This window comes from Actinotignum vesiculae (genome assembly GCF_051267215.1).
GTDB lineage: Bacteria > Actinomycetota > Actinomycetes > Actinomycetales > Actinomycetaceae > Actinotignum > Actinotignum schaalii.
This window is the reverse complement of the sequence record NZ_JBOZGG010000002.1, coordinates 115,344-230,686: the sequence shown is the minus strand read 5'-3', so window position 1 is coordinate 230,686 and position 115,343 is coordinate 115,344. Positions and strand designations below refer to the sequence as shown.

The 115,343-nt window shown below is 61.7% G+C and carries 93 protein-coding genes, 2 tRNA genes, 2 pseudogenes and 1 riboswitch (2 of these 98 cut by a window edge); of the genes and pseudogenes, 52 read left to right on the top strand and 45 right to left on the bottom strand.

Annotated features, from left to right (window positions below):
* The 10 genes from pyk to ACRQHG_RS02185 all read left to right on the top strand — a co-directional run.
* Window positions 1-780 carry the 3' portion of a pyruvate kinase gene (gene pyk / locus ACRQHG_RS02230; protein ID WP_026429319.1) on the top strand. 651 nt of this gene lie to the left of the window's left edge, so only the last 780 of its 1,431 coding nucleotides appear in the window; the start codon falls outside the window, past its left edge; its stop codon occupies window positions 778-780.
* 255 nt (window positions 781-1,035) lie between these two features.
* A tRNA-Leu gene (locus ACRQHG_RS02225) sits at window positions 1,036-1,117 on the top strand.
* Window positions 1,118-1,345: 228 nt separating this feature from the next.
* Window positions 1,346-1,963, top strand: coding sequence for an ANTAR domain-containing response regulator (locus ACRQHG_RS02220; protein ID WP_096334970.1), 618 nt, complete (start codon window positions 1,346-1,348; stop codon window positions 1,961-1,963).
* Between the two features lie 178 nt (window positions 1,964-2,141).
* Window positions 2,142-4,820 carry a DNA polymerase I gene (polA, locus tag ACRQHG_RS02215; RefSeq protein WP_435713354.1) on the top strand — a complete coding sequence of 893 codons (2,679 nt, stop codon included), beginning with the start codon at window positions 2,142-2,144 and terminating at the stop codon, window positions 4,818-4,820.
* Between the two features lie 236 nt (window positions 4,821-5,056).
* Window positions 5,057-6,541: a 30S ribosomal protein S1 gene (gene rpsA, locus ACRQHG_RS02210; protein WP_026429322.1), complete on the top strand. Its 1,485-nt coding sequence runs from the start codon at window positions 5,057-5,059 to the stop codon at window positions 6,539-6,541.
* A 173-nt stretch (window positions 6,542-6,714) separates the two neighbouring features.
* The gene (gene coaE, locus ACRQHG_RS02205; RefSeq protein ID WP_435719385.1) at window positions 6,715-7,395 is read left to right on the top strand and encodes a dephospho-CoA kinase; all 681 of its coding nucleotides are present in this window, start codon (window positions 6,715-6,717) and stop codon (window positions 7,393-7,395) included.
* A 173-nt stretch (window positions 7,396-7,568) separates the two neighbouring features.
* Window positions 7,569-8,915, top strand: a complete 1,347-nt coding sequence (locus ACRQHG_RS02200; RefSeq protein ID WP_435719384.1) for a gluconate:H+ symporter — start codon at window positions 7,569-7,571, stop codon at window positions 8,913-8,915.
* Window positions 8,916-8,989: 74 nt separating this feature from the next.
* Window positions 8,990-9,865, top strand: coding sequence for a D-hexose-6-phosphate mutarotase (locus tag ACRQHG_RS02195; RefSeq protein WP_435713350.1), 876 nt, complete (start codon window positions 8,990-8,992; stop codon window positions 9,863-9,865).
* A gap of 200 nt (window positions 9,866-10,065) precedes the next feature.
* Window positions 10,066-12,144 (top strand): excinuclease ABC subunit UvrB, encoded by a 2,079-nt coding sequence (gene uvrB / locus ACRQHG_RS02190; protein ID WP_087070764.1) that lies wholly within the window; start codon window positions 10,066-10,068, stop codon window positions 12,142-12,144.
* Window positions 12,145-12,385: 241 nt separating this feature from the next.
* Window positions 12,386-13,441: a TerC/Alx family metal homeostasis membrane protein gene (locus tag ACRQHG_RS02185; protein WP_435719383.1), complete on the top strand. Its 1,056-nt coding sequence runs from the start codon at window positions 12,386-12,388 to the stop codon at window positions 13,439-13,441.
* A 93-nt stretch (window positions 13,442-13,534) separates the two neighbouring features.
* On the opposite strand, the gene ACRQHG_RS02180 is transcribed toward ACRQHG_RS02185, so the two are convergent.
* Window positions 13,535-14,509 (bottom strand): bile acid:sodium symporter family protein, encoded by a 975-nt coding sequence (locus tag ACRQHG_RS02180; RefSeq protein WP_435713348.1) that lies wholly within the window; start codon window positions 14,507-14,509, stop codon window positions 13,535-13,537.
* Window positions 14,510-14,581: 72 nt separating this feature from the next.
* On the opposite strand from ACRQHG_RS02180, the gene uvrA reads away from it, so the two are divergent.
* From uvrA to secG, 9 genes are all read left to right on the top strand, one after another.
* Window positions 14,582-17,425: an excinuclease ABC subunit UvrA gene (gene uvrA, locus ACRQHG_RS02175; RefSeq protein ID WP_435713347.1), complete on the top strand. Its 2,844-nt coding sequence runs from the start codon at window positions 14,582-14,584 to the stop codon at window positions 17,423-17,425.
* Window positions 17,426-17,431: 6 nt separating this feature from the next.
* Window positions 17,432-19,420: an excinuclease ABC subunit UvrC gene (gene uvrC / locus ACRQHG_RS02170; protein WP_435713346.1), complete on the top strand. Its 1,989-nt coding sequence runs from the start codon at window positions 17,432-17,434 to the stop codon at window positions 19,418-19,420.
* Window positions 19,421-19,512: 92 nt separating this feature from the next.
* On the top strand, window positions 19,513-20,460 hold the full coding sequence (gene rapZ, locus ACRQHG_RS02165) for an RNase adapter RapZ (protein ID WP_435713345.1): 948 nt from the start codon (window positions 19,513-19,515) through the stop codon (window positions 20,458-20,460).
* Window positions 20,460-21,416, top strand: coding sequence for a gluconeogenesis factor YvcK family protein (locus ACRQHG_RS02160; RefSeq protein WP_087070769.1), 957 nt, complete (start codon window positions 20,460-20,462; stop codon window positions 21,414-21,416). The genes rapZ and ACRQHG_RS02160 overlap by 1 nt, the downstream gene beginning before the upstream one ends.
* An 84-nt stretch (window positions 21,417-21,500) precedes the next feature.
* Entirely contained in the window at window positions 21,501-22,487 is a 987-nt protein-coding gene (whiA, locus tag ACRQHG_RS02155) for a DNA-binding protein WhiA (RefSeq protein ID WP_087070770.1), read from the top strand.
* A gap of 245 nt (window positions 22,488-22,732) precedes the next feature.
* Entirely contained in the window at window positions 22,733-23,740 is a 1,008-nt protein-coding gene (gap, locus tag ACRQHG_RS02150) for a type I glyceraldehyde-3-phosphate dehydrogenase (protein WP_026429334.1), read from the top strand.
* Window positions 23,741-23,815: 75 nt separating this feature from the next.
* Window positions 23,816-25,006, top strand: coding sequence for a phosphoglycerate kinase (locus ACRQHG_RS02145; protein ID WP_026429335.1), 1,191 nt, complete (start codon window positions 23,816-23,818; stop codon window positions 25,004-25,006).
* Entirely contained in the window at window positions 25,006-25,782 is a 777-nt protein-coding gene (tpiA, locus tag ACRQHG_RS02140) for a triose-phosphate isomerase (RefSeq protein ID WP_435713344.1), read from the top strand. The genes ACRQHG_RS02145 and tpiA overlap by 1 nt, the downstream gene beginning before the upstream one ends.
* Before the next feature lie 243 nt (window positions 25,783-26,025).
* Window positions 26,026-26,271, top strand: a complete 246-nt coding sequence (secG, locus tag ACRQHG_RS02135) for a preprotein translocase subunit SecG (RefSeq protein ID WP_016442760.1) — start codon at window positions 26,026-26,028, stop codon at window positions 26,269-26,271.
* A gap of 158 nt (window positions 26,272-26,429) precedes the next feature.
* Here secG and ACRQHG_RS02130 read toward each other — a convergent pair whose 3' ends face one another.
* The 3 genes from ACRQHG_RS02130 to tkt all read right to left on the bottom strand — a co-directional run bounded on the left by ACRQHG_RS02130 (window position 26,430) and on the right by tkt (window position 31,319).
* Window positions 26,430-27,371: a glucose-6-phosphate dehydrogenase assembly protein OpcA gene (locus ACRQHG_RS02130; RefSeq protein WP_435713343.1), complete on the bottom strand. Its 942-nt coding sequence runs from the start codon at window positions 27,369-27,371 to the stop codon at window positions 26,430-26,432.
* Window positions 27,372-27,423: 52 nt separating this feature from the next.
* On the bottom strand, window positions 27,424-28,944 hold the full coding sequence (gene zwf / locus ACRQHG_RS02125) for a glucose-6-phosphate dehydrogenase (RefSeq protein ID WP_435713342.1): 1,521 nt from the start codon (window positions 28,942-28,944) through the stop codon (window positions 27,424-27,426).
* Window positions 28,945-29,237: 293 nt separating this feature from the next.
* The gene (gene tkt, locus ACRQHG_RS02120) at window positions 29,238-31,319 is read right to left on the bottom strand and encodes a transketolase (protein ID WP_435713341.1); all 2,082 of its coding nucleotides are present in this window, start codon (window positions 31,317-31,319) and stop codon (window positions 29,238-29,240) included.
* Window positions 31,320-31,534: 215 nt separating this feature from the next.
* Between tkt and xerD the strand changes: the two genes are divergently transcribed.
* The 8 genes from xerD to der all read left to right on the top strand — a co-directional run bounded on the left by xerD (window position 31,535) and on the right by der (window position 38,913).
* Window positions 31,535-32,458 carry a site-specific tyrosine recombinase XerD gene (gene xerD, locus ACRQHG_RS02115; protein ID WP_435713340.1) on the top strand — a complete coding sequence of 308 codons (924 nt, stop codon included), beginning with the start codon at window positions 31,535-31,537 and terminating at the stop codon, window positions 32,456-32,458.
* A gap of 86 nt (window positions 32,459-32,544) precedes the next feature.
* A complete protein-coding gene (locus tag ACRQHG_RS02110) occupies window positions 32,545-33,393 on the top strand; it encodes a ParA family protein (RefSeq protein WP_026429342.1) in 849 nt (282 codons plus the stop codon).
* A 12-nt stretch (window positions 33,394-33,405) separates the two neighbouring features.
* Window positions 33,406-34,239 (top strand): segregation and condensation protein A, encoded by an 834-nt coding sequence (locus ACRQHG_RS02105; RefSeq protein ID WP_435713339.1) that lies wholly within the window; start codon window positions 33,406-33,408, stop codon window positions 34,237-34,239.
* 65 nt (window positions 34,240-34,304) lie between these two features.
* A complete protein-coding gene (gene scpB / locus ACRQHG_RS02100; RefSeq protein WP_087070776.1) occupies window positions 34,305-34,862 on the top strand; it encodes an SMC-Scp complex subunit ScpB in 558 nt (185 codons plus the stop codon).
* A complete protein-coding gene (locus ACRQHG_RS02095) occupies window positions 34,859-35,581 on the top strand; it encodes a pseudouridine synthase (RefSeq protein WP_016442768.1) in 723 nt (240 codons plus the stop codon). The genes scpB and ACRQHG_RS02095 overlap by 4 nt, the downstream gene beginning before the upstream one ends.
* Window positions 35,581-36,684, top strand: coding sequence for a prephenate dehydrogenase (locus tag ACRQHG_RS02090; RefSeq protein WP_435713366.1), 1,104 nt, complete (start codon window positions 35,581-35,583; stop codon window positions 36,682-36,684). The genes ACRQHG_RS02095 and ACRQHG_RS02090 overlap by 1 nt, the downstream gene beginning before the upstream one ends.
* Entirely contained in the window at window positions 36,677-37,444 is a 768-nt protein-coding gene (gene cmk, locus ACRQHG_RS02085; protein ID WP_435713338.1) for a (d)CMP kinase, read from the top strand. The genes ACRQHG_RS02090 and cmk overlap by 8 nt, the downstream gene beginning before the upstream one ends.
* Entirely contained in the window at window positions 37,441-38,913 is a 1,473-nt protein-coding gene (gene der / locus ACRQHG_RS02080; protein WP_435713337.1) for a ribosome biogenesis GTPase Der, read from the top strand. Before cmk ends, der begins: the two co-directional genes overlap by 4 nt.
* A 104-nt stretch (window positions 38,914-39,017) precedes the next feature.
* On the opposite strand, the gene ACRQHG_RS02075 is transcribed toward der, so the two are convergent.
* Entirely contained in the window at window positions 39,018-39,818 is an 801-nt protein-coding gene (locus ACRQHG_RS02075) for an IclR family transcriptional regulator (RefSeq protein WP_026429347.1), read from the bottom strand.
* Between the two features lie 411 nt (window positions 39,819-40,229).
* On the opposite strand from ACRQHG_RS02075, the gene ACRQHG_RS02070 reads away from it, so the two are divergent.
* The 4 genes from ACRQHG_RS02070 to ACRQHG_RS02055 are packed head-to-tail and all read left to right on the top strand — an operon-like array spanning window position 40,230 to window position 44,660.
* Window positions 40,230-41,828, top strand: a complete 1,599-nt coding sequence (locus ACRQHG_RS02070) for a mannitol dehydrogenase family protein (protein ID WP_435713336.1) — start codon at window positions 40,230-40,232, stop codon at window positions 41,826-41,828.
* Entirely contained in the window at window positions 41,828-42,910 is a 1,083-nt protein-coding gene (gene uxuA / locus ACRQHG_RS02065) for a mannonate dehydratase (protein ID WP_016442774.1), read from the top strand. The genes ACRQHG_RS02070 and uxuA overlap by 1 nt, the downstream gene beginning before the upstream one ends.
* Entirely contained in the window at window positions 42,910-43,557 is a 648-nt protein-coding gene (locus ACRQHG_RS02060; protein ID WP_087070782.1) for a bifunctional 4-hydroxy-2-oxoglutarate aldolase/2-dehydro-3-deoxy-phosphogluconate aldolase, read from the top strand. Before uxuA ends, ACRQHG_RS02060 begins: the two co-directional genes overlap by 1 nt.
* Window positions 43,554-44,660 (top strand): sugar kinase, encoded by a 1,107-nt coding sequence (locus ACRQHG_RS02055; RefSeq protein ID WP_435719382.1) that lies wholly within the window; start codon window positions 43,554-43,556, stop codon window positions 44,658-44,660. Before ACRQHG_RS02060 ends, ACRQHG_RS02055 begins: the two co-directional genes overlap by 4 nt.
* Before the next feature lie 318 nt (window positions 44,661-44,978).
* On the opposite strand, the gene ACRQHG_RS02050 is transcribed toward ACRQHG_RS02055, so the two are convergent.
* The 3 genes from ACRQHG_RS02050 to ACRQHG_RS02040 form a co-directional block, all read right to left on the bottom strand.
* Window positions 44,979-46,103, bottom strand: coding sequence for a DUF6688 domain-containing protein (locus ACRQHG_RS02050; protein WP_435713335.1), 1,125 nt, complete (start codon window positions 46,101-46,103; stop codon window positions 44,979-44,981).
* Between the two features lie 265 nt (window positions 46,104-46,368).
* The gene (locus ACRQHG_RS02045) at window positions 46,369-46,689 is read right to left on the bottom strand and encodes an AzlD domain-containing protein (RefSeq protein WP_435713334.1); all 321 of its coding nucleotides are present in this window, start codon (window positions 46,687-46,689) and stop codon (window positions 46,369-46,371) included.
* A complete protein-coding gene (locus ACRQHG_RS02040) occupies window positions 46,686-47,426 on the bottom strand; it encodes an AzlC family ABC transporter permease (RefSeq protein ID WP_435713333.1) in 741 nt (246 codons plus the stop codon). The genes ACRQHG_RS02045 and ACRQHG_RS02040 overlap by 4 nt, the downstream gene beginning before the upstream one ends.
* Window positions 47,427-47,543: 117 nt before the next feature.
* Between ACRQHG_RS02040 and ACRQHG_RS02035 the strand changes: the two genes are divergently transcribed.
* A complete protein-coding gene (locus tag ACRQHG_RS02035; protein WP_435713332.1) occupies window positions 47,544-48,185 on the top strand; it encodes an antibiotic biosynthesis monooxygenase family protein in 642 nt (213 codons plus the stop codon).
* 356 nt (window positions 48,186-48,541) lie between these two features.
* Window positions 48,542-49,771 (top strand): hypothetical protein, encoded by a 1,230-nt coding sequence (locus ACRQHG_RS02030; RefSeq protein ID WP_435713331.1) that lies wholly within the window; start codon window positions 48,542-48,544, stop codon window positions 49,769-49,771.
* Between the two features lie 244 nt (window positions 49,772-50,015).
* On the opposite strand, the gene ACRQHG_RS02025 is transcribed toward ACRQHG_RS02030, so the two are convergent.
* The 3 genes from ACRQHG_RS02025 to ppc all read right to left on the bottom strand — a co-directional run bounded on the left by ACRQHG_RS02025 (window position 50,016) and on the right by ppc (window position 55,285).
* Window positions 50,016-50,870, bottom strand: coding sequence for an Abi family protein (locus tag ACRQHG_RS02025; protein WP_435719381.1), 855 nt, complete (start codon window positions 50,868-50,870; stop codon window positions 50,016-50,018).
* Window positions 50,871-51,671: 801 nt separating this feature from the next.
* Window positions 51,672-52,190 carry a hypothetical protein gene (locus ACRQHG_RS02020; RefSeq protein WP_435713329.1) on the bottom strand — a complete coding sequence of 173 codons (519 nt, stop codon included), beginning with the start codon at window positions 52,188-52,190 and terminating at the stop codon, window positions 51,672-51,674.
* Window positions 52,191-52,456: 266 nt separating this feature from the next.
* Window positions 52,457-55,285 (bottom strand): phosphoenolpyruvate carboxylase, encoded by a 2,829-nt coding sequence (ppc, locus tag ACRQHG_RS02015; protein WP_435713328.1) that lies wholly within the window; start codon window positions 55,283-55,285, stop codon window positions 52,457-52,459.
* Between the two features lie 198 nt (window positions 55,286-55,483).
* On the opposite strand from ppc, the gene ACRQHG_RS02010 reads away from it, so the two are divergent.
* From ACRQHG_RS02010 to ACRQHG_RS01980, 7 genes are all read left to right on the top strand, one after another.
* On the top strand, window positions 55,484-56,473 hold the full coding sequence (locus ACRQHG_RS02010; protein ID WP_435719380.1) for a sugar-binding transcriptional regulator: 990 nt from the start codon (window positions 55,484-55,486) through the stop codon (window positions 56,471-56,473).
* 340 nt (window positions 56,474-56,813) lie between these two features.
* Window positions 56,814-57,488 carry a deoxyribose-phosphate aldolase gene (deoC, locus tag ACRQHG_RS02005; RefSeq protein ID WP_435713365.1) on the top strand — a complete coding sequence of 225 codons (675 nt, stop codon included), beginning with the start codon at window positions 56,814-56,816 and terminating at the stop codon, window positions 57,486-57,488.
* Between the two features lie 105 nt (window positions 57,489-57,593).
* Window positions 57,594-59,000, top strand: coding sequence for an L-fucose:H+ symporter permease (fucP, locus tag ACRQHG_RS02000; protein WP_435713326.1), 1,407 nt, complete (start codon window positions 57,594-57,596; stop codon window positions 58,998-59,000).
* A 53-nt stretch (window positions 59,001-59,053) separates the two neighbouring features.
* On the top strand, window positions 59,054-60,151 hold the full coding sequence (locus ACRQHG_RS01995; RefSeq protein ID WP_435713325.1) for an aldose 1-epimerase family protein: 1,098 nt from the start codon (window positions 59,054-59,056) through the stop codon (window positions 60,149-60,151).
* Entirely contained in the window at window positions 60,151-61,059 is a 909-nt protein-coding gene (rbsK, locus tag ACRQHG_RS01990) for a ribokinase (protein ID WP_435713324.1), read from the top strand. The genes ACRQHG_RS01995 and rbsK overlap by 1 nt, the downstream gene beginning before the upstream one ends.
* 168 nt (window positions 61,060-61,227) lie before the next feature.
* Window positions 61,228-61,608 carry a hypothetical protein gene (locus ACRQHG_RS01985; RefSeq protein WP_435719379.1) on the top strand — a complete coding sequence of 127 codons (381 nt, stop codon included), beginning with the start codon at window positions 61,228-61,230 and terminating at the stop codon, window positions 61,606-61,608.
* A 42-nt stretch (window positions 61,609-61,650) separates the two neighbouring features.
* Window positions 61,651-62,016, top strand: a complete 366-nt coding sequence (locus ACRQHG_RS01980) for a hypothetical protein (RefSeq protein WP_435713322.1) — start codon at window positions 61,651-61,653, stop codon at window positions 62,014-62,016.
* Window positions 62,017-62,123: 107 nt separating this feature from the next.
* Here the strand turns inward: ACRQHG_RS01980 and ACRQHG_RS01975 are convergent, their stop codons facing one another.
* The 3 genes from ACRQHG_RS01975 to ACRQHG_RS01965 all read right to left on the bottom strand — a co-directional run bounded on the left by ACRQHG_RS01975 (window position 62,124) and on the right by ACRQHG_RS01965 (window position 63,749).
* Window positions 62,124-62,813 (bottom strand): DUF981 family protein, encoded by a 690-nt coding sequence (locus tag ACRQHG_RS01975; protein WP_026429366.1) that lies wholly within the window; start codon window positions 62,811-62,813, stop codon window positions 62,124-62,126.
* A gap of 6 nt (window positions 62,814-62,819) precedes the next feature.
* On the bottom strand, window positions 62,820-63,071 hold the full coding sequence (locus ACRQHG_RS01970) for a hypothetical protein (protein WP_016442796.1): 252 nt from the start codon (window positions 63,069-63,071) through the stop codon (window positions 62,820-62,822).
* 604 nt (window positions 63,072-63,675) lie between these two features.
* Window positions 63,676-63,749: transfer RNA gene (locus tag ACRQHG_RS01965), tRNA-Pro, on the bottom strand.
* 307 nt (window positions 63,750-64,056) lie between these two features.
* Here ACRQHG_RS01965 and ACRQHG_RS01960 point away from each other — a divergent pair.
* The 6 genes from ACRQHG_RS01960 (at window position 64,057) to ACRQHG_RS01935 (ending at window position 70,752) form a co-directional block, all read left to right on the top strand.
* Window positions 64,057-64,506, top strand: coding sequence for an FHA domain-containing protein (locus ACRQHG_RS01960; RefSeq protein ID WP_016442798.1), 450 nt, complete (start codon window positions 64,057-64,059; stop codon window positions 64,504-64,506).
* Window positions 64,499-65,311 (top strand): transcriptional regulator FtsR, encoded by an 813-nt coding sequence (ftsR, locus tag ACRQHG_RS01955; protein ID WP_435719378.1) that lies wholly within the window; start codon window positions 64,499-64,501, stop codon window positions 65,309-65,311. Before ACRQHG_RS01960 ends, ftsR begins: the two co-directional genes overlap by 8 nt.
* A gap of 226 nt (window positions 65,312-65,537) precedes the next feature.
* Window positions 65,538-66,956, top strand: coding sequence for a purine-cytosine permease family protein (locus ACRQHG_RS01950; RefSeq protein ID WP_435713320.1), 1,419 nt, complete (start codon window positions 65,538-65,540; stop codon window positions 66,954-66,956).
* 53 nt (window positions 66,957-67,009) lie between these two features.
* Window positions 67,010-68,776, top strand: coding sequence for an adenine deaminase C-terminal domain-containing protein (locus ACRQHG_RS01945; RefSeq protein ID WP_435713319.1), 1,767 nt, complete (start codon window positions 67,010-67,012; stop codon window positions 68,774-68,776).
* Between the two features lie 43 nt (window positions 68,777-68,819).
* Entirely contained in the window at window positions 68,820-69,827 is a 1,008-nt protein-coding gene (gene add, locus ACRQHG_RS01940) for an adenosine deaminase (protein ID WP_435713318.1), read from the top strand.
* 361 nt (window positions 69,828-70,188) lie between these two features.
* Window positions 70,189-70,752: a MerR family transcriptional regulator gene (locus ACRQHG_RS01935; protein ID WP_016442803.1), complete on the top strand. Its 564-nt coding sequence runs from the start codon at window positions 70,189-70,191 to the stop codon at window positions 70,750-70,752.
* Window positions 70,753-70,912: 160 nt separating this feature from the next.
* Here ACRQHG_RS01935 and ACRQHG_RS01930 read toward each other — a convergent pair whose 3' ends face one another.
* Window positions 70,913-72,718 (bottom strand): Fn3-like domain-containing protein, encoded by a 1,806-nt coding sequence (locus ACRQHG_RS01930; RefSeq protein ID WP_435719377.1) that lies wholly within the window; start codon window positions 72,716-72,718, stop codon window positions 70,913-70,915.
* A 119-nt stretch (window positions 72,719-72,837) separates the two neighbouring features.
* Window positions 72,838-74,190: pseudogene (locus ACRQHG_RS01925) on the bottom strand (S8 family serine peptidase); the annotation flags it as partial.
* A gap of 885 nt (window positions 74,191-75,075) precedes the next feature.
* Here ACRQHG_RS01925 and ACRQHG_RS01920 point away from each other — a divergent pair.
* Window positions 75,076-75,429, top strand: coding sequence for an RNA polymerase-binding protein RbpA (locus tag ACRQHG_RS01920; RefSeq protein ID WP_016442806.1), 354 nt, complete (start codon window positions 75,076-75,078; stop codon window positions 75,427-75,429).
* Window positions 75,430-75,515: 86 nt separating this feature from the next.
* Here ACRQHG_RS01920 and ACRQHG_RS01915 read toward each other — a convergent pair whose 3' ends face one another.
* From ACRQHG_RS01915 to ACRQHG_RS01895, 5 genes are read right to left on the bottom strand one after another with little or no spacing between them, the layout of a single operon-like run.
* A complete protein-coding gene (locus tag ACRQHG_RS01915; RefSeq protein ID WP_435713316.1) occupies window positions 75,516-76,286 on the bottom strand; it encodes a polyprenol monophosphomannose synthase in 771 nt (256 codons plus the stop codon).
* A gap of 2 nt (window positions 76,287-76,288) precedes the next feature.
* Window positions 76,289-77,914, bottom strand: coding sequence for an apolipoprotein N-acyltransferase (gene lnt / locus ACRQHG_RS01910; RefSeq protein ID WP_435719376.1), 1,626 nt, complete (start codon window positions 77,912-77,914; stop codon window positions 76,289-76,291).
* Window positions 77,911-80,508: a DEAD/DEAH box helicase gene (locus ACRQHG_RS01905; protein WP_435719375.1), complete on the bottom strand. Its 2,598-nt coding sequence runs from the start codon at window positions 80,506-80,508 to the stop codon at window positions 77,911-77,913. Before ACRQHG_RS01905 ends, lnt begins: the two co-directional genes overlap by 4 nt.
* Entirely contained in the window at window positions 80,505-81,740 is a 1,236-nt protein-coding gene (locus ACRQHG_RS01900; RefSeq protein ID WP_435713313.1) for a helix-turn-helix transcriptional regulator, read from the bottom strand. Before ACRQHG_RS01900 ends, ACRQHG_RS01905 begins: the two co-directional genes overlap by 4 nt.
* A complete protein-coding gene (locus tag ACRQHG_RS01895; RefSeq protein ID WP_435713312.1) occupies window positions 81,737-82,807 on the bottom strand; it encodes a helix-turn-helix transcriptional regulator in 1,071 nt (356 codons plus the stop codon). Before ACRQHG_RS01895 ends, ACRQHG_RS01900 begins: the two co-directional genes overlap by 4 nt.
* Before the next feature lie 36 nt (window positions 82,808-82,843).
* Between ACRQHG_RS01895 and ACRQHG_RS01890 the strand changes: the two genes are divergently transcribed.
* Entirely contained in the window at window positions 82,844-83,959 is a 1,116-nt protein-coding gene (locus ACRQHG_RS01890) for a DUF3866 family protein (protein WP_435713311.1), read from the top strand.
* Here ACRQHG_RS01890 and ACRQHG_RS01885 read toward each other — a convergent pair.
* The 13 genes and pseudogenes from ACRQHG_RS01885 to mihF all read right to left on the bottom strand — a co-directional run bounded on the left by ACRQHG_RS01885 (window position 83,897) and on the right by mihF (window position 97,295).
* On the bottom strand, window positions 83,897-84,436 hold the full coding sequence (locus tag ACRQHG_RS01885; RefSeq protein ID WP_435713310.1) for a hypothetical protein: 540 nt from the start codon (window positions 84,434-84,436) through the stop codon (window positions 83,897-83,899). The genes ACRQHG_RS01890 and ACRQHG_RS01885 overlap by 63 nt on opposite strands.
* Before the next feature lie 234 nt (window positions 84,437-84,670).
* Window positions 84,671-85,477 carry a hypothetical protein gene (locus tag ACRQHG_RS01880; RefSeq protein ID WP_435719374.1) on the bottom strand — a complete coding sequence of 269 codons (807 nt, stop codon included), beginning with the start codon at window positions 85,475-85,477 and terminating at the stop codon, window positions 84,671-84,673.
* A 195-nt stretch (window positions 85,478-85,672) separates the two neighbouring features.
* Window positions 85,673-86,719 carry an ABC transporter substrate-binding protein gene (locus ACRQHG_RS01875; RefSeq protein WP_435713614.1) on the bottom strand — a complete coding sequence of 349 codons (1,047 nt, stop codon included), beginning with the start codon at window positions 86,717-86,719 and terminating at the stop codon, window positions 85,673-85,675.
* 121 nt (window positions 86,720-86,840) lie between these two features.
* Window positions 86,841-87,644, bottom strand: coding sequence for an ABC transporter permease (locus ACRQHG_RS01870; RefSeq protein ID WP_435713615.1), 804 nt, complete (start codon window positions 87,642-87,644; stop codon window positions 86,841-86,843).
* 103 nt (window positions 87,645-87,747) lie between these two features.
* A riboswitch (FMN riboswitch) is annotated at window positions 87,748-87,866 on the bottom strand.
* 72 nt (window positions 87,867-87,938) lie between these two features.
* Complete coding sequence (gene rpe, locus ACRQHG_RS01865) at window positions 87,939-88,613, bottom strand: ribulose-phosphate 3-epimerase (protein ID WP_435713616.1); 675 nt, start codon at window positions 88,611-88,613, stop codon at window positions 87,939-87,941.
* 10 nt (window positions 88,614-88,623) lie between these two features.
* Entirely contained in the window at window positions 88,624-90,066 is a 1,443-nt protein-coding gene (locus ACRQHG_RS01860; RefSeq protein ID WP_435719373.1) for an RsmB/NOP family class I SAM-dependent RNA methyltransferase, read from the bottom strand.
* Complete coding sequence (gene fmt, locus ACRQHG_RS01855; protein ID WP_435713618.1) at window positions 90,059-91,051, bottom strand: methionyl-tRNA formyltransferase; 993 nt, start codon at window positions 91,049-91,051, stop codon at window positions 90,059-90,061. The genes ACRQHG_RS01860 and fmt overlap by 8 nt, the downstream gene beginning before the upstream one ends.
* A 48-nt stretch (window positions 91,052-91,099) precedes the next feature.
* Window positions 91,100-93,337 (bottom strand): primosomal protein N' family DNA-binding protein, encoded by a 2,238-nt coding sequence (locus ACRQHG_RS01850; protein ID WP_435713619.1) that lies wholly within the window; start codon window positions 93,335-93,337, stop codon window positions 91,100-91,102.
* 108 nt (window positions 93,338-93,445) lie between these two features.
* Window positions 93,446-94,645, bottom strand: a complete 1,200-nt coding sequence (metK, locus tag ACRQHG_RS01845) for a methionine adenosyltransferase (protein WP_435713620.1) — start codon at window positions 94,643-94,645, stop codon at window positions 93,446-93,448.
* A 74-nt stretch (window positions 94,646-94,719) separates the two neighbouring features.
* A complete protein-coding gene (gene coaBC / locus ACRQHG_RS01840) occupies window positions 94,720-96,003 on the bottom strand; it encodes a bifunctional phosphopantothenoylcysteine decarboxylase/phosphopantothenate--cysteine ligase CoaBC (RefSeq protein ID WP_435713621.1) in 1,284 nt (427 codons plus the stop codon).
* Window positions 96,003-96,251: pseudogene (gene rpoZ, locus ACRQHG_RS01835) on the bottom strand (DNA-directed RNA polymerase subunit omega); the annotation flags it as partial. The pseudogene rpoZ and the gene coaBC, both read right to left, overlap by 1 nt.
* Window positions 96,252-96,317: 66 nt before the next feature.
* Window positions 96,318-96,887, bottom strand: a complete 570-nt coding sequence (gmk, locus tag ACRQHG_RS01830) for a guanylate kinase (RefSeq protein ID WP_435713622.1) — start codon at window positions 96,885-96,887, stop codon at window positions 96,318-96,320.
* 99 nt (window positions 96,888-96,986) lie between these two features.
* Complete coding sequence (mihF, locus tag ACRQHG_RS01825) at window positions 96,987-97,295, bottom strand: integration host factor, actinobacterial type (RefSeq protein WP_026429388.1); 309 nt, start codon at window positions 97,293-97,295, stop codon at window positions 96,987-96,989.
* A 239-nt stretch (window positions 97,296-97,534) separates the two neighbouring features.
* On the opposite strand from mihF, the gene ACRQHG_RS01820 reads away from it, so the two are divergent.
* Entirely contained in the window at window positions 97,535-97,912 is a 378-nt protein-coding gene (locus ACRQHG_RS01820) for an RNA-binding S4 domain-containing protein (protein WP_435713623.1), read from the top strand.
* Between the two features lie 129 nt (window positions 97,913-98,041).
* On the opposite strand, the gene ACRQHG_RS01815 is transcribed toward ACRQHG_RS01820, so the two are convergent.
* The 10 genes from ACRQHG_RS01815 to ACRQHG_RS01770 all read right to left on the bottom strand — a co-directional run bounded on the left by ACRQHG_RS01815 (window position 98,042) and on the right by ACRQHG_RS01770 (window position 108,754).
* Window positions 98,042-98,647 (bottom strand): transcription antitermination protein NusB, encoded by a 606-nt coding sequence (locus tag ACRQHG_RS01815; protein ID WP_435713624.1) that lies wholly within the window; start codon window positions 98,645-98,647, stop codon window positions 98,042-98,044.
* Entirely contained in the window at window positions 98,647-99,210 is a 564-nt protein-coding gene (efp, locus tag ACRQHG_RS01810; protein WP_016442826.1) for an elongation factor P, read from the bottom strand. The genes ACRQHG_RS01815 and efp overlap by 1 nt, the downstream gene beginning before the upstream one ends.
* A 47-nt stretch (window positions 99,211-99,257) precedes the next feature.
* On the bottom strand, window positions 99,258-99,779 hold the full coding sequence (locus ACRQHG_RS01805) for a shikimate kinase (protein WP_435713625.1): 522 nt from the start codon (window positions 99,777-99,779) through the stop codon (window positions 99,258-99,260).
* Window positions 99,776-100,987, bottom strand: a complete 1,212-nt coding sequence (gene aroC / locus ACRQHG_RS01800; RefSeq protein ID WP_435713626.1) for a chorismate synthase — start codon at window positions 100,985-100,987, stop codon at window positions 99,776-99,778. The genes ACRQHG_RS01805 and aroC overlap by 4 nt, the downstream gene beginning before the upstream one ends.
* A gap of 128 nt (window positions 100,988-101,115) precedes the next feature.
* Entirely contained in the window at window positions 101,116-101,745 is a 630-nt protein-coding gene (locus ACRQHG_RS01795) for a prepilin peptidase (RefSeq protein WP_435713627.1), read from the bottom strand.
* 154 nt (window positions 101,746-101,899) lie between these two features.
* Entirely contained in the window at window positions 101,900-103,276 is a 1,377-nt protein-coding gene (gene mltG, locus ACRQHG_RS01790) for an endolytic transglycosylase MltG (protein WP_435719372.1), read from the bottom strand.
* The gene (gene ruvX / locus ACRQHG_RS01785; protein WP_087070825.1) at window positions 103,269-103,760 is read right to left on the bottom strand and encodes a Holliday junction resolvase RuvX; all 492 of its coding nucleotides are present in this window, start codon (window positions 103,758-103,760) and stop codon (window positions 103,269-103,271) included. The genes mltG and ruvX overlap by 8 nt, the downstream gene beginning before the upstream one ends.
* Window positions 103,760-106,441, bottom strand: coding sequence for an alanine--tRNA ligase (gene alaS, locus ACRQHG_RS01780; RefSeq protein WP_435713629.1), 2,682 nt, complete (start codon window positions 106,439-106,441; stop codon window positions 103,760-103,762). The genes ruvX and alaS overlap by 1 nt, the downstream gene beginning before the upstream one ends.
* A gap of 237 nt (window positions 106,442-106,678) precedes the next feature.
* On the bottom strand, window positions 106,679-107,299 hold the full coding sequence (rpsD, locus tag ACRQHG_RS01775; protein ID WP_016442833.1) for a 30S ribosomal protein S4: 621 nt from the start codon (window positions 107,297-107,299) through the stop codon (window positions 106,679-106,681).
* 111 nt (window positions 107,300-107,410) lie between these two features.
* Complete coding sequence (locus tag ACRQHG_RS01770; RefSeq protein WP_435713630.1) at window positions 107,411-108,754, bottom strand: replication-associated recombination protein A; 1,344 nt, start codon at window positions 108,752-108,754, stop codon at window positions 107,411-107,413.
* Window positions 108,755-108,970: 216 nt separating this feature from the next.
* Here ACRQHG_RS01770 and ACRQHG_RS01765 point away from each other — a divergent pair, with 216 nt between their 5' ends.
* Both ACRQHG_RS01765 and ACRQHG_RS01760 read left to right on the top strand, forming a co-directional pair.
* Complete coding sequence (locus tag ACRQHG_RS01765; protein WP_435719371.1) at window positions 108,971-111,613, top strand: MMPL family transporter; 2,643 nt, start codon at window positions 108,971-108,973, stop codon at window positions 111,611-111,613.
* Window positions 111,614-111,620: 7 nt separating this feature from the next.
* Entirely contained in the window at window positions 111,621-112,169 is a 549-nt protein-coding gene (locus ACRQHG_RS01760) for a DUF421 domain-containing protein (protein WP_284896387.1), read from the top strand.
* 137 nt (window positions 112,170-112,306) lie between these two features.
* Here the strand turns inward: ACRQHG_RS01760 and aspS are convergent, their stop codons facing one another.
* Window positions 112,307-114,163, bottom strand: a complete 1,857-nt coding sequence (gene aspS, locus ACRQHG_RS01755) for an aspartate--tRNA ligase (RefSeq protein WP_284896386.1) — start codon at window positions 114,161-114,163, stop codon at window positions 112,307-112,309.
* Between the two features lie 251 nt (window positions 114,164-114,414).
* Here aspS and ACRQHG_RS01750 point away from each other — a divergent pair, with 251 nt between their 5' ends.
* Window positions 114,415-115,343 carry the 5' portion of an MFS transporter gene (locus ACRQHG_RS01750; protein ID WP_284896385.1) on the top strand. 526 nt of this gene lie beyond the right edge of the window, so only the first 929 of its 1,455 coding nucleotides appear in the window; the start codon lies at window positions 114,415-114,417; its stop codon lies off the right edge, out of view.

Sequence of the window (115,343 nt, the reverse complement as noted above, 5' to 3'; positions counted from 1 at the left end):
AAGATCGAAAAGCCGCAGGCCGTGGCCAACCTGGACGATATCGTCCAGGCCTTCGACGGCATTATGGTTGCCCGCGGTGACCTCGGCGTGGAACTGCCCCTCGAGCAGGTTCCGCTGGTGCAGAAGGAAGCCATTTCCCTGGCCCGCAAGCGCGCCAAGCCGGTTATTCTAGCCACCCAGGTTCTCGAATCCATGATCCAGAACCCGCGGCCCACCCGCGCTGAGGCTTCTGACTGCGCTAACGCCATCCTGGACGGTGCGGATGCCGTGATGCTTTCCGGGGAAACCTCGGTGGGTCTCTACCCGATTGAGTGCGTGAAGACCATGGCCTCCATCGTTTCCTACACGGAGGAACACGGCCTGGAGCAGATCCCGCAGCTCTCCTCCCTGCATCGCACCCGCAACGGTGTTCTTACCCGCTCCGCTCTGGATATCGGTGAGGCCCTGGGCGTCAAGGCAGTTGTGGTCTTCACGGAAACCGGGCACACCGCCCGCCGCGTGGCTCGCAACCGTTCCCGCCTGCCGATCATCAACTTCACTCCTTCGGAGAAGGTGCGCAACCAGCTCGCCGTTCTGTGGGGTAGCGAAACCTACACGGTGGATCACTCCGCCGCCACCACGGACGAAATGGTGCAGCAGGTGGAGGATCGCCTCCTCGAACTGGGCCGCGCCCAGGTTGGTGACCGCGTGGTGATCGTGGCCGGTATGCCCTCGGGCGTGGCTGGTTCCACCAACACCCTGCGTGTTCACAAGATCGGTGAAGAAACGGGCGTTGCCTAAATCCGGCAGGCTCGTGTTCTCCTAGGTGCTGCCGTGTCCATGGACACAGCAGCACGTCATTGAACAGTGGATAGGCGGGTGGGTGCCCGCTCGGATCAATCCGGGTGGGCACCCACCGCAGTTCCAATCGCCTCCGCGTCGCCCCATTTGAAATTTGGTGGCGGGTATGGTGAAATATTCTCTGCGTTTGCACAATAACCCGCGGTGATCCGGGCGATCCGGGCTCTCCCGCTGGTAGTATCGGCAGATGCACAAGCTCCTGTGGTGGAATTGGTAGACACACTGCACTCAAAATGCAGCGCCGCAAGGCGTGAGGGTTCGAGTCCCTCCGGGAGCACCGCGGCGATAAGCTTGAAGGCAATAACCTTGAAGTTAGCTGGGAATCTCTGGCCCGGTGTTTGCTCTGCACCGCGTGGTCTGACAGCATGGTAAGGGGCGCGTGAATTCCCGTTGCCGGTCATCAATCTCTCAAGGGTCAGAGAACACTTCGGTGTGGATGCAGGTGCAACATCGCACGCAGTAAATTTGGTTCAATCTATCCGGCATGCCGGTCGAAGGGGTCATGATGGCCAAGGGCACAGCGGGGCAATCCGCGGAGAACAAAGAAGCCATTCGGGTTCTTGTCGTTGAAGACGAAACTCTCATTCGCCTCGATATCGTTGAAACACTGGAAGATGCCGGGTATGAGGTTGTCGGGGAAGCTGGCGATGGCGAATCCGCTATCGAACTGGCCGGTGAACTCGAACCGGATCTTATTGTCATGGATGTGAAGATGCCTGGTATGGACGGCATCACCGCCGCGGACCGCATCCTGGAAGAACACCGCGTCGCCATTGTGATGCTCACCGCCTACTCGCAGCGTGACCTGGTGGAACGTGCCCGCGATGCCGGCGCCATGGCCTATGTGGTCAAGCCCTTCACGCCCGCTGATCTCATCCCGGCGGTGGAAATCGCGGTTTCGCGCAACCAGGAAATCGAAGCCCTGGAAAACGAAGTCTCTACCATGGCCGAACAATTTGAAACTCGCAAGCGGGTGGATCGGGCCAAGGGGCTGCTGGAATCGCAGATGGGTCTGACCGAACCGGAAGCTTTCCGCTGGATTCAAAAGACGTCCATGGATCGGCGCCTGACCATGCGTGAAGTTGCCGATGCCGTTATCGAACAGGTAGGCGGGAAGAACTAAGCTTGCGCCCCCGCATCGCGCACCCGCCGAACTCGTAGCGGGAACGGCGCACACGCGTTGCGGAACCCGCAGTAGGAACCGCGCATACGCGCTGCGGAACCCGAACACGCTTTCAGCCAGCAGGCGCTCGCCGGAAATCCGGTGGGCGCCTGTTTGCTATCTCGCGTAGGCTAGAGGGGTGAGTGACGAAAAATTCCTTCTTGTTGATGGCCATTCTATGGCGTTCCGCGCCTTCTACGCCCTGCGGGCGGAGAACTTCCTCACTGATCGCGGGCAGTACACCAACGCCGTTTACGGGTTCCTTTCCACCCTCCTGAAAATCATTGGCGACTATCACCCCGATTACATCGCCGTGGCCTTTGACCTGCCGGGAGGAACTTTCCGCACCCGCGTCTATCCCGATTACAAAGCGGGCCGGGCCCCCACCCCGGTGGAATTCGCCGGGCAAATTGATGTTATTAAAAGCGTCCTTGATGTGTGCGGAATCAGCTGGCTCACCTACGAAGATTACGAAGCCGACGATATTATCGCCACCCTCTCACGCCGGGCGGTAGAACACGGCGCGGATGTGTATATCGCCTCCGGTGATAAAGACTCCTACCAGCTCGTTGATGAGCACACCACAGTGCTGTATCCCATGCCGCGCTCGACCATGCAGGTCCTCGACCCGGCAGGTATCGAAAAGAAAACCGGGGTACGCCCGGAACGGTACGCTGACCTGGCCGCCCTTGTGGGGGAGGGCGCCGATAATATTCCCGGCGTGCCCGGGGTCGGCCCGAAAACCGCGGCGAAATGGCTCGCGAATTACGGTGATCTCGACTCCATCCTCGCCCGCGCTGACGACATCGGTGGAAAAGTGGGGGCCTCCCTGCGCGAGCACCTGGACCAGGTCCGCCAGAATCGCTCCCTCAACACCCTCGTGCGTGACCTTCCCATAGGGGAGAACCTCGAGGAATTCCGCCCGCGCGGAGTGGAGCGGGAAGCACTGCACGAACTCTTCGATACCCTCGATTTCGATACCTTGCGTGGGCGTGTCCTCACCGAATTACCTTCGCGCGACGGCGCACCTGAATCCGATGCTCCAGCCGGCTTCACCCTCGCCGGCCTGGAAATTACCACCTCCGGGGTACGCGCATGGCTTGACCAGCACGCCGACGCCCCGTTCTATGGCCTCGACATCGCCGGGCCGGCCAGCCCGGGTGCGGGGCGCGTGGAGGCAATGGCGATTGGCACGCCCCACGCGGCCCTGCTTCTCGATACTCACACCATGAACGAGGAGGACACCGCCCAGGTGCGGGCCTGGCTGGAATCGGATGCCCCGAAAGTGGTGCACGGCGCCAAAGAAGCCTGGCATCGGGTACGCGGGCAGGGTGCCGAATTGCGCGGCGTCGTACGGGATACCGTACTGTGTGCCTACCTTCTCTATCCCGATCAGCGCAGCTATGACCTCGGTGACCTGGCGCTGCGCCACCTCGGCGTTGATTTGGGGGACGGGGGAGTGCTGCCTGGGCTGGACGGGCAGGCTGACCCGTTGGCGGCACGCGCTGCGCTCCTTGGCCCACTGTCTGAGAAATTACTCGGGGAATTGACGCAGCGCGGGGAAGATGGCGCCCTCCTCGACCTGGAAATGGATGTGGCGCGCACCCTCGCGCGCATGGAGGATACCGGGATTGCGGTGGACGCTCCCTACCTTGAAAAACTGCGGAAGGATTTTGACGGGCGGGTGGAAGCCGCGGCGCGCCTTGCCTATGATGCCATTGGCCACAAGGTGAATCTTTCCAGCCCCAAGCAGCTCCAGGGGGTGCTGTTCGACGAATTGGGCTTGCCCACCACCCGGAAAACCAGATCCGGGTACACCACGAATGCGGAGGCGCTGGCCGATCTTGCCGTGCGTATCGCACCCCGGGAAGATGATAAGGCGGTGGCCGGAACCCAATTCCTCGGGGCGCTCCTCGAGCATCGCGACGCCATTAAATTGCGGCAATCCGTGGAAGGCTTGCAGCGCAATACCCGGGCGGATGGAAAAATCCACACCACCTACCAGCAGGCGGTGGCCGCCACCGGGCGACTCTCCTCCACGGATCCGAATCTCCAAAATATTCACGCGCGTACGTCCGAAGGACTTCAAATCCGCTCCGCCTTTATCCCCTCGGAGGGCTATGCGGCACTTATGACCGCGGATTACTCCCAGATTGAAATGCGGATTATGGCCTCGCTTTCCGGTGATGAAGCTCTTATCACCGCCTTTAATGAAGGCGAAGACCTGCATTCTTCGGTGGCCTCCCTCGTCTTCGGGATTCCCGAAAACGAGGTGAGTAGCCAGCAGCGCTCCCGCATTAAAGCGATGAGCTACGGCCTGGCCTACGGGCTCTCCGCCTACGGGCTTTCCCGCCAGCTCCATATTTCTGCCCACGATGCCCAAGAGCTCATGGACACCTATTTTGCGCGCTTCGGGAAAGTACGTGATTACCTCGATTCCCTCGTGGTGAAAGCCCGCGAAGATGGCTATACCCAAACCCTGCTGGGGCGGCGGCGCTACCTGCCGGAACTGCGCTCCACGAACCGCCAGCTGCGCGAAGCATCCGAGCGGATGGCCCTCAATGCGCCTATCCAGGGCAGCGCCGCGGATATTATCAAGATCGCCATGGTGGCGGTGGTGGAAGCCCTGCGGGAAGCCGGGTTGCGCAGCCGGGTCCTCCTCCAGGTTCATGACGAACTGGTGCTGGAAGTAGCGCCCGGCGAGCACGAGGCCGCGGAGGAGATTGTGCGCCGGGAAATGGCCGGGGCTGCCCAGCTGCGGGTACCCCTCTCCGTCGGGGTGGGCTACGGCCCCAATTGGCGTGAGGCAGCCCACTAGAACGGTTGACAGCGGTTCACGCGAACGGGCCACAACAGCTTCCCTGCAGGCTCGCTGAACCGCCCGCAACGCCCCGTGAGAACGGGGCTCACGCCACTCCGATTTCAGCCCGGATACCTTGCACTAGCCAAGCTTTTCCGCGTAGTATGGAGAACTGGTGTGAGCACCCGCCACACTGGCCGATATCCATCGGTCCCAAGCAAATATTCACAATAGTGTCCGGAAGTTATCAGTTAATGACTAATACCACCCCCGAGTCTTCGACTCTCCCCGAGATTGCCGTCAACGATATCGGCTCCGAGGAAGAACTTATTGCCGCCGTCGATAAGACGATCAAGTACTTTAACGATGGTGACCTCGTCGAAGGAACCGTTGTCAAGGTCGACCATGACGAAGTGTTGCTCGACATTGGCTACAAAACCGAGGGTGTTATTCCCTCCAAGGAACTTTCGATCAAGCACGATGTTAATCCCGATGATGTCGTGGAAATTGGCGACCAGGTAGAAGCCCTCGTCCTCCAGAAGGAAGACAAGGAAGGCCGCCTCCTCCTCTCGAAGAAGCGCGCGCAGTACGAACGCGCCTGGGCTGAAATCGAGAAGATCAAGGAAGCTGATGGTGTCGTGACCGGTACCGTCATCGAAGTCGTCAAGGGCGGCCTGATTGTTGATATCGGGCTGCGTGGCTTCCTGCCCGCTTCGCTCGTTGAAATGCGCCGCGTGCGCGATCTGCAGCCCTACATCGGCCGCGAACTCGAAGCGAAGATCATCGAACTTGATAAGAACCGCAACAACGTGGTTCTTTCCCGCCGCGCTTGGCTGGAAGCATCCCAGTCCCAGGCCCGTGGCGAATTCCTGCACCAGCTCCAGAAGGGCCAGGTGCGCGAAGGCTTCGTCTCCTCCATCGTCAACTTCGGTGCCTTCGTGGACCTCGGCGGTGTGGACGGCCTCGTTCACGTCTCCGAACTGTCCTGGAAGCACATCGACCACCCGTCCGAGGTTGTCGAAGTGGGCCAGCCCGTCACCGTCGAAGTTCTCGATGTTGATATGGACCGCGAGCGTGTCTCGCTCTCCCTCAAGGCCACCCAGGAAGATCCCTGGCAGTCCTTCGCCCGCACCCACGCGATCGGCCAGATCGTTCCGGGTCGCGTGACCAAGCTCGTTCCCTTCGGCGCTTTCGTGCGCGTGGAGGACGGCATCGAAGGCCTCGTCCACATCTCCGAACTGGCTTCCCGCCACATCGACACCCCGGAAGAGGTTGTCAAGGTGGGCGACGACGTCTTCGTCAAGGTCATCGATATCGATCTGGACCGCCGCCGCATTTCACTCTCCCTCAAGCAGGCGAACGAAGGCGTGGATCCGAACTCCCAGGACTTCGATCCCTCGCTCTACGGCATGGCCGCTGATTACGACGAAAACGGCAATTACAAGTACCCCGAAGGCTTCGATCCCGAATCGAACGAATGGCTCGAGGGTTACGAAGCTCAGCGCGAGGCATGGGAGAACGAATACGCCCAGGCCCAGGCTCGTTGGGAAGCGCACAAGGCCCAGGTCGCTGCCGCGATCGAAGCCGATGCTGCTGCCGGTGCCCAGGCTGCTGCCGCTGCCGAACCGGCCGCGGATATCCCGGCCAGCTACAGCTCCACCTCCGAACCGAGCGGCTCGCTCGACTCGGATGCTGATGAAGCTCTCGCCGCTCTGCGTGAGAAGCTGACCAACAACTAAGGTTCGCGTTTCCGCGGGTAGCAGCTAAGCTCCCGCGCGTAGCCGGGGAACGTCCAGGCTATAGCGCATAGCAGCACGCTACCGCGGGTAAATACCTTGTACCGCCGCCGGCGCACCTCTTCGGGGGAGCGCCGGCGGCGTTTTCTTTCTCCCGGGCGCATTGTTAAGCTGAAATGGTGAACGCACTAACAATCGGGGGAGCCAGCGCACAACTCCTGCGCCCCTTCACCTACCCGCGGGGCCGCGCCCTGCGGGTCGCGGTATCCGGCGGCATCGGCGCCGGCAAATCCACGGTTACCCACGTCTTACGCGACCGCGGCGCAATCATCGCCGACGCCGACGCCCTTGCCCGCGAGATCACCGCCCCGGGTAGTCCCGTCCTCGCGCAGCTCACCGCCGCATTCGGTCCGGATATTTTAAACGACGACGGCGCTCTCAACCGGGCCGCCCTCGCCGCACATATCTTCACGAACCCGGCCGCCCGCCACCGGCTCGAAGCCCTCACCCATCCCGCTATCATCGCGCGGGCTCGGGATATCCTCGCCAGTGCCGCCCCCGGCCAACTGGCGGTCTACGATGTGCCGCTCCTGGTAGAAACCCGCGCTGACCGCGAAGTCGATTGCGTCATTATTGTGGCGGCCCCGGAAGAACAACGAATCGAGCACCTGCGGGACCGGGGGATGAGCCGAGCTGATGCCCAGGCCAGGATGCGCAACCAGGTAGATGATGAGGCCCGCCGGGCCCTGGCCCATATCTGGATCTGGAATGCGGGAAGCCGCGCGGAGCTCGAGAACCTCGTTACCCAGTGTGCGGAGAGCTGGCTGGCGGCGCCGCAGGCGCCGGCGTCGTCGTAAAAGAATCAAAAGAAACGCAAGTAAAAAGGTGACCGGTACCGTGTTTACTCTCAGCGTAAGAGGGAGTACCATTTACAGATAGTGAAATGACCGTTTCGCTATATGGTACGTCTCGTCGCCACGAAGCAACGATGCGCGGCGATGGGGCCTAAAATTTGAGAGGTTAAAAAGCTATGCCAATTGTTTGGCTGCTCGTGGGCATTGCGTTGATGCTCGTGCTCAACATCGTGTTCAAGGTGAATTCGATGCTCGCGCTGTTGCTCGCCGCCGTGGTGGTGGCGCTGTGCAACGGCATGGGCCCGATGGATACTCTCAAGACCGTCACCACCGGTTTTGGTTCTACGCTGGGTTCGCTCGCCATTATCGTTGTTTTCGGTGCAGTTATCGGCCGCCTCATGGTGGACTCCGGTGCGTCTCACGTGCTGGCATCGGGGCTCATCCGCCGCTTCGGACTGCGCTTCGTGCGTATCGCCGTCATCATCATCGGTCTTATTTTCGGCCTGGCGATGTTCTACGAAGTTGCCTTCCTCATGATTGCGCCGCTCGTTATTTCTATTGCTCAGGAAGCAAAGGTGCCGTGGCTGCGCCTGGCCATTCCGGCCGTCTGCGCCACCACGGTTGCTCACTCCATCTTCCCGCCGCAGCCCGGTCCGGTTGCGCTCATCGAACAGTACAAGGCCGATGCCGGCATGGTGTACCTCCTCGGTATTCCCATGGCCATCCTCTGGGTCATCGTGGGTGGCGTGCTGCTGCCCAAGATTCTCGGTAACCTCGAGCGCCCGGTGCCGAAGTTCATGTCCGGTGATGACAACGATAAGGAAGCCGCGGTTAACCCGCCGTCCTTCTTCGTTTCGCTTATCGTGCCGCTCAGCCCGGCCATCATTATGATCTCGGTGACCATCGCCAATATCTGGGTGGATCCGAAATCGACGCTGGGCCAGTGGCTCAACTTCTTCGGCTCTTCTCCGGTTGCCATGTCCGTGGCGCTGGTGCTCGCCATGCTGCTCTTCGGTATTCAGCGCGGGCACAAGGGTGAATGGGTCATGGATAAGTTCAATAAGGCCGTCTCCATTATTGCCGGCGTTGTCATGATTATTGGTGCCGGTGGCGCCTTCAAGCAGGTTGTTATCGACTCCGGTATCGGCGATTACATTGGCGGCTTCATGAGCGCGGGTGCGGTTTCGCCCTACATCATGGCGTGGTTCATCACCGTTCTTATCCGCCTGGCGACCGGCCAGGGCGTGGTCTCCGCGATGACCGCCGCCTCCATTATTGGTGCGGCTGTTATGGACCCGGTGACCGGCGTGATGCAGGCGGGCGTGGATCCCACGCTCCTCGTGCTCGCCACCGCCGCGGGCTCCAACTTCATGACGCATATTAATGACGCGTCCTTCTGGCTCTTCAAGGAATACTTCGATCTGTCCATCAAGGACACCCTGAAGACGTGGGGCGGCCTGCTCGCCTCCGGTTCGCTGGTCTCACTGGCGTACGTAATGTGCCTCTCGCCGTTCTTCGGCTAAGGCATGAGCAAGAAGGTGCGGGCGGCCGGTATGGTCGCCCGCATCGCACACATAAAGAAAAACAAGGAGTACACATGACGCAGAGCATTCCCTTTGCCGAGCAGAATATCGCCGGCGTCAGCCTCGTCACCCGTGGGGACCTGAGCGCGCTGGAGATTAACACCGATACCGTATCCGGTACCGTTTTCCCCTACGGCGCCCACGTTGCCTCCTGGAAACCGGCTGGCTTCGAGGACGTCCTCTACATGAGCGAACTATCCGGCCTCACGCAGGGCACTCCTATCCGGGGTGGTATCCCGGTGGTAGCCCCGTGGTTCGGCCCCTCGGATAACGGCCTGCACGGCTGGGCCCGCATCCAGGATTGGACCCTCGAATCCGTGAGTGGGGATTCCACCGCGGTGGAAGTGACCTTCACCCTCGCGGGCAGTGCCCTGGGCGGAGAGCTGGGCGATTCCCTCCAGCTCGCCTACACCGTGCACCTGGGCAGCGATTTCTGGGTACGGCTGAGCGCCACCAATACCGGCACGGAAAACATTGCCCCGGAGCTGGCTCTCCACGCCTACTGGGCGGTGGATGCCCAAGCGCTTCGCATCGAAGGTATCGAAGAGGGCGGTATTGATCGCCTCGCCGATAACGCGCAGCTCCCGGCCGGGCCCTTTGAGGCACTCGAAGGCCAGACCGTGGATCGTTTCTACCCCTTCGCGGGCGATATCGTGCTCGTGGACGCGGGTGGGAACCGTAAGATCACCTTGAGCTCGGAAGAATCCGATAAGTCCGTGGTGTGGAACCCGGGCACGAAGGGCTCGGCCGCGAATGCGGATATGCCCGATGATGCCTGGAAGCATTTTGTGTGCGTGGAAGCGACTCGGGTGCGCGAAGGCGCCCCGCAGCTCGCGCCGGGGGAGAGCGCCACGCTCACCCTGCACGCCACGGTTGAGCAGCTCGGCTAAGTTGTCCCGGCGGCGGCTAAGTTTTCTCGGTTGCTACGTTCGCCCAGCAGCGAGAAAACGTAGCTGAAAGCAGCCGATAGCCGTTTGTTACGACGACGGCGCCCAGTGGCCGGATAACGCCCCGAATTTCTTCGGGCCGTTATCCGGCCACTGGCGTATTTCATACCGCAATCCGGGACCGGGCTAGTAAGCTCGCCACTATGGCTCTTGATTCTGAGATTGTGCGCAGCGATAAGCCTTTTGAAGTAATTTCCGAGTACCGCCCCTCGGGTGATCAGCCCGCCGCGATTGCCGAACTCACCCGCCGCATTAACGACGGTGAAAAGGACGTGGTGCTGCTGGGAGCCACCGGTACCGGAAAATCCGCCACCACCGCCTGGCTTATTGAACAGGTGCAGCGCCCCACCCTCATTATGGAGCCGAATAAAACCCTGGCTGCGCAAATGGCGGCGGAATTCCGCGAACTCATGCCCAATAACGCGGTGGAATACTTCGTTTCCTATTACGATTACTACCAGCCGGAAGCCTACGTTCCCCAAACCGATACCTTTATCGAAAAAGATTCCTCCATTAACGATGAGGTAGAGCGCCTGCGCCATTCGGCTACCAATTCGCTCCTCACCCGGCGCGACACCGTGGTGGTGGCATCCGTTTCCTGCATTTACGGCCTGGGCACCCCGCAGGAATACGTTGATCGCATGGTGCAACTCCACGTGGGCCAGCAACTGGACCGCGATGAGCTACTTCGCACCTTCGTGTCCATGCAGTACACCCGCAACGATATTGCTTTCACCCGCGGCACCTTCCGGGTGCGGGGCGATACCGTGGAGATTATCCCCGTGTACGAAGAGCTGGCTATCCGCATTGAATTCTTCGGTGATGAGATTGATGGAATTTCCCTCCTCCACCCGCTCACCGGGGATGTTATCCAACGCACCGATACCGCGCACGTGTTCCCGGCCTCCCACTACGTGGCCGGCCCCGAGCGCATGGAACGCGCTATCCGCTCCATTGAGGAAGAACTGGCTGAACGCCTGGAGTATCTGCGCGCCCATAACAAGCTCCTCGAGGCTCAGCGCCTGGAAATGCGCACCAGCTACGATATCGAGATGATGCGCAATATTGGAACAACTTCCGGTATTGAAAACTATTCGCGGCATATTGACGGGCGTGGCCCGGGAACTGCCCCGAATACCCTCCTCGATTATTTCCCCGATGATTTCCTCCTCATTCTCGATGAATCCCACGTGACTGTTCCCCAGATTGGGGCCATGTACGAAGGGGATATGTCGCGCAAACGTACCCTGGTGGAATACGGTTTTCGGCTGCCCTCCGCCATGGATAACCGCCCCCTCAAATGGGAGGAATTCCTTGATCGCATCGGCCAAACCGTGTATCTATCCGCGACGCCTGGCAAATATGAACTTGGCCAAGCGGACGGCGTCGTCGAACAAATTATTCGACCCACCGGTTTGGTCGATCCCCTTATTAAAGTCAAGCCCACCGAAGGGCAGATCGATGATCTACTCGAGGAAGTGCGGGTGCGGGCCGAACGCGATGAACGGGTGCTCGTCACCACGCTGACGAAGAAAATGGCTGAGGATCTTACCGCGTACCTGGCGGATCGCGGGGTGCGGGTCGAGTACTTGCATTCGGATGTGGATACCCTGCGCCGCGTGGAGCTGCTGCGGGAGCTGCGGCTCGGGAAATTCGATGTGCTCGTGGGTATTAACCTGCTGCGCGAGGGCCTGGATCTTCCGGAAGTATCGCTCGTGGCGATTCTCGATGCCGATAAGCAGGGCTTTTTGCGGTCCACCACCTCGCTTATTCAGACCATCGGGCGCGCGGCCCGTAATGTTTCCGGGGAAGTGCATATGTACGGGGATAGCATCACCCCGAATATGCAGCAGGCTATTGATGAAACGAATCGGCGCCGGGAGAAGCAGCTCGCCTACAACCGCGAACACGGTATTGATCCGCAGCCGCTGCGCAAACGCATCGCGGATGTGACCGATATGCTGGCCCGCGAGGATGTGGATACCGAACAGTTGCTCGCCGGCGGGTATCGCCAGGAACCCGCGCATGCGCGGGCCCGCGCTTCGGAAGCGGAAATTGCCCGCGCGCAGGGCGGGAAAGAGCTGCGCGAACTCATTACCGAGCTCACCGCGCAGATGCACGCGGCCGCCGAACAGCTCCAATTTGAACTCGCGGCGCGCTACCGCGATGAGATCAAGGATCTGAAAAGCGAGCTGTGGCATTCCCAGCAGGCCCAGAAATAAAACGGCTGCACGGGAGCACGCCCACGAGCGCGCACCACGCACGGTACGCAAACCACATATGAAACGCGGCTCGGCGCCGCTCCCCATCGTGTAAAGTGTGCACTCGTGGAGGGGAGTATTCCCATCAACCACCGATTCGTCAGCACGAGACCCACCCGGGTCGTCCGGATCGGAGACCTGCCGCGGCCGCGCGCCCGGCGGGTGGGAAGAGACCTCCGGTCATTCCATCCGGAGGGTATTTATGCTTTCATACGCCACGGGTGTGCTGCCGTTGACGAGCACGCCCGAGCAGATGTCGGTCGATGTGGCCGAGTGGATTCTGCTTTTCGTCGTCGTTATCGGTATTTTCGCCTTTGATCTGCTGTCCCACGTGCGCAAACCACACGAACCCAGCATGAAAGAATCGGCCGGCTTCCTGCTGTTCTACATTTTCCTGGCCGTCTGCCTGGGCGGATACCTGTGGTGGCGCCACGGGGATACCTTCGGGTTGCAATTCTTCAGCGTCTGGGGCGTGGAATATTCACTTTCCGTCGATAATATTTTCGTCTTCATTATTATTATGGGTTCCTTCGCGGTGCCCCGTGCCCTCCAGCAAAAAGTGCTGTTCTGGGGCATTGTTATTGCGCTGTGCCTGCGCTTCATTTTCATCGTGCTGGGCAAAGTTATTGTGGAATCCCTGGCCTGGTCCTTCTTCCTCTTCGGTGCCTTCCTGCTGTGGACCGCATTCTCGCAGGTCAAAGAGGGGCTCTCGGAAAGCGAACCGACGGGCGAAGAAGCCGATAACTTCTTCGTGCGCCTGGCACGCCGCACCCTCCCGGTGGCCGAGGATTACCACGGTGACCACTACATCGTGAAGCGCGGCGGCAAGCGCTATATCACCCCGCTACTGCTGTGCATTATCGCCATCGGCGGGATCGACCTCATGTTCGCCCTCGATTCCATCCCGGCCTCCTTCGGTTTCACCACCGAACCCTTCATTATTTTCGCGGCGAACGCCTTCGCGCTCATGGGCCTGCGCCAGATGTTCTTCCTGGTCGACGGCCTGCTCGAACGCCTCGTGTACCTGCACTTCGGCCTGGCCGCGATCCTCGCCTTCATCGGCTTCAAACTCATTTTCGAAGCCCTGCACCATTACGATATTGCCACCGGCTTCTTCGAGTTCACGCCGCTGAGCTCGCTGCTCGTCATCGTGGTCATTATTGTGGTGACGGTGGTGGCGTCCCTGCTTCGCTCGCGTTCTCTCGCGCGTAAGGAGAAGAACGACGACGACGGCGCAGCTGGCGGCGGCGCTAACTAAGGTGATGCGTGCCAGTAGCGCGAGGCGCTTCAGGCACCAGCCGGGCTAGTGGGGTCATCGGCGTGGAACCGGGCTCATTGCTGCGGCGCCGCACTAATCGGCGCTGCGCCGGGCCAGGCGGCGAGCCAGAATCGCGCACACAAAAATTTGTAACTGGTGGAAAATAACCACCGGGACGGACAGCGGGGCGACCGTGGCCGGGGAGAACAGTGCCTTGGCCATCGGGAGCCCCGTTGCTAATGATTTCTTCGAACCGCACATGAGCACCACGATGCGATCCTCCACGGACATACGAGCCAGGCCCCCGAGCCACCAGGTAATGGAGAGCATGGCTGCTAGCAGCACGCAGCACAGGGCGAGCAGACCGAGGATCGTCCAGAGCGTCACCCCCGCCCAGGCACCTTCCGCGGTGGCATTGAGCACGGAGGAGAGCACGATGAGGATAATCGAGGTGTTATCCACCGTGCGCACCAGCCGCGGGCGAGCCCGGAACCAGGTGCCGACCCAGGGCTGGAGGCACTGCCCGATAATAAAGGGGAGGAGTAGCTTGAGGAGCACCGAATTAATTGATCCGGCCGAAGCGCCCTCCACGTGCAGGAAAAGCAGCACCAACAGCGGGGTGAGGAAAATCCCGGCAATATTGGAGACGGTAGCGGAAGTGACGGCGGCGGCCACATTCCCACGGGCAATGGACACCATCGTCACCGAGGACTGGATGGTAGAAGGCAGCAGCGCCAGGTACAGGAAACCGAGGGCGAATGCCGGGCCCAGGAAAGGCGCCACCAGGTGGCCCAGGGCAAAACCAAGAAGCGGGAAAATGAGGTAGGTGCACAGGAACACCAGACCTTGGAGTTTAATATTGCGCAGCCCGGCCAGCACGTCCCGGGTGCGTAGTCGCATCCCGTACACCAGGAAAACGCAGGCCACCGCGAGGTCGGAAACCGTGCCCAGGTGCGCCCGGACCGCACTGGGTGCCGGAATAAGAAGCCCGGCGATCATCGCGAGGATAATGCCGGCCACCAGGGGATCGGGCCGGTATCGGAGGAGACGTGCTCGGTTACGTGCCATGGGAACCAGCCTAGCGTGAACATTGCACCATCCGGTTATCGAACCTGTGTTCAACCGTGTAAGCTTGGCCGGGTGAGTGATGTTATCCATGTTCAGGGCGCGCGGGAAAATAACCTCCGTAATATCACGGTGGATATTCCCCGCGATCAACTCGTTGTCTTTACCGGGCTTTCGGGCTCCGGTAAATCCTCCCTGGCTTTTGACACCATTTTTGCCGAAGGACAGCGCCGCTACGTGGAATCGCTGAGCTCCTACGCTCGCATGTTCCTCGGCCAGATGGATAAACCCGATGTGGACCTCATCGAGGGGCTCTCCCCGGCGGTATCCATCGATCAGAAATCCACCAACCGTAACCCGCGCTCCACGGTGGGCACGGTTACGGAAGTCTATGACTACCTGCGTTTGCTGTACGCGCGGGCCGGGGTGCAGTACTGCCCGGAATGCGGCGCGAAAATCACCGCCCAAAGTGCCCAGCAAATCGTGGATACCCTCCTCACCTACCCGGAAGGTACCCGTTTCCAGATTCTCGCCCCGGTGGTGCGTGACCGCAAGGGTGAATACGCGGATGTGTTCACGGATCTCGCCCAGGCCGGCTACACCCGCGCCCGGGTCGATAGCGAAGATATCCGTCTGGACAACCCGCCCAGCCTCGATAAGAAACTGCGCCACAATATCGACGTCGTTGTTGATCGCCTGGTGGTGCGCGAAGGCATCACCAGCCGTCTCACCGATTCGGTGGAGCAGGCCCTCGGGCTCTCCTCCGGGCTCATGGTGGTGGAATTCGTGGACGCGGCCGAAGGCGAAGAACGCTCCCGGCGTTTTTCCGAGCATCGCTCCTGCCCGAACGGGCACGCTCTCGCCCTGGAAGAAATCGAACCGCGCACCTTCTCTTTTAACGCCCCCTACGGGGCCTGCCCGGCGTGCGATGGCCTGGGTTCCACCCTGGAAGTGGATCCGGATCTGGTGGTCCCGCATCCGGAAAAAACTCTCCGGGAGGGCGCCATCGCCCCGTGGACGAGCCACCAAGATTTCTTCACCCGCCAGATGGAAGCCCTGGGGGAGGAGCTCGGCTTCGATGTGGATACCCCTTGGAAGGACCTTCCCAAGAAAGCGCGGAAGGCCCTGCTGGAAGGCAATAACTACAAGGTGACCGTCAAGTACCGCAATCGCTGGGGGCGGGAAAAAACCTATGCCACCGGCTTCGAGGGGGTCCTCGGCTACGTCAAACGTAAGCACGGGGAAACTGAATCCAGCTGGTCGAAGGAACGTTACGAAGGCTATATGCGGGAGATTGCCTGCTCGGCCTGCCACGGTGCCCGCCTCAAGCCGGATGTGCTGGCGGTGCGCATCGGAAACCTCAATATTTTCGAACTGTGCTCCCTCGCCATCGACGATGCCAAAGCCTTCCTCGACTCCGTTGAACTCGATGCGCGCCAAGCCCAGATCGCCGCGCAGGTACTGCGCGAAATCCAGGTACGGATGGGATTCCTCGTGGATGTGGGGCTGTCCTATCTCACCCTCGCGCGGGGCGCCTCCACGCTTTCGGGCGGGGAAGCCCAGCGTATCCGCCTCGCCACCCAGATCGGTTCCGGGCTGGTGGGCGTGCTTTACGTGCTCGACGAACCCTCTATTGGCCTTCACCAGCGCGATAATGAAAAACTCATCGGCACCCTCGTCAAGCTCCGCGACCTGGGGAATACCCTTATCGTCGTCGAACACGATGAAGAAACGATTCGCACCGCCGATTACGTTATTGATATCGGCCCGGGTGCGGGAGAATTCGGGGGGCACGTTGTGTACGCCGGAGACGTTGCGGGTTTGAGTGCGTGCGAAGAATCCGTGACCGGTGCCTATCTATCCGGGAAACGTGCCATAACGACGCCGCAGCAGCGGCGCACCGTTGATCCGCAGCGGAAAATCACGGTGCGGGGCGCCCGGGAAAATAACCTCAAAAACGTGGAGGTCTCTTTCCCCCTCTCTACCTTTATCGCGGTGACCGGAGTGTCCGGCTCCGGGAAATCCACCCTCGTTAACCAGATTCTCTACCGCTCCTTAGCGAACCAGCTCAACGGTGCCCATACGGTGCCGGGGCGCCACCGGGAGGTCACCGGGGCAGGGGAACTCGATAAGGTCGTGCACGTGGACCAGTCTCCTATCGGGCGCACCCCGCGCTCAAATCCGGCCACCTACACCGGGGTATGGGATAAAGTGCGCCAGCTCTTCGCCCAAACCCAGGAGGCGAAGGTGCGCGGCTACGGCCCGGGGCGCTTCTCCTTTAACGTTAAGGGCGGCCGCTGCGAAGCCTGCAAGGGCGATGGCACCGTGAAAATTGAGATGAACTTCCTTCCCGATGTATATGTGCCCTGCGAGGTCTGCCACGGCACCCGCTACAACCGGGAAACCCTGGAAGTGAAGTACCGCGGGAAGAACGTCTCTGAAGTTCTTAATATGACTATTCACGAGGCCGCGGAATTCTTCGATCCCATCACGAATATCACCCGCTATCTCACTACCCTGGAACGGGTGGGCCTGGGCTACGTGCGTTTGGGGCAATCGGCCACCACGCTTTCCGGTGGGGAAGCCCAGCGCGTCAAGCTCGCTTCGGAATTGCACCGCCGCTCCAGTGGCCGCACTGTCTATATTCTCGATGAGCCCACCACGGGCCTGCATTTTGAGGATATCCGCAAACTCCTCCTGGTGCTGCAATCCCTCGTGGATAAAGGCAATACCGTGATTGTTATCGAGCATAATCTCGATGTCATTAAATGCGCGGATTGGGTTATTGACATGGGGCCGGAAGGAGGCGCCGGCGGGGGCACCGTCGTCGCCACCGGAACCCCGGAACAGATCGCCGCGGTGCCAGAATCCTATACTGGGCAATTCCTCCGCCCCCTCCTGGAGGAGACGAGGAGGTGACGGGCCGTGGCTGATCCACGCAGCTACCGCCCGGCGCCGTCGTCCATTCCCACCGACCCGGGCGTCTACCGTTTCGTGGACGGTGAAGGGCGCATTCTTTACGTCGGGAAAGCGAAGAATCTACGCAACCGGCTCCAGAATTATTTTCAACCGCCCGAACGCCTTATTCCGCGTATCCGCACCATGGTGCATACCGCCACCAATGTGGTGTGGGTGGTGGTGGGCAGTGAAATCGAGGCCCTCACCCTGGAGTACTCCTGGATTAAGGAATTCGAACCGCCCTTCAATGTGATGTTTCGGGATAATAAGTCCTATCCCTACCTGGCGGTTTCCCTGGGGGAGGAGTTCCCGCGCGCCTATATCACCCGGGAAAAGCACCGCAAAGGCACCCTGTACTTCGGGCCGTACACCAAGGTCTGGGCGATCCGGAAAGTGCTGGACGCTCTGCTTCCCGTCTTCACCATGCGCTCGTGCTCCGATGCGGAATTTCGGCGGGGGCAGCGCACCGGCAAGCCCTGCTTCAATACCCATATCGGGCTGTGTAACGGGGCCTGCGCCGGGCTGGTGAGCGCGGCGGAGAATCGCGCCGTCGCCGAAGAATTCGTAAAATTCATGGAATCGGACGGCAGCGATTTTATTCGCGCCCGCACCGCGGAAATGAAAAAAGCAGCTGCCGTGGAAGATTTCGAACGCGCCGCGAAACTACGCGATGAAATCACCGCGATGAAAACCGCAACCGAACGCAATGTTGTGGTCTTCGATTCCAATCTCAACGCCGATATTATCGGGCTGGAATCCGATGAAATTGATGCCTCGGTCCAGATTTTTTACGTGCGCGGCGGGCGAATCCGCGGGCAGCGCGGCTGGGTAACAGAAACCGAAGGTACCGAACCGGCCGATATTATCAACGCGCTGCTCCTCCATATTTACGGCAATCCCGAATATGACTCCTACCGCGGGGTGGGCACCCAGGGCGACCGCACCGTGCGAGCCGGCACCTCCGTTGATGACCGCGACCACGTACCGCCCGGGGCCATCCCGGGGGAGATATGGGTGCCGGTTTTCCCCTCGGATCGAGCCGGGTTGGAACGCTGGCTTGCCGAGCGGCGCGGCGGGCCGGTCCACCTCAAACGCCCCCAGCGCGGGCCCAAAGCCCAGCTTGCGGATACCGTGCACGCGAATGCCAAACAGGCTTTTGACCGTAATAAGCTGGCGCGGGCCGCTGATATTACGGTGCGTTCCCAAGCCCTGGAAGAACTGCGCATCGGCCTGGATTTGGATCGCGCCCCGCTGCGCATCGAAGGCTACGATATTTCCCATACCCAGGGCCATCAGCAGGTTGGCTCCATGGTGGTTTTCGAAGACGGCCTGAAGAAAACCTCCGATTACCGGCATTTCATCGTGCGCGGGCCGGAAGGTCAGGGGGCACGCGATGACACCGCCGCGATGGACGAAGTGCTGCGCCGCCGGCTGCGCCGTTTAAACGACGACGCCGCCCACGCCGCCGATGCCGGCGGCGTGGAAGACGAAGGCGCGCCCACCGCTGCCCCGCGCCGTTTCGCCTACCGCCCCGACCTCCTCGTGGTGGACGGCGGGCTCCCGCAAGTCAATGCCGCCCAGCGGGTGGTTGATGAGCTCGGCGCCGATGTGCGGGTGGTGGGCCTGGCCAAACGCCTGGAAGAAGTGTGGATCCCGGGGGAGGAGTTCCCGGTTATTTTCCCGCGTACCTCGCCCGCGCTGCGTCTCCTCCAGCAACTACGCGATGAATCGCATCGTTTCGCCATTACTTTCCACCGTAAGAAACGCGGTCAGGCGATGACCCGCTCCGCGCTCGATGCCATCCCAGGGCTGGGCCCGGCTAAGCAGAAGAAATTGCTGAGCGTGCTCGGTTCGGTCAAACGGATCCGGGAGGCCAGCATTGAGGAACTCACCGAAGTTCCGGGCATCGGCCCGGTGCTCGCAGCGGCCATCAAGGAAGCATTGGGCGAAGAATAACGGGGTGGCTTCGCGCAAACTGGGTGCGGTAGCCATTAACGAAGCCCCGCCGGAGGAGTAACGCGGACCGCGCTGTGTGGCATGATGGAGATATGAGTGACACGCGTGACATCAACGATACTTCCCGTATCCCCGCCATCGTTCCGGCCGCTGATTGCAGCACGGAATTACCGCCGGCCAACGTCCCGGAAATCATTATTGTGACGGGAATGTCCGGCGCGGGGCGCTCCCGAGCGGCTGCCACCCTGGAGGATCTGGGCTGGTACGTGGTAGATAACCTCCCGCCGCGCCTGCTCAGCGCCCTGGCCGGACTGCTCTCCGGAAACGGGAAAGTAACCCGGATGGCCGCGGTGGTGGATGTGCGCTCCCGAGAATTCTTCGCCGAACTCCTGGAAGTCCTCACCGATCTCACGAATAGCGGTATTAATTACCGCATTATCTTCCTGGATGCCGATGATGCCTCGCTGGTGCGCCGCTACGAAAGCGTGCGCCGGCCCCACCCGCTCCAGGGCCACGGCCGACTTTATGACGGCATTACCGCGGAACGTCAACTCCTCGCAGACCTGCGCAGCCGCGCCGATTCCGTGATCGATACGTCCCGGCTCTCCGTCCACGATCTTTCCCGGAAAATCCGCCACCTCGTAGGCGAAACTTCCGGAACAGAAGCCACCCGCGTCACGGTCATGTCCTTCGGCTTCAAATACGGCCTGCCGCTGGACGCGGATAATGTGGCCGATGTGCGCTTCCTGCCTAATCCCTACTGGATTTCCGAGCTGCGCCACCTGAGCGGCCACGATGAACCGGTAGCTCATTTCGTGCTGGAGCAGGACGGCGCGGAAGCTTTTGTGCGCGAGTACTCCCACCTCATCCACACCATCTTGGCCGGCTACGCCCGCGAACTCAAACCCTTTACCACCATCGCTATTGGCTGCACCGGCGGGAAGCACCGCTCGGTGGCCATCGCGGAAGCGGTATCCGAAGCGCTGCGAGCGGCCGGACATTCGGTGCGCACCATCCACCGTGATTTGGGGCGCGAATAATGGGCGGGCGCGGTAGTCGCGGCCCGCGCGTCGTCGCCCTCGGGGGCGGTCACGGCCTGTACGCCTCACTTTCGGCCCTGCGACTCATCACCCAAAACATCACCGCCGTGGTCACCGTTGCGGACGACGGCGGCTCCTCGGGGCGCCTCCGCGATGAATTCAACGTGATTCCGCCCGGAGATTTGCGCATGGCGCTGTCTGCTTTATGCGACGACGGCGAATGGGGCCAGACCTGGCGCGACGTCCTGCAATACCGTTTCTCCTCCGAAGGTCCCCTCAATGGGCACGCCATGGGGAACCTCCTTATTGTGTCCATGTGGGAACAATTGGGGAGCACGGTTTCCGGCCTCGACTGGGTGGGCCAGCTGCTGCGCATTGACGGGCGGGTACTGCCTATGTCACCCATCCCGCTGGAAATCGAAGCGCGGGTCATTGATGAGGAAGACGGCCCCCAGCTCTATCGCGGGCAGGTGGCGGTGGCAACGGCCCGCGGCAAAGTGGAGCACGTCAGCCTCATTCCGGAGAATCCTCCCGCCCAACCCGAAGCGATCGCCGCTATTGACGAAGCCGATTGGATCGTTTTCGGGCCGGGCTCCTGGTATACCTCGGTTATTCCCCACCTCATGGTTCCCGATCTGCACGCGGCCCTGGTGCGCTCCCCGGCCCGCCGGGTCCTCGCCCTCAATCTGCGTACCGAGCGCGAAACCTGGGGGATGAGCGCCGCGGATCATATCCGCTCCTTCGCCCGCCACGCCCCTGATCTGCGCATTGACGTGGTGGTGGCCGATCCGCGCAGCGTGGACGATATCGGTGAAGTAGCCGCGGAAGCCGAAGGCATCGGGGCCACTCTCATGCTGCGACAGGTTAGAATGGGCGATAATCGCGCACGTCACGATGCGCTACGTTTGGCCGCTGCCTATCGGGATGCCTTCGAAGGCGTCATAGGAGATTCCTAAATCGGAAGCTCCCGCACGGGGAAGAATCCACAACCGGGATATTCCCCGGTCAGCAGCGGTCCCACCATAGAAGGAAGGGGAGTCGTGTCCGCGTTAACACGTACGGTGAAAGATGAGCTAGCCACCGTTACGCCGGCCTCGCTTTCCGCCGCTCTGGCTGAACTCACCGCGATGTTCCGGTACGGCGGGGGATTAGCCGTGCGTTCGCGCACCCTGGAACTGGTGGCCGAAGTGGGCCACCGCCCCACCGCGCAGCGCCTATGGGAATTGGTGCGCCAGCTTTTCTCCGTGGAACCGGAACTTCTTTCCGTCTCCTCGCAGATGCGGCAGGGCCAGCGTTTCCTGGTGCGTTCCTCGGAAAATACCGAGCGCATCGCCGTGAAACTCGGGCTTCTGGACGCGCACGGCCGGCCGGTGCGGGGGCTTCCGCCCGCGGTGGTGGGCGGCTCGAAAGCCGATGCGGGCGCTGCCTGGCGCGGAGCTTTCCTGGCGCGGGGCACCCTCATGGAACCCGGGCGCAATGCCTCCCTGGAGATCATTTGCCCGCGCCTCGAGGCGGCCTACGCCCTGGGCGGGCTGGCCCGCCGCCTCGATATTCCCTACCGGGTACGCGAATCGCGCGGGGCCCACCGGATCGATATCCGCGGGGGAGAAGCGATCTCCGATATGCTCACCCGCATGGGCGCCAATGACGCCGTGCTGCGCTGGGAAGAATTACGTGTGGAACGGGAAGTCCACGGCACGGTTAACCGTCTTGCTAATTTCGACGACGCAAATATGCGCCGCAGTGCCGATGCCGCTGTTATCGCGGTGATCCGGGTCAAGCGAGCATTTGAAATTCTCGGCACGGATGTGCCGGAGAATTTGCGGGCAGCCGGCGAAGCCCGCATTGCCCACCCGGAAGATTCCCTCAACCTGCTCGGGGAGCAACTCACCCCGCGCGCCACGAAAGATGCGGTGGCCGGGCGCTTGCGTCGGCTGAATTCCATGGCGGATAAACGGGCCAAGGAGCTGGGCATTCCGGACACCATGGCCGCGGTACGGGCGGCAGGGCACACGGCAATGTCCTAACGCGCGGTAGCGCGTTCGCCGTCGTCGAAATATAGAACAGTCAAAAATGGGACTAAGGGCGTGTTATGCCGTTCTCAAGTTTCGCTCTGTGCCAAAGCTCGCAAGCTCCTTCCAACTGGCATTAGCCCCAGCCGAACGTGACCGGTAGAATAGTGAGTGGTTCCGAGAGAAGTTCTCGGACGGACTTCTCAAAGACAAGAAGTCGAGTTGGAAACGCGCTAGCTGGCGCGTGAGGAGGATAAAGAGTGACTGTACGCGTTGCTATTAACGGCTTCGGCCGTATTGGTCGTGCCGCTGTCCGCGCAGCCCTCGCCGAGGGTGCGGATTTCGAGATCGTCGCGGTCAATGACCTGACCGATATCAAGACTCTCGCCCACCTGCTGAAGTATGACACCGCCGGCGGCCGCCTCCCCGTGGAGATTGAAGCAACCGAAGATGGATTCGTGCTCGACGGCAAGAAGATCAAGGTTCTTGCCGAAAAGGATCCGGCCAACCTCCCGTGGAAGGAACTCGAGGTTGATATCGTTCTCGAGTGCACCGGCCGCTTCCGCACCGGTGAAGCCTGCCAGGCTCATATCGAAGCCGGCGCCAAGAAGGTTCTTATTTCCGCCCCGGCGAAGGGTGAAGATGCCACCTTCGTTATCGGCGTGAACTCCGATCAGTACGATCCGGCCAAGCACAATATTATTTCCAACGCTTCCTGCACCACGAACTGCCTCGCCCCGGTGGCGAAGGTCCTCGTGGACAAGTTCGGCGTCAAGAAGGGTCTCATGACCACGATCCACGCTTACACCGCGGATCAGAACCTGCAGGACGGCCCCCACAAGGATCTGCGTCGCGCCCGCGCGGCCGCGCAGAACATGGTCCCCACCACCACCGGTGCGGCCAAGGCCGTGGCTCTGGTTCTCCCCGAACTCAAGGGCAAGCTCGATGGTTACGCCGTGCGCGTCCCCACCATCACCGGCTCCCTCACGGACCTCACCTTCGAAGCTGAGAAGTCCGATGTCACCGTGGAAGAAATCAACGCCGCGATGAAGGAAGCCTCCGAAGGCGCTCTCAAGGGCACCCTCGCTTACACCGAGGATCCCATCGTTTCTTCGGACATCATCGGTGATCACCACCAGTCCATCTTCGATGCCGGCCTCACCAAGGTGATGGACGGCCAGGTCAAGATCGGCGCTTGGTACGACAACGAATACGGCTACGCCGCTTCCCTCGTGAAGCTTGCCAACCTCGTTGCGAGCAAGCTCTAAAGATCAAGCGATGAGCTGATGTGAAGCCCGTGCGTGCGCTAGCGCGCACGGGCTTCCCTACGCGAAAGGAAAAATATGAGGACTATTGAATCGCTCGGTGACCTCACCGGCAAGAAGGTTTTTGTTCGTTCCGATTTCAACGTTCCGCTGGACGGGGATCGCATCACCGATGATGGCCGTATCCGTGCCGCGCTGCCCACCATTAAGCGTCTCCTCGACGCCAAGGCGAAGGTCATCGTTTCCGCGCACCTGGGCCGCCCCAAGGGCGAGCCGAAGCCGGAATTCTCCCTCGCTCCGGTAGCCAAGCGCCTGGGCGAACTGCTCGGCCGTGAGGTTCCCCTCGCGGAGGATACCGTGGGCCCGGATGCCAAGGCCAAGATTGAGGCCCTGAACGACGGCGACATCGTGCTGCTCCAGAACGTGCGCTATGACAAGCGCGAAGACTCCAAGGTCGATGCCGACCGCGAAGCTCTCGCCAAGGAATACGCCGCGCTGGCCGATGTGTTCGTTTCCGACGGTTTCGGTGTGGTGCACCGCAAGCAGGCCTCGGTTTACGATATCGCGAAGCTGCTGCCCTCGGCCGCCGGTGAGCTCGTTGCCAAGGAAATTAATTCGCTCTCCAAGGCCACCGCGGATCCGGAGCGTCCCTACACCGTGGTGCTGGGTGGCTCCAAGGTCTCCGATAAGATCGGCGTGATTGAGAACCTCCTGGACAAGGCTGATGTTCTCCTCATCGGTGGCGGCATGGCCTTCACCTTCCTGCGCGCCAAGGGCTATGAGATCGGTTCCTCGCTGTGCGAAGATGACCAGATCGAGAAGGCCCGCGAGTACCTGGAGACCGCGTCCAATAAGGGCGTGGAGCTGCTCCTGCCGGTTGACGTCGTCGTCGCCGATAAGTTCGATAAGGACGCCGAGTCCGAAATCGTTTCCGCTTCCGATATGCCCGCCAACGGCATGGGCCTGGACATCGGGCCGGAAACCGTGGCCGAATACGCGGAGAAGATCGCTTCCTCGAAGACGATCGTCTGGAACGGCCCCATGGGTGTCTTCGAGTTCCCGGCCTTCGCCGAAGGCACGAAGGGCGTTGCCCAGGCCATGCAGGACGCCGAAGGCTTCACCATCGTTGGTGGCGGTGACTCCGCGGCGGCCGTGCGCATCCTCGGTTTCGACGAAGAGAAGTTCAACCACATTTCCACCGGCGGTGGCGCTTCCCTCGAATTCCTCGAGGGTAAGACCCTGCCCGGTATCGCTGTTCTGGAGGATTAATGGCACGCACCCCCCTGATGGCGGGTAACTGGAAGATGAATATGGATCATCTTGAGGCTACCCACCTTGTCCAAAAAGTCGCGTGGACCCTGGATGACGCCGGTTTCACCTACGGTGATGTGGATGTGGCGGTTTTCGCCCCCTACACCGACCTGCGTTCCATCCAGACTCTGTGCGAATCGGATGAGCTGCGCATCGCCTACGGTGCCCAGGATGTGTCCGTGCATGACGAAGGCGCCTACACCGGCGAAATCTCCACCTCGATGCTATCCAAGCTCGGGTGCAGCTACGTCATCGTGGGCCATTCGGAGCGGCGCGCCTACCACGGCGAAAGCAATGAACTCATCGGCCAGAAGGCACAAAAGGTTCTTAGCGCTGGCATGACGCCTATCGTCTGCTGCGGCGAAGAACTCGAGGTGCGCAAGGAAGGCCGGCACGTGGAGTACGTCGTCTCCCAGATTGACGAACTGTTCGCCGGTTTCCAGGCCGCGGATATTGCCAAGCTCGTCATTGCCTACGAGCCCATCTGGGCTATTGGCACCGGCGAAGTGGCCACCCCGGAAGACGCCCAGGAAGTCTGCGGCGCCATCCGGGCTCGCATCGAAGAAACCTTCGGCGCGGATGCGGCTACCGCGGTTCGTATCCAGTACGGTGGGTCGGTCAAGGCTGCCAACGTGCAGGAAATCATGGCCCAGCCTGATGTTGATGGTGCCCTCGTGGGCGGCGCCAGCCTCAAGGCGGAAGAATTTGCGAAGATCGTGATGTTCCGCGGCTAAGGCCACACCGGCTAGAGCCGGAATCCATACCGGCTCAGAGCTATAGCTAAGAGGCTGGGCGCGAAAGCTCCGGTCCCACCGGTTGATACCGGCTAGCTCCGGGGGGGGGGGGGGGGGGGGGGGGGGGGGGGTGGGATTCTTCCCACCCCGCACGTTTTATTTCCCGCAGCCCGGTTCCACCAGGTACACTAACCAAGGACTCTATTACTCTCCGGGTGCACGAAGCACTCGAAAGGACTGGAAATGAAAGCTTTGCTCATTACCTGCGAAGTGCTTATGCTCATCACCAGCATCTTCCTCACGCTCTCCATCTTGCTGCACAAAGGCAAGGGCGGCGGTATCTCCGATATGTTCGGTGGCGGCATTTCCACGTCCATGCGTTCCTCCGGCGTAGCCGAACGCAACCTCAACCGCATCACCGTGGTGCTGGCCCTCATCTGGGGGATTTCCATTATCCTCATCGGCCTCATCGTGAAGGTCGGCATCTAAGTCCTCAGAGTTTTCACGAGGCGTCAATATCAGCCTTAACCAGCGGGGCCGGTACGTGATTATCCACGTACCGGCCCCGCTTCGCACGCTGTCTCTCGCACGCTGAGAGTGCGTCAGGTCGCGTGTAACAGCGCTACTGTCTACATATCTGCGGGAGTTTACACATCCACGTCCGCAGGGGAGTAGTCGAGCAGGGGGAGTCCCTTGGTGAGGACCTCGCCGTAGGCGGTATCGGGATTGAGGTCGCGCAGATCCTCGATGAGCATCGCTTCCAGACTGCGCACCGGCAAAGATACTTCCTGGGGAGCCCGGCCCGGGCGCAGCATCATGCCGTGATCATTGCCCGGGGTGCGATGCAGACTGAGAGCTGCGCCGTCGTTCAAGAAAATCTCCACGCCGGTAATCGGAGCGCCCTCCTGCGGTTCAATCTCCACCGGAACATCCAAGCGCAACCGCAGCCACGCGGCGAGCAAGAAGAGCGAGGAACGGTGCGGACGCCCCCACACCTTCGCGCCGATAATGGTACGGCCCGGGAATTCATCGACCATGGAAGCAATGTAATTGCGCCACAGGGTGGTGCCCGCCCAGCCCAGGTCGGTATCCCCGGGAACGTAATTGGCGGAAAGATGCTGGAGCGCCAAGGCTGGGTGATCGGCAGTGCGGGTGGTGGTAATGCGGCGCTGCGCGATGCGGCCGGCCGCGGTGGCCGCCGGGTTTTCCGGCATATTCTGAATCCACCACGTCACCACGGGAGTATCGGGGAGCAGCAGCGGGGTGACCAAAGTATCTACGTTCTCCGCGGCACCCGCGTGGGCGCGCAAAATAACGATTTCGGAAGCGCCGGCTTCGGATCCGGTGCGGATTTCCGCATCGAGGCGCGCGGTTTCCCCGGCAACGGGAAGCACCGCGATAATCCGCGAAGGATGGGCGCGGGAGGCCCCGGCCGCCGCCTCGAGGGCGTCGCGCACCCCGCCCTCGGTATGCGCCACGATAATGAGCGTGAGAACTCTACCGAGGGCTCCCACCCCGGAAGTTCCGCGCAATTGATCAAGCTGCTGGCCCACCTGGGCGGACGTGGTATCGGCGATATGGTTAATCATGAAGCTTCCTCGGATCTTTCAGGTACGGGATAGAGCCGCTTAGGGTGCCGGCCTAGGGACGGCGCCAGGCGTGGCCGTGGGCGGCGAGCATGGCATTGGCACCGGCAGGGCCCCAGGACCCGGGCGCGTAGGTTTCCAGGGACTCCGGATGAGCATCCCAATAGTTTTCCACCTGGTCAATAATCCGCCAGGATTCTTCCACCTCGCGGGTTTGCGGGAAGAGCGGCGGATCGCCCAGTAGCACGTCGAGAATAAGGCGTTCGTAAGCTTCCGGGGTGTACTCGGTAAAAGCGTGGCCGTAGGCGAAGTCCATGGTGACATCACGCAGCCGCATTTCCGAGCCCGGCACCTTGGAACCGAATTTGAAGGTGATACCTTCATTGGGTTGCACCCGGATAACCAGGGTGTTTTGGCCCAGGCCGGCCACGTCCGGGAAAGGTAGGAAGGGCGGATTGCGGAAGACCACCGCGATTTCCGAAACGCGCCGTCCGAGCCGCTTACCGGTACGCAGGTAGAACGGCACTCCGGACCAGCGCCGCGTCTCAATCCCCAGAGCAATGGCGCCGTAGGTATCGGTCACGGATTCGGCGGGGATACCGTCTTCTTCCCGGTAGCCGCGCACCCACTGGCCACCCTGCCACCCGCTGGAATACTGCGCCCGCACCGAAGCCTGCGCCGGGCTCCCGAACAGGTGAGTCGCCTCGAGGACTTTCTCCTTTTCGGCCCGCAGCGCATCGGCGTGGAAAGAGGTCGGCTCCTCCATGGCGGTGAGGGCGAGCAGCTGCAGCAAGTGGTTTTGGATAACATCGCGGGTCGCCCCGATACCGTCGTAATACCCGGCGCGCGAGCCAATCCCAATATCCTCCGCCATGGTGATTTGCACATGGTCCACATGCGAAGAATTCCACAGCGGCTCGTAAAGCTCGTTAGCAAAACGCAGGGCGAGGATATTCTGCACTGTTTCTTTACCGAGGTAGTGGTCGATGCGGAAAACCGAATCGTGGGGGAAGACCCCGCTCACCGAGGCATTGAGCTCACGCGCGGAAGCCATATCGTGCCCGAAGGGCTTCTCGATAACCACGCGCCGCCAGCTGCCCGGTGCCCCGCGGTTGAGCCCAGCGTTAGCGAGCCCTTCGGTCACCACCGGGAAAAGGCTGGGCGGAATGGAAAGATAAAAAGCAAAATTACCTCCGGTACCGCGGGTGGCGTCCACATCCGCCATGGTGGCCCCGAGCGCACGGTAAAGTTCCGGATCGTTGTACTGGCCTTCGACCATCCGCAAACCGTCGAGGATCTGGGCCAGGGTGGTGGAGATAACCGGAGTTTGGGCGCCTTTGCGGATGGCTGCTTCGACACTGCGGGCAGCGTCTACGGGACGGCGCGCCACTCCGATAATGGAGAACGACGGCGGCAACAGCCCCCGATTCGCTAAGTCGTAGAGAGCGGGAAGAATTTTGCGGTTCGCCAAGTCACCGGTGATACCAAAAAGAACGATGCCGCAGGGGCCGGCCACCCGCTGGAGGCGGCGGTCAGCGACGGCACGGAGCGGATTACCTGAGGTAGGAGCAACCATAAAATTCCTGTCGTGAAAAAGAGGGCGAGAATATGCGCCTGTCTTATGGTAGACGCTTGAGCCGAAAAGGGGCACGGCTGTGTCCATCACGGCGTGCGGCCGGCTCCGGGAGCCGCTGGTGCACCCAGTTCGCGTAAACGGCTTATAGGACAACGAATAACCTCCGAAGCCGAAACTGCCGCAACGAATCAAGGTCGCGTGACCGGCACAGCGGCCACGCGACCTTGATGATGTTACGCGACTAGCGTGAAACGAGAACGGTTTCCGCCAGCTACGTGTTTACTAACTGCCAGCTACCCGCGCGCTGCTTCGATGGATTCAAGCGCGGCGGAAACCACGTGCTCGGCGGTCATCCCGTATTCCTTCATGAGCTCACCGCCGGGGCCGGATTCCCCGTAGGTATTGATACCCACGCTGCGCCCGGCATCCCCAACGTAGCCAGCCCAGCCGAAGGTAGCGCCGGCTTCCACCGAGACGCGCGCCTTCACATCTGGGAGGATCACCGCATCGCGGTAGGCCTGCTCCTGAGCTTCGAACCACTCCAGGCAGGGCAGCGAGATAACGCGGGCACCCACGCCCTGCTCCGCGAGGCTCTTCTGCGCCGCTACCGCGAGCTGCACTTCCGAACCGGTGGCCAGCAGCTGCACATCGACCGTTCCGGTGGGGGAGTCCGCCAGCACGTAGCCGCCCTTGAGGACGCCTTCGGTGGAGGTCCCTTCCAGAACCGGCACGCCCTGCCGGGTGAGGATGAGCCCGGTAGGCCCGCCGTCGACCTTCTCCAATGCCCCGCGCCACGCGGCCGCGGTTTCATTCGCATCGGCCGGTCGCACAATATTGAGGCGCGGGATGGCGCGGTAAGCCCACAGGTGTTCGATGGGCTGGTGAGTGGGGCCGTCCTCGCCCACGCCCACCGAATCATGCGTCCACACGAAAATCGAGGGGATATTCATAATGGCCGCCAGGCGGGCCGCGCCGCGCATGTAATCGGAGAACACAAAGAAGGTGCCGCCGTAGGCGCGGGTGAGCCCATCGAGGGTAATTCCGTTAATGATCGCGCCCATGGCGAATTCGCGGATACCGAAGTGGAGGGTACGCCCGTAAATATCGCCGGAGAACATCTCCGAGGAGCGATGCGCGGGCAGGAAGGACGGTTCGCCCTTCATTGTGGTGTTATTCGAGCCGGCCAAATCAGCCGAACCGCCCCACAGCTCAGGGAGTACCGGGGCCAGGGCATTGAGCACCGCGCCGGAAGCCGCGCGGGTCGCGATCCCCTTGGGATCCGGCTCCCAGCTCGGCAGCTTCTTTTCCCAGCCCTCGGGGAACTTCTTGGCCCGGATGCGATCATAGAGAGCGGCTTCTTCCGGATGGGAAGCACGCCACGCTTCGAAGCGCGCATCCCAATCCTTACGGGCCGCGGCCGCCCGCTCCGCCGCATTCGTGCGGGTGTGGGCCAGCACCTCATCTTCCAGCGGGAAATCAATATCCGGGTCGAAGCCCAGAATTTCCTTGGTGGCGCGAATTTCCTCCACGCCCAGGGCCGCACCGTGCGAGGCGCCGGTGTTCTGCTTGGTGGGCGCCGGCCAGGCAATAATGGTGGAGAGCTTAATAATGGAGGGCTTATCGGTAACCTGCTGGGCTGCCAGAATCGCATCGTAGAGAGCCTGGACGTCCTCCTGGTAGGAGCCATCCTCCTTAATCCAATTCACGTGCTGGGTGTGCCATCCGTAGGCTTCGTAACGCGCCAGCACATCCTCACTGAAAGCAATGGAGGTATTGTCCTCAATGGAAATGCGGTTGTCATCGTAAATGAGAATAAGATTCCCAAGCTCCTGGGTACCGGCCAGCGAGCAGGCCTCGCTGGTCACGCCTTCCTGGAGGCAGCCATCGCCGGCAATCACGTACACAAAATGATCGAAAACGGACTCGCCAAGCGGGGTATCCCGATCAAAAAGCCCGTGGGCACGCCGGGAAGCCATTGCAAATCCCACCGTGGAGGCCAGGCCCTGGCCCAGCGGCCCGGTGGTCATTTCCACCCCGTTGGTGTAGCCGTATTCCGGATGCCCGGGAGTCTTGGAATGGAGAGTGCGCAGGGCCTTAATATCATCAAGTTCCAGACCGTAGCCGGCCAGCAGCAGCTGATTGTATTGCGTGAGGGAGGAATGCCCGGCCGAGAGAATGAAACGATCACGGCCCACCCACGCAGAATCCGCCGGATCGTGGTTCATGACCCGCTGGTAGAGCAGGTAGGCCGCCGGCGCCAGGGACATAGCCGTTCCCGGGTGCCCATTCCCGGTTTTTTGCACCGCATCCGCGGCCAGCAGCCGCGTGGTATCCACGGCCCGCTGATCGAGCTGCGACCATTCGAGCTTCGCCATTGAATTCTCCTAACATTAAGGTTGTGGTTACATGAGATGTGCCACGCACTAGTCTACTGGTCGAGCGGGTTTCGCGCGCCCGGGGCCCACCCCCGTTCGCGCCCGGCGCGAGCGCACGAAAGCCCGAGTACCGCGGCCACTACTGCGCGAGGGCACGCCCGCGCGAGTAACGTGTGCGCACCGCACGCCTGCCGCGCATCCGCGAAGGAGAATTTATGGCCGAACCCGGCACCCCGCCCCTACAGCGCGCGGTTGCGCAATTCCTCGCCCATATCAGCGTCGAACGCGCGTTATCACGCAATACCGTGGCCGCTTACCGGCGTGATTTGCGTAAATATCTTGCGCATCTCGATTCCCGCGGCGTCACCAGACCCGCCGACGTGCGCGAAGAGGATGTCGCTTCCTTTTCGGAAACACTCACCGGCATGGCCCCGGCTTCTATTGCGCGGGCCGTGACCGCGGTGCGGGCCTTTCATACGTTTTTATACGACGACGGCGCCAGCCCGGCCAATCCGGCCAGCCGGGTGCGACCCCCGAAACTCCCCGCGCGCCTGCCCGAAGCTCTGACAATCGCGGAGGTCACCGCCATGATCGAGGCGGCCGGGGCCACCCCGCCGCCCCTGGGCCTGCGCGACCGCGCACTCCTGGAAATCCTCTACGGGACGGGCGCGCGCATTTCCGAGGCCCTCGGGCTCACCGCCGATGATATTGATACGGAGACGGCCACGATTCGGCTTTTCGGCAAGGGCCGCAAGGAACGGGTGGTGCCGCTGGGCCGCTACGCCCTGGAAGCCCTGGAGGCCTACACCACCCGGGCCCGCCCCGAGCTGGCCGCGCGCGGGGAAGGCGTAACGAAGCTCTTCCTTAACACCCGCGGGCGGGCTCTTTCCCGTCAGAGCGCCTGGCTCATTATTCGCCAGGCTGCCGAACACGCCGGTATTTCCGCCCATGTTTCCCCGCATTCGCTGCGGCATTCTTTTGCCACCCACCTGCTGCAGGGCGGCGCGGATGTACGGGTGGTTCAGGAGCTGCTCGGGCATTCCTCGGTAACCACCACCCAGATTTATACCCAGGTTTCCCGCGACGTACTCAAGGAGGTGTATGCCACCTCGCACCCGCGGGCGCTGCGCAGCGAGTAGGAAGCGGGGTAGGCGCGGCGTCGTCGTTCTACGCTCTTCGCCAGAAATGGCACCGCAAGTCCTCCGAGTTTAGGTACCCTAGAGATGTGACCGAACAGAACGCGCTTTTTGAAACTGAGAACGTGGATTTTCCCGAACCGGAGCCTTTGCAGGAACACGGCCCGGCGCGCATTATTGCGATGTCCAACCAGAAGGGCGGGGTGGGGAAAACAACGACGTCGATTAACCTCGCCGCGGCGCTGGCCGGATACGGTCGGCGCGTTCTCATTGTGGATTTCGATCCGCAGGGCGCCGCCTCGGCCGGTCTGGGGATTAACGCTCGCGCGCTGGATCGCACTATTTATAACGAACTTATTGCGGCGAAACCGGATGTGCGGGGGATTATCCAGCATTCGAAGGTGGAGGGCCTGGATGTGGTTCCGGCCAATATTGACCTTTCCGCGGCAGAAATTGTGCTCATTAATGAAGTGGCGCGCGAACAGGCGCTCAGTCGGGTGCTGCGGCCGGTCCTTGATGATTATGACGTCATTATTATTGACTGCCAACCTTCCCTGGGCCTGCTCACCGTTAATGCGCTCACGGCCGCGCACGGGGTGATTATCCCGCTGGAGGCGGAATACTTCGCCATGCGCGGGGTGGCGCTGCTGACCGAACAAATCGGGCGGGTGCAGGATCGCCTCAATCCGCGGCTCACCATTGACGGGGTGCTTCTCACCATGGTGGATATGCGCACCCTCCATTCGCGTGATGTGATGCGTTCGGTGCATGAAGGATTCGGGGAAAAGGTGTACCACACCTATATTGCTCGCACCGTGAAGTTCCCGGATGCTTCGGTGGCCGGGGAACCCATCACCCAGTACGCGCCCTCGCACCCGGGGGCGGTGGCCTACCGGAAGCTGGCACGCGAAGTGATTGCCCGCGGCCAAAGTGCCTAAGCGGGAGTGGGCGTGACCACTCTTTTTGACGCCTCATCCGATTTCGATGTAGATCTCGATGTGTATTCGGGGCCGTTCTCGGTGCTGCTCACCATGATTTCCAAGAAAAACTTGGATATTACCGAGGTGGCGCTGGCGGAAGTCACCGATGAGTTCATTGCCTGGATTCGTTCCCGGCCGGAAGTGGATCTCTCCACCACCTCGGAGTTCTTGGTGGTGGCCGCCACCCTCCTCGATATGAAATTGGCGCGCCTGCTGCCCCGCCACGAAAGCGAAGAAGAAGATTGGGAGCTCCTCGAGCAGCGCGATCTCCTCTTCGCCAAGCTCCTCCAATACCGGGCTTTCAAAGAGGTGGCCCGCGATTTCGGGGCGCGCCTGGAAGAAACCGGGCGGCGAGTGGGCCGCGATGTTCCCCTCGAAGAAATGTACGCGAAAGCACTTCCGGAGGTGCGCCTCCCGCTCGGGGTTATGGATCTGGCCCTGCTGGCCGCCCGCGCTTTTACCCGCGATACGTCCGAGCCGGTGGTGCAGCTGGAGCACCTGCATTCCCCGGTGGTTCCGGTGGCTAGCCAGGTGGCCTACCTGGAGGAACGTTTCCGAGCGGGGGAGTCTTTCACGTTCACGCAGCTATGCGCGGATGCCGGGTCGGTGCAGGTGGTGGTGGCCCGCTTCTTGGCGGTGCTGGAATTGCTGCGCCGGGGCGCGATTGCTGCCGAGCAGGATGAGCCGCTGGATGCGCTGGTGCTGCGCCCCACCCCGGCGGATGATCGCGGGGCGGCCGGGGCGAGCGACGTCGCCGCGGAATACGGCGAGGTATCAGCAACCGCCGCGCCGGGCAGCGACTAGACTGGGACTCGAAGCGCGTACAGCCCGCGCGCCCTGCCTGGTCCGCAACATTACAAGGAGAATTCGTGGCCGATCTTTGCCCCGCCACCGCCCTCGAGGCGGTGCTTTTCGTGGCGGCCACCCCGGTTCCCCTCGCCACCCTGGCTGAAGCGGTGGGATTGAGCGAAGCGGACACCCGCACCGAGCTGGAGAACCTGGCCCGGGAGTACCGCAGCGGCCGCCCGCGCGGATTCGAATTGCGCGAAGCCGGTGGGGGCTGGCGTTTCTACACAAATCCGCTGGTATCCGATATTGTGCTGGCCCACGTGACCCGCGGGCAATCGGGTAAACTATCCACGCCGGCTTTGGAAACGCTGGCGGTGATCGCCTACCGGCAACCGGTGACTCGCGCCCAGATCGCGGCGATTCGCGGCGTGAATGTTGATGGAGTTGTGCGTACCCTCGCCACCCGCGGTCTTATTGCAGAAGCGGGCACCACGCCGTCCACCGGTGCGGTGCTGTATGCGACCACACCGTATTTCCTCGAAGCCATGGGGATGAATTCCCTGGATGAATTGCCGCCCCTGGCACCCTACCTGCCCGACGCAACCGAACTTGACGATGTGGAAAGAGAAATAAGATGAGAGAACGCTTGCAAAAGATCCTGGCCCACGCGGGGGTGGGCTCGCGGCGCGCCTGCGAAGCGCTCATTGCCGAGGGGCGGGTGGCTGTCAATGGCGCCGTCGTCACTGAAATGGGAACGCGGGCGGATGCCGAACGTGACACCATCCACGTGGACGGAATGCCAATCGCCGTCAAACCCGATTTGCTCACGGTGGCGCTCTACAAGCCGCCGGGGGTTGTGTCCACGATGGATGATGATATGGGCCGCCCGAGCCTCGCCCAGTACGTGGAGAAATACGAGCAGCGCCTCTATCACGTGGGGCGCCTGGACGAAGATACCGAAGGCTTGATTTTGCTGTCGAACGACGGCGAACTCACCCACCGGCTCACCCATCCCTCCTACGAGGTGCCGAAAACCTACGTGGCGCGGGTGGAAGGCCAGGTCACCCGGGGCCTCGCGCGGGTGCTGGAAAAGGGCATCACCCTGGAGGACGGCCCTATCCGGGTGGATAAATTCGTGCTGAGGGAATCCCAGCCGCGCAATTCCATTGTGGAACTCACCTTGCATTCGGGCCGCAATCGCATTGTGCGCCGCATTATGGAAGAAGTGGGGCACCCGGTTATGGAACTGGTGCGCACCCGCTTCGCCACTATCGACGCCGGGCGGCTGCGCCCGGGTAAAAGCCGGGTGATCGCGGGCAGTGAGCTCTCGGCCCTCATGCATTCGGTAGGGATGTGATGCACGCCGGTCCGGTCCTTATTATTGGCTCGGGGCTGCTGGGTGCTTCCCTCGGGCTGCGCCTGCGGCTGCGCGATATTCCGGTGTACCTGGAGGATTCCTCTCCGCTGGCCGCGGCCCTGGCCCGCGATCTGGGTGCGGGGGAGGAACCCCCGGAAGGCGCCTGGGAGCCGAGCCTCGTGGTTGTTGCGGTGCCCCCGGATGTCACGGCGCAGGTGGTGAGCGCGGCCCTGGATCGTTTCCCCGCCGCGCTTGTGACCGATGTTGCGTCCGTTAAGGCGGTGGTGGCGGATCGTCTCGCCGCGCATCCGGCGCGGGAGCGTTACCTCGGGTGCCATCCTATGGCCGGCCGGGAACGTTCCGGGGCGATTGCCGCGGACGCTGATCTTTTCGAGGGCCGCCCGTGGGTCATCTGCCCGCGCCCGGAAACCCGCGAAGAAGATATTGCGCGTTTGCGCAGCCTCGCCCTGGATTGCGGCGCCATGCCGATCCTCGTGGAGGCCAGCGCGCACGACCGCGCCGTCGCCCTCGTTAGTCACGTCCCGCAGCTGGTTTCGTCCCTGCTGGCGGGTACGTTGAACGACGCCGCAGCTACCGAGCTGAGCCTTGCCGGCCAGGGATTACGCGATATGACGCGGCTGGCACATTCGGATCCGCAGCTATGGACCGCGATTATTGCCTGTAATTGCGCGGCGGTTGCTCCCGTGCTTCGCGATGTTGCCGAGCGTACCGCGCGCTTGGCGAGTGCCCTCGAAGCGGCCGCGGGTGCGGCGCAGGCACCCGGGTTGGCCCGGGCCGTTGCCGCGGTGGTGGCCGCAGGTGGGCGCGGGGTGGCGCGCATTCCCGGCAAACACGGGGGAGCACCCCAGCGCTATACCGAGGTCACCGTTTTGGTTCCCGATCGCCCGGGCGAATTGGGCCGCCTCTTCACCGAGGTGGGTGAGATCGGCGTGAATATTGAAGATTTTTCGCTCGAGCATTCCGTGGCCCAAAAAGTGGGGCGGGCGCGGCTCTCGGTGGCGCCGGCCGCGGCCCGGGATCTCAGCGCGGCGCTGGCCGCGCGCCAGTGGCAGGCTTTTATTGAAGGAGGAGAGCATGAGTGAGATGAACACGGCGGGCACGCAACGCCCCGAGGTAGCCGCCACCCCGCACGCCGAAGCCATGGGCACCCCGTGCCCCGAAACCGCGGGCTATCCCATCGCCATTGACGGGCCCTCCGGTTCGGGAAAATCCACCGTCTCCCGCCAGGTTGCCCGCGAGCTCGGGCTCAGCTACCTCGATACCGGGGCCATGTACCGGGCCGCGGCCTGGGCCGCGCAGCATGCCGGCGTGGAGCTCACCGATCAGCCGGCCGTGACCGCGGTGGTGCGGGCCATGAACCTTGAGATGCCCCTCGATCCGGATAATCAAAAGATTAGCTGCGAAGGGGAGGATATTACCGCCGCGATCCGCGCCCCGGAGCTTTCCCGGGTGGTTTCCCAGGTGGCCGTCAATCTTGAGGTGCGCGCCGAACTCATTGCCCGGCAGCGGGCCATTATCGCGGCGCACCCGCGCATTGTGGTGGAGGGGCGCGATATTACCAGCGTCGTCGCCCCGGAAGCTCCCACAAAAATTCTCCTCACCGCATCGGAAGAAACACGTTTAGCCAGGCGGGCCCGGGAAGTGCGCGGCAGTGCAGCGCCCGATGCCCTGGCCGCCACCCGCGCGGAAGTAACCGAGCGGGATGCCAAGGACTCCACGGTCGCTTCTTTCCTGGAAGATCGCGCAGGAGTCGTTACAATTGATTCTTCTCAGATGAGTATTGCGGACGTGGTGGCCGCGGTGCGCACGCTGGCACAGGGCTCCGGAAAGGAACAGGAATGACTGAGGAATACCGCGATATGAGCGCGGAGGGGACCAGCCCGGACGACGCTGAACGCGTGCTCCGCGCCGGTCTGGAAGCCTACGATCTGGACGATGCCGATCTGGCGCTCCTGGCCGGGGAAGAACCCGAGGATGCGGAAGCTGCCTCCCGCGCGCTACCCGTGGTGGCGGTTATCGGGCGGCCGAATGTTGGCAAATCCTCCCTGGTGAATCGTATTGTTGGCAAGCGAGTGGCCGTGGTGCAGGACGTCCCGGGCGTCACACGTGACCGGGTCTCCTACGAGGCGGAATGGGCGGATCGCCGCTTCCTCCTCATGGATACCGGCGGTTGGGAACGCGATGTGGCGGGCCTGGATCGCGATGTGGCCCTGCAGGCCGAAATTGCTATTGAGCAGGCCGATGCCGTTATTTTCGTGGTGGATGCCACCGTCGGCATGACCGATACCGATGAAGCCCTGGTGCGGGTGCTGCGCCGCTCGCGCAAACCCGTGATTGTGGCGGCCAATAAAGTGGATTCCCCGCAGCAGGAACCGGATGCCGCCTACCTGTGGTCCCTGGGGCTGGGGGAGCCCTACCCGGTATCGGCCCTGCACGGGCGCGGCTCGGGTGATCTTCTGGACGTGGTGATCCGCGCGCTTCCGGAAGAACGCGAGGTGCCGGTGCGCCCCAAGCGGCGCGGCCCGCGCCGGGTCGCTATTGTGGGGCGCCCGAATGTGGGCAAGTCCTCCCTGCTCAACCAGCTGGCCGGGGAAACCCGCGCGGTGGTGAGCGATATTGCCGGAACCACCCGTGACCCGGTCGATGAAGTTATCGAGCTGGATGGCACCCCGTGGACTTTTGTGGATACCGCGGGGATTCGCCGGCGGGTACACCAAACCCGCGGGGCGGATTATTACGCGAATCTGCGCACCCAACGCGCGCTGGCGGAAGCGGAATTGGCCCTCGCCCTCATCGATGCCTCCGAACCGCTGACCGAACAGGATATTCGGGTGATCCAGCAGGTTATCGATGCCGGGCGCGCCCTCGTCATCGTCTGCAATAAATGGGACGAGGTTGATGAGGAACGCCGCTTCGAACTCGACCGTGAATTCGAGCGCGAACTGGTGCAGATCCAGTGGGCCGCGCGCGTCAATCTCTCGGCAAAAACCGGCTGGCATACCAACCGACTCTCCAATGCCATGACCACCGCGCTGCGTTCCTGGGATCAGCGTATTCCCACCGGGAAACTCAATGCTTTCCTCAGCGAATTGGCGGCCGCGCACCCGCATCCGGTGCGCGGGGGCAAGCAGCCGCGCATCCTCTACGGCACCCAGGCTTCGACGCGCCCGCCGCGTTTCGTGCTTTTCGCCACCGGCTTCATCGAGGCAGGCTACCGGCGTTTCTTGGAAAACCGCTTGCGCGCCACCTTCGGTTTCGAAGGTTCCCCGCTCCAGATTTCGGTTCGGGTACGCGAACGGCGTAAGAAGTAGCGGAAGTGGTATGACGGCGCAGCTAGCCTGCGTCGTCGTACTTGTATCGGTGGCAGGAACTCTGCAAAAAAGCCCGCCACCGGGCGCCGCTACCCGCGGTTCGGTTAGCGCACGGAACGGGGCAGCAGGACCTCCGGAACGCTCACGCCGGTGGCACCGGAAATAGCGTTGATTTCTTCGGCAATACCGTAAGCAACCGCTTCGCGCGTTGCCGCTCCCAGGCGTTCGGCGGGGGCGGTGACGGACACGGCCACCCGCTCGCCGTTTTTCAGATCCACCGGGACCGCCACGCAGGCGATACCCGCTTCGTTTTCTTCCACTTCCATACCCCAGCCGTGGCGGTGCACGTGCTCGATGCACTCTTCGATGGTGGCGCGGGTGGGGGGATTATCGGTGGGGACGCTCAGGTACCAATCAATTTCCGCACCGGTTACGTTATTGGCGCCCAGCAAAGCGCGCCCGAGCGCGGTGGTGACCGCCGGGGCATTACGCCCGATAAAGGACACCACCCGGATGGGGCGATCCGGCTCCACTTTATCGAGGTAGGTGACCACCTGGCCGGAGAGCTTGCCCAGGTGCACGAGTTCGTTATAGCGATGGCAAATGGCCACGAGGGCCGGGTGGAGCTGGTCCACCACGAATTGGGTGCGGGTGGTGTAGCGAATGATCGGATCCACGCCGTCCCCGAGGAAGTAGTAGCCGGTATCGGCATCCTGGTCTACCCAATCCCGGTAGCGCAGGGAACGCAGCGTGTGGTGGACCGTGGCCTTATTGGAATCCACCGCGGCTGCAATATCGGAGAGCGGGGCACCTTCCGGTCCGCGGCGCGCTAAAAACTCCACAACGAGCAACGCGCGATCAATGGAGGAGAGCGGAGCGCGCTCCTCAGGGGAAGTACCGGACACCTCAAGCTCCTTTACTCTACGAGGGTATAACTGCAGGCCGGGAAAATTATACCGCGCGATTTCAATATATGAAACATAAAAACCCGGGCGCGGGACGGTCAGTGTTGAATAAGAAAAGACCCGGAATCTGAATACTTCACACCCCGTTCCCGGGTGCCGCCGGAGGCGAAAATGAGGTACAATCATTTCATACGTACGAACGGGCGTTTCACGTAAGGAAACATTCGGGTGCGGGGGTGCCCGGCCGGTTCGTCGTCGTATAAAGGAATACTGGGTGGTGGCATCGGGAGCGGTGTTCACTCACCGGGTGACCTCACGGCAGGAACGCGGCGCAGGCCGGCGCTCCTGCGGGGCGGCCGCCGGTGGATCGCACGTGGAGCCGTCCCGATCCAACTATCAAAGGTGATGTATATGAAACTCAATCTCAGCTCGCTCTCCCAAGCGAGTGATTACGAAGCAGCCGGTATTCAAGTTCCGGCTTTTGATGTGGCCGCAACTCAGGAGCGCGTTCGCACCAACCCGCGCTGGGTGCATATCGGCCCGGGTAATATTTTCCGTATCTTCCTAGCCCGCATTGCGGATGACATGCTGGCGGACGGCAAGTACTGGCCGATCACCGGCGTGGTGCCGATGAACCCGGCTGAAATGGAAAAGCAGCTCGAAGCTTTTGACCTGCTCACCCTAGGCGTTATTCTTTCCGGCGATAAGCGCGATACCCGCGTTATTGCCGGCCTGGCCGATGGCCTGGCAACTCGCCGCGAGGGCGATTTTGATCGGCTCGTCTCCATCTTCACCAACCCGGAGATGACCACGGTTACCCTCACCATTACCGAAAAGGGCTACGTGATCCAGGATTCCCAGGGTGAGCTTTCCGAAGCTACCCGCGCGGATATCGCCTCGGATCCCTTCGCCAACCATGAGAACACCATGGCGCTGCTGGCCGGGCTGCTCGCGCATCGCTACCAGGCGGGCGGGGCACCTATTAACTTCATCTCTGCTGATAACTTCTCCCACAATGGCGATAAGCTGCGCGATTCGGTGCTGCAGATCGCCCGCGGTTGGGTGGAGCGCGGTGCGCTCAGCCAGGAATTCCTGGACTGGGCCAGTGATGACACCAAGGTTGCTTTCCCGATTTCCGTGATCGATAAGATCACCCCGCGCCCCTCGGAAGAAGTATCGGAGTACCTCACCGGGCTCGGCTTCACCGATATGGGTATTGACCACCTTGGCCGCACCCCGATTGCCGGCTTCGTCAATGCCGAACCCACCGAATACCTCATTATCGAAGATAAGTTCGCGGCCGAACGCCCGCCTTTCGAGGATTACGGCGTGTACATCACCGATCGCGAAACCTGCGATAAGTTCGAGCGGATGAAGGTCACCACCTGCCTCAACCCGCTCCACACCGCACTGGCAGTGTCCGGTACGGTGATGCGCTTCCCGACCATTGATTCGGAAATGCGCGATCCCGATTTGGCGAAGATGGTCAATATCCTCGCCTATGATGAAGCGATGCCGGTAGTAACCGATCCGGGGATTATCGATCCGAAGGACTTCGTGCGCGAAGTTCTCGAGGAGCGTTTCCCCAATAGCGCGCTGCCGGACAATCCGGCCCGTATTGCTATGGATACCTCGCAGAAGATTCCGATCCGTTTCGGTGTCACGCTGCAGGAGTACCAGCGCCGCGGTCTGGATATGGACGAGCTGCGCGTGATCCCGCTCGTTTTCGCGGTGTGGGCACGGTACCTCCTCGGTATCGCGGACGACGGCGAAGAATTCACGCCGTCTTCCGATCCGCTGCTGGAAGAACTCCAGGGGCACCTCAAGGGAATTAAGCTCGGTGAGAGCGTTGATGCTCACGCCGCGCTCAAGCCCATCCTGTCCAATGCCAATATTTTCGGCCTCGACCTGTATACCACTCCGCTGGCGGAGAAGGTCGAAGCCCTGTTCACGAAGCTCATTGCCGGTCCCGGCGCTGTGCGTGCCACTATTCACGAGGAGATCAACTAATGAAAATGACATTCCGCTGGTACGGCGAAGGTCACGACCCCATTCCGCTGCAGTACATCAAGCAGATTCCGGGCGTGTCCGGAATTATGGGCACCCTGTCCTATAAGGCGGCCGGAGAGAACTGGGAAAAGGACGAAATCAAGGTCCTCATCGACCAGGTTCACGAAGCCGGGCTCGAATGCGAGATCATCGAATCCGTGAACGTCCACGAGGACATCAAGCTCGGCCTTCCCAGCCGTGACGAATACATCAAGAACTACTGCACCACGCTGGAAAACCTCGCGGAATTCGGCGTCAAGGTGGTTGTCTACAACTTCATGCCCGTTTTTGACTGGCTGCGCACCGAACTCGCCCACGTGAACGAGGACGGCTCCACCTGCCTGTACTACGATCACTCCGAAATCGAAGGCATGACCCCGCAGGATATCGTCAATAAGACGGCTGAAGAATCCGGCGGCCTCACCCTGCCCGGCTGGGAACCCGAACGCCTGGCCAAGCTGGACGAAGTCATGGCGCTCTACCAGAACATGACGGTGGAGAAGCTGCGCGAAAACTGGAAGTACTTCCTGGACGGCATTATCCCCACCTGTGAAAAGGTCGGCATTAAGATGGCCTGCCATCCGGACGATCCGGCCTGGGATCTCTTCGGTATTCCGCGCGCCTACAAGAGCCTGGATGACATCAAGGAAATCCTGGCCCTCAATGATTCCCCGATGCACTCCCTGTGCGTGTGCATTGGCTCGCTTGGCTCCAACCCGTCCAATAACGTCGCGGAGATCCTGCGCTACGTGGGCGAACGTGGCCGTATTGCCGCTTCCCACCTGCGTAACGTCAAGTACCTGGGGGAGAAGACCTTCAAGGAAGCGGCCCACTGGTCCGCGGACGGCGACCTCGATATGCAGGCCGCGGTGGAAGCCATTTACGATACCTGCCCCGATATTTACGTGCGTCCCGATCACGGCCGCATGATTTGGGGCGAAGAAGGCCGCCCCGGCTACCCGCTGTATGACCGGGCACTGGGCACCCAGTACCTCCTCGGGCTGTGGGACGGCATCGACAAGATGAAGAAGGCGGCAAAGTAGTGTCTCAGCAACTTCCAGACGTTCGTCCGTTCCTGGAAACCCACCCCATTGTTCCCGTTGTGGTGATCGACGACGCCGCGCAGGCGCCCGAGGCCGCCCGCGCCCTGGTGGCCGGCGGTATCCACTGCGCCGAAGTGACCTTCCGTACCGCTGCCGGCGGGGAAGCCATTAAGGCCATGCGGGATGTGGAGGGCATGACGGTGGGTGCTGGAACGGTTCTCACCCGGGCCCAGGCGGAAACCGCCGCGGACCTGGGCGCGAAGTTCTTCGTTTCCCCGGGCTGGAGTGCCGGCGTGGCCGATGTGGCCGCCGAACGCCAGATTCCTTACCTTCCGGGCGTGCAGACCGCCACGGAAATCATGATGGCTCTGGAGTACGGTGCCACCGCGGTGAAGTTCTTCCCCGGTGGGGAAGCGGGCGGGCTGCCCATGGTCAAGGCCCTGCGCGGTCCCTTCCCGAATACCTACTTCGTGCCTTCGGGCGGGGTGAAGCTCGCGAATATGGCCGAATGGCTCTCCGATCCGGCTATCCTGTCCGTTTCGGGTTCGTGGATGATCAAGCGCGATCTGATTTCCTCCGGGAACTTCGCGGAGATCACCCGCCTGTCCCAAGAAGCATCCGATCTAGCTAAGGAGATTCGCAAGTGAGCGACGCCCTGACGATTAAATCCGCCGAGGAAACCACCTACGATATTGTCTCCCTGGGTGAAGTCATGCTTCGCCTGGATCCGGGTGCCGGCCGTATCCGCACCACCCGGCAGTTCGCCGCCTCCGAAGGCGGCGGGGAATACAACGTGGCCCGCGGCCTGCGGCGCGCCTTCCAGAAGCGCGGCGCGATCCTCACCTCCCTGGTGCGTAATGAAGTGGGTCTGCTGCTCGAGGATCTGATCCTCACCGGCGGCCTGGATACCCGTTTCATTCATTGGGTCGACGACGACGGCATCGGCCAGTCGGCTCGTAACGGCCTCAATTTCACAGAACGCGGTTTCGGGGTGCGCGGGGCGGTCGGGTGTTCCGACCGGGCCCACACCGCGATTTCGCAGCTCACCCCGGAGGATATCGATCTCGATTACCTCTTCGGCGAGCTCGGGGTGCGCTGGCTGCACACCGGCGGGATTTACGCGGCCCTCTCTGAGCAGGCTTCGGAAACAGCGCTGGCGGTTATTAAGAAGGCCAAGGAATACGGCACCGCCGTATCCTACGACCTCAACTACCGTCCTTCGCTGTGGAATCTGCACGGGGGCAAGGCCCGCGCGCAGGAAGTGAATAAGTCCCTGGCACCCTTCGTGGATGTCATGATCGGTAACGAAGAGGACTTCACCGCCTGCCTGGGCCTCGAAATCGAAGGTGCAAATGAGAACCTCGATAACCTCCAGGTGGAATCTTTCCACAAGATGATTGAGAAGGCGGCGGAAACCTTCCCGAACTTCAAGGCCATCGGTACCACGATGCGCCAGGTGCGTTCGGCAACCATCAATGACTGGGGTGCGGTGGCGTGGAAGCGCGATCAGGGCTTCGTGCAGGCTACCCAGCGTGATGGCCTGGAGATCTTCGACCGCGTGGGCGGCGGCGACTCCTTCGCCTCCGGCCTCATCTTCGGGCTCATGGAATACGGTGATGTCCAGAAGGCAGTGGAACTCGGGGCTGCCCACGGCGCCCTTGCCATGACCACGCCGGGTGATACCACCATGGCCACCCGCGCCGAGGTGGAGAACCTGGCCCGCGGCGGCTCGGCGCGCGTCAAGCGCTAAAGCCGCATAACCGCAGCGTATGCGACGCGCCTACCGCGTCGCATGCCCTCGGGTGAGCTAGCGCAGGGCGGACACCGCGCACAGCGCAACTAGTGGGGAGCAGATCCGGGTCTCCGGATCTGCTCCCCACTTTGCCTAGCCGCCCCGCTGTGCTGGCGAGGAAGGTATGTTTTTTCCGAGATGTACTTCGCATGTACGACAGACACAATACAGCTCTGAAAATAGATACCCCCTCCCCAGGAGCTGGTGCGACTATTGAACTTCGTGAGCCTTTGCGCTAGTAGTTCAGTGTTAACTTGGTTTTAACTGCGCCTGATATTACCCGGCGGTGAACTCCTCGCGGCGGCGGCCGGTGTACTGGATTGCGATGCGGTCCTCCGGGCGGGCATCAACAAGGTAAATAACTGCCAGGAATAGCCATTCCAGGGGTTTCATGGCAATCCATACAAGGTCCGCCGCCAAACGGGTGCGGATCAACCGCGAGAGTGGAAAGCCGTAGCGGTTATAGAAGCTGCGGATTGCCCGATGTGCTCTCGGGGTCTTTTCTTCCAGAACCTGTTCGAAAGCATTCGCGATAAGAAGCTGGCGATTCACGGTAATGCGATGCCCGCCGCGCACCCCGTCCCGGATCGGTTTCACCACCGCCGGGTGCCCACCGGCTGCCACGGTGCATAAATAGTGCTCATCGTAATAGGTATTGGGCGGGGAGATTCGCTGCGAAAGGGTCCAATCGCTTGTTTCCGTGAAAGCTTTGATGGCGGCGTTTGGTTCCTGGCCGAAGAGCACCAGAATAAGGAGGCAGATTCCCAGCACGGGTATCAGGCCAAGCAGGGCGAGCAGTGGCCAGTTCCTGGCTTGGGAAAGAATCTTTTCCAAGTAAGCGAGCACACCCGATCCGGTCGCCTGAACCGCTTGGGGTGCTTGGGAATGAAATTCGTGAATTTTCACGATGATCGTTTTCGCGGAGATCAACACCACCGCAGTGACCGGCAACAATAGGATGAGATTCTCCGGGCCGCCAGGCCGGAATGTCTGAATGGTCCAGGCGATAACAATGGCGTTGCCAAGATAGATGCACGAGAAGCAGAGAACCGTGAGAAGTGGCGGAATCTCGCTAATCGGCTTGAGCCGCACATAGAGGAAAGCTGCGAAGCAGACAATGCACAGCACCAGTAGAAATGGCTGAAAACCGGTGCGGATAGGCGTATGCGTCTGGTCGTTGACGAGCTGCACCGACCAGTCGGCATAAAAAACCACACGGTATCTCATCGAGATGAGGGCCAGATGGAAGCTGAGCGCCAGGAAGATAGTCCAGACATCATGCGCCGCTTCCAGAACCGGCAGCGGCTTGCCTCGTATTGCGATGATAAGCGCGATGACCTGGTAACACGTGAGGATAATCGGGTACGTCGTTACCCAGGGGACGATAGCGAGGAGAATCAATGAAAAAATGAATTCCTCTGGGCTAGATGAATATAGGGAACTGGTGAACGCAGCGTGTATAAAACGTAAAATAAACCAGGCGTAGACAATCAGATAGGCAAGAAAAATCTGCGCGAGGTAGGGGTGCCGGATCACGAAACTTCGTTTGCGCTCCTCAGGCATCTGGATCCACCTCCGCGTTCCTCGCTCCTAGCTCTGCCGTGCACCTCGCGACGGCTGGTGATTCACATGTGCGGAAGTATACCCGCAGGTTAATCCGGGATGGCTAGATCGCGAGCAGGCCGATGTAAGTGAGGGTGCCGGCGGCCAGGGAAACGAGCATGCGGCGCCCGGAAAGCTTGTGGGCCAGGATCGTGACGGCGCTGGCCACGCCCACGCGCAGCACAGATTCCGCAGATATCGGAAGCACTTCGTTGCGGACCATTGCCAGCGCCAAAATCACCAGCACCCCCACCGGAAGCCAGGCCGATAGTGCTCGCACCAGGCGTGAGCGGCGCAGCGGATGCAAAATAAGGAAAGGAACCCCGCGCAGGCACAGCATGAGAGCCAGAGAACCCAGCAGCACAGCAAGGAGATAGCCAGTCATGACAGCTCACCTTCCTCGCCTGATGCGCCGCGTGGGGAAGGGGCGGCGTCGTCGTTCTTCCTAAAACGAGTGCGCACCACGAAACGCACCACTAAGAACAGCGCGAAAAGACTCATCGCGACCGGCAGCAGGGCGCTCGGCGCACATAGCTGCGCCAGCACGAACGCGAGGCCCGCGCCGAGCACGCCGGGAATATCGCGGCGCGCGTGGAAGGCGTCGAGGGCGAGGACGATAAAAAGGGCGACGAGCGCGAAATTGACGCCGCGAATCTGGCCAGGTAGGAACCCGCCAATCGCCACTCCCAGTAGCCCGCCGCCGACCCAGCACACTTGGAGCACGGCTTGGAGGGAGATCAGCCGGCGTTGATTCCAGACGCCGGGATGCGAGGTGGTGATGGCGTAGGTTTCGTCGGTGAGGGAGTAGACGCAATACATGCGGGCGAGCGGGTGGGTGAGCTGCGCGATGGGGTACGAAAACGCGTAAAAAACGTGACGCACGTTCACGAAAAAGATGGTGAGGAGAATCGTGAGGACCGGTGCGTGCGCACTAATGAGGGCGACGGCGAGCAGCTCGGCCGAACCGGAATAAATAAAGAAGGATAGCGCGGGAGCGAGCCACCACGGTTGACCGTACTGGATAACAAGAAGTCCGAAGGCCATGCCCAGGGGGATCATCCCCAGGCCGGCGCCCGCGGCCATCTGTGCTCCGAAGCGGACATCTGATACGTGGGAAGGCATGCGCCCTATTGTGGCACCGGCGGGGGAGCGGAGGGTGAAGTTTCCACCATGCGGAGCATGGGGCGCCAAGAGAGTTACTATGGTGCACGTCCCATTGTTCTAGGTGAAGGAGCCTCCATGACCGTCGTGAAAATCAATGCTATTTCTGTTCCGGAAGGTGCTGGCGAGCACTTCGAGGCGCGTTTTGCGGCGCGCGAAGGGGCCGTGGATCAGCGGCCCGGTTTCCTGTCCTTCCGGCTGCTGCGCCCGCTGAACGAAGGGGAGCGCTACCTGGTGGTCACCGAATGGGAATCCGAGGAGGATTTCACCGCGTGGCGCACCGATCCGGCCGCGCATCCGCGCAAAATGGATGCCGCCCGCCAGGCACCCGATAACGCGCACTTGGGGGCGCAGCTGCTCGAATTTGAGGTGGTCAATCTTCCCGAAGTCGAGCACGGGGAAACCCCGCAGGCGGGCTTTGTTTCTATTGTGGCGCTATCTTTCCTCCCCGGAATGGAGAAGGTTATTGAGCAGCGTTTCGCGGCGCGCAAGGCGGCCGTGGATGCGGCGCCCGGGTTCTCCTTCTTCGAGCTGTGGCGCCCGGTAAACGGGGTGGAAGACTATTACGTGGTGACCGGCTGGGATGCGCAGGAATCTTACGATGCCTGGGCTGAGGCTCGGGAACGCGCTCCGCATAACACCGCGGATCAGCCTAAGAACCGGGGCCTGGATGTGACCCTGCACGGGTACACAGTGGTGCAGCAGAGTATTAAGCGGTAGGTGCGGATGCCGGGCTGAGGCGCGGCGTAAAGTGCGGCTTGAGGTGAGGCTACGGAAACGCGAGCCATCCTCGCGAATCCGTTCGTCGCGAATCCGTTGCGGAATCGCGCCAATTTCGCGGCCCGGTTGTGGAACGTTAGCCGATATGTAGGGAGAAATAAAGACAAAGATTATAAGTTATTCTGATTGAGAAGTGAATGACATTATGTGCCCTGTCGCTTTGATCACTTAAGGGCGGTGTGGCTAGTGTGGCACCTAGAGAGTGCTGTGCTGCGCCTTCGACGGCTCTGCCACCACGGCTGACACCACCAGGCCGGCACCCATGGCGCTTTCCGCCAAGTTTTAAGGATCAACTCATGACAGAACATACAACTACGCCCGGAGGGGCAACTCCCGAGCGTGATTACCCTGAAGCAGCCGCGGCGCATACCCGCGCGGATCGCGAACGTGCTACCGCACGTCCGGTAGATGCCCGGGTGGCTTCGGCCGAGCAGTACTCGGCCGAAGATGCGAAGCCAGGGTGGCGCTCCACTTTCCTAGGCGCTGATACCCCGGGCCGAGCCACCAATATGTCCTGGGGCTCCGTTTTCGCCGGTGTTGCCGTTGCTATTGCCACCCTGGTGGTCTTCAGCTTCCTCGGCGCGGCGATCGGCCTGGGCACTTTCGATCCGGCCTCCAGTAATCCCGGCGAAGGTTTCGGCTTCGGCATGGGGCTGTGGGCGGTGTGCTCCATTGTGATCGCCCTAGGTTTGGGCGGTTACGTGACGGGCGCGCTGGCCGTCAAAGGCGGGCTGCTGCACGGCCTGACCACCTGGGCCACCACGATTATTGTGGCCACCGTTGCGGTGTGGCTGGGTATTTCCGCCGCGCTGGGAGCTGTTGGTTCGGCCATCGGCTCGGTGGGTAACGCCGCGGGTAGCGCGGTAGGCGGGGTGGCGCAGGCCTCCGGGAATGCCGTTTCGGAGGCTGCTAGCGCTATTTCCGATAACCTCGATGTTCAGTGGGATAGCGTGGAAGCCCAAACGGAGAAGATCCTTGCCGATACCGGTGAGGAAACACTCCAGCCTGATTACCTGCGCGGTCAGGTGGACGGTGCCACGGACGATATCAGTGCTGCGGCCAAGGACCTCGTGGTCAATCCGGAGAATTACGAAACGATCCTTTCCGATCTGGGCGATTCGCTCCAGCAGCGAGTTGATTCCGTGACCAAGGATATTGACCGTGATGCGGTAGCGAAGTCCGTTGCTGCCAATACGGACCTGAATGAGGATGAAGCTCGCAAGGCCGTGGATAACGCGGTGGAAGCGTACAACCAGGCGCAGGTCAAGGCTGAGCAAGCTCTTAATAACGCGGAAAAGACCCTCCAAGATGTGCAGGCTCAGGCCAAGGACCTGGTTGCGGAAGGCCGCGAGGTTGCTCAGGACGTCACCGATACCGGTTCCACCGTTGCTATCTGGGCCTTTGTGGGCCTACTCCTCTCCGCGATTCTCACCGCTTTTGCGGGTGTGTGGGGCTCGCGCGCGGTGGTAGGTCGCAATGATGCCGGTGCGGTGCGCCGCGATGCGGATGCTACGCGCAGGAAGTAGGCGTGCGGCCATATAGCAAGCAGCATGAAATAACTAGCAGAATGCTTGAGGCCGCTGCACGGCGATAGAGCCGGCTAACGGCTGGACAGAGCTAAGTATTGGGCCGAGTCAGGTACCGAAATTCAGGTACCTGACCCGGCCCGTTATTGCACATATTAAGTGCAGGTAAAGTTGCACGTACAGCGCAAACAAAAAGACTCACCGATAGATGGTGACTGCAACGAATGCGACTTCTATAAATCGATTAGTTGAAGGTGGTAGCGTCAAATTCTCCGTAGCGGGCCGGATTTTTTATGCCGGCGTTTAGTAATTGATTACCTTCTAATATAGGGTTTATTTGCTTTGTAAGCCAGTCTTTTTCAATGCCCGATTTGGCGGCCAGGTCATCTAGCGCTACAAGAATTTTATATACTGAATGGTCAGAAAATTTACCGTATGCTTTCTTTGCTCTGCGCTCAATATTTGGCAGTAAACCAGGAACATCAAGCACGGAGTGATTCCAGAGTTTTAATCCATGTGCACATCTATTTCGTAGGTACACGAATGAGCGTACTTGGCTCGGGAGTGTTCTTCTTGAAGCGCTCAGGCTCTTAGCTATTTCGTCGAGCACTCCTGATTCACCTGAAGCGGTGATGAGACGTGACAGAGATCCGAACGTCATGCCCTCCACGGCTACCCAGATAGGCATACGGTCGTACGCTTCTAAAGCGTAGGAACTACCGACTTTTATGTTATCTCGGTAGTGGGCTATAAACGGCTCTTTGGATCTATCAAGGCTTGTTAGAGCATGGTCCTCAGCTCTCGCGGCATTGTTGTCTGGCGGCTGAGTGAAACCTTCCCCGCGAGCAAAGCCGCCAAGCGGAGTCACTAGATGTCCATACGCATAAGCAAAGCGCGTGCGTAGTAACACCTCTACTGGATGTAACACAGCCGTACATTTTACGATGAGTTGTTCCTCTACTTCGTAGAGCCTCTTTATTTTTTCAAAAGACGTGCCTTGCGCGAACGTGTTGTCTCCGTTGGCGGGGTCACGCTGCCAGTAGCGAAAGTACCCGGAAAATCGGTAGTAGCTGACTCGAGAATCTGGGCTATAGGACAAAATGTGTTGGTTACGATACCGTAGGTATCCCTAGATTTAGCCCGCCGCGCAGGCCCCGACCCGAGTCGTACTCCCGTGCGTACACCGTTTCCTGCGCCCCGCACCGTTCGCATATGCAGCGGATTGACCCTCGGCAGGGTCCACCGTCAAGCGTGCGAATCCGTTGATCTGCGGGCCAAACTGCGGCGGACGCCCCTCTGCGTACCCTGCCGCATACGGAGGGCGTGGGGGCGGCCAAACGCTCGTATACGCGGACGACGGCGCGCTTTGCGTACGCGCAGGGCTTGGGAGAGTGCTGAGCGGGAAAATGGGTGGAAAGCAGATCTTCAATCCGGGCCTTTCCGCGTCAGAATGCGGAAAAGTCGGAGTTAAACCAACACGTTTTGTCCATCCAAAAACTCGAGTCAAACCGAGTTTGAACCCGACTTTAGCCTGCTAGCAAGCCGAAAAGTCCGGATAAAACCAACACCAAGTGTCCTATAGGCCGAAAATCTAGTGCAGCGGCTTCATCAGCGATGAGCAGCCCACGGTCGGCTAGTAGCGTGAGTTGCTGCACGTATGTAACCCCCGGCTTATCCATCCCACCTGCCTGTCAGGAAAGAAAGGCCCCGGTCATTTGTGCGTTGTAAAAACAAGAGGCCTGACCGGGGATCTATCACTAGTAAAACTACCTGAGTTTCCTGAAGGAAGCAAACTAAGGGGCGGGTACCACTTTCTCGGTACCCGCCCGTGTACAGATTGGGTTGGTGCGCGGTAGCTGCGTCGTCGTTCCGGCGCCGCGCTATCGCAAAAAAGCCGCGCCTAGCGCTCCCGGTCTTCCAGATATCGAAGCAGCACTGCTTCGTATCCGTCCAGCGCGCCCTCGGGATCCTCCGCCGCCTTCTCAAGGAAGGGGATCAGATCCGGCCCGGTTTTCTCCATGACGTTCAGACGATCCGGATTCATGTAGCGGAAAGCCTTTTCCATAATATGGCGGAGAATAGTCTGACCGATTGCCACATATGCGAAAGCCACCGACTTATGATGCGAAAAACCGCCATCTTCGAGCGCCCGGGAAAGCCCCTGGAGCTGGCGGGCGAAATGCACCGTCAGCTTCGGGTTGCATAGGAGAACCTCGCCCAGCCCGTTGTAATCATCCAGGGTGCGCCGCAGATTGGCATCTGCCTGCTCGATGGCATCATGCCAATCGGTGCCCGCGTGCACAATTGGTGTTTCATCGGCAGCGCGCCGAATAACTGCCTCAACGATATCCTGACGGCCATCGTAAAGGCGGTACACCGCGGGGGTCGCGACACCGATCTTGCCTGCAATATCACTCATAGTGAAGGTAAAGACGCCAACCTCCTTCGCTGCGCGAATAACATCGTCAGCGTTGAAGCGTTGCTTCCTACCCACTCTTCTTCTATATGTTCGTTCCACGGTTTCAGTTTAGTGTAAAAATAAGTCCGGTGTCGCCCGAAACACAGGTTTTTTCTTAATAAAAGCCACAGAAAATAAAAATGAGGCTCAGCACCGGCGCCTTTGCCGGTCCTGAGCCTCATCCGCGCGGTGAGATCGCCGCACGCTTTATACGGTTCTCATAACGTTTATCCCGTATTCTTCATTCCAGCAGAAATGCCGTTAATCGTGGTGAGCAGGGCACGCTGCTCATCGGCCGATTGCGCCTTGCCGGCAACTCCATCAGCGGCGGCTGCATCCGCGCGCACCCGCGCCAGCAGCGCCACCTGAAGGTAATGAATCGGTTTGAGATATTGGTCACGAATACGCAAGGTGCGCTGGAGAACCGGCTGGGTATCCAGAAGATCGTCCTCGGCCAGCAGTGCCTCAAGCTCACGTACCGTTAGCTCGTATTCTTCGCGAATCTCCGCGTAGATATGGTGGAGGCGCTCGGGCACCAGGGTGCGCACATAATGCCCGGCAATATCCATATCAGTTTTCGCCAGGGTCATTTCAATATTGGACATCGTGGTGCGGAAGAACTGCCAGCTGCGCACCATCTTCTTCAGGTCCTCACCGTACCCGGCTTCGCGCGCGGCCCGCAGCCCGGAACCGGCACCGAACCAGCCGGGCACAATCTGGCGGGATTGGGTCCAGCCGAATACCCAGGGAATAGCCCGCAGGCCGTCCAAACCCTTTTCCGAGGTAGTGCGCTTGGAGGGGCGCGAACCGATATTGAGATCGCCCAGCAATTCCACCGGGGTGGAGGTCACGAAATATTCTGGCAGATCCGGATCATCGGCGAGCACGCGATAGCGCTGGTAGGCCGCCCCGCTGAGGAAGTCCATGACCTCGTCGTAACGGCTGAGCGACACATTGCTATTACGCGGTTCGCGATGTAGGGCAGAAGCTTCCATAACCGCGGCCAGGGTGAGGGAGAGGTTCTCCCGCGCGAGGGCCGGCAAGGTGTACTTATCGGAAATAACCTCGCCCTGTTCGGTGAACTTAATTTCCCCGTCCAAAACGCCGTAAGGCTGCGACAAAATCGCATCGTAGGTGGGCCCGCCCCCGCGCCCCACCGAACCGCCGCGGCCGTGGAAAAGTCGCAGGGTCACGCCGTGCCGAGCGGCGACGTCGCGCAACTGGCGCTGCGCCTGGTGAATCTCCCACTGGGAGGTCACCACACCCGCATCCTTATTGGAATCCGAGTAGCCCAGCATAACTTCCTGGCGGTTACCCCGCAGCCGCACAATTTCCCGATAGGAAGGATCGGAGAGCAGGGTATCGAGGATCTCCCCGGCCCGGCGCAGCTCCGGAACTTCTTCCAGCAGCGGCGCGAATCCCAGATCCGCGCGCTTCTCCGCGCTCTCCAGATCAATAATCCCCGCTTCGCGGGCCAGCAGTGCCACGGAGAGGATGTCATCGGGACCGTGGGTCATGGACACCAGATACGTGGTAATGGCATCCGTCCCGTAAATCTTATGGGCCTGGCGAATCGCCCGAAATACCTCGAAAGTCTTTTGTGAACTCTCCGTTAGCGGCGAGTCATCGGTGTTGATCAGCGCGGGTGCCAGCGGGCGCGCGGAAGCCAGTTCCCGCCCCAGCAGCGCGGTGCGTTCCTCGCGGCTGAGCGTGGCGTAATCCGCCTCCAGCCCCCCGAAGCGATTGAATAATTCGCTCAATAGCTCAAAATGCTTCTCGGAGTGCTCACGCACATCCAAAATGACCAGCCCCAGGCCCATACCGTGAATAATCTGCTGGGCGGTGGCGAGCAGCCCGTCGGCCACCCGTTCCGCGCCGTGGCGGCGCAGCGCATCGCGCAGCAACTGGAATTCTTCTTGAATTTCCGTTCCGGTGGCGTAGTCATGACCGGGAATATGCTCCGCACCCGTGGTGATGCGGGCCTTCGTATTATTAAGTTTCGAGCGAATGGCACCCAGCTTGAGCCGGTAGGGTTCTTCCGCGTAGAGCGCCCGCGAATCTTCATCCACGAGGTCCGGGAAGCGGAAGTCCTCTTCCAGGGAGGCCAGCAGTGCGGCGTCGTCGCCGGAAAGACGCGAGGAAATCGACAAGCTGAGCATCGCGCGGTTCACGAACCACACGGCAATATCGATAGCGGTGCTGGACTGGAGCCGCAATACGTCCGCGGTGACGTCCGCGGTGACGTACGGGTTTCCGTCGCGGTCCCCACCGATCCAGGAACCGAAACGGATCGGGACTGCGTCTTCGGGCAGGTGGGCGCCGTAACGTTCCAGTTCGTCGCGGAAATCCGTGATGACATCGGGAAGGGTATCCGTGTAGAGACTGCGCAGGTACCACATGACATTGCGGGCCTCGTCCAGGGGAGTGGGCTGCACGCGGCGCAATTCGTCCGTGAGCCAGATGCTCTCCATCACCGAGGCGAGTTCGCGATCCTGGCGGGCGCGTTCCTCGCTACCTTCTTCCGTTTCCGTTTCCACAATTTCGGAGACGCGGCGCAGCTTGGTCAGCACGGCGCGCCGTTGCGCTTCGGTGGGGTGAGCGGTGAAAACGAGGCGAATATCCAGCGAATCAACGGTTTTTTGCAGGCCCTCCAGCCCGACCGCGTCATAAATACGGGAAATCGCGCGCGGAACCCAGGATTCAGCCGGATCCTTATCACCAATAACCTTGATACGGAACGTTTGTTCCGCCGCGTTGGCGAGCAGGAAGTATTCCGCGAAGGCACGCGTGAGAATAATAGCGGTATCCGTGGACATATTATCCAGGGAGCGCTGCACTTCCGAGGCGGCCGTCTCCGAATCGAGATCGCGCGCCGCCGCCCGGACTTTCTCAATGAGATCGAGGGTTTCTTCCCCGTGCTGCTGGGCAATTTCCTGACCGAGCATCGTGCTCAGGCGCCGCACAACCGCGCGCAGCGGTGCATCGAAATCTTCGGGGGAGCGGGCCGTGGTGCGGTCAACGGAGTCGTGGAGCTGAATATCTTGGTCGTGGCTCACTAGATCTACTCGCCTCTCCTTGGGGATCTCACCGTCGCGGTATCGGCCGATGCACAGCTGTGGCGCGTGCCGGTGCCGATGCCGCTTTCCATCCTAACGCTAAGGCCGTGCCCGGGTGTAATCACAGGTCCCGGGTGGAACGACGCCGCGGCACCTGCGTTGTTACGTGCGTGCGGAGGCTCGCTTACACTAGCGGTGGTGAGGTACGACGACGAGGTGGTGCTGGTGGACTCTGGTGTTGTGACGCGGGATGGGCTTTCTTCCCGTGATATTGATGCGCTCGACGCCGCAAAACTGTATTACTCAGGACTCAGCCAGGACGAGGTAGCTCAGCGTATGCACCTGGCCCGTTCCACCATCTCCAAGTTACTCAGCCACGCCCGCAAGCGCGGTTTTGTGCGGATAACCGTCAACGATCCGCGTGAAGATGATGCGTTCCTGTGCGCGCGGTTGAGTGAGCGCTTCAATTTATTGGATGTGCGCCTGGTCAGCCCGCCCAGTTCCGCGCCGGAAGATGTGCGCGAAGCCCTCGGGCGCGTGGGGGCGCAGGTGCTCAGCGAACAGATTCGCGACGGCGACGCCATCGGCATCTGCCTCTCCCGCACCACCGAAGCGGTCTCCCGCCACATGCCCCGTATTCCGCGCAAAGGCGTGGCCATTATTCAGCTGACCTGCTGTATTGGGGCGTGCGTGCGCACCATTGATGAAACGATGGTGATGGAGCGCATCGCCGCCTCCTGCGGTGGGCAGGCCGTATATTTCCAGCTCCCGGCTTTTCTTACTGCCTCGCAACGTGAGGATCCGGATATCAAGGCGCGTTTGCGGGCGACCCGCACCCAGCGGGCCAGCACCCGGGCGGTTCTCTATACGGTGGGGGATGCCCGTTCGAATCTGGCTTATTTGGCGGGTTTCCGCCTGGAGGATGCGGATATGACGCGGCTGCTCACCACTTCGGTTGGCGATATCTGCACCCATTTCATTACCGCGCAGGGCCGGGTATGCCTCCCGGATCTCAATAATCGAGCCACCGGGATTAGCCTGCCCGAATTGCGCGGGAAGGAACAAAAAATCCTGGTGGCCGGTGGGCCGGATAAACTCCAGGCTATTTACGCTGCCCTGGCCAATGGTTATGTGTCGCGCCTGGTTACCGATGTGGGAACCGCGCGGGCTTTGACGATGATGAGTTAGGCACGCGGGGCGAGCGTTTAAGGCGCTCGGGGCGAGCGTTTAAGGGGCTCCCCGCGCCCGCGGAACATATGTTCCTTTCGCGAACATCGGTGGCAATATGGGCGCGGCGCATTCGCGCGGCAGTGACTTTTCCGCGCGCTGGCGGGCTTATGGGCACTTCCGGTGCGTGGGGCGGTGAAGGGGCAGCGCGTGGCACTCGGCGGCGCTCTCACCTAGATTCACTCGTGAACACCGTAAAACGGTGTCGTATTAGTAGCGTGAGGCTGGTAGGGGAGACTACGGTTGTGGAGTTTCCGGTTATCAGCGTGAGTCACGGTGGGAAACATACAAAGGAGTCATGATGCCCGCTCTCGATCATTATTCACGTCCCGCACAGCTCATCGACCACACTCTTTTGCGTGCCGATGCCCGCCGCGCCGAGATTGAAGAACTGTGCACCCAGGCCCGCGTCCTGGGAACCGCCTCGGTATGCGTCAATCCGGTGTGGGTGGAGACCTGCGCGAAGCTGCTTTCCGGTAGCGGTGTCAAAGTATGCACGGTTATTGGATTCCCTTTGGGGGCCAGTACGTCGGCAACCAAAGCATTCGAGACGCGCGACGCTATCGCGCACGGTGCTACCGAAGTCGATATGGTTATCGATCTTGGGGCTGCGCGCGATGGCCGCTGGGAAGATGTGGAAGCTGATATTGCCGCGGTGGTGGGGGCAGCTAAACCGGCCGCCCTGGTCAAGGTCATTATTGAGATCTGTCTACTCAGCGATGATGAGATCGTGCGGGCCTGCCAGGCCGCCCAGCGGGCCGGCGCGGATTTCGTGAAAACTTCGACCGGCTTTTCCTCCGGCGGGGCAACGGAGCACGCCGTCGCCCTCATGCGCGCAACAGTGGGGGAGCAGATGGGAGTGAAGGCGGCCGGTGGGATCCGCAGCGCCGCTGATTTCCGCGCCATGGTGGAGGCCGGTGCCAGCCGCATCGGCGCATCCTCCGGAGTCCAGATCCTCGCCGAATTACAGCGCTAAGCGCAAGCACAACAACAACCGAATATTTCCTCCCGGGAGGTGGGGTGGCAGCGACGCCGCGGCCCACCACCCGCGGGCGGATATTGACAAAAAGAAGGACTACTCATGTCACAACAAACGGCCAATGAAGCCCATATGCGGCCCGCAATAACGCCGCAACAAGAAGAATACGGGGTTCCCAATACCAGCTTCGGCCTCATTAAAGATCCCTCCCTTCAGCTGCGCGACGGTTATCTCAACCGCACCCCGCTGCTCCAATACATTCTTATTTCCATTTGTTTCCCCCTGTGGGGAGCCGCGGCGTCCCTCAATGACGTGCTCATTACCCAATTCAAATCAATTTTCGAGCTCTCGGATTTCGCCTCCGCCTTCGTGCAATCGGCTTTTTACGGCGGGTATTTCCTGCTGGCCATCCCGGCCTCGCGGGTGATCCGGAAGTGGTCGTATAAAAGCGGGATCTTGGTGGGTCTGAGCTGCTATATCATCGGCTGCACCATGTTCTTCCCGGCCTCCCATATGGCGACCTATTCCGTGTTCCTGGCGGCGCTCTTCGCTATTGCTACCGGGCTTTCCTTCCTGGAGACCTCCTGCAATACCTACTCCACCATGATTGGCCCGCGGCGCACCGCTACCCTACGCCTCAATATTTCCCAAACCTTCTACCCGCTGGGCTCTATTTTCGGAATTCTGCTCGGTAAATACCTGATTTTCACGGAAGGGGAGGCGCTGCATAAGCAGCTCGATGACCTGAGCGGCCTGGAGAAAACCCAATTTGCGCAGGAAATGCTCCAGCGCACCTTGCAGCCTTATAGGTTCATTATTCTGGTGCTCGCCGTCGTACTTATTCTGGTGGCGCTCACGCAATTGCCGTCGTGTAAACCGCTCAACGCCGCGCACCACCAGTCCCGGGCATCCATCGGCGAAACGCTGCGCTATCTTCTTCACAATAAGCGCTTCGGCACCGGGATTCTCACCCAATTCCTCTACGTGGGTATGCAAACGGCGGTGTGGTCTTTCACGATTCGCCTCGCCCTCACCCTCGATACCTCCATTAATGAACGCACCGCGAGTAACTACATGGTGTGGGCTTTCGCGGCGTTCTTTACCGGAAAATTCATCGCTAATATTCTCATGACGAAGCTCAACGAAAACCTGGTGCTCGTGCTCTATTCCCTGGCCGGGGTGGCGACCCTCAGCTACGTGGTGCTGGTGCCGAATATGACGGCGGTCTACGCCGCCATCGTGACCTCCGGGCTCTTCGGGCCGTGCTGGGCCACCATTTATTCGCGTACCCTCGACGCCATCGAGGACAAGCGGCATACGGAAACCGGTGGCGCCGTTATCGTGATGTCCATTATCGGCGGCGCGGTGATCCCCGTTATTCAAGGGTTAGTCTCGGATAAGACTGGGTCGATGCAAACATCCTTCATCGTGTCGCTGTGCTGCTTCGTGGCGGTGCTCATCTACTTCTTCTCTATTTATCGTAAAGATCGCGCGGGCGCTGCGGCATAACCGCGCACCATCGTGTTTTTGAGACGTCACTGTTATGAACAAAGGAGATCATTATGACGTTCACTATTAATCTGCGTGAGGACCAGTTCACCGAGGCACCGCGTTGCCTGGCCGAATCCCCCGAGTTTCGCGTGATCGCGCAACGCTATCCTTCGGGCGTTGCTGCGCTGACTGTGCATAATTCGCGCGGATATATCGAGGTCCTTCCGTTTATGGGCGGCATCATTTGGGACGCCCAATTCGATGGTATCTCGCTGCGTATGAAAAATATGTTCAGCCAGCCGCGCCCCGCCCGCGAGATTTCGGATACCTACGGCTGTTTCGCTTTCCATTCCGGCCTGCTCGCGGCCGGCTGCCCGAGCCCGGACGATACTCACGTGCTGCACGGGGAGTTTTCTTGCGCCACGATGGATCGCGCCTGGATTGAGATCGATAGTTGTGGGAACGACGGCGCTATTCGGCTTGCATCCACCTATGAATACGCACGCGGATTTGGCGATCATTACCGTGCCACGCCCACGGTTTCACTCGGCGCCGGGGCCACCGATTTCACCATCGGTATGGATGTGGAGAATCTTTCTCCCTGCCAGCCAATGCCCCTCCAGTACATGTGCCATATGAATTATGCTTTCGTGCCCGGCGGCATTATGCGCCAGTCGCTCCCTGCGGGTAGTTTCCAATTGCGCCGCTCGATTCCAGCCCACGTCACGCCCACGCCGGAATGGACCGAGTTGAATAACCGGATTATCACCGGTGACATTGATGCGGATTCCCTGGAAGGTGCGGAGAGCTTCAATCCGGAGATCGTGTACTTCGCCGATGATCTGCCCCGCTACGGGCAGAACGCCCGTTTTGAGCTTGCTGCCCCGGAGGGACACGCTTTCTTCACAGAATTTTCGACGGCGCAATTCCCCGTGGCGACCCGGTGGATCCTCTGGACTTTAGACCAGCAGGTGGCTGCTTTTGTTCTTCCGGGAACCAGCCGGCCCGAAGGTTTCCTGGCCGCGAAGGAGGCCGGCACTCTTATTTGGGTGGAACCTGGCGGCATAAGGAGTTTCCGAGTCCATACTGGCCTGGTACCGGAAGGGCAGGCCGCGGAGCTTTCTCATTCCCGCAGCGCGAAGAACGATACAGCAGAAGAGGCACACTAATGGATATCGCAGTAATCGGCTCGAATATGGTCGATCTTATTTCCTATATCAACCGCATGCCCGGCGACGGCGAAACCGTGGAGGCACCCGATTTTGCACTCGGCTGCGGTGGGAAGGGAGCCAATCAGGCGGTGGCCGCCGCGCGCCTAGGTTCGGCGGTGCGGATGGTGACCCGGGTGGGTAATGATCTCTTTGCTGATAACACGGTTGCGAATTTTGAGCGCAACGGGATTGATACCACCTATGTGCTGCGTACTGCGGCAACATCTGGGGTGGCGCCTATTTTCGTCAATCCGGATTCTCAGAATTCCATCATTATTGTGCAGGGGGCTAATTCCTTGCTAACTCCGGACGATATTGATGCCGCGGCGGCGGAGATTTCCAGGTGCAAACTGATCGTTTTGCAGTTGGAGATTCCCCTGGAAACGGTCTATTACGCGATTGAATTCGGGGTGAAACACGGTATTGATGTGCTTCTCAACCCGGCGCCAGCCCAACCGGATCTGCTGCTCTCCCGGGTGCGGGCCTGCACCTATTTCACTCCTAATGAAAGTGAGCTATCGCTACTCACCGGGATGCCGGTAGAAACTATCCCGGATGTTCGCAATGCCGCACATACTCTGCTGGAGGCGGGGATGCGCAACGTTATTGTGACGCTCGGCGGTAGGGGAGTGCTCTGGGTAGCTGAGGGCGTGGATATGCTGCTGCCGGCAACGCCAGTGGAAGCGGTGGATACCACCGGAGCGGGCGATGCCTTTATCGGGTGCTTCTCCCATTATGTGGTGGCCACTGGCGATATCGAGTATTCCTTGCGGATGGCTAATCGCTACGCTGCCGATTCGGTAACGAAACGCGGCACCCAAACCTCCTACGCCAGCAAGGAGGAATTCGCTCTCCTGCACAGCTAGACGGCGGTAGGGGATGCGGATCCGCACTCTGTTATATCCCCGCGCGCTGAAAGGCGCGTAGAAAGTGGCGGCCAGGGGCTCTTTCGGGAGTTTCCTGGTCGCTACTGCGCTATAGTGCCAATAAGAACAATGCCGCATACTGTACCGAGCCGTCCGTTAGGGGAAATAATGGAGCGAGGCTGGCTTTTTCATCCCGAAGAGAAATATCAATTTCACCACGTATGGGATTATGACAACCAGCATCCTGATGCGCTTTACGAGATCAGTTTTTCTAATGGGGAATGTTATCGGGCGGTCTACTTCACCTCGTTCGAAAGTGATAACGCCGGTGAACTCGACATCGAAATGGACGATCCCCTCTACGACGAGTTCTTTGTCATGGATTTCGAGATTTTGGAAATTGTCCACGACGGCCCGCGCCGGTATAGCAATTTCCTCGCGGTTGATTACCGGGATTTTCCGGAGAAGATTATTGACGTCACGACCAACACCGTGGTTTATCCTCCGAATTCGCTGACTCGGGCAAAGATACCTACTATTCAAAACTGAGACCCCCATCGCCCCCGCCACACCGAGAAAGGGGAACAATAAGTGACCGGCATCACCCATCCAGAGGAACGAGAGCAAGTAGATGTTCTTGAGGCGTACTACTGGGATCATCCAGATGCCCAGTATCGCATCGTTTTCGCCGATGGTGAGGAATATATAGGTATTTTTTTCGCGGCATTCGAAAGTGATAATGCCGGCGAGCTTGGGATTGAAATGGATGATCCCCAATACGATGAATTCTTCGTCGTTGCTATCGAGATTGTGAGTATTGTTCACGATGGTCCTAGACGGCTCAACCAATACCTTTCGCTCGATTACCGCGACTTCCCCGAAAAAATTATCGACATCACGAACGGTGTTGTGCTCTATCCGCCTTCGCCTCACTCTCCGAGCAGTACCGTTCAATAACAATCCGCGGGGTTCGGCTACTCGTGACAAGTAGTACCGAACCCCGCGGATTATCTTGGCGATAGCAGTGAAAAACTAGAATCTAGCCCGCGCGATGATGAGATTATTTAGATATAGGAACCGTCCGGCTGCGGGAAGAAGCCCACGTGGCTGTAGAACACCGTGAAGGACAGGAAGATCCACAGCATGCCCACGCCCCAGGTGAGGATGGCGGCAATACGCGCCACCCACTTGCTATCCGGAACAAAGGGGGAGAGGATCGCCGAAACCCCGGTACCCACGTACAGGAACATGACCAGCAGCGGCTCGATGAGCGATCCGGCCATGAGGCGCGCAACCGGCTCAATTTCCGGCGGACGCCACATACCGAAGTGCATACCCGCGATGCCGAAAAGCACCAGCCCGAAGCCACCGATAGCGGCCACGTAGAGGAGCGGACGCAGCGTGGCCACCAGATCGAGGGGGCGCACACCCTTATCCGCGAGCTTTTCAGCGCGCAGAATCGCAATACCGGCGATGAAGGTCAAAATCCCGTAGAAGGCAGCCGGCTCACCGAAAGTGATGTTATCAACGGAGCAGCAGAAAGCGCCGTCGATCTGGGCCAGCGGCCAAGTCAGGGTCATATGAATACCGGTAATCCCTAGGAAGGCACCGGTAGCAACGAAAGTCCAGCCCCACCCGGCCAGGGTGCGGTGATTCGGGTTCGCAGCCACGCGGGCGAAAAGAACCACGAGCACCATAATCGCACCGGCAACGAGCGCCATGGTGGTGTTATACGTAATACCTTGCATGAGCATGGCCCGTTACCTCCTTTCCGAAAGCAGGAATTGGCGGATGGACATCAAGGCGATGGAAGCGGCAAAAGTGATGCACCAGCTCAGGACGCCAAGATCCTGCCCGGTACTTCCGCTTGCCGTGGCCCAGAAGACCAGCCCGATAACGAGTCCAAGCGCGAGGACAACCCAGGTGGCTTTAGCGAGGAGCGACGCCCACCTGGCAACCTTGTGCTCCTCTAGGTCAGTGGGGATACCACTGAAATCTTGATGATTTTCCATGTGTCAAGCATAACTTAAATCGCCCAGACTTTTATCAGCTTGCGTGGAGCATTTCTTCGGACAATAGTCCCGTGTGACGCAAATCGCTGAAAACTCGCCATTTTTGCGAAATTTTAGTTGTAGTACGACGACGCTGCGTGTCTCACCACACGGAATGGACTCAGCGGCACGCCGGTACAGAAACCCGGTATAAGAAAATTCCGGGCTAATAGACAAATGGTGGGTCTTATACCGGGAGTTTGCCCTGTCATACCAACGAAAAGTCGGCCTTATTGAGGTCGGGCACCTCAATAAGCTTGCTTCCTTGACATCCGTTGCGTGACATGCCTTGACGGAAAACTCGTTCCGTCCGGGCTGCCATGCGCCACAGCCACGGGGTGGGCAGAGGCGTCAGAGCCGCTTTCTGGGCCGTGTAGGCGCCATAGTGCGCGTTAGAGACACGAAATCGGGGACAAACGGTGCTCTCCCTCGCACTTCGTTTGTGTACCCGATTCGTACGGATCTGATCCGGATCCAAGCCAACGACACGCCGTCATTAGACCCACTTTTTGTCTATTAACCCAAAATTCCCGAGATGCACTGCCTTGGCATCCCGGGTGAAACGTCGGGCTAGCGGGATTTGAACCCACGACCCCTTGACCCCCAGTCAAGTGCGCTACCAAACTGCGCCATAGCCCGAAGCGATAAGAAAACTTAGCGCTATCCCCGCCCCGATAACATGATTTCTACATCAGATCATCGCCACGTGGACCACATGAGATTACCTCAAACGAATAGAAAAAGACAAATCCCAGAAGGTGACATAGCCCGCTCTTCGTGCGGTGCTGCGATGAGTCCGGCGCAGCACCGTGATATGCCCGACGCAGTGCCGCGATATGCCTCGTGACAGATGACCTCACTAGAGTTATGGTCCCGAATCGTTATAGGATTGTTACCGATAAAGAGGCGCCGGAGGGAGTTCTCCAGGGCAGTGAAGGAGAGGCATATGGCTGAACAATTTGATCCGAGGTCGGCCGCACCCGCGCCCACGGAAACATCTCGCTTCACCGCTATTGGCGCGCAGCCCGATCAACCGGTAGCCGAACGCCATCTCAGCCCTCAAGAATGCACCGCCATTGATGCCCTGCCTGCCGGCTCGGCGCTCCTCATCGCACTATCCGGCCCGAATTCCGGGGCCCGGTTCCTCCTCGATGGGGAAGTGACGAATGCGGGGCGTTCCCCGCGCGCTGATATTTTCCTTGACGACGTTACCGTTTCCCGCAAACACGTGCAGTTTTTCCGCCGTGGCGATACGTTCCACGTGCGTGATTCCGGTTCCCTCAATGGCACATACGTCAATCGGGAACGGGTGGATGATGCCGTGCTCCGCACCGGTGATGAAATCCAAATCGGAAAATTCCGTTTGACCTTCTACGCTTCGCGAGCCGGTGCGTGATACACCGGTGATATCTCGCGCTTCTACGGCCACCCCGGATTCTTCCTTCCCGCCCGCTTCCGCGCCGCGCCGCACGCGGGCAGATGGCAGCCCGAGCACCTGGCCCCATGACCTCAGCCACGAACCAACCCTGCGCATCGGGGAAGTTCGCCGTGCCCTCACCGATGAATTCCCCATGCTCTCGGTTTCGAAGATCCGGCATTACGAATCCATCGACCTTATTTCTCCCTATCGCACCGCAACCAATCAGCGGCTGTTTTCCACCTCGGATACCGAACGTTTGCGTTTCATCCTGAGGGAACAGCGTGACCGCTTCCTGCCCCTCGACCAAATCCGGGAAGAGCTGCGCCAGCTCGATGAGGGCATCATTGAGGCACCGGGCCGCCCCGGGGGGATGCGCGCCGTCGCCGCACCGGAAGTGCGCCGCCCGAAACCTGGCGAACGTATCACTCAAGCCGAATTAGCCGATATGACCGGAGCTGCGCTGGGCACTATTGAAGAATTGGTTACCGCGGGTATCCTCGCCACCGATGCGCGCGGGCGCCTATCCGCGCAATCGGCGGATATTGTGCGCTACTGCGTGATGCTGCTGGAAGGCGGCTATGACCTGCGCCAGATTCGCAGCGTCAAGAATTCCGCGCACGCCCAGGCCGTGATGCTTACCACCCAGTTGGCCACCGAGCTGGCGAAGAAAACCCCGGTTGCCTCCGAACGCGCCCTCAATCAGGCCGCTGAGGATGGCACCACCATCGCCCGGCTTTACGGCGCTCTCCTCACGGAAAACGTCGAAGTGGAACTGCGCTAAATCGCATCGCGTAACACCGGACAACACGTTGCGCACCGCCGGACATCCCCGGCATACACTCGCGCTTCACGGCCCTAAAAATGCAGCTCACGGGGCTATTTGCGCAAAAGTGAGCCACGCCGGGCAGACAGCACCGCCCACCCAGGAGTAGGGTGGCAGTACAACTTCATATCGATTGAACCGAACCCAGGTCATGCTGGGCACCTCAACTAGCAGGAGACAATTAATGTCAGGTTCTGTGGAAACCCAAGGTATTGACCTTGTTTCTCCCCGGGAAAGGTACGGTCGCCCGCGCGATCTTTTCTTCCTGTGGGCGGGCACAACCACTAATATTTTTACCGTGTCCTACGGCGCCATGCTGGTGCTGCTGTACGGACTTTCTTTCACCCAGGCGCTCGCCGTTATTGTGATCGGCAACGTTATTGCCTATCCGCTTCTTGCGCTTACCTCCATTCAAGGGCCGCTCACCGGTACCACCACGATGACCATCTCGCGGGCATCACTCGGTACCCGCGGGGCTCGTATTAATGGAGTGCTGTCCTGGCTTATGCTCATCGGCTTCGAAGCCGGGGGACTCATTCTCGTCTACTACGCCTGTGAGGCACTCCTCGCCCGCGCGGGCATTGCCTTAGAGGGCGGCGGGCAGATTGCCGTCGTCGTTCTTCTTGCAGGGATTCAACTTCTTCTTCCCCTTCTTGGCCACCGGATTCTCATGGCAGCGCAAAAATACGCAACCATGATTTTCACGGTGGCTTTTATTGTGCTGGCGGCCCTCATTATTCCACAGGCCGCGCCGGGTGCCTCGGCGGGCACCGATTCGCTTTTCACCCTGATTTCCGCAACCTCGCTCGTTATTGTCTCGGGTGGGCTGTCCTGGGCGCCGAGCGGCGCGAATTTCTCCCGCTACCTGCCCGCCGATTCTTCGCCCCTCGCGGTGGGAACCTGGGCGGCGCTGGGCGGGTTTATTCCCTATGTGCTACTCCAGACCCTCGGCGCCGCGATGGCAACCGTGGTGGTTCCCGCGGAGGTGGAGCTGTCCAATCCGCTGGCTGTCCCGGCTATCCTCAGCCCGGCTTTCGCGGTGCCGTTCCTTATTCTGGTGATGGTCGGTTTGCTGCTTCAAAACGGCACCAACCTCTATTCCTCGGGCCTGAATTTGCAGACGGCCGGTATCCACGTGCCGCGCATGGTGATTGTGTGCATCGACAGCCTCATCTGCGTGGCCATCTGCATTTTCGCGATCCAGCAGGAAGCTTTTTACAGCCTCCTCAACGCTTTCGCGGCCTCGCTGAGTATCTGGCTGGCGCCCTGGGTGACCGTGTATCTGCTCGATTGGGTGGCGCGGCGCGGCACCTACCATCTTTCCGGCCTGGCCATTGAATCCCACGGCCCCTACTGGGGCAGCGGTGGGGTGCGTTGGTCCGGAATGGCCGCGCTGCTGGGCGGGATGCTCTGCTCCGCGCTCTTCACGAACTCCGGCTACCTGGTGGGTCCGCTCACCCGGCTCCTCGTGGACATGCCCGCCGCGGCCCCCGATCTGTCCATTCCCGCCGGCGTGATCGCCTCCACCCTCATCTACCTGGCCCTGCGGCCGGTGCGTGAACGTGAACGCGCAGCCCGCCGCGCCTTTATTACCGCTGCCTAAGGGTCGCACAACAGCCACATCCGCCCCGACCCTCATAATTTTTAGGAGAACCCATGCCTCATCGTCAGCTTCTCGACGTCGCCTACGGGCGCGCCCACGCCGAGACCATTATTGATAACGGAATCCTGGTGAACGTGCTCACCGGGGAAACGTACCCGGCCTCCGTTGCCATCGCCTACGGGCGGGTGGCCGCGGTGGGGAACGTGGACGCGCAGCGCGGCCCGAATACCACCGTTATTGATGCCGACGGCGCCTACCTGACTCCTGGCCTCATTGACGGGCACCAGCACATCGAATGCTCCAAGCTTTCCGTGACCATGTTCGCGGATCTGGTATCCCGCTACGGAACCACCTCCGTGATTTCCGGTCTGGACCAGATCCTAGTATCCGCCGGTCTGGAAGGCGTGCAGGAATTTCTGGCCGAAGCCGAAGAGTCCTCCATGCGGGTATGGTGGGGCGCGCCGGCCAAGGCTCCCTACACGGTGCCCGAATCCACCGTGGGGCACCGCTTCGCGGTGGAGGACCACCGGAAAGTACAGCGCATGCCCGAATGCGTGGGCCTGTGGGAAACCGTGCAAGAAATGGTGGAATACGGTGATGAAGAAGTCCTCACCGCCATGGACCTGGCCGAAGAAAACCGCCTGCATGCCTTCGGCTGCGCGCCGCTCGTGGATGCACGGCGGGTTGCCGGCTACGCGGCCTCCGGCGTAACACTGTGTCACGAATCGTATTCTCCGGAAGAAGAACTGGAGAAGATGCGTAACGGCATCAATATCCTCATCCGAGAATCCACCGCCGCCCCCATGCTCGCGGAGAATATTAAGCTCATCACCGAGATGGGTGCCCCGGCCCACCGGGTTGGTTTCTGCACCGACGATGTGACCGCCACCGATATTCTGGGCCGCGGCCACCTCGATTACGTGGTGCGCCTGGCCATTGAGAAGGGGATTGACCCGGTGACCGCAATCCAGATGGCCACCATTAACACCGCCCGAATGTTCCAGCTCGATGACCGCATCGGCGCTATCGCCCCGGGGCGCTTCGCCGATATCCTCTTCGTTGATTCCCTCGAAGATTTCCGGCCCCGCACCGTCCTCAAGGGTGGCCGGATTGTGGCGCAGAACGGCGCCGCCGTGCAGGCACCGCAGGCCCCGCAGCGCACCGCCACGGTGCTCGATACCTTCAAGCTCGCCCCGGTGAGCGCGGATCGCATCGCCGTTCCGGTTGCCGAGTCGGCTACCTCGGCGCGGGTGCGCACCATCGTGCTCTCCAAGGACGTTGCCTTCAAGCGCCCCGGCGCCGAGGTGGAACTCCCGGTGGTGGACGGCAAGGTGCAACCCGATACCGCCCAGGATGCCATTTACGTATGCGTGGCCGAACGCTACGGCAAAACCACGAATCTGCCCGTTGCTTTTATTCAGGGCTTTGGCCTCAAGCGCGGGGCAATTGCTACCTCGGCAGCCCCGGACGATAACAACGTGGTGTGCGCGGGGGTGAACCCGGAGGATATCGCCCTGGCAATCAATGAAGTGACCCGCCTGGGCGGGGGACAGGTTGCGGTGTGCGATGGTGAGGTTATTGCCTCGCTGCCCCTCCCGGTGGGCGGTATTGTTGCCGACCTGGTTGCCGAGGATATGGCCGCCGCCGAAGCGGAGATGGACCGGGCCGCCCGCGAGGTGCTGGGCGCGGATCTCGATTCGCCCTTCGGCCAGCTCATCTTCCTGTCCATCACCGCGATTCCCGATTGGGCGATCACCGATCTTGGCCTCATTGACTGCGTCACATTCAACGTCGTCGACCCCGTTATTGCAGCGCGGTAAACGTGCGCGACCGCGCGAACGTTACCACGCAGAAAGGAAAAATATGACCGCGATTTCGCCCTTCGTGCAGGGCCTGCCCAAAGTTGAGCTGCACCTGCATATTGAAGGAACCCTGGAACCAGATCTCAAATTCAAGCTCGCCGCGCGCAATGGCGTGGAGCTGCCCTACGCCAGCGAGGAGGAGGTGCGGGCTTCCTACCAATTCGATGACCTCGCTTCCTTCCTGGACGCGTATTACGAAGGTATGAGTGTGCTGCTCACCGCGGAGGATTTTTACGACCTCGCGATGGAGTATTTCCGCAAGGTGGCGCGCCAGAACGTGCGTTATGTGGAGATGTTCTTCGATCCCCAGGCGCATACCTCACGCGGGGTGGAGTTCCATACCGTGATCTCCGGGCTGCGGCGCGCCCAGATTGAGGCGCGCGAGCAGCTGGGGGTGGATAGCGCTCTCATTATGTGTTTCCTGCGGGATTTCCAGGCGGAATACGCCATGGCGACCCTGCTGGAATCGCTGCCGTACCGCCCGTGGATTATCGGCGTGGGGCTCGATTCGGATGAAACCGGCAACCCGCCCGCCAAGTTCGCGGCCGTCTTCGCCAAGGCCCGCGAGCTGGGCTATCAGCTCACCATGCACTGCGATGTTGATATTGCCGATTCGGCCGAGCATATCCGCCAGGTCCTCGAGGACGTGCGGGTGGACCGCGTGGACCACGGCACCAATGTGCTGGAAAAGCCCGAGCTGGTGGAGTACATGGCCAGCCGCGGTATCGGCCTGACCTCCTGCCCGATCTCCAATACCTGGGTTTCCGACGGCTCCAAGGTGGGGCTGCTCACCGAGCTCGATAAGCGCGGGGTCAGGGTCACCGTCAATTCGGATGACCCGGCCTATTTCGGCGGGTATATCGCGGAGAATTACCAGCGCGTGGCGGACGAAGCCGGGGTCGATAAGGAGACCCTCAAGCGTTTCGCGCGCAATGCGGTGGATATTTCCTGGGCGCCGGCCTCCCTCAAGGAGCGCATCGCCGCGGAGATTGCCGCCTATGAGGGCTAAGTGAGGTAGGCGCTGGGACGGGCGAGTCGCACTTCGCGTGCTCGCCCCAGCTGCCTCAATTTTCACAATAACATCGCGTGTATCGTTTATCACATCGCGGTGGGAACGACGGCGCCGGCCGCTTCTCGTGTGGGAGCGTGCCGGCGCCGCGGGCTTTAAGTGGCGGGAACTAGCCAATCTTGGCTGGGGATGCGGTAGGCTAGGGGAGTAGTAAACAGTGCTTTCTCGCGGCGCCTTACCCTAAACCTCAAGTTGAGCTTTAGACACGCCGAGCCGGGCGCTGATCCGCTGGCCGGGCTGCTATATCGTGGTAGCTAACACTGGCAACCGGCCAGAATCCACGCTGCGAAACGGAGAGACTATGAGCGACGCGACTGCCAAGGACGCGACGTATCGGCGTACCCAACCGATGCTCTTCGGCGATCCTCTTCCCGAGCTTGACGCCGAAACCGGCTACCGCGGTCCGATTGCCTGCAAGGCAGCAGGCATCACCTACCGCCAACTCGATTACTGGGATCGCACCGGTCTTGTTTCGCCTACCGTGCAGAATGCGTCGGGTTCCGGCAGCCAGCGTCTCTACTCTTTTAAGGACATTCTGGTCCTCAAGGTGGTCAAGCGCCTCTTGGATACCGGGGTATCGCTCCAGCAGATTCGGGTTGCTATCGCGCAGCTCAAGGATCGCGGGGTGGAAGATCTGGCTGGTATCACCCTCATGTCCGACGGTGCTTCGGTTTACGAATGCACCTCCGATGATGAAGTGATCGACCTGGTCAAGGGCGGCCAAGCGGTTTTCGGCATCGCGGTTGGCCGGGTCTGGCGTGAGATCCAAGGTTCGCTTTCCGAGCTTCCTACCGAACGCGCTGAAGAAGAAGTGGTCGATGAATTGGCCCAGCGCCGGGCCGCGAAGCGCCGCCGTGGAGCGTAGCGAGGTGGCAACGGGGAGCTGGTGTTCCAGCTAGCTTCCCAGCAGTTCTAGTCTTTTCCGCGAACTCCTATATAACAAAGAAATCCCGGTTACCTCTTCTGCTTGAGCAGTGAGGTAACCGGGATTCTTCTTGGGCTAGCGGGCCCGGGCCGGCGCTACCTTAGCGGCGCACTGCCGGGGTATCCGTTCCGTTACCGTCCCAGTCCCCGAGGAAGACCGCATCGCCGTGGCGCCCGTAGGCGAGCGTCGTTTCTGCGTCTCCTCCGGTGAGGCGGTTGGTGATGTGGAAGGTGTTTCCGCGGCGCACCGCGAAAGTATCCTTCCCGTCCCCGTCGAAGTCTCCGGCGAAGACCTGGTCATCGGCGCGTCCGTAGGAGAAGACCTGCTCAGCATTCCCACCGACCAGGGAGTTCTGGACGTAGAAGGTGTTTCCGCGGCGCACCGCGAAAGTATCCTTGCCATCCCCGTCGAAGTCTCCGGCGAAGACCTGGTCATCGGCGCGCCCGTAGGAGAAGACCTGCTCAGCATTCCCGCCAACGAGCGAGTTCTGGACGTAGAAGGTATTTCCGCGGCGCACCGCGAAAGTATCCTTCCCGTCCCCATCGAAATCACCCACGTAGACCTCGTCACCGGCGCGCCCGTAAGAGAGCACTACGGAAGCAACGGTCGCCGTCCAATTATTGGAAACGAAGAAGGTATTGCCGTGCACGGCCGGGGGAGTGGCCGGCTTGCTCGGCTGTTCGCTCGGTTCCGGCTGGTCGCTGGGCTCGGGTGCCGGGGGTTCGCCCGTGGGCTCCACGCTCGGAGTAGGAACCGGGGTCGGTTCCGGATTGTCACTCGGGCTCGGTGCCGGCTCGGTCGGCTCTACCGAAGGTGTCGGCACCGGGGCCGGCGTAGTCGGATCGACCGTCGGTTCCATGCTCGGGGTCGGCACCGGGGCCGGCGTGGTCGGGTCGACCGTCGGTTCCACGCTCGGAGTCGGCGCGGGAGCGCTCGGTTCCGGCTTCTCGCTCGGGGTAGGTTCCGGCGTGGGCGTCGGCTGCGGCGTCGTGCATTCCTTGACGCAGAAGGGCGCCGTCACGAAGGTTTCTTCACTCGAGCTGCGGGTGAAACCGGGAAGGGTCTCACCGCTCGGCTCGGTTGTTCCGCCGCCGGTGCCCTTCACGACCCGCAACTCGAAGACGTAGCGACCCGGGGCGGCCGCGGTGCGCGTCGTCGCCGAAGCGGATTCGAGGTAGGTGCCGTCCCAGGCGAAGCGCCCCAGATCGGTACGGCCCACACCGTCCTCGCTATGCACCACGTTATTTTCCGAAACCGGGGCGCCCTTCGAGCCGTCCTCGTTCGCGTGGAAGACCCGGATTTCCAGCTTCTGCACCGGGGAATCAATATGGTATTCCACCACCGGAACCGCGCCGTTGGCGTAGTCCATGGCGTAGGCGAAAAGCTCGGAATTCGGAGCGTTGGAGTACTGCGCGCCCTTGTCCAGGCACTCACCCTTGTAGATGGTGGCCGGATTCGGGCAGGCAATGAGCTTGGTCAGCGAAGGCGGATCGTAGGCGAGCAGATTCGCCAAATCCGGGCGCTTCTGGGCGATATCCGGGCGAATATCCTTGACCTTCCACGTGGTGTGGAGGAATTGCAAAGCATTTTCGTAATCGCCCTTGAGGCCCGCGAAAGGCACCTGGTAGGTGGAATTATCATCGCCGTGGGCCACCACATAACCGCCGTAGATCGCACCCTCGGGCACGTTCGTCGGATCGGTGACCGAGACCTGCACCTGGGCATCCACCCCGGGCTGCACCGTCACCTGCGCGGGGCTAATCGCCACCTGCGCATCGGTCCCGTTGTAGGTGGTGAAACGATCGTGCGGCCCGCTGGTGGCGCGCACGTGAGTATCCGCCGTGAAGGTGTAGGTGACGGGCGCTGCCGAGGCGTTGTGCACGGTGAGCGTCGTCGTTTCCTGCACGTCCGAATCACCCAGCGAAATCTTCGCGGGCGTGATCGCGGTGGGAGCACCCCGCCATTCGTGCCCGGCTCCGTAACCGCAGCGAGGGCCGCGGGCAGATTGACCAGGCCGGCACCCTGGCGGTGCGTGGCGAGCTTCGGGGCATCCGCGCTGCCGTCCACGGTCACCGGGTCGGCGGTATTCTGCAAGGCCGCGCGCACCTGCGCCGGCGTGAGATTCGGGTTGGCTTGCAGCAGCAGGGCCGCGCTTCCGGCCACGTGCGGGGCCGCCATCGAGGTACCCGAAATCGTCTTCCACGAGGGCGTCACGGCATCATCGACCGGCCACGCGGAATAAATATTGCCGCCCGGGGCAACCACGTCCGGCTTGAGCTGGAGGTCCGCAGCCAGGCCCCAGGAGGAGAAATCGGAAATTTTCCCGCCGGTGGGGGAGGTGGCTACTCGCTTCGCATCCGTCCATTCCAGGCTGGCGTTTCCGGCGGCCACGGCCTCTTCGAAACGCTCGCCCTGTTCCTGGGTGACCGCGATGACCGGGATCGTTACGGCCGGATCTCCGGCGATGGTTGCGTTGAGGGTTCCGGGTTGGTTGTTGTAGATGATGACCGCTGCGGCGCCGTCGTCCTGCGCGGCACGGGCCTTCTGGTAAAAGGTCGAGGTTCCGCGTGAGATAAGCACTGCTTTCCCGGTAAACGGTGTTCCGGGAAGATCAACGGCACCGGTTTTTTGCCCTTCGGGATAGGCGACGACGTCGAGCCTACCCGCCGTGGGCACCGCGGGAGATTCAGTGACAGTCTCAAATCCCTCAGGCCCGCCGTTGAACATCACGACCGGGCGCAGCACGTGGGTATTATCCACGGAACCCACGGCAATAACCGAGGGGCCTACCGCCGGAGCACTGCCGGAGAAAATGCCCTTCGCACCGGAGTTACCCTGGGAAGCCGTGACCACCACACCGGAGGCAACGAGGTTTTCCGAGGCCACCGCGGTGGGGTAGTTAGGCCAGGTCGCGAAAGCCGCGCCGATGGACATATTGACAACGTCCATCTTGTCCCGCTGGGCGCGTTCGAGGGCGGAGAGAATGACTTCGGAGCTGGTGGATCCCGTGCATCCGAAAACGCGGTACGCACCGATCACAGCATCGGGAGCCACGCCCTTGAACGTGCTTTCCGGGTCGTTACCTGCGGCGATGCCGGCCACGTGCGAGCCGTGCCCGCCGCCGGCCCCGCAGTCATCAGGAAGAGCGTCCGGGTGGGGGACCGGCTGGAAATTCGGGTCGCTGCGATCCGTATTGAAGGAATCGCCCACGAAATCGTAGCCGGTCACGATCTTGTCATTGGGGAAAGCACGCTCACCCTTGACACCGTTCCCGCCGAAAGCCGGGTGATCGATGGCCACGCCGGAATCAATGATTCCCACGCGCACGCCCTTGCCGGTGAAGCCGAATTCCTCATTGGCCACGCTCGCGCCGGTCATATCCCGCGCGGAGTACATATCGGGGGTTTCCCCGGGGCGGTTCATTTCCGCATCAGATTCGACTTCGGCGGGGCGTTCCACCGTGAGCACCGGGTAAACACCGATCACATTAGCGTCATTAACGTAGCGCGCCAGTTCCACCGAATCAGCTTCAACGGTCACGCCGTTCCACACGTGCTGGTAGGAGGTGTCCACCTCGCCACCGTCATCTTCGACCGTCTGGGTGAATTCCCGCTGTTCGCCCGCGATGCGGGCGGAGGAGCCACCTCGAATAAGAGGTTCGCTCTTGAGTTCAATAAACCATTTGCCGGTGAAATTCGGATCGCTTTCCGCCGCGGCAACGGTGGCGCGGATATCGAGGGGTTCGTGCCCATCTGATTCCGTGGCCGCCGCGGTTGCGGGAGCGAGGGCGCCGCCAACGAGGGCGGCACACGCACAGGTGACGCCGAATCGGCGCCAGCGTGGTTGCTCAGCCATACATATCCTTCCTGATAGCTGGCCGCTGGGCCGGGCATGGAAATATGAGCCCAGCTCAACGGCATGCCAGCAATTTTGCCGAATATCTTAAATAATCAAAATTGATAGTCCAGAGTGTGAACGACCGGCGGGACCGTATGTGAGAGTGGAGAGTAGGAGCGAGCGGGGGACCAACAGGGGACGAGCGGGGCTCAACTTATACCTCTCGCGGCGTCGCCCGGCCGCGTTTTGACATAATGTACATTATCGGCAAGTAGCGGGAGGGTGCCGGATTTCTGTCCAGCCCCTCTTTAACGCGTCAAGGCGCCCCTTTCCGGGACGTAAGCACCGGAGCCCGCGGCGGCGTCGTTAATATGGAAACAGAGAAAAGCGATGCGAGCAGGCCTGCTCGCAAGGAAGGAAAGCACTATGGCTGAACGTTCGTTGCGCGGTATGCGCATCGGAGCGAATTCGCTCGAAACCGATGACAATGTGGTTTTTGTGGACCGCCAGCAGGTGAAATACCGCTGCAAGAACGGCCACGAATTTGGCGTGGCCATGGCGGTGGACGCCGAAGTTCCCACCGCGTGGACCTGCCGCTGCGGCGTGGAAGCTGAACTCATCGAGGGCGAAGGCGTGGATGACCGGAAGCCGCCCAAGCCGGTGCGCACCCACTGGGATATGCTCCTGGAACGCCGCAACGAAGATGAACTCAAGGTGCTGCTGGAAGAACGCCTCGAGCTGCTGCGTGAAGGCAAGCTGCGGCTGCGGCGCAATCGCTAATCGCGCTCAGTTTCGCGGCGCGCCGGCCGCGCGCCTCAGATTCGCGGCGCTGTACTCCACTACCGCGGCGCTCAAGTCCGCGGCGCTCAGTCCCGCGGCCGGCGCAGCTGAGTGACCACGCGTTTCGCGAGATTGCCCAGCTGCCTCCCCCGGCGCGTGACGCCCATCACCGTGGTGCGCTTGAGGGATTCGGTGAAGACCGAGCCGGAGAGCTTCGACTCCCCCGCCTCGCGCTCCGAAAAAGTGATGGGCATTTCAACGATATGACCCCCGCAGCGCGCCACGTGGTCGGTCATATCGGTCTGGAAGAAGTAGCCGCGCGCTTCCACGGTGTCCAGGTTGAGGCGCTCGAGGATATCCGTGCGGTAGACGCGGTAGCCCGCGGTGGCGTCGCGTACCGGCAGCCCGAGCATCCCTTGAATATAGAGGTTGCCCAAGCGCGAGAGTGCCTCGCGGGGTTTGGACCAGCCGTCAATTTTCCCGCCCCGCACGTAGCGCGAACCGATGACCAAATCCGGCGCATCGGACATCGCGGCGCGTTCGAGCAGCAAGGGCAGCTGTTCGGGATGATGCGAACCGTCGGCGTCCATCTCCACCACGTGGCTGTAGCCGCGTTCCATTGCCCAGCCGAAAGCCGCAATATAGGCACGCCCGAGCCCGTCTTTTTCGGTGCGGTGTAACACGTGGATCTGCTCATCACGTTCGGCCGCCTCATCTGCGATCTTCCCGGTACCATCCGGTGAATTATCATCAACCACGAGGATATCCGCCTCGGGTACGGCCCGCCGGGCCCGTTCGATAATCCGCGGAAGATTCTCCGCCTCGTTGTACGTGGGAATCGTGATGAGAACGTGCACGACTAACCTTTCTTCCAGCGCAGCCTTGCGTACCCTATCCATGCTATACCGCCAGCCGCGCCAGCCGCAGCCAGAAGTCCGTCCCGGTAGTACGGGTAGAAACGCGCCGCCGGCGTGAGACCTTCATACAGGGCGACCGTGGTGGTATGCGCTGCTTGCGTCCACGGTTCGGTACGTTCACGTACGGCACCATTTGTTTCGACGACGCCGGAAATTCCCACGGTGGAAACCTGGAGCGCAATGCGCTGGTATTCGACCGCCCGGAAACGGACCATATCGAATTGCTGGGCCGATTCGGCACTATCACCGAATGACGCATTATTGGTGGCCACCACGTAAAGTTGGGCGCCCTGGCGGATTGCCTCGGATCCCACATCTCCTAGCGCCACTTCGAAACAAATCGGAGTGGCCAGGCGGACGGTGGTGCTCTTCGCGCCCGGGGCACCGGTTTCGCCACCGGTGCGGCTCTCCGCCGTGACGGGCTCTTCCTCCGGGGCGCGCTCCCCCACCGGAATATCGAGAACCGCCGGTGTGGTGCCAGCCCGCATATCAACGGAGACCAGATCAACGGCGGAGCTGAACTTCCGGAAGAAATCCCGGTAGGGCATATATTCCCCGAAGGGAACCGGGTGCTGTTTGCTGTAAACACCGCTTACCTCTCCCCCGGTCTCGGTGGGGAGGTAGACAACAAGGTCATTGGTGCGGCTGACCGCTTGCCCAGTGGCGTCGCGCTCATAGGATTGGGTGCCCAGGAGCAACGGGACGCCCAGGTAGGTGGAGGTTTCGCTGACCAGAGCCCGGGCGCGCGGATGTTCGCGAATATCGTGGTCGGAGGCGGATTCCGGCCATACCACCAGGTCCACATCCTCCGGGTTAATCGCGCGGGTGGCGGTGCCGAGGTTCTCGGTGACGGTCAGGGCTTGATCGCGGCCCTCGGGAAGGCTGCCCGCCCGCGGGACGATCCCCTGCGCGTAGCCGATGCGCAGGGAGCCGGTGGGCGCGGTGGCGGGAAGCGGAAGGGCCCAGGGTAGGGCGAAGAGCAGTGCGGCACTGAGGGCCAGACTCGCACCCGCAAAGAGCCGCCCGCTGCGTACTCGCATAAGGGCCAGGCTGAGGGTGGCCCCGCAGATGACTACCGCGGCGGAGACCAGCATGGTGGAACCCCAGGGCGCCAGGCGAACGAGCGGGCTATCTACCTGGGAAAAGGCAAGAGTTCCCCAGGCGATACCACCGAAGGGCCATAGGGAGCGGGCCAGTTCCGCGCCCGCCCACACCAGGGCTACCGCGGGGAGGAAGATGAGCGGGCAGCGGGTCCAGCGGGCCCGGCACATGGCGCTCCAGGTTGCGACCACCAGCCCGGTAAACAGTGCTTGCGAAAAAGCGAGGGCGAGTTGAGGAATGAGATCCCCGGAGGCTTCCCCGGCCCAGGAAAAATGCAGGGAGAAAAATATGCCTCCGGAAAGGAGCCCGTATCCGAAGCCGGCGCTGGGGCGGCAGCGGGCCGCAACGAGGAGAAGAACCGCGATACTCACCGGTGCGAGGATGCCGTAGCTCAGGGGCGGGAAGGCGGCGAAGAGCCCGAGCCCGGCCAGGACCGCGCCGCACAGCCGTAAGAGAACACCGCTCACATGAGCTCCGATCGCCGCATGAGGTCACGGGCTTGGCGCGCGATATCGCTCAGCCAGGTTCCTTCGGTTGCTACCGTGACCTGCCCGAGGATGTCGATAATACGGCGCGCCGCGGAAATGAAATCCCCGGCGGTCATATGGGCTGATTCTAGGCAGGCTTCCAGGCCCACTCCCCCGGCCCAGGCCGCGAACACGTCCGCGCAGCCCGGGCTGAGATCCGGGGTGCGGGTAATCCCGTATTGAAGCTCCAGGGATTGCAGGTACTGGACTTCCGCGCGCGCCACGCGGGCGGTATCAATAAGTCGGGCATCGCGCGGCAGAGAGCTGCCCAGGCGGTCATCGGCCAAAAACATGGAGACCCATCCGGCTAGGGCCGGTGCGTCCAGGCTACCTTCGGGTAGTTGCGCCAGGCACTGGTACATGAGCAGGTCTGCTTCGGTGTGAAGTTCGCGTAATTGGGCGGCGCCCGGGCCCATGCGGATCGCGTCATTATCGCCTTGGAGCACCCCGACTTCGCGTAAGACGGCAGCCGTGGCATCAAATTCCCGCCCGGCCGAATCGGTGAAGGCGGCGATGCGCTGATCGAGTTCCTCGATGCGGTGGTGCAGCGAGGCCCAGGTTTGGGCCTCATCGAGGTGAGCGTACAGATGCGGGCAGGATGCCACCGGATGCGCGGCGACTTTGGGATCGCGCGGGGTGGCGAAACGCGCCCAGGATGCCAGCAGGTCCCGGTCGATTCCCAGATCGGCACGCCCGCCCACCAGGTCAAGAATATCTTCGGCGATCTGTTCGCGCACCGCCGGCTTTTTGGTAGACATCCCGAAAGGCACCGTAACCGGGCCAATTTCCCGCATTTCCGAGGCGAGGGAATCTTCATACAGCCAGGCCAGGTCCCCGAACCAATCGATCACGCGCACGCGGTCCGGTGAGGCAGAGAGCACCAGGGCGTAAACGAGATCGGTGCCAATCGCGTAGGCGTACACGTAGCCCTGGCGCACGGCCGCGAAACTCTTTGCGATGCGCTCTCGATAGCGCCGTTTCGCGGCTTTACGTTCAGCTTTCGCGGCCCGCCCGGCATTCCCGCGCAGGCGTAGATAGTCAAGCAGATCACCGCGCGAGCAACTCAAACGGGTTTCTTCGGTCTCCACCCGGCGTTGAATCCGGGCGCGCCGCGCCGCCAGGACGCCCAGCTCCGCATTGCGTTGGAATTGCGCGAAAGAGCGACCCATCAGATCACGCGCCGCCGCGTAGCTCATACGAGCCAGCAGATTCGTCACGGTGTTATAGGAGGGCTGGAAAGCGGAGATGAGGGGCTCCACCCGCCCCGAAGCTAGATCTGCCAGATGTTCCGGATCGGTTTCCGCATCCGCCAGGACCACCCCGTAGCCCACGGTATCGCGCCCGCGCCGCCCGGCCCGCCCGATGAGCTGGGTGTATTCGGTGGCGCTCAGATCCACGAAACCGTGCCCGTCCCAACGCTGAAGCTCCTCCAGAACCACGGTACGCACCGGCATATCGATACCGAGGGCCAGGGTGCCGGTGGCGTAAACAATGCTGAGGAGCCCGCGTTCCATAAGTCGCTCGGTTAGCTCTTTGATCGCGGGGAAAACCCCGGCGTGGTGGGCCCCGTAGCCGCGCTCCAGCGCCGCGGCAGCCCGCTCAAAATGCACGGCCCGCCGATCCGATTCCGTGAGCGTTTCGCGCAGCGCCGCGATTTCTTGTTTAATTTCCGCGCGCTGGACCTGGGTTGTGAGGACCTCGTTATGGCGCAGCAGAGCTTCAACCGCTTTATCGCAGCCTTTGCGGGAAAAAATAAATTCGATAGCCGGGAGCATGCCCCGTTCGCCGAGCTTGTCGATAATGGCACGGCGTTCGCGATCCGAGACCCGTTTTTTGCGTTCCGCGCTGCACCGGTCCAGCGCATTGACGAGGGCCGGATCGGGCTCCAGGGTATTCGTGCGGTAGAGCGGGAAGAGTTTGCGACCCACATTAACGTATTGCGCGAGGGGAACGGGGCGTTTCGTGGATACCACGACGTCCGTTGGCCCGCGTACGGAGCACATCCACGCTGCGAGTTCCTCAGTATTGGCCACCGTGGCGGAAAGCGCCGCCAAACGCACATGATCGGGCAGCGATAAAATCGTTTCTTCCCATACCGGCCCGCGATCAGGATCCGCCAAAAAATGCACTTCGTCCAGAACCGCGTAGCCCACGTCGAGGATATCCGGGGATTCGTGCAGCAGCATATTGCGCAGCACTTCGGTGGTCACTACCAGAATCTGTGCCTCGCGATTAATACTCTGGTCCCCGGTGAGCAGCCCCACCTGCTCCTCGCCAATTTCCCGCGCCAGTTCGGCGTATTTTTGGTTGGAGAGCGCTTTTATCGGTGCGGTATAGATACATTTTTTCGACGACGCTAAAGCCAGATACACAGCGTAGTGGGCCACCACTGTTTTCCCCGAACCGGTAGGTGCGCATACCAGCACATCATGGCCGCGCCCCAAAGCCGCGCAGGCCTCCAGCTGGAAATCATCGAGGTGGATCCCGCGGCTAGCGTAGCTTTCCCGATAGTCCTCGAGTAGCAGATCCGTCATTGCTCCCCCTCCGGTGTGCTTTCCGGTGTATGCTCACAGATGGCCGGCGTAGCGGCGTCGTCGCCCTCCTGCGCGCGCAAGTGCGCGCAATAATCCGCCACCGCGCGCGCAACTTCCGGTGGTTCTAGGGCGATCACGTCGTCAATTTGCACGAGGAGTGAGACGAGCCAGGGAAGGGAGCGGGCCCGGACCTCAATGGTGAGCCGCTCCTCGCCGGCCCGCGCGTTCGCGGTGCCGAGCGCGTTCGCGTTGCCGACCACTTTCCTCTCGCCGTGCGCATTCGCGGTGCTGAGCTCTTCGTTCGCTTCGCGCAGGCGTGCGCCGGGCAGCGTTTCAGCCACCCAGCGCGAGGCTCCGGTGACAGTGATGCGCACGTCGGTCCCGCTCGGCTCCCAGGTATTTTCCCCGCGGGCGCGCTGTGCTTTCTCGTTTTTCTCCACCTCGGCGAGCGCCCGCCGAGCCGCCGCACGTTCCGATCTGCTGAGTTTCGCGCCGGGCCGGGCCGCGGTGATGCGATCCAGGCGGAAATGGCGCAGGCCCTGCTCGGTGAGGGCGCGTAGTAGCGGGGCGTCACCGGCCAGGATGACGAGGGGAATAACGTGTTCGCGCCCGGCGCGCGCGTGCGGAAGCGGATCGCTGAGCGCGCGTTCGTAGCTGAAGTCGAGGTAGAGGCCGCTTTCGAGGGCGGCGTGTACGGCCTCCATGGTGGCCGCATCTGCGGCCGGGCGGGTGGGTGGCCAGAGCGCGCCGTCATATCCGGCTTCGCGTACCGCCTCCCCCAGCGCGGCGCGGGTGGCGGTGAGGGTCTCGGCGGCTGGCCCGGGTGCGGTGACATCCCGGGCGGCGTCCAGCAGCGCGGCCACCACCATCGCATCGTCCAGGGTGAAGGGAATAACAGGGTCGTCGGTCATGGAGCGCAGGTAGACGCGGCTCTCCGGGCCGGCAACAGTATTCGCCTCCGCCATGTTTTCCGGCAGCTCCGCGGCGCAGGCATCTGCCGCGCTATCGGCCTGCACCGCGCTCCCCGCACAAGCTCCGCGTTCGGGCAGCTCCAATTCGAAGGGAACATCAAAATCGGCGGTTTCGGCCAGATTGGCATCCCAAAGGTAGTCGAGGGTGCGTTTCCAGGAGGGGAATTGGAAATGAGTGGTGAGCTCGGCCAAAGTGGCGCCCTGGGGGCGTTCATGCAGGTAGATCAGCATCCCAAGGGTGGTGACGATATCGGTACTCATCGCGCTCCTCCCGCCTCCGGTCCGGCGGATTCGCCCAGGTTAATGAGGTTGTCCACCCGCCGATCCCATTCTTCGCGCAGTTCGCTAGGTGCGGCCAGGCGCACATCCACCCCGTAAAAAGCCAGGTATTCGAAAATGCGATTAAGGCCCACGGTGGAGAATCGGTAAGCCGTCCAGCCCGCGGGGGCCGGTGCGTGCGCGGGAGCTGACGTATCTGCTAGATCTGGAACATCCGCTGGAGCCGAATCATCCGCTGCAGCTGGCGTATCTGCTGGAGCCAAAGCATCCCCGTGGCTGAGTTTCTCCCCGCGGGCGGCAAGGGCGGCCGCGGCGCCGTCGCGAATATGCAGAATAATATCGACATCAAAATGCTCACCGCTCACCTCCCCGCGCGGGAATTCGCAGCGCTCACCCACGCTGAGGGTCCCGGAAATCACCCGGCTGAGGCGGAAGGTCCGCTCAGCCCAGGGGCCGAAATCCTTACGGCCGCTCTCTCGCGAGCGTGCCAGCCCGGAAACATAGAACATGCCGTAGTGCTCGGCGAAATTCCACGGCTCCACTTCATAATGTTTGACCCGGTCAGCACCTCGGCGGTAATCGAAGCTGACCCGGCGGCGATACTGCAAGGCACGCGCAACCACCCGCGCTGCCGCGCCGCCCGGAATCCGGACGCGCAGGTGGGTGGGGACTGCGGCGTCGCCGCTTTCCGGAGGTGCGCCCGCAAGAAGTTTCGCCACCCCCAGGCGCGCCGATTCGCCTTGGGGATCGCCCGCCTCGATACTGGAGCGCAGGCTGTGGAGCACCCCGGCCCCGATGCCGGTGACCCGCGCGAGCACCGGGGCCGCAGAATCATATGAATAACGCCACCGGTCGTCGAAAATAATGGGATATCCGGCTTCCCGCAGCGCGTCAATATCGCGTTGGAAGGTGCGCAGATCGATTCCCGCTTCGGCGTAGGCCGGGATGCGCTCCATGAGTTCCGCCGCAGTGAGGAAACTGCCGCGGCGAATCGTGTGGAGGAGCGCGAGCTGGCGTTCGCGGTGCCGGCGTGTCTCTTTCTGCTTCACGTACCCAGCCTAGCCGACGGTAGAGTTAAAGCCGTGATGATGTGGCGCAGAGGGAAAATTATTTCCCTGGGGAAAACATGGCGCGGGGCGCGCGAAGCCGAGGTCGAGCTTGAGGACGGTAGTCGCGCTCGGGCGCTTGCCTATCCCGATCTGGTGGGCGAACCGGCCACCGGTGATACCGTGCTGCTCCAGGCGAGTGCCGCCGCGCGCGGGCTGGGCACCGGCGGGTATTTCTTTGTGTGCGCGATTCCGGAGCGGCTCCCCGCCGACTCCCCCACGCCCGGCCATATCGTCAAGGCCCGTTACACGCCGCTCCAGTACCTCACCCTGGGAGTTGATGAACAGAATTCCCCGTACCACGAGCTGCTGCGTGAGGCCGATACCATTGCCGGGATGCCGGTGGTGGCTGCGGATTTACATTCGGCGCTTCCCGCGATTGTTGCCGGGGTGCGTGCGCGCGTGCCGGGGGCGCGTATTGCGTATGTGATGGACGACGGCGGAGCTCTGCCAGCGTGGTTCTCCCGCACCGCTGCGCAATTGGAGGATCTTGGCCTTATCTTGGGCACAATTTCGTGCGGGCAAGCCTTCGGGGGGAAGCTCGAAGCTGTCACGATCTACACTGCCTTGCTGGCGGCGCGCCTGGTGTGGCGTGCGGATGTGGCTGTGGTGGCGCAAGGTCCGGGGAATTTAGGCACGGATACCCGGTGGGGATTTTCTGGCACGCGCGTCGGTGAACATCTCAACGCCGCCGATACTCTGGGCGGAATCCCGATTGCGGCCTTGCGCATGTCGAGCGCGGATCTGCGGGAGCGCCACCTGGGACTTTCCCATCACAGTGTGACTGCCTTGAGGCGGGTGGCGCGCTGCCGGGTGAGTTGCCCGGTGCCGGTGCTGGGTGAAGATGCGCTTTCCCGCGCGGTGCCCGCTGAGGTAGGCGCGCGGCTGGCCGGGCAGCTGGAGGAGCTTTTCCAGGCCCCGCACCTGGAGCGGGTGGACGTGGCGGCGGATGCGGTGGCGCGCGCCCTCGCGGACTTCCCGGTACGGCTGTCCACAATGGGGCGCTCGCTCACCGAAGATCCCCTCAATTTCTTAGCGGCGGGCGCGGCCGGCTACGCGGCCGGAGAGCTGGTGGAGCGGGCGCGGGAGAGTTGAGCTGCGCGCCTGATGGGCCGGTGCTGCATACCGCAAAGCACGGTTTTCCACATCGGGGGCCTGCTGGCGCACAGCTGCGATAAGCTCGTTCACAGACTCCTGGGCTGCGCCCGGCTTACCCTCGTATTCCTGCTCGAAGTTGATGTGCAGGAGGTAAGCGAGAGCCGCAAGGTTCACATCGTCCTTGTTGTTGCGCTGGTACTTATCCAGCAGCCAAGCAAGCTGCGGGGTCGTCAGGTTGAGTTCAGCCGGGCCAAGCTGGCGCGAATCCGTGAGAGTAGCGATACTCGTCATCTCGTTCGGGCCAGGGTCACCTAGGCGAGCCTGGATACACCAGATCGGGTAGTCCTCGATCTGCTGGCCATTGATATTGGCGGTTTCGGGGTAATGGGGCCCAAGACGCAGCGTGCCAGAGGTGGCAACACCAGCAATCTCGATACCTTTACCCGTGCTCTGGTTGTAGTCGGCGCGAGCCAAACCAGATACAAAGAAAGAACCTAGCCCAAGCGTGAGTACTACAAAGAGTACCGCTAGGGCGCGAGGTAAGCGCTTTTTGCGGAACATCCGCAAACCTCCTAGATTGTGCGTGACAAACACCCAACTGGGTGCTTCGCATATCTAGTGTGCGCAAGTGTTCGGGTTTTGTGCGGGGTGCAAAAACGCCCGCCTTGCGGGAGGTGCGGGGTGGGCGTTTTTGGGGCGTGGTCCGGGTTAGGGGCAGGGCACGTACTCAAAATTACCGAACTCATCACCAACCCCACAGTACGGGATACCGTCCTTCTGCCAACCGCTATCAACCCATCGCCCACCGCCACTATTCGACTCCACCTCAGGCTCCGGCGCAGCCGGGGCTTCATAGGCCGGCTCAGGCTCGGGTTCGGGCGCTTCATAGGCCGGCTCCGAGTGGCCATAGCCATCCTCACCGCCGCCGCTATAGCCGGTATCTTCGCTCACCTCAGTACCAGCCCCACTATCCCCAGCCGGCGCTTCAGGGGTGGACACAGCGGCAGCAGCTGCGGCCACCCGCGCCTTGATAGCCTCCACCTTAGCCTTAGCTTCAGTCAGCTTCAGGCCGGCTCCGCGCAAAGTGCCGCACTCGGGGTCGAGGCTGGCCGGGCATTCCTTGTCCAAGTAGGAGACTGTGGCGTTCGCCTGCTGGGTGGCGAGAGTTTTGCTGAGAGCCGTGAGACTCTCAGTAAGCTTTTCGCGCTTGGCGGTAGCTTCTTTCAGCTTAGCTACGTCTTTGCCCGGCTTTTCGGCCAGCCCGGCCTTAGCGTCGGCCACAGCCTTTTCGAGCGCGGAGCAGGTATCGGCATTCCCGCCGTTCTCGGTGCAGCCGGTGGTATCAACGGTAGAAACCACCTTTTCCAGGGCGGTACCAGCCTTGGTGTAGGCAGCCGTGGCTTCTTCAAGTGCTTTCGCGCGGTTGTTATGGGCAACAACCGCCCACAGGCCAGCCCCTAGTAGCACTACTGCCATAACGCCGGCAATAATCGCCGCGATCTTCTTCCGGGACATCTTTGATTTTCCTCTATATTTATGCACCGTGCTTTGGTTACCAGAATAGCGAAGCGTGACCGGGTATAGGCGGCTAACACCACCCCGGTTCCAGCGAACGCGGCAGGCTACGCGGCTGGGGAACTGGAGGCGCGGGCGCGGCCGCGGTGAGCTGCATGCCCGGTAGGCCGGTGGCGCGCAGCTGCGTCGTCGTTCTTAATGCGCGCCACCACCGGTCACATCAACGAAAGCATCGGCCGCAGCAACCGGTTCGCGCAGGAGCTTCTCGGACATAAACGCGGCCATCGCCTCCCAACGCTGCGCATCCTGCACCCCGAGCGGAGTGCGCCCGGCATAAAGCTCAATGGTATTCGCGAGGACTTTCTCGGCCGCGGCAGCGTTATCAGCTTCACGCAGAGCCGGCACATGCTTCGCGGTGATCTCCACGGTCTCCTTCGGGTTGCTGCGCGCGAAGTTCACGGCGCGGTCGAGAGCTGCAAGCATGCGGGTGAAATCATCGCTATGGGCCTCCACGGTGGGCCGCAACGAACCGAGCCCCACGCCCACGAGCGGCAGCCCGCCCGGGAGCATCTCGATGGTGCGCACCGGCACCCCCTGGCGTTCCACGCTGGGAACATCGGAGTTACGGAAGCCGATAATCGCGTCCACTTCCCCACTGGCCAGGGCCGCGGCCTGGGTGTAGCCGATGTAGTTCACGCTGATATCGGATTCGGTCCAGTTGTGGGCGGCCATGAGCGCCTGGAGGGCATAGTAGTTTTCCCCGTACGGACCGGGCAGCCCGACGCGGCGGCCGGCCAGGTCGGCAGCGCTCTTGATCGGCGAATCAGCCGGCACGATGAGCGTGACGGGATAATCCTGGTACATCGTGGCCCAATTGACCACGTCGATGCCGTTCGAGCGGCCTTCCATCATTTCATCGCCGCCCGCGAAGACCACATCCTCGCTGCCGCTGGAGAGCGCGCCGAGGAGGGATTCTTGGGCGCCGTGGTGACGCAGCGTGATATCGAGCCCGGCCTCGCGGAAATAGCCCTGGTCTTCGGCCACGTAGAAGGGCGCGAATTGGATATCGGGGACATAGGTGAGGCCAACGGTGAGGGAAGCGGTGGCGCTCGCGGTAGTTGGCTGCGCGGCGGCGGGCGAGGTGCTTTCGCCGTTTTTATCCGCGCCGCCTCCCGCGGTTCCTCCCGCGCATCCGGCCAGGCCGAGGGTAGCTGCCACGAGTGTGGCAATGAGTCGTTTCATGGGTGTCCTTTCTTGTGTGGTGCGCTTCTATGCGCTGGGGTCTTGTTGGGGCGTGAGTTGGGCTGTCGGTTGGGCTTTAGCGGTGAGCGTTATCGCACCGGATCGTTACCGCACGGCATCGTTACCGCACCGCCGCGGTCACGTGTTTTTCGACGGTAAAGATGAGCAGGTAGATGCTGATGGCGGCGGCGGCCATGACGACGATAACAGCGAACATTCCGGTGATGTCTCCGGTAGGTTGGGCGCGTGAAAGTTCGGTGCCCAGGCCCGCTCCCCCGATGATCATTTCGCCCACGACGGCGCCGGTGATGGAAAGGGTGAATCCGGTGCGCAGGCCGGCCAGGATGGAAGGCGCGGCCAGGGGCACGATGATGGGGAGAAGAAGGGTGAGCCGAGCTGCGCCGTCGAGCCGAGCTGCGGCAATCACATCGCGGTCGATAGCGTGCACGCCCACCGAGGTCGAGACGATAATCGGGAAAATCACCATGATTGTGCAGAGCACCACAATGGAGGGCATCCCGTAGCCGATCCACACCACGAGGAGGGGCGCGAGGGCGACGGCGGGGACGGCTTGTGAGGCGGCGAGGAAGGGTTGAAGTGCGCTGTTGAGGAGGGGCCAGCGGGCGAGGGCGATGCCGAGGGGAATTCCGAGGAGGGCCGCCCAGGCGCAGCCGGTGAGGGCCGCGGTGAGGGTGTTGCCCAGTGCGCTGAGGAGGTAGGGCGGGTGGTCGCCGATACCCAGGAGTGCGGTGGCCAGGCGTTGCCCGACCGCGCCGGGTGCGGGAAGGAGATGTTCGGGCACCAGGTGGGCGCGCGTGACCATCACCCAGAGGAGAAAAACCGCGAGGAGAGAAAGGGTGGCGGGTACCCACGCGGTGCGCGGCGAGCGCGGGCGTGGGTGAGAGTTGCGGCGCACAGTGTTCACGTCCTGGTTCCTGACCTTCCCGATGGCCGGGAATGCTGAAACCGGGAGACGCTGACGCCGCGGCACACCGAAATAGCGTAGCCGAAGCAGGGCTCGGAGCCCTTCGATGCGCCTCCCATCCGGACTGTTACCGTCGGTTGGGGAATTCCACCCCATCGGCCACTTGCGTGGTTCGCGGACTGTTACCGCCGGTTCAGACTTTCACTGACCCCGGTGCATCGTGTTCTATATTAGCCCTTCGGATGCTGGCGCGCACCCGTAGTTAATCTGCTACGTGCTGGCAGGCGCGCGTTGCTAGATTGAGGCGTGCTGGCACGCGCCTGCGGCGAGTTCGCGGAGCTTCTCCACTTCGGTGTAGGCGTCCTCCGCGCGGAATACCGCCGATCCCGCCACGAAGTTATTGGCTCCGGCAGCCGCAGCCTGTTCGATGGTGGAGCGGGAAATGCCGCCGTCTACCTGGATCCACACGTCCAAGCCGGCTGCTTCAATCGCGCGCCGGGTGCGGGTGACTTTCGGCATCATCGTTTCGATGAAGCTCTGCCCGCCGAATCCCGGTTCCACGGTCATGATGAGGATCATGTCGAATTCGTTGAGAATATCGAGGTACGGCTCAATGGGGCTGGCTGGTTTGAGGGCGAGTCCGGCGCGGGCGCCCTGCGCGCGCAGTTCGCGGGCGAGGCGCAACGGGGCTTGGCAGGCTTCGGCGTGGAAGGTGACGGAGGCGGCTCCTGCCTCAGCGTAAGCGGGGGCCCACCGATCCGGGTTCTCAATCATGAGGTGCGCGTCCAGTGGAACATTGGTTGCCTGCGCCGCCGCCTCAAAAATGGGCAGGCCGAGGGCGAGGTTGGGGACAAAATGGTTATCCATAATATCCACGTGCACGAAATCGGCGTTGGAGATTTTCTCCAGTTCATCAGCGAGATGCCCGAAATCGCAGTTGAGGATTGAGGGGGAAATCTTCACGTCCATGATGGTCCTTTCAGGAGCGCCGTTCCGCGGGCGCGGGGGCGGATGCGGGTTTGAGGATGCGTGCCATGTACATGGCGTCCGTGTGATGGATATCAGGCCAGAGTTGCACGGTCATTCCGCGGGAGGCGACCGGGCGCAGGGCCCGCCGGTTCGCGGTGACGGTCACGTCTCCGAGTTCCGCTCCTTCGGTGCGTTCCAGGAAGGCGGAGATGACGTCGCGGGTTTCCGCGAGTACCGGGGAGCAGGTGGTGTAGAGCAGCAGTCCGCCCGGGCGCAGCGCCCGGTAGGCGGAGTCGAGGAGTTCACCTTGTAGTTGCGTGAGTGCGCCCAGGTCGCTTTCTTTTTTGCGCCACCGGGCTTCAGGGCGACGACGCAGCGCTCCCAAGCCAGAACATGGGGCATCCACGAGGATCCTGTCATAGCTATCCGGTTCCTGAGCGCCAATATCCCGCCCATCGCCTTCCCGCAACGCAACGGTATCCGCCCAGGGTGCAACGTTTTCTTCCACGAGATCAAGGCGGTGAGCCTGGGGTTCATTCGCGAATACGCGGGCCCCGCGCCGGGCCGCTGTAGCGGCAATAGTTGCGGTTTTCCCGCCCGGGCCGGCGCACATATCCAACCAGGATTCATCCTTCCCGGAAATAGAAGATTCCGTAACAACGGCGGAGATCAACTGTGAGCCCTCATCTTGGACACCGGCGACCCCGTCGCGCACCGGCCAGAGCCGATGCGGGTCACCGGAGGCTAGCAGCACTGCGCTGGGCACCAGGTAGGGATCTTCCCACGTCATTTTGGCACGTTCAATCCGGGCTTTGAGGTGCTCGGGTGAGATATTATGGCAGGCCAGCGCCACTTTCGCGGGCGTGTTATTAGCTTCGAGAACGGCCTCTATTTCGGTTGAGCGCCCAGCGGCCGCGAGGGAGGCTTCCAGCTGGCGCACGATCCACCGCGGGTGGGAATGCCAGACCGCCAGGAATTCTTCCCGGGATGCGGTGCTGTTTTCGATAATTCCGCGCCAGGCATCCCGGCGCTCGGAGACTCTACGTAGCACGGCGTTGATGAAACCGGCGATTCCTTGCCCGAGTTCATTGCGGGCTAGCGCAACTGTTTCGTTAATGGCCGCATGGGGTGGTGTTTTCAGTTCGATGAGCTGGTAGCAGCCCAGGCGGAGCAGATCAAGGGCACCCGGGTCAATTTCTGCGAGGATACGGCCTTGGGAGCAGCGGGCGATCATGGCATCCCAGCGGCCTTGAAGCCGCAAGGTCCCGTAGGCGAGGTTGGTGGCGAAGGCGGCGTCGCTCCGATTGAGGCGCGCCCGGCTGACCATGCCCGGGAGGATGAGATTAGCGTAGGCATCTTCGGTATGGACTACCCGCAGCGCATCATAGGCAACGAGGCGGGCGTGGTTCGATGACTGGCGGCGTGGTACCCAGCCGGCGGGGCGCTCATTCATGCTGGCCCTCCTTCACCTCGGCATCGAAACGGGTGTGCTCGGCCAGCCGGGCACCGTTGAGCCAGGCAGAGGCATCCATATGCGCTTTGCCAGGCGGGGCAACCCGCAGTAACTGGATTGTTCCTTCCCCGCAGCCGACCACGCCGCCCGGACCGATTTCGCCCGGAGCCAGGGCGCGGTGTGTTGCCGGGGCTTCGGGTGTTTCGGGTGTTTCGGGTGTTTCAGACGTTTCGGGCGCAATGACGCGCACCGATTCGATTTTGAAGCGCTGCCCGTTGAGAGTGGTCCAGGCACCGGGGGCCGGATTGGCGGCGCGGACGCGATCCGCGATGCGCTGGGCGGGCCACTCCCAGTTCACCCGCGCCCAGGAAGAATCGAATTGCGGGGCGAGGGTCACCTCCCCGCTTTGAGGCTGCGCGTGGGCGTTGCCGGCGGCAATGGCGTGGAGGGTATCGCTCAACTGGCGCGCCCCGGATTGTGCCAGGCGGGCGAGCAGCTCTCCAGCGGTTTCCTCAGCCCCGATCTGAGTGGCTTCACTCGCGAAAACGGGGCCGGTATCCAGGCCCTGTTCAATCTGGAAAACGCTGGTTCCGGTGGTGGTATCCCCCGCGGCAATCGCGTAATTGACTGGCGCTGCCCCGCGCCAGCGCGGCAGGAGGGAGAAGTGCAGGTTGAGCCAGCCGTGGCGCGGCACGTTGAGAAGCGCGGGCGGAATAATGAGCCCGTAGGCAACCACCGCGACGGCTTCGGGAGCAAGTTCAGCGATCTGTTCCTGAATCGCACCGTCTTTCAAGGTGCGGGGAGTGAGCACGGGAAGGCCCAATTCGGTTGCTACGCGGTGTACCGGCGAAGGGGTGAGCACCCGTTTGCGACCCTGGGGTGCCGGTGCGCGGGTGAGCACTCCCGCGATATCGAAGCCTTCATCATGCAGTAGCTGTAAGGCCGGGACTGCGGTCTCCGGTGTTCCTGCGAATAATATTCTCACGTGTCAATCCTACCTAGTTCTTTTCTGTGACTATCTCATCCGGGCTGGTTACAGGGGCGGATCGACCTGTAAGCGCAGTGAGCCGCCCAAACGCTGGGCAGAGTAGGCACCGTAGGTTTTTCGTGCCTGCCGGGTCAGGGTGATTCCGCGGGAGAGTTCTGCCCGGGCATACACAGTGATTTCTCTCGGGCGTGCCCCCGGCACCGGGCCAAGCAGGACGATTCCGGAAGCTAGCTCAAAGGCTCCCCCGGTAAGCAGATCAGCTTCTGGTTCTTTCCCGCTCTCCGGCTGCCATTCTTTGGTACCGGTACCGGGGGAAAACTGGGTGAAGAGATGCTCACCATAGGCATCCTGGGCACCTTGTGTTCCCTGCGTACCGCGCGCCCCGGCCGCGCCTCGCACGCCTGCCGCGGCTTCCCCGCGGTTGAGCGCGGCGCGCAGCATGGCAAGGTAGGTACGCACATCCCCACTGGCCCCGGTGATTCCCACCCAGGTTGCGGTGGGAGGCAAATCCAGTTCGGCCCGTTGTTCGAGCAGCTCAGCCGCATATTCACCCAATTCCCATCGGGCGATCCGGTTGAGGAGTTCAGGTGGCGCTCCCCCGGCTACCAACATATGGCCGCCTTCTCCCGCGCAGCGCACCCGAGCCGCGACTCGCGCGAGCACCCGAATAAAACGTGTTTCAGCGCCCAGGCCTTCCCCGAGGAGGTAGCGTGCATCCAGCACCAATGCAGCGGCGAAGCCACCTTCAGCTTCCGGTTCCGCTCCCGGAGTTGCCACCACGATCCGCGGGCGCTGGGAGACCTTCCCAATAATTCCCTCCGGGGAGTGGGCTCCGGAGAGAATAATGCCCACCCCGGGGAAAGCCCGCCCGATTTCTTCCGCGGTGCGCTCTGAACCAATTCGGATAGCCCGCAGTTTCCCGTTGTGGCAGTGCTGGCAGCGCCACGGGTGCACCCGCACCCCGCACCGTTGACATTGCAGAGGATCATGCGGCCTGCCCTGGGCCAAGTTCCCCCCGCAGATCGCGCATAGGGCACGCTCCCCGCAATAGGCGCAGCACAGTGCCGGGATGTAGCCGCTACGCGGCACCACAATAAGAACCGGGCCATCTTCCAGAGCCCGCCGCAGAATAGGGAACGCAGGTTGGGGAAGGCGTAAATGATCCGCTTCTCCCCCGGGCCACTGGTGCGGGCCAGAAATATTCGGAAGCGCGGCGCGGCGCGCTGCCGCGGTACCATCCAGCAAGGTGATGCGGTGTTCGGATAGCAATTGCGCGCATTCTTCACTCACATAGGGTGAGAAAGCGAGGAACGCAGCGTTTTCCCGCCGTGCCCGTTCCAGTACCACGTCACGCGCGGCCAGATAGGGCGCGCGGATATCCCGCAGGGTGGAGGCGGCATCATCCATGATGATGGCAAGCCCCAGGTCAGTGAGCGGTGCCCAGGCTGCCCCGCGGGTGCCCACTACGATACGTGATTGCCCCGAAAGCACGCTCAAAAAAGCACGGTAGCGTTTTTCATGCGATTCTTCGGAGACCATGAGGGTGGGAGTTTCCCCCACCCGGGTAGCGAGGGTAGCTTGCAGCGTTCGTGCCGCGCGAGTTGTGGGAACAACCAGGAGGACGCTACGCCCGGCGCGCCGCACTGCCTGCACGGCCCGAACCAGGAGCTCCACTCCCCCGGCGGGCCCGGGTAGCGCAGCCATGCAGGCCCGCACAGCTTTCCCGGCCCCGAGCGCCGCAAGGAATTCCGGCCCACCCCGATAGGCTTCCCAGGGCCCCGGTTCAGGAGCCGGGCGCGGGCTGGCCAAAGGAATAGCCTCCTGGGCATCGGCCAAGAATTCTTTCGCGGCGCGCGCGTGCCGTTCCGGGATAGCGGCCCGCAAAATATCAGCAACCGTTCCGGCGTATTTATCGGCAAGAGTGCGGGCAACCGAGTACACCGATGCGGTGAGAACGGGGTGTTCCGAGACCACCCGATACAGGGGGCGCAGCCGCCCGCTGCCTTCCGTGGTGGCATCCCGGGCAACGATGAATCCGCCCACCCGCTGCGCCCCAAGATCTACCACCACCCGGGTTCCCACCCGGGCAGTATCCGCGAATTTTTCGGGAATAAGATAGTCAAATACCCGGTCCATATGGGGTTGGGAATGAAGCACATGAACATGCGCCACCGGATTGGCTACTTTGGAGCGCACGCGGGTGCGTGCCGGGCGCGCCTCAAGCAGGGCGCCCTGCTCCCCCATAAGGGGGAGGGCATCGAAATCAAAGAGTGTGCTCTCCATGCAACCTAGGATATCCCGGCCCTACGACAGAAAAATCCGCCGCGAAACTTCAGGCCCTAGACACCTTAGATATCTGAGATACCTCAGTTAGCCCTACCTCAGTAATCCCTAGATAGCGCGGAGAAGTTCTTCAACCCGATCCGTTTTCTCCCAGGTGAATTCGGGAAGTTCCCGCCCGAAATGACCGTAAGAAGCCGTCTTCGCGAAAATGGGGCGCTTGAGTCCTAGGGCGTCAATAATCGCCGCGGGGCGGAAATCGAAGACCTTCTGAACCGCGTTTTCGATGCGGCCCAGTTCTTCTGTTTCCGTGCCGAAAGTATCCAGGCGCACGGATACCGGGTGGGCGCGCCCAATCGCGTAGGCCAGCTGGAGTTCGCACCGGGAAGCGAGCCCGGCCGCGACCACATTCTTGGCCGCCCAGCGCGCCGCGTAGGCCGCGCTGCGATCCACCTTGGAGGCGTCTTTACCGGAAAAAGCCCCACCGCCGTGCCGGGCCATCCCGCCGTAGGTGTCCACGATGATCTTGCGGCCGGTCACTCCGGCGTCGCCCATCGGTCCTCCCACCACGAAACGCCCCGAGGGGTTAACGAGAAGCGAGAATTTATCGGTATCAATATCGATATTTTCTTCTTCGAGGACGGGTGTGACCACGTGGTCACGCAGGGTTTCCGTGAGCCAGTCACGCTGCACATTTTCATCGTGCTGGCTAGAGATGACCACGGTATTGAGCGCCACGGGCCGCGCACCTTCGTAGTCAATGGTAACCTGCGTTTTCCCGTCCGGGCGCAGCCCGGGAACCACGCCTTCGCGCCGCACGAGTGCCAGGCGTTCAGCAAAACGATGGGCGAGCAGAATGGGCGCGGGCATAAGCGTTTTGGTTTCATTGCAGGCGTACCCGAACATGAGGCCCTGGTCCCCGGCGCCCTGCAGGTCGAAATGATCGTATTCGGATTCCTGACTTTCCCGCCGTTCCAGGGAAGTATTCACGCCGGCCGCAATATCCGGGCTTTGCTCATCGATGGAAATCGTCACGCCGCAGGAGTTACCGTCGAAGCCGACCTGCGAGGAGTTGTACCCGATCCCGGTCACCACATTGCGAATAATATGAGCAATATCCGCGTAGGCATCCGTGGTCACTTCACCGGCCACGTGCACCAACCCCGTGGTCACCATGGTCTCCACGGCGACGCGCGAATTCTCATCCGACGCGAGCAGCGCGTCAAGAATGGAATCGGAGATGAGGTCACACACCTTATCGGGGTGTCCTTCCGTGACCGATTCGGACGTGAACGGTTGCCGGTAATGCATCGTATCCCCTCGCTATTTCAAACTATTTCGTCAGTATTAGTCACCAGCGGCTGGCAGGTAAGGCAAGCCTTATTCTATACGCGCTCGGTGGTGAAGTGATCGGCTATAAGGCCCGCAATGATAACAGCCATCTGGGCTTTGGTGCCCGCTCCGCTCGCGATGATCTCACCCGCTGGCGTGACCACGGTGATCTCAGTAGGTACCTCACCGAAACCGGCTTTCTCCCCCACCCGGTTGATGACAAGTAAATCAGCGCCTTTGCGCCGCGCTTTTTCCCGTCCGTAATCCAAGACGGTTCCGCCCGCATCCCCGGTTTCCGCCGCGAACCCGACGATGAGCTGGCCAGACCGGCGCCGCTTATGGGAAATATCAGCCAAAATATCGGGATTTTCCACCAGTTCGACGACGCGTGTGCCGCTGCCGTCTTTTTTCTGTTTGCTCGCGGCGGTTTCGACCGGGCGGAAATCTGCCACCGCGGCGCTCATGACCACGCCATCCACATCCTTCACCCGCGCCAGAACCGCTTCATGAAGATCGCGTGCCGAACTGACCGGAACAATCTCAGCTCCCGGAGCAAGTGCGGTAATATCGCGGCTTACATGGGCTGCTAGCACGGTGACCTGCGCGCCGCGTTCCAGCAAGGCGCGCGCTATTTCCAGGCCAAAACGCCCCGAGGAGCGGTTGCCGATAAAACGGACCGGGTCGAGAGCTTCGTGAGTACCGCCCGCGGTAACGAGAATATGCCGCCCGCGCAGCGACGCATGCTCCGCGCCGCCCTGCACCGCCCGTGTTTCCGGGCTTTCGCCGGTAAGGATTGCCCAGGCGTGCGCAAAAATCTCTTCCGGTTCGGGTAGCCGGCCCGGCCCGGAATCCGCCCCGGTGAGCTGCCCGGTAGCGGGTGGAATAATATGCACCCCGCGTGCCTGGAGCACCGCAATATTTTCTTGGGTGGCCGGATGCTCCCACATTTGGGTGTGCATTGCCGGTGCCATAACGACCGGGCATTGCGCCACCAGCAAGGTGTTGAGGAGGAGGTTATCAGCTATGCCTGCCCGAGCTTTCGCGATGGTATTCGCAGTTGCCGGGGCAATCACAATGAGATCGGCTTCTTTTCCGAGCCGAACATGCGCAACTTCATCAGCGTGTTCGCTGGTGCGCACCAGAACGGGATGGTGGGTGAGGGCTTCCCACGTGGTGGCCCCGACCATCTCCAGGGCGGCCGGGGTGGGAATAACATGCACATCCGCACCGGCTTTCACAAAAAGCCGGACGAGGTAGGCCGCTTTATAGGCGGCGATACCTCCGGTCACGCCGATAACGACGCGCGGTGTGTGCTCTACTTTTCGTCCAGCTGCCATTCGAGCTTGTCCTCGGCGATTTCACGCAGCGCGATGGACAGGGGCTTTTCTTCCGGTTCCGCCGAGACAAGCGCACCGTAATGCTCGATATTGCCGTCCCCGCGCGCCATTTCCTGCTTGTAGGAGTTGATCTGACGCGCCCGATCCGCTGAAAGCACGCACAGCGCGTACTTCGAGTCAATCTTTGCGAGAAGATCATCAATGGGCGGGTTGGTAATACCTTCGGGTTCCGGAACAGTTCCGAACATGTAGTTCCCTTCTGGATAAACGTGGCACCGCATGCGGGTACCACCGTGAAGCTTCGGCCTTTTATTCTAACGCTTTGGGGCGATGAGGTCGAGGATTTCGCCGGTGGCACGTGCCACGGTGTCATTTACGACGACGGCGTCAAACTCCCCCTGCGCAGCTAATTCGCCACGAGCGGTTTCCAGGCGGCGGTCGATGGCCTCCTCGGTTTCGGTACCGCGCCCGCGCAGCCGCGCCTCAAGTTCTTGGAACGACGGCGGGGCTAGAAAAATCTGGAAAGCTTCGGGCAGCGACTGGCGAACCTGGCGCGCCCCTGCCAGATCGATTTCGAGAAGCGGAATTTTTCCCGCTGCGTATGCTTCCAGCACGGGTTGGCGCGGGGTTCCGTAACGGTGTTTCCCGTGGACAACGGCCCATTCGAGCATCTCCCCGCTTTCCACGAGGCGATCGAAGTGTTCATCATCCACGAAGAAGTAGGATTCCCCTTCGCGTTCCCCCGGGCGAGGCGCGCGCGTGGTGGCAGAAATGGAGAGCCAGATGCGCGGCTCCCGCTCAAGGAGCTGCGCAACCACGGTTCCCTTCCCTACCCCGGAAGGGCCGGCAAGCACGCAAATACGGCGATGATCCTCAGGTGTCATGACATTTATTCTGCCACAGCCCTACGACACAATTTTCGCTCGCGAAGTTCTGCGCCGGCCGGCTGCCAGGAGTAGTTGAGTCCTGCCCCGGCTCAGCCTTTAACCGAAAAGCGCGATGAGAGCCGCAGTTTGATGCACACCCAACCCGCGCACGCGCCGGGAAGGAGCGATCCCAATATCGGCCATGGCCCGCGCGGCCTTGGCTTCACCGATACCGGGAAGTGCCCGCAGCAGCACACTGGCGCGGGTGCGCGCAACGACCGGGTCATCACGCTGAGCCAAAACCTCCGAAAGGTGCAGCTGTCCGGATTTCAGTTGCTGCAAAAGTTCCGCGCGGCGCCGCCGTGTTTCGGCGGCCTTATCCAAAGCGGCGAGACGCTGCTCCGGAGTAAGTGGTGGTACCTCCACAGTGTCCCCTTTCTAGCGCATCAGATATACCCTGGTGCTCATAACAATTCCGTCAACATCAGTCACGGCGACGCTGACGCTACGAAACTTCTTCGTCTTGTTAGTAGCGTAGAGCGAAATAGCGCTAAATAATATAAGAAGCCACGCCCTTGTTTTTTTATAAAACCATCGCGGCAGGTCAGCGCCGCGGCTTGTGACGAAGTTCGCGACCGGTAGTGGCGTCCGGGTAGGCTACAGCCATGGAAACAACCCGGATTGACGTATGGCTATGGAGTGTGCGGCAGTGCAAAACTCGCTCGCTCGCCACCTCCGAATGCAAGGCCGGCCACGTGCGCATCAACGATGAACCGGTCAAGCCCGCCGCGAAAGTCCGTGTCGGTGACGTGGTGCGCTACCGGGTGGAAGGCTTTGATCGGATCCTCAAAGTTACCGGAATTATTACCAAGCGGACGAGTGCTCCGGTGGCCCGGGAAAATTACGAGGATCTCACCCCGGCGCGGGAGAAAGTTTATCTGCCGGTGATGCGGCGCGATCCTGGTAGCGGCCGCCCCACGAAGAAAGAACGGCGCGAACTCGACCGCCTTTTCGGCCGCAATTCCAATTACGGCCGCCGGTAACCCCGCGGATCCCGGGGATGCACAACTATCGCTGAGCGACGAAAGCTTGATCACGTGCACAAAAATGGCGAGTTTCCGTGAAATCGTTCACGGAAACTCGCCATGAGGTACTGGCTGTCAGAAAAACTCTTATTCTTCTACGCTGACTTCGCCGGCTTCGGGAGTATCCAACTGGCCGGTGCGGATAGCGGCGATGAGGCCCGCCTCATCGGATTCCGAAGGCTCGCTTTCTTCGCCAGATTCCACCGCGGTAGCGGCGTCGTCGTTCTGAAGAATGGGTGTGCTGCCGCTTTCCTCACGTTCGCGGATATCGGCAGCCTTGTTGAGCACGCCCATCACGAAACCGACCGAGCGGTCCGTGGAGAATTCGCGCACCAGGTTGGTCCACTCCACGATCACGGCACCGCGGAAAGTCCCCAGGTACATGAGTTCGGCAACCGCACCGCGCAAAGCGCTGCGATCCACCGCGTTCATGCGCTCGAGCGACCAATCCTCCGAGGAGGCCTCAATGAGGGTATCCACCTGCGAGATTTGCTGCGCGTATGCGGTCACGATCTGCGAGCCGAATTCCCCAATGGGAACCTGGGCGGTGGAGACACGCTGGCGTTCGGCAAGGAGCTCGAGAATACCCGCTTCCGAGGTGATGTTCTTTTCATCAGCTTCGAAAAGCACATCTAAGGCGCGATGGCGCTGGGTGGAACGGCCCGTGGACCGGCGTTTCTTCTGTTTAGCCATTAGTCGTTCGCCCGGGAAATGTATTCACCGGTGCGCGTATCAACCTTAATCTTGTCCCCGATATTGAGGAAGAGCGGCACCTGGAGTTCGTACCCAGTCTGCACCGTAGCCGGCTTGGTGCCCGCATTCGAGCGGTCGCCCTGGAGACCCGGTTCGGTTTCCGTCACTTCGAGGATCACCGAAGCGGGTAGTTCTACGAACAGCACATTACCTTCGTGGAAAGCCACGATGGCCTTCTGGTTTTCGAGCAGGAAGTTGGCGAGATTACCCATGACTTCAGCGGTGACGGGAACCTGTTCGTAGGTATCCTCATCCATGAAGATGAAATCGGTGCCGTCATGGTAGAGGTACTGCATATCGCGGCGGTCCACGGTGGCGGTTTCGACCTTAATGCCCGCGTTGAGGGTGCGATCCACAGTCTTGCCGGAGAGGACATTCTTCAGCTTGGTCCGCACGAAAGCGGGGCCCTTGCCCGGCTTGACGTGCTGGAACTCAACAACCTGCCACAGCTGGTTGTCGAATACCAGGACCATGCCATTCTTCAAATCATTGGTTGTTGCCACAAGGTATCCTTTCAGAAATAGTCCTCCCCAAGTTTACACGGGGAGTTTCATCTTTGCGACGCACACGCCTCCAGGGCCGCGCGAATCCGGCGCACCACCCGGTGCGGGGAACCCCCGTCGGAAGTCACCGTCACGCTGGCGATATCGCGGTAGAGCGGAGTGCGTTCCCGGTCGAGTTCGCGCAGCCGTGCCGCCGGATTATCCTCGAGGAGCGGGCGGCGGGTGCGTGATCCGGTAATACGCCGCACCAAAATATCCATCCGCGCTTCGATAAGAACCACGGGGTAACCGCGCAGTGCCCGGCGGGTGGCCTCATTCAAAATAGCGCCTCCCCCCAGGGAGAGCACGCCGTCAAAATCCGCGAGAGTGCGCGCGATAATATCGGCTTCCAGCCGTCGGAATCCCTCTTCCCCTACCGTCTGGAAAATCTCGGGGATGCTCTGTCCGGTTTCGCTGACGATAAGAGCATCCGAATCGGCGAAAGGAAGCTCAAGATCCTTGGCCAGCAGCTTTCCCACGGTCGATTTGCCCACTCCGGGCATCCCGACCAGCACTGCCCGCACGCTCATCGGCGTTCCTCCGGGATGCGGTTCAGGTAGGCGTGCACCGCCGCTTGGGTATCACCGAGGGTATCCCCGCCAAATTTATCCTGGAGTGCTTCCGCGAGCACCAAGGCCATCATCGCTTCGCAGATGACCGCTCCGGGAACCACGGCGGTGGCATCACTGCGCTGGTGGAGCGCGGTGGTGGCTTCGCCAGTTTCGGTATCAATAGTACGCAGGGCCCGTGGGACGGTAGAAATCGGTTTGAAAGCAACCCGTACCCGGATCGTTTCGCCGTTGGACATGCCGCCTTCGATGCCACCCGCCCGATTGGTCAGGCGGTGCACGCCATCTTCCGTGCGGACAATCTCATCATGGGCCTGGCTGCCGGGCCTGCCGGCGGTGGCGAATCCGTCCCCAATTTCCACGCCTTTAACGGCTTGGATCGACATCATGGCGCGGGCCAGTTCCGCGTCGAGACGCCCGTAGGGGGTTGCGTAACTGCCCAAGCCTTGCGGCACGCCGTAGGCAAGAACTTCGACGACGCCGCCCAGGGTATCCCCCGCGCTTTTCGCCCGATCAACTTCATCCATCATGGCCTGTGCCGTGGCCTCATCCAGGCAGCGCACCGGCGAAGCATCGAGAGCCGCGGCATCGCCCGGCCCCGGAACGGTATCCGAAGTGTCACTCACGGAGCCGATGGCTACCACCCGGGAAATAATAGTGATTCCAGCGCTTTGGCTCGCGTACTCGCGGGCGATGGCACCCAGAGCCACCCGGGCCGCGGTCTCCCGGGCCGAGGCGCGTTCGAGGACATTCCGAGCATCGCTGTGATCGTATTTATTCATACCGGTGAGATCGGCATGCCCGGGCCGAGGCGCGGTGAGGCGCTTATTACGGGCAAGTTCTTGGCTATCTCCCCGCCCGGCATTACGCAGCAGGGCTTCGGGTGGGACGGGGTCCACGGACATGACCGCTTCCCATTTGGGCCATTCGGAATTCTCAATAACGAGGGCGATGGGTGAACCGAGGGTGGCTCCGTGCCGCAATCCGGTAAGAACGTGCAGCTTATCCTGTTCGAATTTCTGGCGGGCGCCGCGACCGTAGCCGAGCCGGCGGCGGGCCAATTGATCGCGAATGGTATCCGAACTCAGGCTCAGGCCCGCCGGGATCCCCTCGATGAGTGCCACGAGGGCTGCTCCGTGGGATTCCCCCGCTGTTGACCACCGAATCATGCGCCGTCCTTCCCCGTTCCTATGTTCATAGGTCCCGCTACCCATTCTGGTAACCCGTGCTGATACCAGATGAATAAGCAGTTCCGTTCCGCGCCACTGCCCGTTGCTACCGGGATGCAGGCGCCTACCTATCCTAGCCCGGCCAGCCAGGCGAGGGCGCCACCGCCCATGAGCCACGGCCCGAGAGGCACCGCATCAGCCAGGGTGAGCCGGGCGCTCAGCACCCGCACCGCGGCGAAGATCCCCGCGCCCAGCACACTGAGGAGTAGGGCGAGCCCGAGCTGCGGGCCCGTCCACCAGCCCAGCACGATGAGCATTTTGACATCACCCCAGCCGAGCTGGGCGAAGCGATGCGCCACGTAGCCGCCCAGGCCGGCCACGGCTCCGATAGCGAGATCCTCCCACTGCCCGCGCAGCGCTATCCCCGTGAGGGCGGCTCCCCCGGCCGCGGCCAGCAGCGGATCGGGAAGGAGCTGCACCCGCGCGTCCACCACCGCGGCAAGCGCCAGGAAAGCCCCGCACACGCCCTCACAAAGAAGCGCAAGCGCACCGGCGCCTAAGAGTACTCCGGCCCCCAGGAGCGCGCCAGCAGCGCCAGCTGCACCAGCATCACTAACCGGGCTCCCACTGCTAAGTGCACCTACCGCACGCGACCACCCCAGCCCCGCCCAGCACAGGCTCAGGCCCAGCAGGAGCACGACCGCTACCGGTGGGCTGAGGGTACCGCGCAGGATGCGCTCGCGAGAAAAGAAGGTCATGCGCTCAGATTACGGATGCCCCGGCACCTGAACCAGCCCCGGCTTGCCCCCTGTGGATAGCACTTCCGTTTGGGCAACCTGGGGATAAGTACCGGCATCGTCGAATCGGCATGTGCCAGAGCGCCTTGCGCCGTCGTACCTATACGCGGCTGCGCTAGTGGTCCTTCTTCTCCCCGTCCGGGTGCGCGGCGTACCACTCGCGGAATTCGGCCTGGAAACGCATCTGTTCCTCGTAATCGGCCGTGAACTTCGTTTCCCCGGTTTCCAGGTTGACGGTGGTGAAGTAGAGCCAATTGCCCTCGGCCGGATTGACGGCCGCTTCAATGGCCTCCACCCCGGGGGCCCCGATAGCGGTGGGCGGTAGGCCCTTCACCCGGTAGGTGTTATAGGGATTATCCGCGTCCAATTCGGCCCGGGTGGGTACCCCGCCGGATTTACCCACCCCGTAGAGCACGGTGGAATCCATCTGGAGCCGCCCGGCGACCTCCGGGGCGTTATCCCCGAGCCGGTTCTCGATAACCCGCGCAGCTTTCGGATAGTCAGCCGGGTGCCCTTCGCGTTCCACGATAGAGGCCGTGGTAAGCACCGCCTGCCACCGGCTCCGCTCCGCACCGCTGGCTTCCAGGCGCCCCACCTGAACCTCCACCATCTGCTGAAGTGCCTCGGTCACCGTGGTATTCGGATCGAAATCATAGGTGGCGGGCGCCAGCCAGCCTTCCACGTTTCCGCCGGCTTCCGCGGGCAGCCCGAGAGCTGCGGCGTCGTTCATCGCATCTTCGACCACCCCGACATCGATATCCATGAGGTTGCCGAGCCGGTCCCGCACCTGCCATTTCGTGAAGCCTTCGGGAATCGTCACCTTAATTGTGGCGGCATTGGCCGGGTCCAGTAGCGCGGATAGCGCGGCCGATGCGGACATCTGCTCGCGCAGAGTGTAGGCCCCGGCCTGAATGCCCGTGGAGCGCGGGTCGCGGGAAAAGACATCAATAAATGCGCCTTCGGTGGCAACAATATTTTTTTCGGCGAGCACCGCGGCGATCTGCCGCCCGGTGGCTCCTTCCGGAATCCGCACCACGACCTGGCCGGTTCCTTCTCCGCTGTAATCGCGCACGGTATCGGAGCTGTGCAGCAGGCGCGGGAAGAAAATAACAGCCGCCGCGGTGAGCGCGGTGACAAGAAGAACAGTAATAATTCCGGTGGTGATACGACGGCGCCTACGCAAGCGGGCCCGCTCATTGCGCCGCGCCGCGGCCCGGCGCCTCGCCTCCGCGGCATTGCGGCCTTCTGAATTTCGCCCCGATGAGCTGCGCCCGGCCGGCACCCGCCCGGAGCTTCCCCGCCCCTGCGCGCCGCGCCCGTGCGGATGACTTCCGCGCGCCGTGCCCCGCTGGGAGCCGCCCCGTAGCTCACCGCTCCGCGACGCCACGCCCCCTTGGGAACTAGCCCCGTGAGACCTCCCCCGCGCACCCGATTGGCGACGGCGCGGGGTATCGGCGTCGTCCGCACTCAAGCGGTCAAAAACGTCACTCATTATCGCCTTTCGCTTCGCTTTGCGCTTCGGTTGTCGCCGCCACGAGTTCGCCGGCAGGTGCGCCGGTGAGCCGCTCTGCTTCCAACGCATTATTAAGAATAACGGTCGCGGCAACCTGGTCAACAACGGCGCGGTGGCGCCGCGAGCTGCGCCCGGCCTCATGCAACTGGGCGTGAGCGGCCACCGTAGACAAGCGCTCATCGAATAACCGCACCGGCACCGGGGCGATACGCCGGGCTAAACGCCGCGCCCACCTGCGCGAATACCGCGCGGAGGCCCCTTCGCTCCCGTCCATATTGCGCGGCAAGCCCACGATCACCTCGATGGCACCGCGCTCGCGCACCTCGCGAGCAACCTCACTCACGTCCGTGCCGTTCGCGGGGAGCGTGGCGACCGGAGTGGCGAGGATACCGTCGCTATCGCAACTGGCCACGCCGGTGCGTGCCCGCCCTACATCCACTCCGATCCGTACGCCTCGCCGCATTAGCCGCGCAGCTCCGCTTCCAGAACCGCGAGGGCTTCATCCAGCTTCGTCACATCCGAGCCGCCGCCCTGCGCGAGGTCCGGCTTACCGCCGCCGCCCCCGCCCAGGATCTTCGCCGCCCGCGAGACCAGCGCCCCGGCCTTCATCCCGGCACTGCGCGCCGCTTCGGACGCCGCCACCACGATGAGGGGCCGCTCATTGCTAATCCCGGTAATAATCACGATGAAATCATCGGAAGGAGCCAGCCGCCCGCGCACCTCCGTGGCGAGCACCCGCAGGTCATCCGCGCTTTCTACCACGCCCAGGTGAGCGCGGTAGAGAGTGCGATTGCCCAGGTGCACGCCCTGGGAAATAACCGTATCTACCTGCCCCACAATATCCTTCTGGCGCAGCGCCGCGATTTGCTTTTCGGCTGCCTTGAGCTTGCCGAGCATGGTGTCGATACGCTCGGGGAGTTCCTCCGGGCGCACCCCCATCATCGCGGTGAGCTGGGAAACCAGAGCGCGTTCGCGCGCCCCCTGCGCGTAGGCGCTTTCGCCCACCAGCGCGTCGATACGGCGCACCCCGGAACCGATGGAGGATTCACCCAGTACGGTAATCATCCCGATTTCACCGGTGTTCGCCACGTGGGTGCCGGCGCAGAATTCCCGCGACCAGGCATCATCAATGGAGACCACCCGCACAATATCGCCGTACTTCTCCCCGAAGAGCATCTGCGCCCCGAGTTTCTTGGCTTCTTCAATCGGGTATTCGGCCCACGTTACTTCCAGGTTGTCCTGAAGGCGCTCATTGGCGCGCGCTTCGATCTGCGTCATCACATCCACTGGGATTTGCGACCCGTGCCGGAAGTCGAAACGCAGCCGCGAGGGAGCATCCTCGGAGCCGGCCTGGGTGGCCTGCTCACCGATGAACTCGTGGAGCACCTTGTGGATCATATGGGTCGCGGTATGCGCCTGGGCGATCCGGTGGCGGCGCAGGGTATCGATTTGCGCGTGCACAATATCGCCCACCGCGATGGTCCCTTCGGTCAGCGAGCCGCGGTGCACATGCAGTCCCTTGACGGGCGCCTGCACGTCTACGACGTCGAACATCCCGCCCCCGGCCACGCTAATGGTGCCGTGATCAGCCAGCTGCCCGCCCATTTCGGCATAGAAGGGGGTCTTGTCCAAAATAACATCGGCATCGGAGGGCGCGCTCACCGCCGGCACTGGCACCCCGTTTTCAAGGATGGCCACCACGCGCGCTTCCGCGGCCTTTTCGAAGTAGCCGAGGAAGGAGGTGGGCCCGCCCTGCGCGTCAAGAATCTCATGGTACACGTGGGCATCCACGTGCCCGGTTTTCTTCGCCTGGGCATCGGCCCGCGCGCGTTCGCGCTGCTCGGTCATGAGGGCCCGGAAGCCCTTTTCGTCCACGTCCACACCCTTTTCGGCCGCCATTTCCAAGGTGAGGTCGATGGGGAATCCGTAGGTGTCATGCAGGGTGAAAGCCGCCGATCCGGGGATAATCACCTTGCCGGTATGCGGCGCGCTCTTTGCGCTATCCACGGCCGCCGCGAAAATCTGTTCGCCGGTGGCCAGGGTGCGCCGGAAGGCGGCTTCTTCTTCCACCGCCACCTGGCGAATCTGCCCGAAGTTTTCCTCCAGATCGGGGTAGGACTCCTTCATGGCGTTCTTCGAAGTTTCCACCAGATCCCCGAGGACCGCGGCATCCACCCCGAGCAAGCGGATCGAACGGATGGCCCGCCGCATGAGCCGGCGCAGCACGTAGCCGCGTCCGTCATTGCCCGGGCGCACGCCGTCGTTAATAAGCATCATGGCTGAACGCACGTGGTCGGCGATCACGCGCATGCGGACGTCGTCTTCTTCGTTCGCGCCGTAGGTACGCCCGGTGAGTTCCTGGGTGCGGGCAATAACCGGCCAGACCTCATCGGTTTCGTACATATTATTTTTGCCCTGGAGCAGAAAGGCGATACGTTCCAGGCCCGCGCCGGTATCGATAGCGGTTTGGTCCAGCTCCCCGAGCAGCGGGTAGTCCTTTCCGGAGCCTTCCCCGCGCCGGTACTGGTCGAAAACGAGGTTCCACACTTCCAGGTAGCGGTCCCCGCCCGGGTCCACGGTTCCGCCCACGGCGTCCGGCCCGTATTCGGGACCGCGGTCGTAATGAATTTCCGCGCAGGGACCGGCCGGTCCAGGCTGGCCCGTGGACCAGAAAATTTCTTCCCGGGTCAGTTTGACGATATGGGCCGGGTTCACGCCCACCTCAACGAGCTTCTTGAAGGAGACCTCATCTTCTTCCCAGATGGTCACCCACATCCGCTCGATTTCCAGGCCGTAACCGCCTTCGTCCAGCGGCGCGCACAGCAGCCCGAAGGCCAGGTCGATAGCGCCTTCCTTGAAGTAGTCCCCGAAGGAGAAATTGCCGCACATTTGGAAGAAGGTACCGTGCCGCGTGGTTTTGCCCACGTTATCGATATCATTCGTACGAATGCACTTCTGCACCGAGGCTACCCTCGGCCACGGAGCTCGCTGGGTTCCCACGATATAAGGAATGAAGGGAACCATGCCGGCAATCGTGAACAAAATGGACGGATCGGGCGACACGAGGGGCACGGACGGCTCAATATGATGGTCGTGCTTCGCGAAGTAATCCAGCCAGCGCCGGCGAATCTCAGCGGTGCGCATACGTATTTGTCTCCTTATGACTTATGTGGCCGAGCCGGCCACGCACCTATGGTACAGGCTCTCCCGCCCGCTATTTTCGAGGCACGGGCGGGAGTAGCATATTTTTTACGACGACGCCGCGGCTGCCTGCGTGGGCGCTAGAAGCAGCGGCGGGCATCGCTGTCACATAGCTACCAAGCTATGAAATAAAGAAAGGGCACACCTTTGCGGGTGCACCCTTCCTGACGTCCCACTGATTTAGCGGGAGTAGTATTCGACGATCATCTGGACATCAGCCTGGACCGGAACTTCTACGCGGCGCGGGCGGCGCACCAGAGTGAACTTCAGCTTCTCCAGGTCAACATCAAGATATTCGGGAACCGCGGGGAGCACATCGCGGTGCGCGCCCTGCGCGGCCACGAGGAACTGCGGGGAGGCCTGCGACTTCGGCTTGACCTGCACAACCTGGCCCGGGGTCACGCGGTAGGAGGGGAGGTTGACGATCTTGCCGTCCACCATCACGTGGGAGTGGCCCACAACCTGGCGAGCCTGGGCGATGGTACGCGCGAAGCCGGCGCGCAGCACCAGGGCATCCAGGCGCATTTCCAGCAGCTCCACGAGGTTTTCACCGGCCAGACCATCCTGGCGGCGCGCTTCTTCCCACACGCGGCGCATCTGCGCTTCGCGGATGCCGTACTGGGCGCGCAGGCGCTGCTTTTCCTTGAGGCGGACCGAGTAGTCGGAATCCTTGGTGCGGCCGCGGCCGTGCTCACCGGGACGGTAGGGGCGGCGCTGCATATAGCGCTCAGCCTTCGGGGTGAGGGCGATGCCCAGGGCGCGCGACTGACGCACGGCCTTACGAGAACGATTTCCTGCCATGAATAATCTCCTGTAGATGTACGTTCCAGCGCCGAGCGGCGCCGGTTCGGGGCCAACACAATCGGCTAAGACCCCAGGTGTTACTTCTCGCAAAGCAACCGAACTAGTGTATCAGTTCTCCCGGCCCAGCACCTCGCGGTTACGGGCCAGACGCGGGGTGATATTCGCCTCGTAACCGCGGGTGGTCGGTTCGTAATACCGGGTGCCCTCCAGACCCTCCGGCATAAATTGCATGGGAGCGATACCTTCCTCGTAATCATGGGCATAGCGGTAGCCCTCCCCGTAGCCGCGTTCGGCAGCTCCCTTGAAGGAAGCATTGCGCAGCGGCAGGGGCACCGGGGCGCTTTTCCCGGCCCGCACATCGGCAATCGCGGCATTAATCGCGCGGTAGGCCCGGTTGGATTTCGGGGCGGTGGCCAGGTGAACCACGGCTTCCGCCAGAATAATCCGCGCTTCGGGCATCCCCACCAGCGCCACGGCCTGGGCCGCCGCGGTGGCGGTTTGCAGTGCGGAAGGATCGGCCATCCCCACATCTTCGGCCGCGGAAATCATAAGGCGGCGCGCGATAAACCGCGGGTCCTCCCCCGCTTCCAGCATGCGCGCCAGATAATGCATCGCCGCATCCACATCCGAGCCGCGGATCGATTTGATAAAGGCGGAAATCACCTGGTAGTGCTCGTCACCATCGCGGTCGTAGCGCACGGTGGCGCCATCGGCGGCCCGCGCCACATCCTCCACGCTCACCCGGTGCTCCCCGCGGGCGCGCGCCCCGTCCACCGCGGCTTCCAGGAGGGTCAGGCTGCGCCGCCCGTCCGCCCCGGCCAGGCGCACCAGGTTAAATTCCGCATCCTCGTCCAGGGTATATGCCCCGCCCAGCCCGCGCTCACTGGTGAGGGCCCGATTGATGATGGCGCGGATATCGTCGTCGTTCAAACCGCGTAGCGTGACGAGAAGCGAGCGTGAGAGTAGCGGCGCCACCACGGAAAAAGCCGGATTTTCGGTGGTCGCGGCCACCAGGATCACCCACCCGTTTTCGACGGCCGGTAGCAGCGCATCCTGCTGTGTTTTCGAGAAGCGGTGCACTTCGTCAATAAAGAGCACCGTTTCGGTGCCGCTACTCACCAGCTTGCGCCGCGCGCTCTCCACCGCGGCACGCACGTCTTTCACCCCGGCGCTCACCGCGGAGAGCTCAATAAAATCGCGCTGCCCGGACCGGGCAATGAGGTACGCGAGAGTTGTTTTCCCCACCCCGGGTGGTCCCCACAAAAATACCGACGACGGCGCAGACCCGGCCTCCGCGTCAATGAGGCGGCGCAAGGGCGCACCGCGAGCGAGCACCTCATCCTGACCTACCACCTCGGCGGCCGTGCGCGGGCGCATCCGCACCGCCAGCGGGCCGGTATCGGAATCGGGCACCCCGCGGGCATCAACTTGGCTACTTTCGAAGAGATCCACCCTCCCAGTCTACGAGCTCGGCGCTTGGGCGCACGCGCGGGGTAGGCGAGCCACCCAGCACGGTGCCCGGCGACCCGGCGCGCGCGGGCCGCGCACCGGGTACGGGCGGCGGGTACAGGTGGCGGGTACGGGCAGCGTACGCGAAAGCTCCAGGTCAAGCGTTCAAAGATGGCTTAAAAACCGCTATTTTTCGGGAAAATGAGCGATAATAGAGGCATGACAGAGTTGTTAGCGCGTGCCTCTATTCGCCACCCGTGGAGAGTCATCATCACCTGGATATTGTGCGCCGTTGTTGCCGGTATCGCCGCACTGTCAGGTTTCGGTCAGGGAGGCCTGTTCTCCCGCATGTCCTCCACCCAGGGCCTCACCACCGGAACGGAATCCGCCCGCGTCCTGGAACTCACCGATTCCCAGGGCGATTACCGCATGGTGGCCGTGATCCACGGCGCCACCGAACCGCAGGAACTCACCGCTGATATTGCTGATCTCAGTGAAAACATCGCGAAAATCCCGGGTGTTGCCAGCGCGGTGAGCTCGCCCTCCCTCGTGCGGGAAGCCGAAGCGGAAGGCGCAGCCCAGGCGGAGGAGAAAGCGCGCGCGGAATACCAGAAGGCCGCCGCCGCAGCCCAGCAGCAACTCGCCACCCAGATTGAGGCGGCTACCGGGCAGCTCATGCGCGCCGGCATGCCGCGCGAGGCAGCCCAGGCCCGCGCCACCCAGGAGGCGAGCGCCGCGGCAGCCGCGGCCCAGGCGGGCCAACCCAGTGAGGAAGAAGTCATCGCTTCCGCGCGTGAAGAAGGCATAGCGCAAGCCCGCACCCAGGCGAGCGAGGAAACGGCCGGTTTGCGCGCCGCGGACGGCTTCGCCCTCGTCATCACCTTCACCTCGGATGCGAAGAGCGAAGCCACCGAGGCCGAAGTCCAGCAGGCGCTTGATTCTTTCGCGGCCGCTCACTCTGTCCAGGTGGATGCCACCTCTGCGAACGCCGCGATGACCGCTATTAACGATGTGGCCCGCCACGATCTGGTGCGCGGGGAAGCCATTGGCCTGCCCGTGGCCCTGATCCTCATGGTGTTGGTCTTCGGCGGGGTCCTCACCGCCCTCATGCCGCTGGCCGGGGCTATTGTGGCCATCATTATTACCCTGGGCGGTATTTGGCTCCTCACCTTCGTGGCGGATGTGGATTCCTTCGTGCTCAATGTGGTTTCCATTATCGGCTTGGCGCTCTCCATCGATTACGGCCTGCTGGTGGTTTCCCGCTACCGGGAAGAAATCACCCGCGGTATTGAGAAACGCTACGGACCGGGCGCCCGCCCGGAGAAGAAAGACCTGGCCGTCATTATGGAAAGGGCGCTGGCCACCACGGTCCGCACCGCCGGGCGCACCGTGATCTTCTCCGCCGTCACCATTGCTTTTGCCATTGCCGGGCTGCTCGCCTTCAATTCCCGTATTATTCGGGTTATTGCCATGGGCGGTTTCGTCGTCGTGCTGCTCGCGGTTATTTCCGCGGTGAGTTTGGTGCCCGCCCTTTTGCGCATCGCCGGGCCGCGGCTGGCTCAGCCTTCGGTGCTCGCGAAAATTCCCGGGCTGGGGCACCTCATGCGCGCGGTGGGTGATACCCATACCGATCACGGGGTGTTCTCGCGGATTGCCGGCTGGGTGCAGCGCCGCCCGTGGGTGATTATGGCCGTGGTGACGGCCATCCTCGTGGTCATGATTATTCCTATTAAGGACACCACTTTACGTACGGATACCAGCGAATATATTCCGGTGAGCTCCTCGCCGGGCACCACCCAGGAAATTCTCAAACGCGATTACCCGGATTTGAGCCAGCCGGCCATTACGGTCCTGGTAAAGGGCGACGCCGCCTCCCTGCGCGAGCAATCGGAGTGGATCGCCGGGCTGCCGGCGGTATCCAAGGTTGGGGAATCCACGAAGATGGATAACGGCTGGCATAACCTCGGGGTATTTGTCAGCGGTGGGGATCCCACCTCCGCCCAGGCCAGTACTACCGTTCGCGATATTCGCGCCCACGCGGAAAGCGCCGCGAATACGGAGATCCTGGTGGGCGGCAGCGCGGCCATCCAGATTGATTTCAATCAGGTGCTGCGCGAGGGTGCACCCATCGCTTTCGCGGTGGTGCTACTCGCCGTGCTCATCTTGCTCTTCCTCATGACCGGCTCGGTGCTGATCCCCCTCAAGGCGATCATTATTAATTCGCTCTCCCTGGTGGCCTCCCTCGGGCTCACCGCTTTCCTCTTCGATAACGGCCTGCTGGGCTTGCCGGAAACCGATGGACTCACGGCGGTGGTGGTGGCCTGTGGCCTGGCCTTCGGCTTCGGGCTCTCCATGGACTACGAGGTATTCCTGGTGGCGCGCATGAAGGAATATTGGGATGCCGGGGAATCGAATGATCGGGCGGTTTCCTTGGGCTTGCAGCGTTCCGGGCGGATTATTACCTCCGCAGCCGCGATTATCGTGGCGGTTTTCGTGGGCTTCTGCTTCGGGCAGATGCTAGCGATCAAGGAAGTGGGCGTGCTGCTGGCCATCACCGTGATTGCGGATACCAGCCTCAGCCGTATCCTCCTGGTTCCGGCCACCATGACGGTTCTAGGCAAGTGGAATTGGTGGGCGCCGCGCTGGCTTTCGCGCATCTACCAGCGTTTCGGGGTGTCCGAAGGTGGGCACCGCACCCTCGAACACCACGAGCCGGCAACCGCCACGGACAGTGCGCCGGTAGCGCTCCCCGCGGGCGCTACATCGCAAAACGCCAGCACCACCACCGCCAACGCCACCGATGCCACCGCAAGCGCGAACACCGCGGCATCGGCGCCACGCGGCGGGCACGCCACGCCATAATGGAGGCATGTCTGAGATCAATCACCTGAATCTGGCCGAGCTACTGGGCATCACCTGGTTGCAGGCGGGCGCCATCGCCGTGGCCACCTGCCTCATCTACCTTTTCCTCGTGGTGATTTTGCGGGCTCTGGGGCAGAATGTCGTGAGCCGGCTATCCACCTCGGATATGGCGGCCGTCGTCGTTATTGGGGCGATCGCGGGGCGCGTCACCCTCGGGCATACTCCCACCCTGGCCGGGGGCGTCGTCGCCCTTCTCACCCTGTTCTGCATGCAAGCATTGCTGCGCTTTATCGCGCTCTCCCACCGCGGGGAGGCCTGGGTGCACGCGCGGCCCGTCGTTATTTGGGCGCGCGGGGAACTCACGCCCGCGGCGCGCCGGCATTCGACCACCACGGAAGAAATCATGATGGCCGTGCGTTTGCGCGGCGTTGCGTGTGTGGACGACGTCGCAGCTGTCATCCTCGAACCAAACGGGCAGCTATCGGTGCTCACCGGGCCGGCCACCGCGCTTGATCCGCGCTTGCTCGCGGGTGTGAAAGATGCCGAGCGCATCTGAGTACGCTCGGCGTCTTTCCTGCATATCGCTAGCTTCTTCGCGGCTGCCGACTACAGGCCACCGCCTACGCGGCAGCTAGGCCGCTGAGCCGCTACTTTCCAGCAACTTGCCAGCTACTTCCCGGCAACCGCGGGCCGCTACTTTCCGGCAGCCGCCCCGGCAGTATCACCGACCGCCGGCGTTTCCTCCGCGAGGGGCGCCCCGGTTGCGGCATCCACCGCGCCAGAGCGGGCCTTCGGAGTGGCATCCACACCGGCTTCCTTACGCTGCTGCGCGGTAATTTCCGCGGGAGCATCGGTGAGGGGATCCCAGCCGTTGCCGATCTTCGGGAAGGCGATAACGTCGCGGATCGAGGGTGCCTTGACCAGCAGGGACACAATGCGATCCCAGCCGAAAGCAATCCCGCCGTGCGGGGGCGCACCGAATTTGAAAGCTTCGAGGAGGAAACCGAATTTCTCCTCGGCGGCTTCCTTATCGATACCCATGACCTTGAAGACGCGTTCCTGGATATCGCGGCGATGGATACGGATGGAACCGCCGCCGATCTCGTTGCCGTTGCAGACGATGTCATAAGCATTCGTCAGCGCGCCGGCCGGATCGGTATCGAAGGTATCGAGGTGTTCGGGCTTGGGAGCGGTGAAAGCGTGATGGACGGCGGTCCAGCGCGAACCGAGGGCCACATCGCCTTCCGCGGCGGCCTGGGAAGCCGGCTTGAACATGGGGGCATCCACCACCCACACAAAAGCCCAGGCATCCTCGTCAATAAGGCCGACCCGCTGGCCAATTTCCAAGCGGGCCGCACCCAGCAGTTCGCGGGAGAAGGTCGGCTCACCCGCGGCGAAGAAGATGCAATCCCCGGGCTTCGCGCCGGTGGCTTCGGCCAGGCCAGCACGTTCCGCGTCGGTGATATTCTTGGCCACCGGGCCACCCAGGGTGCCATCCTCCGCGATGGTGACGTAGGCCAGGCCGTGCGCACCGCGCGCCTTCGCCCATTCCTGCCACTTATCGAAAGTGCGCCGCGGCTGGGAAGCCCCGCCGGGCATCACCACCGCACCAACATAGGGATTCTGGAAGACCCGGAAGGTGGTGTCCTTGAAGTACTCGGTCAGGTCGATGAGTTCCAGCCCGAAACGCAGGTCCGGTTTATCCGAACCGTACTTTTCCATGGCGTCCTTAAAGGTCATCCGCGGAATCGGGGTGGACAGGTCGTAGCCGATGAGCTTCCAGATTTCGCGCAGCACTTCTTCGGCCACCGCGATAACGTCATCTTGATCAACGAAGCTCATTTCCACGTCCAGCTGGGTGAACTCCGGCTGGCGATCCGCGCGGAAATCCTCATCGCGGTAGCAGCGGGCGATCTGGTAGTAGCGTTCCATCCCGCCCACCATGAGCAGCTGCTTGAAAAGCTGCGGGGACTGCGGCAGGGCGTACCAGGTTCCCGGGTTGAGGCGCGCCGGAACAATAAAATCGCGGGCGCCTTCCGGGGTGGAGCGGGTGAGGGTCGGGGTTTCAATCTCCACGAAATCGTGGCCGTCGAGTACCCGCCGGGCCGCCTGGTTCACCTTGGCGCGCAGCCGCAGGGCCTTCTGTTCGTAGGAGCGGCGCAAATCCAGGTAGCGGTACTTGAGGCGAATATCTTCGGAGACCTTGCCGGCCCCTTCGGCGTGATCGGATACCTGGAAGGGCAGGGCTTCGGCGGGGCTGAGGACCTCAACGTCCGTGGCCTCCACCTCGATCTCCCCGGTGGCCAGGGCAGCATTCGCATTGCCTTCCGGGCGTTCGCGCACGATCCCGGTCACCTTAATGCAGAATTCGTTACGCAACTCGTGCGCAATTTCTTCACGGACGGTCACCTGGGCGATACCCGAGGCATCACGCAGATCAATGAAGGCGATACCCCCGTGGTCACGGCGGCGATCCACCCACCCGGTCAGCGTCACTTCGCTGTCAATATCACTTGCTCGCAGCGAGCCGGCATAACGAGTACGTAACACGCTTTTGTCACTCTTCCTATCGTGGGAAACGGCTAGACGGGCCGTCCTAAGGTGCTTGCGAGACGAGCAAGCACCGGCTCCATGGTAGAACCCGCGGCACGCTCCGGGCAAAAGTTACGCTCCGGCCGCTCGCCGATGCGTCCCGTTGCGTTCCGCCGCCGCACCACACGGCCCCACGGTGGCACACACCACCGCATATACCGGGCTCCGCCTCTTCCTTTCTGCCCCCTTTCGCTGGTCTAATGGATCTAATGAGCAGGTATCTATCTCCGGAGCGCGAACGCCTTTTCCGTATTTTTTCCGTTGGCTTTATTTCGCTCGTTGCTTTTGAGAGCATGGCGGTCACCACGGCCATGCCTACCGTGGCGCGTGCTTTTGACGGGCAGAACCTTTACGCCCTCGCGCTCGGCGTGGTACTTGCGGCCCAGTTAATGACGACGGCGCTCGCCGGGGAATGGTCCGATTCCAAAGGCCCGCATTCTTGCCTGTACACCGGCGTCGTGCTTCTCACCGTGGGGCTCACGATCTGTACCGTCTCCCCCAGCATGGAAATTTTCGTGGCCGGCCGCGCTATCCAAGGCCTGGGCGGGGGCCTCATTATTGTGCCCTTCTACACCATCGTGGGCAATAGCGTGCAGCCGCGTCGTCGCCCCGGATTTTTCACCGCTTTCGCCGCGGCCTGGGTCCTCCCCTCGCTTTTCGGCCCCCTGCTCGCCGGAATTATTGTTGAGGCGATGTCCTGGCGGTGGATTTTCGGTTTTGTGCCGGCCACCATCCTGCTCATCGGGCCCTTCTTCTTCATTGGGATGAATAAAATCCCGGATATTGATCGCGTCAAGAAACCGATGAATATTCGCACCATGGTCATTCCGGCCTTCGGGACCGGAGCCCTGGTGGCTTGCCTGCAGATTATGAGCGGGGCAACGGAGCATAGTGCGCACACCTTCGCCATTATCGGGGTGTGCGGATTCGCTTTACTTTTCTGCGCTCGTCCGCTTTTCCCGCGCGGGACTTTCCGCGGGGTGCGCGGGCTGCCCGCAACTATTGCCACCCGCGTTCTCCTCGGTACCTTCACGGCAATTGAGATGTTTCTACCGCTCCTGCTCCAGGATGTGCACGGGTGGAGCCCGGTGGAAGCTGGTCTTATTTTGTCGGTCGGTTCGATTACCTGGGCGGTGGG

Coding starts and splice junctions, on each gene's coding strand:
- ACRQHG_RS01890 (WP_435713311.1), top strand. CDS start 82,844: ATGATGTGGCGCAGAGGGAAAATTATTTCCCTGGGGAAAACATGGCGC.
- aroC (WP_435713626.1), bottom strand. CDS start 100,987: ATGATTCGGTGGTCAACAGCGGGGGAATCCCACGGAGCAGCCCTCGTG.
- ACRQHG_RS02145 (WP_026429335.1), top strand. CDS start 23,816: ATGAGGACTATTGAATCGCTCGGTGACCTCACCGGCAAGAAGGTTTTT.
- ruvX (WP_087070825.1), bottom strand. CDS start 103,760: ATGCGGCGAGGCGTACGGATCGGAGTGGATGTAGGGCGGGCACGCACC.
- ACRQHG_RS02095 (WP_016442768.1), top strand. CDS start 34,859: ATGAGAGAACGCTTGCAAAAGATCCTGGCCCACGCGGGGGTGGGCTCG.
- ACRQHG_RS02195 (WP_435713350.1), top strand. CDS start 8,990: ATGACGCAGAGCATTCCCTTTGCCGAGCAGAATATCGCCGGCGTCAGC.
- rbsK (WP_435713324.1), top strand. CDS start 60,151: ATGGATATCGCAGTAATCGGCTCGAATATGGTCGATCTTATTTCCTAT.
- alaS (WP_435713629.1), bottom strand. CDS start 106,441: ATGCGCACCGCTGAGATTCGCCGGCGCTGGCTGGATTACTTCGCGAAG.
- rpsA (WP_026429322.1), top strand. CDS start 5,057: ATGACTAATACCACCCCCGAGTCTTCGACTCTCCCCGAGATTGCCGTC.
- ACRQHG_RS02220 (WP_096334970.1), top strand. CDS start 1,346: ATGGCCAAGGGCACAGCGGGGCAATCCGCGGAGAACAAAGAAGCCATT.
- ACRQHG_RS01950 (WP_435713320.1), top strand. CDS start 65,538: ATGTCAGGTTCTGTGGAAACCCAAGGTATTGACCTTGTTTCTCCCCGG.
- ACRQHG_RS01985 (WP_435719379.1), top strand. CDS start 61,228: ATGGAGCGAGGCTGGCTTTTTCATCCCGAAGAGAAATATCAATTTCAC.
- ACRQHG_RS01920 (WP_016442806.1), top strand. CDS start 75,076: ATGGCTGAACGTTCGTTGCGCGGTATGCGCATCGGAGCGAATTCGCTC.
- add (WP_435713318.1), top strand. CDS start 68,820: ATGACCGCGATTTCGCCCTTCGTGCAGGGCCTGCCCAAAGTTGAGCTG.
- ACRQHG_RS02070 (WP_435713336.1), top strand. CDS start 40,230: ATGAAACTCAATCTCAGCTCGCTCTCCCAAGCGAGTGATTACGAAGCA.
- ACRQHG_RS01860 (WP_435719373.1), bottom strand. CDS start 90,066: ATGAATGAGCGCCCCGCCGGCTGGGTACCACGCCGCCAGTCATCGAAC.
- ACRQHG_RS01995 (WP_435713325.1), top strand. CDS start 59,054: ATGACGTTCACTATTAATCTGCGTGAGGACCAGTTCACCGAGGCACCG.
- fucP (WP_435713326.1), top strand. CDS start 57,594: ATGTCACAACAAACGGCCAATGAAGCCCATATGCGGCCCGCAATAACG.
- zwf (WP_435713342.1), bottom strand. CDS start 28,944: ATGGTTGCTCCTACCTCAGGTAATCCGCTCCGTGCCGTCGCTGACCGC.
- ACRQHG_RS02020 (WP_435713329.1), bottom strand. CDS start 52,190: ATGAGTGATATTGCAGGCAAGATCGGTGTCGCGACCCCCGCGGTGTAC.
- ACRQHG_RS01975 (WP_026429366.1), bottom strand. CDS start 62,813: ATGCTCATGCAAGGTATTACGTATAACACCACCATGGCGCTCGTTGCC.
- ACRQHG_RS02180 (WP_435713348.1), bottom strand. CDS start 14,509: ATGGCACGTAACCGAGCACGTCTCCTCCGATACCGGCCCGATCCCCTG.
- ACRQHG_RS02035 (WP_435713332.1), top strand. CDS start 47,544: ATGACCGTCGTGAAAATCAATGCTATTTCTGTTCCGGAAGGTGCTGGC.
- ACRQHG_RS01760 (WP_284896387.1), top strand. CDS start 111,621: ATGTCTGAGATCAATCACCTGAATCTGGCCGAGCTACTGGGCATCACC.
- ACRQHG_RS01970 (WP_016442796.1), bottom strand. CDS start 63,071: ATGGAAAATCATCAAGATTTCAGTGGTATCCCCACTGACCTAGAGGAG.
- metK (WP_435713620.1), bottom strand. CDS start 94,645: ATGCATTACCGGCAACCGTTCACGTCCGAATCGGTCACGGAAGGACAC.
- rapZ (WP_435713345.1), top strand. CDS start 19,513: ATGAGTGACACGCGTGACATCAACGATACTTCCCGTATCCCCGCCATC.
- ACRQHG_RS01960 (WP_016442798.1), top strand. CDS start 64,057: ATGGCTGAACAATTTGATCCGAGGTCGGCCGCACCCGCGCCCACGGAA.
- xerD (WP_435713340.1), top strand. CDS start 31,535: ATGGCCGAACCCGGCACCCCGCCCCTACAGCGCGCGGTTGCGCAATTC.
- rpsD (WP_016442833.1), bottom strand. CDS start 107,299: ATGGCAGGAAATCGTTCTCGTAAGGCCGTGCGTCAGTCGCGCGCCCTG.
- ACRQHG_RS02030 (WP_435713331.1), top strand. CDS start 48,542: ATGACAGAACATACAACTACGCCCGGAGGGGCAACTCCCGAGCGTGAT.
- ACRQHG_RS01815 (WP_435713624.1), bottom strand. CDS start 98,647: ATGGCTAAACAGAAGAAACGCCGGTCCACGGGCCGTTCCACCCAGCGC.
- ACRQHG_RS01805 (WP_435713625.1), bottom strand. CDS start 99,779: ATGAGCGTGCGGGCAGTGCTGGTCGGGATGCCCGGAGTGGGCAAATCG.
- ACRQHG_RS02185 (WP_435719383.1), top strand. CDS start 12,386: ATGCTTTCATACGCCACGGGTGTGCTGCCGTTGACGAGCACGCCCGAG.
- rpe (WP_435713616.1), bottom strand. CDS start 88,613: ATGGACGTGAAGATTTCCCCCTCAATCCTCAACTGCGATTTCGGGCAT.
- uxuA (WP_016442774.1), top strand. CDS start 41,828: ATGAAAATGACATTCCGCTGGTACGGCGAAGGTCACGACCCCATTCCG.
- ACRQHG_RS02200 (WP_435719384.1), top strand. CDS start 7,569: ATGCCAATTGTTTGGCTGCTCGTGGGCATTGCGTTGATGCTCGTGCTC.
- ACRQHG_RS01880 (WP_435719374.1), bottom strand. CDS start 85,477: ATGTCCCGGAAGAAGATCGCGGCGATTATTGCCGGCGTTATGGCAGTA.
- uvrB (WP_087070764.1), top strand. CDS start 10,066: ATGGCTCTTGATTCTGAGATTGTGCGCAGCGATAAGCCTTTTGAAGTA.
- coaBC (WP_435713621.1), bottom strand. CDS start 96,003: ATGGCAGCTGGACGAAAAGTAGAGCACACACCGCGCGTCGTTATCGGC.
- ACRQHG_RS01850 (WP_435713619.1), bottom strand. CDS start 93,337: ATGGAGAGCACACTCTTTGATTTCGATGCCCTCCCCCTTATGGGGGAG.
- tkt (WP_435713341.1), bottom strand. CDS start 31,319: ATGGCGAAGCTCGAATGGTCGCAGCTCGATCAGCGGGCCGTGGATACC.
- secG (WP_016442760.1), top strand. CDS start 26,026: ATGAAAGCTTTGCTCATTACCTGCGAAGTGCTTATGCTCATCACCAGC.
- ACRQHG_RS01900 (WP_435713313.1), bottom strand. CDS start 81,740: ATGAGTACCGATATCGTCACCACCCTTGGGATGCTGATCTACCTGCAT.
- gmk (WP_435713622.1), bottom strand. CDS start 96,887: ATGACACCTGAGGATCATCGCCGTATTTGCGTGCTTGCCGGCCCTTCC.
- ACRQHG_RS02130 (WP_435713343.1), bottom strand. CDS start 27,371: ATGATTAACCATATCGCCGATACCACGTCCGCCCAGGTGGGCCAGCAG.
- ACRQHG_RS02040 (WP_435713333.1), bottom strand. CDS start 47,426: ATGCCTTCCCACGTATCAGATGTCCGCTTCGGAGCACAGATGGCCGCG.
- mltG (WP_435719372.1), bottom strand. CDS start 103,276: ATGAGTGACGTTTTTGACCGCTTGAGTGCGGACGACGCCGATACCCCG.
- ACRQHG_RS02045 (WP_435713334.1), bottom strand. CDS start 46,689: ATGACTGGCTATCTCCTTGCTGTGCTGCTGGGTTCTCTGGCTCTCATG.
- der (WP_435713337.1), top strand. CDS start 37,441: ATGACTGAGGAATACCGCGATATGAGCGCGGAGGGGACCAGCCCGGAC.
- ACRQHG_RS01935 (WP_016442803.1), top strand. CDS start 70,189: ATGAGCGACGCGACTGCCAAGGACGCGACGTATCGGCGTACCCAACCG.
- ACRQHG_RS01820 (WP_435713623.1), top strand. CDS start 97,535: ATGGAAACAACCCGGATTGACGTATGGCTATGGAGTGTGCGGCAGTGC.
- ACRQHG_RS01945 (WP_435713319.1), top strand. CDS start 67,010: ATGCCTCATCGTCAGCTTCTCGACGTCGCCTACGGGCGCGCCCACGCC.
- deoC (WP_435713365.1), top strand. CDS start 56,814: ATGCCCGCTCTCGATCATTATTCACGTCCCGCACAGCTCATCGACCAC.
- ACRQHG_RS01905 (WP_435719375.1), bottom strand. CDS start 80,508: ATGACGGATCTGCTACTCGAGGACTATCGGGAAAGCTACGCTAGCCGC.
- coaE (WP_435719385.1), top strand. CDS start 6,715: ATGGTGAACGCACTAACAATCGGGGGAGCCAGCGCACAACTCCTGCGC.
- ACRQHG_RS01875 (WP_435713614.1), bottom strand. CDS start 86,719: ATGAAACGACTCATTGCCACACTCGTGGCAGCTACCCTCGGCCTGGCC.
- cmk (WP_435713338.1), top strand. CDS start 36,677: ATGAGTGAGATGAACACGGCGGGCACGCAACGCCCCGAGGTAGCCGCC.
- ACRQHG_RS01795 (WP_435713627.1), bottom strand. CDS start 101,745: ATGACCTTCTTTTCTCGCGAGCGCATCCTGCGCGGTACCCTCAGCCCA.
- ACRQHG_RS02090 (WP_435713366.1), top strand. CDS start 35,581: ATGCACGCCGGTCCGGTCCTTATTATTGGCTCGGGGCTGCTGGGTGCT.
- ACRQHG_RS02160 (WP_087070769.1), top strand. CDS start 20,460: ATGGGCGGGCGCGGTAGTCGCGGCCCGCGCGTCGTCGCCCTCGGGGGC.
- ACRQHG_RS01765 (WP_435719371.1), top strand. CDS start 108,971: ATGACAGAGTTGTTAGCGCGTGCCTCTATTCGCCACCCGTGGAGAGTC.
- tpiA (WP_435713344.1), top strand. CDS start 25,006: ATGGCACGCACCCCCCTGATGGCGGGTAACTGGAAGATGAATATGGAT.